Annotated in this window: 103 protein-coding genes and 1 tRNA gene (2 of these 104 running past the window's edge); 43 read left to right on the top strand and 61 right to left on the bottom strand. The window is 33.8% G+C overall.

Annotated features, from left to right (window positions below):
* Positions 1–145, top strand: partial view of a glycosyltransferase family 4 protein gene (locus tag ACNQGN_RS04145; protein ID WP_417986591.1) — the final stretch only. The gene continues 1,040 nt to the left of window position 1, outside the view; 145 of the gene's 1,185 nt are visible here — the last part of the coding sequence; its start codon lies off the left edge, out of view; it ends in the stop codon at positions 143–145.
* On the opposite strand, the gene ACNQGN_RS04140 is transcribed toward ACNQGN_RS04145, so the two are convergent.
* Positions 142–1,509 (bottom strand): undecaprenyl-phosphate glucose phosphotransferase, encoded by a 1,368-nt coding sequence (locus tag ACNQGN_RS04140; RefSeq protein WP_417986590.1) that lies wholly within the window; start codon positions 1,507–1,509, stop codon positions 142–144. The genes ACNQGN_RS04145 and ACNQGN_RS04140 overlap by 4 nt on opposite strands.
* Before the next feature lie 133 nt (positions 1,510–1,642).
* A complete protein-coding gene (locus ACNQGN_RS04135) occupies positions 1,643–2,626 on the bottom strand; it encodes a UDP-glucuronic acid decarboxylase family protein (RefSeq protein ID WP_417986589.1) in 984 nt (327 codons plus the stop codon).
* A gap of 207 nt (positions 2,627–2,833) precedes the next feature.
* On the opposite strand from ACNQGN_RS04135, the gene ACNQGN_RS04130 reads away from it, so the two are divergent.
* Positions 2,834–3,910, top strand: a complete 1,077-nt coding sequence (locus tag ACNQGN_RS04130; protein ID WP_417986588.1) for a glycosyltransferase — start codon at positions 2,834–2,836, stop codon at positions 3,908–3,910.
* On the opposite strand, the gene ACNQGN_RS04125 is transcribed toward ACNQGN_RS04130, so the two are convergent.
* The 8 genes from ACNQGN_RS04125 to ACNQGN_RS04090 form a co-directional block, all read right to left on the bottom strand.
* Positions 3,879–5,183, bottom strand: coding sequence for an O-antigen ligase family protein (locus tag ACNQGN_RS04125; protein ID WP_417986587.1), 1,305 nt, complete (start codon positions 5,181–5,183; stop codon positions 3,879–3,881). The two genes, ACNQGN_RS04130 and ACNQGN_RS04125, sit on opposite strands and share 32 nt — an antisense overlap.
* On the bottom strand, positions 5,155–6,219 hold the full coding sequence (locus ACNQGN_RS04120; RefSeq protein ID WP_417986586.1) for a hypothetical protein: 1,065 nt from the start codon (positions 6,217–6,219) through the stop codon (positions 5,155–5,157). The genes ACNQGN_RS04125 and ACNQGN_RS04120 overlap by 29 nt, the downstream gene beginning before the upstream one ends.
* 8 nt (positions 6,220–6,227) lie before the next feature.
* Entirely contained in the window at positions 6,228–7,319 is a 1,092-nt protein-coding gene (locus ACNQGN_RS04115; RefSeq protein WP_417986585.1) for a glycosyltransferase, read from the bottom strand.
* A 37-nt stretch (positions 7,320–7,356) separates the two neighbouring features.
* Positions 7,357–8,589: an MATE family efflux transporter gene (locus ACNQGN_RS04110; protein ID WP_417986584.1), complete on the bottom strand. Its 1,233-nt coding sequence runs from the start codon at positions 8,587–8,589 to the stop codon at positions 7,357–7,359.
* A 172-nt stretch (positions 8,590–8,761) separates the two neighbouring features.
* Positions 8,762–9,754 (bottom strand): hypothetical protein, encoded by a 993-nt coding sequence (locus tag ACNQGN_RS04105; RefSeq protein WP_417986583.1) that lies wholly within the window; start codon positions 9,752–9,754, stop codon positions 8,762–8,764.
* Positions 9,755–9,763: 9 nt separating this feature from the next.
* Positions 9,764–11,443 carry a DUF6909 family protein gene (locus tag ACNQGN_RS04100; RefSeq protein WP_417986582.1) on the bottom strand — a complete coding sequence of 560 codons (1,680 nt, stop codon included), beginning with the start codon at positions 11,441–11,443 and terminating at the stop codon, positions 9,764–9,766.
* A 34-nt stretch (positions 11,444–11,477) separates the two neighbouring features.
* A complete protein-coding gene (locus tag ACNQGN_RS04095) occupies positions 11,478–12,965 on the bottom strand; it encodes a GH3 family acyl-acid amido synthetase (protein ID WP_417986581.1) in 1,488 nt (495 codons plus the stop codon).
* A gap of 44 nt (positions 12,966–13,009) precedes the next feature.
* The gene (locus ACNQGN_RS04090; RefSeq protein ID WP_417986580.1) at positions 13,010–13,384 is read right to left on the bottom strand and encodes a peptidase; all 375 of its coding nucleotides are present in this window, start codon (positions 13,382–13,384) and stop codon (positions 13,010–13,012) included.
* A gap of 331 nt (positions 13,385–13,715) precedes the next feature.
* On the opposite strand from ACNQGN_RS04090, the gene tatA reads away from it, so the two are divergent.
* Positions 13,716–13,889 (top strand): twin-arginine translocase TatA/TatE family subunit, encoded by a 174-nt coding sequence (tatA, locus tag ACNQGN_RS04085; RefSeq protein ID WP_417986579.1) that lies wholly within the window; start codon positions 13,716–13,718, stop codon positions 13,887–13,889.
* An 82-nt stretch (positions 13,890–13,971) separates the two neighbouring features.
* Here tatA and ACNQGN_RS04080 read toward each other — a convergent pair whose 3' ends face one another.
* Complete coding sequence (locus ACNQGN_RS04080; protein WP_417986578.1) at positions 13,972–16,095, bottom strand: Tex family protein; 2,124 nt, start codon at positions 16,093–16,095, stop codon at positions 13,972–13,974.
* A 119-nt stretch (positions 16,096–16,214) separates the two neighbouring features.
* Between ACNQGN_RS04080 and ACNQGN_RS04075 the strand changes: the two genes are divergently transcribed.
* A complete protein-coding gene (locus tag ACNQGN_RS04075; RefSeq protein WP_417986577.1) occupies positions 16,215–16,490 on the top strand; it encodes a DUF1294 domain-containing protein in 276 nt (91 codons plus the stop codon).
* On the opposite strand, the gene rpiB is transcribed toward ACNQGN_RS04075, so the two are convergent.
* Both rpiB and ACNQGN_RS04065 read right to left on the bottom strand, forming a co-directional pair.
* Positions 16,487–16,915: a ribose 5-phosphate isomerase B gene (gene rpiB, locus ACNQGN_RS04070; protein WP_417986576.1), complete on the bottom strand. Its 429-nt coding sequence runs from the start codon at positions 16,913–16,915 to the stop codon at positions 16,487–16,489. The genes ACNQGN_RS04075 and rpiB overlap by 4 nt on opposite strands.
* Before the next feature lie 723 nt (positions 16,916–17,638).
* Entirely contained in the window at positions 17,639–17,872 is a 234-nt protein-coding gene (locus tag ACNQGN_RS04065; RefSeq protein ID WP_417986575.1) for a DUF2007 domain-containing protein, read from the bottom strand.
* A 120-nt stretch (positions 17,873–17,992) separates the two neighbouring features.
* Here ACNQGN_RS04065 and rnr point away from each other — a divergent pair, with 120 nt between their 5' ends.
* The 3 genes from rnr to ACNQGN_RS04050 are packed head-to-tail and all read left to right on the top strand — an operon-like array spanning position 17,993 to position 21,574.
* Positions 17,993–20,185, top strand: coding sequence for a ribonuclease R (rnr, locus tag ACNQGN_RS04060; RefSeq protein WP_417986574.1), 2,193 nt, complete (start codon positions 17,993–17,995; stop codon positions 20,183–20,185).
* A gap of 6 nt (positions 20,186–20,191) precedes the next feature.
* The gene (locus ACNQGN_RS04055; RefSeq protein WP_417986573.1) at positions 20,192–20,857 is read left to right on the top strand and encodes a head GIN domain-containing protein; all 666 of its coding nucleotides are present in this window, start codon (positions 20,192–20,194) and stop codon (positions 20,855–20,857) included.
* Positions 20,858–20,896: 39 nt separating this feature from the next.
* Entirely contained in the window at positions 20,897–21,574 is a 678-nt protein-coding gene (locus ACNQGN_RS04050) for a LysE family translocator (protein WP_417986572.1), read from the top strand.
* 300 nt (positions 21,575–21,874) lie between these two features.
* Here the strand turns inward: ACNQGN_RS04050 and ACNQGN_RS04045 are convergent.
* Together ACNQGN_RS04045 and folB are read right to left on the bottom strand one after the other, a co-directional pair.
* Positions 21,875–21,945: transfer RNA gene (locus tag ACNQGN_RS04045), tRNA-Cys, on the bottom strand.
* 104 nt (positions 21,946–22,049) lie between these two features.
* Positions 22,050–22,409: a dihydroneopterin aldolase gene (gene folB / locus ACNQGN_RS04040; protein WP_417986571.1), complete on the bottom strand. Its 360-nt coding sequence runs from the start codon at positions 22,407–22,409 to the stop codon at positions 22,050–22,052.
* 122 nt (positions 22,410–22,531) lie between these two features.
* Between folB and ACNQGN_RS04035 the strand changes: the two genes are divergently transcribed.
* From ACNQGN_RS04035 to ACNQGN_RS04020, 4 genes are all read left to right on the top strand, one after another.
* Positions 22,532–24,634, top strand: a complete 2,103-nt coding sequence (locus ACNQGN_RS04035; RefSeq protein WP_417986570.1) for a glutamine--tRNA ligase/YqeY domain fusion protein — start codon at positions 22,532–22,534, stop codon at positions 24,632–24,634.
* A 305-nt stretch (positions 24,635–24,939) separates the two neighbouring features.
* Positions 24,940–25,269 carry a YtxH domain-containing protein gene (locus ACNQGN_RS04030; RefSeq protein ID WP_417986569.1) on the top strand — a complete coding sequence of 110 codons (330 nt, stop codon included), beginning with the start codon at positions 24,940–24,942 and terminating at the stop codon, positions 25,267–25,269.
* Positions 25,270–25,309: 40 nt separating this feature from the next.
* Positions 25,310–25,660, top strand: a complete 351-nt coding sequence (locus tag ACNQGN_RS04025) for a phage holin family protein (protein WP_417986568.1) — start codon at positions 25,310–25,312, stop codon at positions 25,658–25,660.
* Positions 25,661–25,663: 3 nt separating this feature from the next.
* On the top strand, positions 25,664–25,936 hold the full coding sequence (locus ACNQGN_RS04020) for a DUF6327 family protein (RefSeq protein WP_417986567.1): 273 nt from the start codon (positions 25,664–25,666) through the stop codon (positions 25,934–25,936).
* A gap of 30 nt (positions 25,937–25,966) precedes the next feature.
* Here the strand turns inward: ACNQGN_RS04020 and ACNQGN_RS04015 are convergent, their stop codons facing one another.
* A complete protein-coding gene (locus ACNQGN_RS04015) occupies positions 25,967–26,953 on the bottom strand; it encodes an SPFH domain-containing protein (RefSeq protein ID WP_417986566.1) in 987 nt (328 codons plus the stop codon).
* A 79-nt stretch (positions 26,954–27,032) separates the two neighbouring features.
* Between ACNQGN_RS04015 and ACNQGN_RS04010 the strand changes: the two genes are divergently transcribed.
* A complete protein-coding gene (locus ACNQGN_RS04010) occupies positions 27,033–27,674 on the top strand; it encodes a porin family protein (RefSeq protein WP_417986565.1) in 642 nt (213 codons plus the stop codon).
* A gap of 31 nt (positions 27,675–27,705) precedes the next feature.
* On the opposite strand, the gene gltX is transcribed toward ACNQGN_RS04010, so the two are convergent.
* Positions 27,706–29,217: a glutamate--tRNA ligase gene (gltX, locus tag ACNQGN_RS04005; protein WP_417986564.1), complete on the bottom strand. Its 1,512-nt coding sequence runs from the start codon at positions 29,215–29,217 to the stop codon at positions 27,706–27,708.
* Positions 29,218–29,371: 154 nt separating this feature from the next.
* Here gltX and ACNQGN_RS04000 point away from each other — a divergent pair, with 154 nt between their 5' ends.
* The 6 genes from ACNQGN_RS04000 to ACNQGN_RS03975 all read left to right on the top strand — a co-directional run bounded on the left by ACNQGN_RS04000 (position 29,372) and on the right by ACNQGN_RS03975 (position 39,480).
* Positions 29,372–32,674 carry a hypothetical protein gene (locus ACNQGN_RS04000; protein ID WP_417986563.1) on the top strand — a complete coding sequence of 1,101 codons (3,303 nt, stop codon included), beginning with the start codon at positions 29,372–29,374 and terminating at the stop codon, positions 32,672–32,674.
* On the top strand, positions 32,671–33,090 hold the full coding sequence (ybeY, locus tag ACNQGN_RS03995; protein ID WP_417986562.1) for an rRNA maturation RNase YbeY: 420 nt from the start codon (positions 32,671–32,673) through the stop codon (positions 33,088–33,090). The genes ACNQGN_RS04000 and ybeY overlap by 4 nt, the downstream gene beginning before the upstream one ends.
* 139 nt (positions 33,091–33,229) lie before the next feature.
* Positions 33,230–35,101, top strand: coding sequence for a tRNA uridine-5-carboxymethylaminomethyl(34) synthesis enzyme MnmG (gene mnmG / locus ACNQGN_RS03990; protein ID WP_417986561.1), 1,872 nt, complete (start codon positions 33,230–33,232; stop codon positions 35,099–35,101).
* Between the two features lie 162 nt (positions 35,102–35,263).
* Entirely contained in the window at positions 35,264–36,112 is an 849-nt protein-coding gene (locus tag ACNQGN_RS03985; RefSeq protein WP_417986560.1) for a class I SAM-dependent methyltransferase, read from the top strand.
* A 245-nt stretch (positions 36,113–36,357) separates the two neighbouring features.
* Positions 36,358–36,924 (top strand): OmpH/Skp family outer membrane protein, encoded by a 567-nt coding sequence (locus tag ACNQGN_RS03980; RefSeq protein ID WP_417986559.1) that lies wholly within the window; start codon positions 36,358–36,360, stop codon positions 36,922–36,924.
* Between the two features lie 288 nt (positions 36,925–37,212).
* A complete protein-coding gene (locus ACNQGN_RS03975; protein ID WP_417986558.1) occupies positions 37,213–39,480 on the top strand; it encodes a helix-turn-helix domain-containing protein in 2,268 nt (755 codons plus the stop codon).
* Positions 39,481–39,525: 45 nt separating this feature from the next.
* Here the strand turns inward: ACNQGN_RS03975 and ACNQGN_RS03970 are convergent, their stop codons facing one another.
* Together ACNQGN_RS03970 and trpS are read right to left on the bottom strand one after the other, a co-directional pair.
* Positions 39,526–40,470 (bottom strand): HU domain-containing protein, encoded by a 945-nt coding sequence (locus ACNQGN_RS03970; RefSeq protein ID WP_417986557.1) that lies wholly within the window; start codon positions 40,468–40,470, stop codon positions 39,526–39,528.
* Positions 40,471–40,741: 271 nt separating this feature from the next.
* The gene (gene trpS, locus ACNQGN_RS03965) at positions 40,742–41,716 is read right to left on the bottom strand and encodes a tryptophan--tRNA ligase (protein WP_417986556.1); all 975 of its coding nucleotides are present in this window, start codon (positions 41,714–41,716) and stop codon (positions 40,742–40,744) included.
* Between the two features lie 139 nt (positions 41,717–41,855).
* Here trpS and ACNQGN_RS03960 point away from each other — a divergent pair, with 139 nt between their 5' ends.
* Positions 41,856–42,632 (top strand): lysophospholipid acyltransferase family protein, encoded by a 777-nt coding sequence (locus ACNQGN_RS03960; protein ID WP_417986555.1) that lies wholly within the window; start codon positions 41,856–41,858, stop codon positions 42,630–42,632.
* Here ACNQGN_RS03960 and ACNQGN_RS03955 read toward each other — a convergent pair.
* From ACNQGN_RS03955 to ACNQGN_RS03925, 7 genes are all read right to left on the bottom strand, one after another.
* A complete protein-coding gene (locus ACNQGN_RS03955) occupies positions 42,595–44,031 on the bottom strand; it encodes a porin family protein (protein ID WP_417986554.1) in 1,437 nt (478 codons plus the stop codon). The genes ACNQGN_RS03960 and ACNQGN_RS03955 overlap by 38 nt on opposite strands.
* Positions 44,028–44,570, bottom strand: a complete 543-nt coding sequence (locus ACNQGN_RS03950) for an RNA polymerase sigma factor (protein WP_417986553.1) — start codon at positions 44,568–44,570, stop codon at positions 44,028–44,030. The genes ACNQGN_RS03955 and ACNQGN_RS03950 overlap by 4 nt, the downstream gene beginning before the upstream one ends.
* 17 nt (positions 44,571–44,587) lie before the next feature.
* Positions 44,588–45,001 carry a hypothetical protein gene (locus ACNQGN_RS03945; RefSeq protein WP_417986552.1) on the bottom strand — a complete coding sequence of 138 codons (414 nt, stop codon included), beginning with the start codon at positions 44,999–45,001 and terminating at the stop codon, positions 44,588–44,590.
* A gap of 134 nt (positions 45,002–45,135) precedes the next feature.
* Positions 45,136–46,143 carry a recombinase RecA gene (gene recA / locus ACNQGN_RS03940; RefSeq protein ID WP_035674074.1) on the bottom strand — a complete coding sequence of 336 codons (1,008 nt, stop codon included), beginning with the start codon at positions 46,141–46,143 and terminating at the stop codon, positions 45,136–45,138.
* Positions 46,144–46,345: 202 nt separating this feature from the next.
* Positions 46,346–46,855: an acyl-CoA thioesterase gene (locus ACNQGN_RS03935; RefSeq protein ID WP_417986551.1), complete on the bottom strand. Its 510-nt coding sequence runs from the start codon at positions 46,853–46,855 to the stop codon at positions 46,346–46,348.
* Between the two features lie 42 nt (positions 46,856–46,897).
* A complete protein-coding gene (locus tag ACNQGN_RS03930) occupies positions 46,898–47,281 on the bottom strand; it encodes a DoxX family membrane protein (RefSeq protein WP_417986550.1) in 384 nt (127 codons plus the stop codon).
* 4 nt (positions 47,282–47,285) lie between these two features.
* The gene (locus tag ACNQGN_RS03925) at positions 47,286–48,434 is read right to left on the bottom strand and encodes a DNA polymerase III subunit (protein ID WP_417986549.1); all 1,149 of its coding nucleotides are present in this window, start codon (positions 48,432–48,434) and stop codon (positions 47,286–47,288) included.
* A 283-nt stretch (positions 48,435–48,717) separates the two neighbouring features.
* On the opposite strand from ACNQGN_RS03925, the gene ACNQGN_RS03920 reads away from it, so the two are divergent.
* The 4 genes from ACNQGN_RS03920 to ACNQGN_RS03905 all read left to right on the top strand — a co-directional run bounded on the left by ACNQGN_RS03920 (position 48,718) and on the right by ACNQGN_RS03905 (position 53,554).
* The gene (locus tag ACNQGN_RS03920) at positions 48,718–49,905 is read left to right on the top strand and encodes a phosphoglycerate kinase (RefSeq protein ID WP_417986548.1); all 1,188 of its coding nucleotides are present in this window, start codon (positions 48,718–48,720) and stop codon (positions 49,903–49,905) included.
* Between the two features lie 311 nt (positions 49,906–50,216).
* The gene (locus ACNQGN_RS03915) at positions 50,217–52,058 is read left to right on the top strand and encodes a LysM peptidoglycan-binding domain-containing protein (protein ID WP_417986547.1); all 1,842 of its coding nucleotides are present in this window, start codon (positions 50,217–50,219) and stop codon (positions 52,056–52,058) included.
* Positions 52,059–52,106: 48 nt separating this feature from the next.
* Positions 52,107–53,084 carry a DUF4837 family protein gene (locus ACNQGN_RS03910; protein ID WP_417986546.1) on the top strand — a complete coding sequence of 326 codons (978 nt, stop codon included), beginning with the start codon at positions 52,107–52,109 and terminating at the stop codon, positions 53,082–53,084.
* Between the two features lie 23 nt (positions 53,085–53,107).
* Positions 53,108–53,554, top strand: a complete 447-nt coding sequence (locus ACNQGN_RS03905) for a GNAT family N-acetyltransferase (RefSeq protein ID WP_417986545.1) — start codon at positions 53,108–53,110, stop codon at positions 53,552–53,554.
* On the opposite strand, the gene ACNQGN_RS03900 is transcribed toward ACNQGN_RS03905, so the two are convergent.
* The 3 genes from ACNQGN_RS03900 to rnpA all read right to left on the bottom strand — a co-directional run bounded on the left by ACNQGN_RS03900 (position 53,555) and on the right by rnpA (position 56,527).
* A complete protein-coding gene (locus ACNQGN_RS03900) occupies positions 53,555–54,361 on the bottom strand; it encodes an OmpA family protein (protein ID WP_417986544.1) in 807 nt (268 codons plus the stop codon).
* On the bottom strand, positions 54,361–55,998 hold the full coding sequence (locus ACNQGN_RS03895) for a S41 family peptidase (protein ID WP_417986543.1): 1,638 nt from the start codon (positions 55,996–55,998) through the stop codon (positions 54,361–54,363). The genes ACNQGN_RS03900 and ACNQGN_RS03895 overlap by 1 nt, the downstream gene beginning before the upstream one ends.
* A 103-nt stretch (positions 55,999–56,101) precedes the next feature.
* Positions 56,102–56,527 (bottom strand): ribonuclease P protein component, encoded by a 426-nt coding sequence (gene rnpA, locus ACNQGN_RS03890; RefSeq protein WP_417986542.1) that lies wholly within the window; start codon positions 56,525–56,527, stop codon positions 56,102–56,104.
* Positions 56,528–56,652: 125 nt separating this feature from the next.
* On the opposite strand from rnpA, the gene ACNQGN_RS03885 reads away from it, so the two are divergent.
* The 3 genes from ACNQGN_RS03885 to ACNQGN_RS03875 all read left to right on the top strand — a co-directional run bounded on the left by ACNQGN_RS03885 (position 56,653) and on the right by ACNQGN_RS03875 (position 59,117).
* Complete coding sequence (locus ACNQGN_RS03885) at positions 56,653–57,387, top strand: lysophospholipid acyltransferase family protein (RefSeq protein ID WP_417986541.1); 735 nt, start codon at positions 56,653–56,655, stop codon at positions 57,385–57,387.
* Between the two features lie 10 nt (positions 57,388–57,397).
* On the top strand, positions 57,398–58,384 hold the full coding sequence (locus ACNQGN_RS03880; RefSeq protein ID WP_417986540.1) for an acyl-ACP desaturase: 987 nt from the start codon (positions 57,398–57,400) through the stop codon (positions 58,382–58,384).
* A 79-nt stretch (positions 58,385–58,463) separates the two neighbouring features.
* Positions 58,464–59,117 (top strand): HD domain-containing protein, encoded by a 654-nt coding sequence (locus tag ACNQGN_RS03875; protein ID WP_417986539.1) that lies wholly within the window; start codon positions 58,464–58,466, stop codon positions 59,115–59,117.
* A gap of 67 nt (positions 59,118–59,184) precedes the next feature.
* Here the strand turns inward: ACNQGN_RS03875 and ACNQGN_RS03870 are convergent, their stop codons facing one another.
* The 7 genes from ACNQGN_RS03870 to ACNQGN_RS03840 all read right to left on the bottom strand — a co-directional run bounded on the left by ACNQGN_RS03870 (position 59,185) and on the right by ACNQGN_RS03840 (position 65,926).
* Complete coding sequence (locus ACNQGN_RS03870; RefSeq protein WP_417986538.1) at positions 59,185–59,583, bottom strand: hypothetical protein; 399 nt, start codon at positions 59,581–59,583, stop codon at positions 59,185–59,187.
* Positions 59,584–59,734: 151 nt separating this feature from the next.
* Positions 59,735–60,517, bottom strand: coding sequence for an enoyl-CoA hydratase/isomerase family protein (locus ACNQGN_RS03865; protein WP_417986537.1), 783 nt, complete (start codon positions 60,515–60,517; stop codon positions 59,735–59,737).
* A 10-nt stretch (positions 60,518–60,527) separates the two neighbouring features.
* A complete protein-coding gene (locus ACNQGN_RS03860) occupies positions 60,528–61,943 on the bottom strand; it encodes a sensor histidine kinase (protein WP_417986626.1) in 1,416 nt (471 codons plus the stop codon).
* Between the two features lie 59 nt (positions 61,944–62,002).
* Positions 62,003–62,557 carry a CopD family protein gene (locus ACNQGN_RS03855; RefSeq protein WP_417986536.1) on the bottom strand — a complete coding sequence of 185 codons (555 nt, stop codon included), beginning with the start codon at positions 62,555–62,557 and terminating at the stop codon, positions 62,003–62,005.
* Positions 62,544–63,899, bottom strand: coding sequence for an MATE family efflux transporter (locus ACNQGN_RS03850; RefSeq protein ID WP_417986535.1), 1,356 nt, complete (start codon positions 63,897–63,899; stop codon positions 62,544–62,546). The genes ACNQGN_RS03855 and ACNQGN_RS03850 overlap by 14 nt, the downstream gene beginning before the upstream one ends.
* Positions 63,900–64,955, bottom strand: a complete 1,056-nt coding sequence (gene hemH / locus ACNQGN_RS03845; RefSeq protein WP_417986534.1) for a ferrochelatase — start codon at positions 64,953–64,955, stop codon at positions 63,900–63,902.
* A gap of 95 nt (positions 64,956–65,050) precedes the next feature.
* A complete protein-coding gene (locus tag ACNQGN_RS03840) occupies positions 65,051–65,926 on the bottom strand; it encodes an AraC family transcriptional regulator (RefSeq protein ID WP_417986533.1) in 876 nt (291 codons plus the stop codon).
* A 227-nt stretch (positions 65,927–66,153) separates the two neighbouring features.
* Here ACNQGN_RS03840 and hemA point away from each other — a divergent pair, with 227 nt between their 5' ends.
* The 11 genes from hemA (at position 66,154) to ACNQGN_RS03785 (ending at position 75,925) form a co-directional block, all read left to right on the top strand.
* Positions 66,154–67,410, top strand: a complete 1,257-nt coding sequence (hemA, locus tag ACNQGN_RS03835) for a glutamyl-tRNA reductase (protein WP_417986532.1) — start codon at positions 66,154–66,156, stop codon at positions 67,408–67,410.
* Positions 67,410–68,327: a hydroxymethylbilane synthase gene (gene hemC / locus ACNQGN_RS03830; RefSeq protein WP_417986531.1), complete on the top strand. Its 918-nt coding sequence runs from the start codon at positions 67,410–67,412 to the stop codon at positions 68,325–68,327. Before hemA ends, hemC begins: the two co-directional genes overlap by 1 nt.
* Before the next feature lie 51 nt (positions 68,328–68,378).
* Entirely contained in the window at positions 68,379–69,044 is a 666-nt protein-coding gene (locus tag ACNQGN_RS03825) for a uroporphyrinogen-III synthase (RefSeq protein ID WP_417986530.1), read from the top strand.
* Between the two features lie 61 nt (positions 69,045–69,105).
* Positions 69,106–70,131, top strand: a complete 1,026-nt coding sequence (gene hemE, locus ACNQGN_RS03820; RefSeq protein WP_417986529.1) for a uroporphyrinogen decarboxylase — start codon at positions 69,106–69,108, stop codon at positions 70,129–70,131.
* 9 nt (positions 70,132–70,140) lie between these two features.
* Entirely contained in the window at positions 70,141–70,521 is a 381-nt protein-coding gene (locus ACNQGN_RS03815) for a hypothetical protein (RefSeq protein WP_417986528.1), read from the top strand.
* Positions 70,521–71,426, top strand: coding sequence for an oxygen-dependent coproporphyrinogen oxidase (hemF, locus tag ACNQGN_RS03810; RefSeq protein ID WP_417986527.1), 906 nt, complete (start codon positions 70,521–70,523; stop codon positions 71,424–71,426). Before ACNQGN_RS03815 ends, hemF begins: the two co-directional genes overlap by 1 nt.
* A 63-nt stretch (positions 71,427–71,489) precedes the next feature.
* A complete protein-coding gene (gene hemB, locus ACNQGN_RS03805) occupies positions 71,490–72,482 on the top strand; it encodes a porphobilinogen synthase (RefSeq protein WP_417986526.1) in 993 nt (330 codons plus the stop codon).
* 101 nt (positions 72,483–72,583) lie between these two features.
* Complete coding sequence (locus ACNQGN_RS03800; RefSeq protein WP_417986525.1) at positions 72,584–72,991, top strand: c-type cytochrome; 408 nt, start codon at positions 72,584–72,586, stop codon at positions 72,989–72,991.
* Positions 72,992–73,189: 198 nt separating this feature from the next.
* On the top strand, positions 73,190–73,660 hold the full coding sequence (locus ACNQGN_RS03795; RefSeq protein ID WP_417986524.1) for a methylated-DNA--[protein]-cysteine S-methyltransferase: 471 nt from the start codon (positions 73,190–73,192) through the stop codon (positions 73,658–73,660).
* Between the two features lie 33 nt (positions 73,661–73,693).
* Entirely contained in the window at positions 73,694–74,407 is a 714-nt protein-coding gene (locus ACNQGN_RS03790) for a 3'-5' exonuclease (RefSeq protein WP_417986523.1), read from the top strand.
* Positions 74,408–74,485: 78 nt separating this feature from the next.
* Complete coding sequence (locus ACNQGN_RS03785) at positions 74,486–75,925, top strand: nucleoside recognition domain-containing protein (protein WP_417986522.1); 1,440 nt, start codon at positions 74,486–74,488, stop codon at positions 75,923–75,925.
* 192 nt (positions 75,926–76,117) lie between these two features.
* Here the strand turns inward: ACNQGN_RS03785 and ACNQGN_RS03780 are convergent, their stop codons facing one another.
* The 6 genes from ACNQGN_RS03780 to trhO all read right to left on the bottom strand — a co-directional run bounded on the left by ACNQGN_RS03780 (position 76,118) and on the right by trhO (position 83,300).
* A complete protein-coding gene (locus ACNQGN_RS03780; protein WP_417986521.1) occupies positions 76,118–76,777 on the bottom strand; it encodes a CoA transferase subunit B in 660 nt (219 codons plus the stop codon).
* Between the two features lie 2 nt (positions 76,778–76,779).
* On the bottom strand, positions 76,780–77,481 hold the full coding sequence (locus ACNQGN_RS03775; RefSeq protein ID WP_417986520.1) for a CoA transferase subunit A: 702 nt from the start codon (positions 77,479–77,481) through the stop codon (positions 76,780–76,782).
* Positions 77,482–77,701: 220 nt separating this feature from the next.
* A complete protein-coding gene (locus tag ACNQGN_RS03770; protein WP_417986519.1) occupies positions 77,702–80,011 on the bottom strand; it encodes a penicillin-binding protein 1A in 2,310 nt (769 codons plus the stop codon).
* A 16-nt stretch (positions 80,012–80,027) separates the two neighbouring features.
* Positions 80,028–80,507: a gliding motility lipoprotein GldH gene (locus tag ACNQGN_RS03765; RefSeq protein ID WP_417986518.1), complete on the bottom strand. Its 480-nt coding sequence runs from the start codon at positions 80,505–80,507 to the stop codon at positions 80,028–80,030.
* The gene (locus ACNQGN_RS03760) at positions 80,491–81,759 is read right to left on the bottom strand and encodes a PSP1 domain-containing protein (protein WP_417986517.1); all 1,269 of its coding nucleotides are present in this window, start codon (positions 81,757–81,759) and stop codon (positions 80,491–80,493) included. Before ACNQGN_RS03760 ends, ACNQGN_RS03765 begins: the two co-directional genes overlap by 17 nt.
* Before the next feature lie 185 nt (positions 81,760–81,944).
* Entirely contained in the window at positions 81,945–83,300 is a 1,356-nt protein-coding gene (gene trhO, locus ACNQGN_RS03755) for an oxygen-dependent tRNA uridine(34) hydroxylase TrhO (protein WP_417986516.1), read from the bottom strand.
* A 438-nt stretch (positions 83,301–83,738) separates the two neighbouring features.
* Here trhO and ACNQGN_RS03750 point away from each other — a divergent pair, with 438 nt between their 5' ends.
* On the top strand, positions 83,739–85,889 hold the full coding sequence (locus ACNQGN_RS03750; protein WP_417986515.1) for a PAS domain S-box protein: 2,151 nt from the start codon (positions 83,739–83,741) through the stop codon (positions 85,887–85,889).
* Between the two features lie 79 nt (positions 85,890–85,968).
* Here ACNQGN_RS03750 and ACNQGN_RS03745 read toward each other — a convergent pair whose 3' ends face one another.
* The 4 genes from ACNQGN_RS03745 to ACNQGN_RS03730 form a co-directional block, all read right to left on the bottom strand.
* On the bottom strand, positions 85,969–86,379 hold the full coding sequence (locus ACNQGN_RS03745) for a BrxA/BrxB family bacilliredoxin (protein ID WP_417986514.1): 411 nt from the start codon (positions 86,377–86,379) through the stop codon (positions 85,969–85,971).
* Positions 86,380–86,476: 97 nt separating this feature from the next.
* Positions 86,477–87,628, bottom strand: a complete 1,152-nt coding sequence (locus ACNQGN_RS03740) for a lycopene cyclase family protein (RefSeq protein ID WP_417986513.1) — start codon at positions 87,626–87,628, stop codon at positions 86,477–86,479.
* 35 nt (positions 87,629–87,663) lie between these two features.
* Positions 87,664–88,128, bottom strand: coding sequence for a thioredoxin family protein (locus tag ACNQGN_RS03735; RefSeq protein WP_417986512.1), 465 nt, complete (start codon positions 88,126–88,128; stop codon positions 87,664–87,666).
* A complete protein-coding gene (locus ACNQGN_RS03730) occupies positions 88,128–90,437 on the bottom strand; it encodes a TonB-dependent receptor (RefSeq protein ID WP_417986625.1) in 2,310 nt (769 codons plus the stop codon). The genes ACNQGN_RS03735 and ACNQGN_RS03730 overlap by 1 nt, the downstream gene beginning before the upstream one ends.
* A gap of 99 nt (positions 90,438–90,536) precedes the next feature.
* On the opposite strand from ACNQGN_RS03730, the gene ACNQGN_RS03725 reads away from it, so the two are divergent.
* The 3 genes from ACNQGN_RS03725 (at position 90,537) to ACNQGN_RS03715 (ending at position 93,676) form a co-directional block, all read left to right on the top strand.
* The gene (locus ACNQGN_RS03725; protein ID WP_417986511.1) at positions 90,537–92,408 is read left to right on the top strand and encodes an Nramp family divalent metal transporter; all 1,872 of its coding nucleotides are present in this window, start codon (positions 90,537–90,539) and stop codon (positions 92,406–92,408) included.
* Positions 92,409–92,564: 156 nt separating this feature from the next.
* Positions 92,565–93,218, top strand: coding sequence for a metal-dependent transcriptional regulator (locus tag ACNQGN_RS03720; RefSeq protein ID WP_417986510.1), 654 nt, complete (start codon positions 92,565–92,567; stop codon positions 93,216–93,218).
* Positions 93,219–93,259: 41 nt separating this feature from the next.
* Positions 93,260–93,676: a hypothetical protein gene (locus ACNQGN_RS03715; RefSeq protein ID WP_417986509.1), complete on the top strand. Its 417-nt coding sequence runs from the start codon at positions 93,260–93,262 to the stop codon at positions 93,674–93,676.
* Between the two features lie 135 nt (positions 93,677–93,811).
* Here ACNQGN_RS03715 and ACNQGN_RS03710 read toward each other — a convergent pair whose 3' ends face one another.
* From ACNQGN_RS03710 to ACNQGN_RS03670, 9 genes are all read right to left on the bottom strand, one after another.
* On the bottom strand, positions 93,812–96,271 hold the full coding sequence (locus tag ACNQGN_RS03710; RefSeq protein WP_417986508.1) for a PAS domain S-box protein: 2,460 nt from the start codon (positions 96,269–96,271) through the stop codon (positions 93,812–93,814).
* Positions 96,272–96,391: 120 nt separating this feature from the next.
* Entirely contained in the window at positions 96,392–96,913 is a 522-nt protein-coding gene (locus ACNQGN_RS03705; RefSeq protein ID WP_417986507.1) for a YfiR family protein, read from the bottom strand.
* 51 nt (positions 96,914–96,964) lie between these two features.
* Positions 96,965–99,826 carry a TonB-dependent receptor gene (locus ACNQGN_RS03700; RefSeq protein WP_417986506.1) on the bottom strand — a complete coding sequence of 954 codons (2,862 nt, stop codon included), beginning with the start codon at positions 99,824–99,826 and terminating at the stop codon, positions 96,965–96,967.
* Positions 99,827–100,618: 792 nt separating this feature from the next.
* Entirely contained in the window at positions 100,619–102,721 is a 2,103-nt protein-coding gene (gene feoB, locus ACNQGN_RS03695; protein WP_417986505.1) for a ferrous iron transport protein B, read from the bottom strand.
* Positions 102,715–102,957, bottom strand: coding sequence for a FeoA family protein (locus ACNQGN_RS03690; protein WP_417986504.1), 243 nt, complete (start codon positions 102,955–102,957; stop codon positions 102,715–102,717). Before ACNQGN_RS03690 ends, feoB begins: the two co-directional genes overlap by 7 nt.
* 165 nt (positions 102,958–103,122) lie before the next feature.
* The gene (locus tag ACNQGN_RS03685; protein WP_417986503.1) at positions 103,123–103,788 is read right to left on the bottom strand and encodes an SCO family protein; all 666 of its coding nucleotides are present in this window, start codon (positions 103,786–103,788) and stop codon (positions 103,123–103,125) included.
* Positions 103,789–103,997: 209 nt separating this feature from the next.
* Entirely contained in the window at positions 103,998–106,316 is a 2,319-nt protein-coding gene (locus ACNQGN_RS03680) for a TonB-dependent receptor (protein WP_417986502.1), read from the bottom strand.
* Between the two features lie 618 nt (positions 106,317–106,934).
* The gene (locus ACNQGN_RS03675; RefSeq protein ID WP_417986501.1) at positions 106,935–107,861 is read right to left on the bottom strand and encodes a DMT family transporter; all 927 of its coding nucleotides are present in this window, start codon (positions 107,859–107,861) and stop codon (positions 106,935–106,937) included.
* A gap of 1 nt (position 107,862) precedes the next feature.
* Entirely contained in the window at positions 107,863–108,666 is an 804-nt protein-coding gene (locus ACNQGN_RS03670; RefSeq protein WP_417986500.1) for a Rossmann-fold NAD(P)-binding domain-containing protein, read from the bottom strand.
* A 458-nt stretch (positions 108,667–109,124) separates the two neighbouring features.
* Here ACNQGN_RS03670 and hflX point away from each other — a divergent pair, with 458 nt between their 5' ends.
* Positions 109,125–110,369, top strand: coding sequence for a GTPase HflX (gene hflX / locus ACNQGN_RS03665; protein ID WP_417986499.1), 1,245 nt, complete (start codon positions 109,125–109,127; stop codon positions 110,367–110,369).
* A 62-nt stretch (positions 110,370–110,431) separates the two neighbouring features.
* On the opposite strand, the gene ACNQGN_RS03660 is transcribed toward hflX, so the two are convergent.
* From ACNQGN_RS03660 to ACNQGN_RS03635, 6 genes are all read right to left on the bottom strand, one after another.
* Entirely contained in the window at positions 110,432–111,283 is an 852-nt protein-coding gene (locus ACNQGN_RS03660) for a DUF3078 domain-containing protein (RefSeq protein ID WP_417986498.1), read from the bottom strand.
* A 47-nt stretch (positions 111,284–111,330) separates the two neighbouring features.
* A complete protein-coding gene (locus ACNQGN_RS03655) occupies positions 111,331–111,843 on the bottom strand; it encodes a DUF2480 family protein (RefSeq protein WP_417986497.1) in 513 nt (170 codons plus the stop codon).
* Positions 111,844–111,916: 73 nt separating this feature from the next.
* Positions 111,917–112,243, bottom strand: coding sequence for an SUF system Fe-S cluster assembly protein (locus ACNQGN_RS03650; RefSeq protein ID WP_417986496.1), 327 nt, complete (start codon positions 112,241–112,243; stop codon positions 111,917–111,919).
* A gap of 6 nt (positions 112,244–112,249) precedes the next feature.
* A complete protein-coding gene (locus ACNQGN_RS03645; RefSeq protein ID WP_417986495.1) occupies positions 112,250–112,669 on the bottom strand; it encodes a SufE family protein in 420 nt (139 codons plus the stop codon).
* Positions 112,669–113,103, bottom strand: a complete 435-nt coding sequence (locus tag ACNQGN_RS03640; protein WP_417986494.1) for a hypothetical protein — start codon at positions 113,101–113,103, stop codon at positions 112,669–112,671. The genes ACNQGN_RS03645 and ACNQGN_RS03640 overlap by 1 nt, the downstream gene beginning before the upstream one ends.
* Before the next feature lie 11 nt (positions 113,104–113,114).
* A complete protein-coding gene (locus tag ACNQGN_RS03635; RefSeq protein WP_417986493.1) occupies positions 113,115–114,329 on the bottom strand; it encodes an aminotransferase class V-fold PLP-dependent enzyme in 1,215 nt (404 codons plus the stop codon).
* 162 nt (positions 114,330–114,491) lie between these two features.
* Between ACNQGN_RS03635 and ACNQGN_RS03630 the strand changes: the two genes are divergently transcribed.
* On the top strand, positions 114,492–115,343 hold the 5' portion of the coding sequence (locus tag ACNQGN_RS03630; protein ID WP_417986492.1) for a serine hydrolase domain-containing protein. 495 nt of this gene lie beyond the right edge of the window; the window shows 852 of its 1,347 coding nt (coding positions 1–852); its start codon is at positions 114,492–114,494; the stop codon falls past the right edge of the window.

Below are 115,343 nucleotides of genomic sequence, written 5' to 3'. Positions count from 1 at the left end.
GAAACTAAATGCTACCATAATCGAAATTTCAAAAATAGATACAGAAAAAATCCAAATGATGAAGCGACAGATTTTTGAAAATGCTAAAAACAACTTTAATCTTGACGCTCAAATAAAAGAATTAATTGAAAAAGAAGTTTTTTAATATGCTTTTTCCTCGCCTTTGATAATATTGACTACCGTTTGAAAAATTATTTTTATATCTAGAATAAGTGACCAATTTTCAATGTAAAAAACATCAAATTTTATTCTATTAATCATATCTTCTTCTGTTTCAATTTCTCCACGAAAACCGCTAACCTGAGCTAATCCTGTAATTCCAGGTTTAACATAATGGCGTACCATATATTTTTTAACCCTATTTCCATAGGCTTTATTTTGCGCCCAAAGATGTGGACGAGGGCCTACAACAGACATTTCGCCTAGTAAAACATTTATAAATTGAGGCATCTCGTCTAAACTTGTTTTTCGCATAAATTTACCTATTCTGGTAACACGCGGATCATTTTTTGATGTTTCTGATTCCGTTGTTTTATTGATTTTCATAGAACGAAGTTTATAACAAAAAAACTCGTTTTCATCAATCCCTGGTCTGCCTTGTTTGAAAAAAACGGGGCCTCTGGATTCTAATTTTATTAAAATCGCTAATAATGGAATTAACCAAGATAACAGGAAAGTAATAATTAAAATCGAAAAAATTATATCAAAAACCCTTTTAAAGACCTTTGTAGCAGGCTCATGAAGCATCGTTTTCTTTAACGAAAGTACTGGGAAAAACTCGTAATAATCTATTTTTAAATTTTTTGAAAAAATCTCTTTTGTGTCCGGAATGAATTTTATTGTTTTTTTATTTTCGTCCGCAAAATCAATCAAATCTTTTAAATGCTCGTTAGAAATTTCATTCAATGAACAATAAATTTCATCAACACAATTTTCAATTACAAAAGGTTTTAAATCAGCCAATTTCCCTTTAATATTCTGATTTGATTTCTTATCAGAAAAATAGCCTAAAAAACGATATCCATAATCATTTCTTGTTTCAAAAAGGCCTTTCAATTGAATTGCTTCAGGTGTATATCCGATAATAACAGCACTTCTATAGTTACTTCCTGTTATTATTCTGTATTCTTTTAAATAAAAGAACAATAAAAATTTTGAAATACTAATCAGCACTATAACGGAAGAAATAAAAATAGCGATTACAGTTCCACTAAAAACAACCTGTCTCGAAAACGGAAAAAAAGCAATAATTATCAATAAAAATAAAACGCCTTGTTTTATTATTTTCGAAATAATTTCAATGGGTGTAGTGAAGCGATATATTTCATAAAATCGTATAAAAAAAGCAGCAACAACCCATCCAATCATCTGATAAACTAGATAATACACAATGTTTAGATCAAGATCTTTGAAGAAGACCAAGCTTAGCACTGAAATTACTATTAGGTCAATTGAAATACTAATAGGTCGTATGTATTTAGAATATCTTCCTATTTGAGCTGCAGTCATAATTATCGAATACCAACTATTTGGTTTTTTATCTGTTCTTTTTAAAAAATTCCGGCGGCTATTGAATTGAAATATTCCCAGGTATAATCAAAACAAAATAGGGAGGCAGTAATTGCCTTCAAAATCTATTCATTTACTTTATATAGCCCGAAAAATCTTTATGTTCTTCCTTAGAAAGTTCTTCTTTTGATAATGATTTAAAATAGTCGTAGGTAATTTTCATCCCTTGTGCACGATCAACTTTTGCTTCCCACCCTAATAATTTTCTTGCTTTAGTAATATCAGGTTGTCGTTGCAAAGGATCATTTATTGGCAAAGGAAAGTAAACCACTTTCTGATTTGTTCCTGTTAGTTTTATAATTTCTTCAGCAAAATCTTTAATAGTGATTTCGTCCGGATTACCAATATTTACAGGAAGAACATAATCGGAATGTAACAATCTAAAAATACCCTCTACCTGATCATCAACATAGCAAAAAGAACGCGTTTGCATACCGTCTCCAAAAATAGTCAAGTCTTCACCACGGAGTGCCTGACCTATAAATGCCGGAATAACTCTACCGTCATTGAGTCTCATTCTTGGACCATATGTATTGAAAATTCGAACTATCCGAGTTTCTACGCCGTGAAAAGTATGGTACGCCATAGTTATTGATTCCTGAAAACGTTTTGCTTCATCATATACGCCTCTTGGTCCTATTGTATTTACATTTCCGTAGTATTCTTCCGTCTGTGGATGAACTAATGGATCTCCATAAACTTCCGAAGTTGAAGCAATAAGAATTCTAGCTTTTTTAACTCGTGCCAAGCCTAAAAGATTATGTGTACCAAGGGAACCTACTTTTAACGTTTGTATCGGAATTTTTAAATAATCTATTGGACTTGCAGGCGATGCAAAATGTAAAATATAATCTAATTGACCCGGGACATGAACAAATTTGGTAATATCATGGTGATAAAATTCAAAATTCTCCAGTTTGAACAAATGTTCTATATTTTTTAAATCTCCTGTTATAAGATTATCCATTCCAATAACGAAATAGCCTTCTTTAATAAAACGGTCACAAAGATGTGATCCTAAAAATCCAGCGGCCCCAGTGATAAGTATTCTTTTCATAAATCAATTTTACGATTGCAAGGTATAAATTATCGAGTAAACTATGGTATTTTACTTGCTATAGATTCAATAATTTTTTATATCTAAACCGCACCACTATCTGTTAATGTACTTCCAAAGAATTCATTCTCTACAAATATTCAACATCCAAAAAGAGGTATTGCTAGTTCTATTTTATATATTTTTGTGTAACTAAAAATCCTTATTTTGAAAGTTGTTCATGTTGTCGAAGCGGTAGCTGGTGGAGTTCATACTTATTTCAAAGATTTATCCTTTTTTTTTGGAGATCATGAAATAAATAAGTCCATCGACACCACTATAATTTACAGTAGCAACCGAAAAGAAGTTGATTCGGAAAAAATAAAAGAAGAATTTTCAAAAGGTGTTTCGCTTATTGAATTAAGCATGGTCAGGAATTTTTCTCCAATTAAAGATCTAAAATCAGCACTAGAATTAGCTAAAGAACTACGGAGGCTAAATCCAGATGTTATCCATCTCCATTCCTCAAAAGCAGGAGTCCTGGGAAGGTTTGTCTGCTTTTTATTATTCAAAAAAAAGAAGCTTTTTTACACTCCTCATGGCTATTCCTTTCTTCGAACTGACATCTCCAACTGGAATAAAAAAATATATTGGAAAATTGAAAAAAACTTTCAGAAACTATTTGGAGGCGAGACAATTGCTTGTGGAGACACCGAATATAAAATAGCAAAAAAAATAGGAAAATCTTCTTTAATCAGAAACGGAATTAATGTTGACTATGTTACTAGTAAGATTGCAGCATATAAAAATGATGTCTTAACAGTTGGGATAGTGGGACGAATTACTTTTGCAAGAAATCCGAAGCTTTTCAATGCTATTGCTCTAAAGTTTCCTGATTTTAATTTTGTTTGGATTGGTGATGGCGAATTAAGACATGAGATAACTGCTCCAAATATCCGAATCACCGGATGGTTTCTGGAAAGAGATAATGCTTTGAGAGCGTTAAATGCTATTGATATATACATCCAAACTTCGCTTTGGGAAGGATTACCCATTGCTGTATTAGAGGCTATGGCAATGAAAAAGCCTGTTCTAGCAACAAACATAATTGGAAATAAAGATGTGGTACTCCATAATGAAACAGGTTTTCTTTTCCATGACATCGCTGAACTCGATCGCTATTTTGAAATTCTCAAAGACGAAAGGACCAGAAAAATATTTGGAGAAAAAGCAATAGAAAGATGCTATCATTTATATGATAAAAGCAAAAATTTTAAACAACTAATTTCTCTTTATCAGCAATAATTTTCTCTTGCAGCCAATAGCTCCCAAAAATAGAAAACCACAAACCACTAAATGAAATTCCATCAAAACGAAGCAGAAAATCATCGGTAAGGTTCGAAGTAAAAAAAATAAAAAAGAAAGCAATAATAATCGCATTCTTTACCCTAAAACCTAAATAACCAATGGAAAAAATGTACAAAAAAACCACTATTGGCCCTAAAATTCCAAATTTTAATAAGAAATCAAGAAACTGATTGTGAGTTGGAAATGCATATTTTGCCAAAAAATGTTGATTGGTTTGTTTATAATAATTTAGCAATTCCCGTTTTCCGTCAGAAGCACCAGCTCCAAAAGGAAGGTGTTTTAGTGCAACTTCCCAAGCAGATTTCCAAATAGATACTCGCGTAACAAACGAATTAAATACTTTTATTTCAGGATTTTCAATAGCGTCGAGTTTCCCTACTTTATCCATATGAGCAAATGTCACCGATGCGTATTTCTCTTTCATATAAGGGTTTTTTTGGACATAAAGCAAAAAGATACTACCCAATAAAACCAATCCGACAGCTGAAATTATAACTACCTTTCTAAAATTATACTTTTGGATCACTTCGTAGAAAAAAACTAAAACAAAACCAATTAGCATATTAAACAAGGCCATTCTAGTATTCACAAAAAGAACAAAGAAGAATGATAGTGCAAAAATGATAAAGGTGGCTATTTTAATTAGTACCCTTTTTCTTGTGCGAAAGACATTAAGAACAAAGTAAAGATTACTAATCGCGACAAAAGATAAATGCATGTTTAGAGCCGGTGCGTGAATGCCGATGCTATTAGAAAACTCATAACCCATTTCCCATAAATCAATGCCGTTTATATATTTATTGATTAAATCCGGAGCTATAACCGTAAAACGGATAAAGAAGAAAAGTATAATGATTGTTGTAAAAAACGAATAGAATTGCAGAATTTTAAAAAATTTAATTCGCTGAAAATTACCTAAAATAAACATTGGAAAAACAAGTAAGGAAATACTTTTTTCGATGGATTTTATGCCCATTAAATAAGAGTCATTATTCCAGAAAAGCAATATCTCCAATAATAATGGTGAGGAAATAGCTGCTCCCAGCAACAAAGATGTTTTAGTAAACACTAATTTTTTTACAAAGAATAAATTAAACACCACAAAAAGAATAATTAACCAAGTACATGGTTTTCTGAAAATCATCGCAATTGCAATAAAAAATAGAAAGGCATTCAATATTTTAGCAAAGTTCTTTTCTGAAATGTTCATAATATAAAGCATAATAAATTAGAGGAAAAACGCCTATTTTATGACGTGTTGCTGTACCTAAATCCGGTTCAAAAATACCCTGAACAATAAAATAAGAAAACAAAATAAGTAATGTCCAAAGTAAATACCGGTACTTTCTTCGGTCGATAAGACAACGAGAAAACCGCACAAAAAGAATATAAAACAGTAGAATTTGCCAAATTACAAAAGCAATAATTTGCGGCGAAAAAATATGTTTAAAGCCTTCCAAAGGGAGGTTTACTGAAAAGAATCCATATACAATTCCAACAGTTTCTCCATACCAGGTGTCCGTTTTAACGGGTGAAACAATTATCGAATTGGCATCTTTAGAATTTATTCTACCTATATTGACTACATCACGGGAACTTTCTGATAAATACTTGCCCTTTATTATGCCAACACTTAAGGATATAAAAACGGCAATTAGCACTCCATAAAAAACAGAGGAAAGTGCTTTATTTTGAAAATTAATTAAGGTTATAAAATACATTCCGATTGCTATGATTGGAATCAGCAAAAAGTAGGAACGGAAAAAGACACCAAAAAAAGCCACTATTGTCAAAGATAGGATGATCTTATATTTTGATGCTATTCTGGCAGAATGAAAGACAAAAGGTACGATCGCCAAATAGATAAAAGTTATAAATTCTTTTGACGGCATTGAGATAAAAATGGCCATCATGAAAAAGCCAATATAAACCAAAATGTTTTTCACATTTATTTTATGGAAATTGGCCGGTATCCCTATTTTATAAAGAAGATAAATTAGAATTGGATATTGTACTAACGCCACTAAGGGGTATGGCAGGTATTTCAATCCTGTGAATTTATAGAATAAAATTGCAGCAGAATAACTTCCGGAAATTCCTATTTCATTGTATTGATATAAAACAATCGTTTTTGCATCATAAAAAAATTTTCCAGGCAAAAGAAAAGAAGCTGCCATTGCAATAACTAAATTTGCAATAAACAAACCCACAAAAAAAGCTGTTTTCTTCTTAACTAAAATTTGCATTCGTTTTTTTATTGAACTAATGATTTATACAATAGGATTTGTTTATCCACCATAGACTGTATGTCGCTTTTCTTAACCCTTTCTTTACAAGAAGATATAATCTCCTGGTAATATTCCGGATTATTTATCAATTTATCAATGTGCCTGGCCAGTTCTTTTGCATTTCCTTTCTCGAATAAAATACCCGCACCTTTAACAACATCTGACACACCGGGAACATCCGATGCGATTAATGGTTTTCCCGCTGCCATTGCTTCTAATGCAGCCAACGGAAATCCTTCATGATTGGTACTTAAAATTGAAATATCAACCGTTTTCAGTAATTGAGGTACATCCATTCGTAATCCTAAGAATAAAACACGCTCCGATAATTTAAGTTCTTGAACCAGATCCTCACATTTTCTTTTTAAATCACCATCACCAACCAATAGTAACTTTACATTATCCGGTAAATATTCCAAGGCCCTGACAACCGTTTCCTGATCTTTTTGTTTGTTAAACCTTGCTACTTGAATTAATAAAATATCTTCTGATCCAAATGATTTCGAAATACTTTTTTTAGAATACAATACAGCAGAATATATTTTTTCTAAATCAATACCGTTTTCAATTACCACAAATTTCGATTTTAACTGACCTGTATATTCTTGTATTATTTGATAAACATCCTCTTTTACGCAAACCACTTTGTCATAAAAACGATACATAAATTTATCGATTTTACTTATAAAATAGTTTTTCATCCGAGGGCTGGTGGTGTTATGCTCTGTCAATATTAGTTTAGTCCTGGAAAAAGAAATTATTTTTGCAATTACTACCCAATATTGCGCAGGAAATAAATGGACCTGAACAATATCGTATTTTCTTAAAAAAGGAATTAACCTTAAAACATGAATAGGATTGTATATTGATCCCGAACCTAGCGAATGAATTGTGCAACAAGCTGTTTCTTTTAACGCTTTCATAAACGGATATTCAGTATCATTCAAAACGAGCAGATCCACTTCAATCCCTTTTTTTCTATACAAAGGCAATAGGTCTAAAAGCAATTTTTCTGCTCCGCCAGAACCCATATTGCCTATTATCTGAACTATTTTCATTCGTATATTAATTAGTATGCTATTTTTTTTCAAAAACCTAATTCAAATAAACTTTCACTTTGTCTTTATAATAAATGATAGCTGCGGAAATGAAATTCCATAAAAATGAACTTACAACAAAAGCAACCGCCGCCCCCGTCATTCCGTATTGGGGTATTAAAAGCCCGTTTAAAACAAAATTAATGAATACGGCAACAACTAGTATTACTTGGAAAAGATGTTGCCTTCCCGTCATATTTAAATAAACGGATGCCGATCCAAAAACAGAGCAAATTCCCTGACCTATTATCAAAATAAGTAATGCGTCTTTAGCTGCCAGATAATCGCTACCAAAAAAACTCAAAATATATTCTGAAAAAACACATATTAGTACGACCGCAGGCAATGTTAAAATAAAAATTAATCGAGAACTATTTTTTACTATTTTATTCAATTCTCCATTATTTTTAATCGAAAAGTATTCTGCTATTTTTGTAGAAGCCGTAATATTAACCGTAACGATTACCATTGACAAAATTGTCATTAATTTTACTGCCAATGAATAAAAAGCGACTGTTTCATCATCTCTGTATTTTTTCAGAAACATAATATCAAAACTCATCAATAAAAACAAAGCCATACCGCTTATAGCAATAGGATAAGATTTAACAACTATTTCTTTATAAGTAACAGGCTCATTTACAGTATTCGTTTTTACTTTGCCGAAGTAATTAAAAACTAAAATTGTAGTGATAATCGCAAGAATCACAAAACCAATTAAAAAAGCATCAACTAAATAAATTTCTTTTTTGATGTAAACCAATAAAATTGCTCCTAGAATTAAAGGAATATGCTTTATGGTATTTCTGAAGAGTTCCGCAACATACAAACGATCCAATGCTCGAAAAACCTCAATATTTAATGTAGTTAAAGCAGAAAAAAACAATATTCCAGATGATTTTAAAAGAATCGAATGAAGACCCTGATCAGAAAAAAAAGTATTAACATAATCTTTGTTAGTACAAAAAACGACCAAAAATAAAATCATTGACATTGAAAATAATAGTCCAACACTTTTTTTATAAATCCCTTTTAAGGCATATAAAGCATTGGTGCCTTTTAATTTTCCTCTAAAATATAAAATGGACTGGTCGCAACCTAATAAGCAGATACTGCCTATTACCAGCAGAAAAGATCGGACAAAATCATATTGTCCAACACTCTTTGGGCTAAAATTATTTGTCAGAAATAAAGTAAATCCAAACAATAGTAGTACTCCAAAAACTCTCAAAATTAATGTGTTTAAACTTTGTCGAATAAATGGGCTATTTTTAATTTTTTGAAGATAGTTCGTGAATTTAAACATATTAATTTCTAATAATTTATTCTATTTTCGTCAAATAAAATAACGCTCGATTTGCTATCTTGTTAAAATTAGTGGTGCTTACAAATATTTATTTAAACTAATCTGTACTGTTTTGTTGTGCCTTCAATGATTGTTTTCTATAAAAAGAAATGAAAAAACTGATAAAAATAAATCCAATAATTAAAGCCGTCGGCAATACAAACTTAAGCTTGCCATTTATAGATTTAGTGTTTTTTATATTCATTATGACCGTACAGTCTTTTACTATTTTATCTGAATTAAATAACTGTATTTTCAATGTTCCAATATCCTTCGTTAAGGAATCTTTCGTTTTAATAATATCATTTAATTGAATGTTTTCATTGTAATAAATGAGTTTGTCACTTTTTTGACGATTGCCATTAGAACTTGAATACTCATTTAATATTCCATCTATTTGACCTATAATCCCTTCTTTAACTTTTATTTTTTGCTGAATATTACTTATCGATATTTTTTGAACTTTATCAAAATAAGGACTCGTATTCAAATAATTCAATATGGGCTGAACCATATTTTTTTGGCTTGTTATCTTTTTTGTAGAAACAATAATGGTGTGAAAATTATAGTTTTTACTTGTGGTGGTTTCTTTAACCACTGATTTCAAGTCCCCATTTTCTGCCATTAATTGCAACAATTCTAGATTTAATCCATTATTGTTTACAAACTTATATACATCCACAATAGGCTCAATTGTAATTTTATTGATTTCTTTAGAATTTTGAATACCTATTGATTTAAAAAAAATGGTGTCCTTTTCTGCAATTTTTGCCGCCAGTAAATCAATTTTTGAATATAAATAATCTGTTGATTTAAAATTTGGCGCAACTATAATATGATCATCATAGGTTTTTTGCGTTTGGTCCAAAAAAATTCCTAAACCGAGTCCAACGATCAATAAAATAGATACTGCAATCACATTTTTTACAAAAAACTGAATGCATCTGAATAAAAATGTATTAAATCTTTGAAAAAGATTTTTAATTTTCTTAGAAATTTGCGATAAATCAATCTCCTGATCCTCTAGGTTACGGGGGTCATTTTTATTCATTCTACTGTCTTATTTTGCGTTGAAAATTTGTTCCAATATCTTAATGGTAATCAAATACGTCGGTTTTACACCTGTTGTCCCAAGTCCGCCAGAAGCCAATGTACTTCCCGTTTCCAATGGATTATCCGAAGCATAATAAGCATATCTCACTTTAATATCCAAAGGAACACTTTTTCTGATTTTTGATGCGGATTGAATTGCTTTTTGATAATAAGAGCCTTCCATTTCCAAACCAATAACGCTCCAGGTTGATTCATGAAAGAATTTTAATAAATCCCGATTTTGCAGCGATGTTCCCAGTACAGTAACCATTGGTCCGGCAAAAACCGCAATATCGTTCCCTTCAAACATCTCTGCCGATAATTCATTATGGAAAAAATAATTGTCTGCTGTTCCCTCATTGATGTGCGCATTCGGAATCATGATGTCTCCTTTTCCGCCTTCCAGGATTCCCGCTTTTCCCATGATGGAAACCGATTCGACATTCAATAATGTCTCTTTTTTATAGGGTTTTAATAATTCATCTATTGTTTCATACGCTTGTTCGCCAAAAGCATAATCCATAACAATTAACACTGGTTTTTTATCTCCTGTATTTGCTTTTGGAAAAGATGTTTTTGCCCAATCAATCTTGGCTGTATCAAAAATTTGTACGTCAATATTAGTTCCTGAAGAATCTGGCAACGAAATCATTCCGTATTTCAAGGCAACATCTTCCACTTGATTGCGAACATCGTAAGCACCAGATCTGCTTAATTCTTCATATATAAAGAAATCTGACTTGTCCTTAAACTTCTTTTTTAAAGCTGGTGTTGCAAAAATAGAGTTCATAACACTATGCATATTGGCACTAATAACATGAATTGGACGCTCTAAAAGTTGATTTTCTTTCAAGACCTCCTTGATATTGGTAGCCCAAATTTCACCATGAATGTGATGTCCCAAACGTTCTCTTAAAATAGGACTAAACGTAATGGTTCTTTTATTGTTCTCAACAACTTCTTCCATCGCTAATTTCCCCAACCAAAATATAACATGCAAGAAACGATCTGGAGAAGTTACCGATCCAAAGGCATCATATATATCTAAAACTTCCTCAAATGTTCTGCCAAGAATATTTGAAGCATGTGAAATCGCTTTCTCTTTTTCTACAAGAGTCAATTTTTTATTTTGAGAAACTGCTTGTTCCAGTTTGAACCAATCCCGTGAAACTTCACCTGCATCATCCAGCAAAACTCTGTTTCTTATTTTATGTGATTCAATAAAAACAAACGTCAAATGCGTCAAAATATCATAAATATCAGAACGTCCGCGGGTAATTTCAACATTCATTTGCTCCTCGTCAATTCGATAACAATTACGGCGTCTTTTTGGTGGAACAATAGCCTGAAAATGGGATTTAGAATACCCTTCATCCGAAGTTAAGTTGATGAATCTACATTCTTCAATTCCTATTGGAAGACGTTCTATAACATACAAAAGACCGTTTAACTCCACTTTTTCCTCACCAATATTACCATAAATTTCTGGCCGCAAAGTCAATAAAGCTTCTCTCAAAGTATCCCCTGAGACACCCATCGGCTTATAAAATCCTCTATTGAACAAATGGCGCATTGTGATGTACATTTTTTCAATGGCTGCGGATGATTCCTGAGCTCTGGATCTCGATATATTTTTAGTCTCTTTCATTATTAGTATTTTCTAAAACTCAAATGTAAACTTTTTATTTTTTGTTTAATAAATCCACAATGGTTCTATCGTTAGAAAGTCTTGGAATTTTATTTTGCCCGCCCAGTTTACCTATTGATTTCATATAATCCTGAAAACCGTTTCTAGCCACTTTGGTGATAACCACTTTTTGCAATACATGTCCAACAATCAAATCATCATAATATACATTTTGTTTTCGCATGGCATTGTCTATCGCTTCGGCAAAAGTTACGATGTCTTCCGGCTCATTTTCAAATTCAATGAACCATTCGTGATAAGGCAATCCTTCCGTTGGTGTGATTTGTGGCGCAACAGTAAATTCATTTATTCGAATAGTAGTTCCAATTATCGCTTCCTGTAATGCACTTTCCACTTCTTTTCCAATGACATGTTCTCCAAAGGCTGAAATGTAATGTTTGATTCTTCCCGAAACAATCACACGATACGGTTTCAATGACGTAAACTGAACTGTGTCACCAATATTATAACCCCAAAGTCCTGCATTGGTAGAAATAATTAAAACATAATTTATGTTTAATTCTACTTCGCCAATGGTATAACGTCTTGGTTTTTCATTGTAGAATTCGTCTGATTTTATAAATTCATAGAAAATTCCAGAATTCAAAAGTAATAACATCCCGCGTTCTTTCTGGGAATCCTGATAGGCAAAAAAACCTTCCGAAGCAGGAAATAACTCAATGCTGTCCACTTTTCGACCAATCAAATTTTCGAATTTGGCGCGATACGGTTCATAATTAACGCCACCGTAAATAAACAAATTAAAGTTTTTGAATATTTCGCCAACTGGCTTCCCTCCTTTTTGCTGTAATTTTTCAAAATACATTTGCACCCAGGATGGAATTCCTGAAATGACCGTCATGTTTTTGCTGAATGTTTCTGCGACAATAGCATTTACTTTAGTTTCCCAATCTTCTATACAATTGGTTTCCCAAGAAGGCATTCTGTTTTTTTGCAAATATTTTGGAACAAAATGCGCTACAATTCCAGATAATCTACCCAGTTTTATACCGTACTTTTCTTCCAGAATAGGACTTCCCTGAAGGAAAATCATTTTTCCATCAATAAAATCTGCTTTTCCGGTTTCATGAATATAATGCAGAATCGCATTCCGAGCCGCTTCAATATGAAAAGGCATCGATTCCTTAGTCAATGGGATATATTTAGCTCCGGAAGTGGTTCCTGATGTTTTTGCAAAATACAATGGTTTCCCTTTCCAAAGAATATTTTCCTCCCCTTTTACAACCCTATCAACATAGGGTTTCAACGCTTCATAATCCCGAACTGGAACCTGATTGGCAAAATCAGTACTTGATTTAATGCTATCAAAATGATGATCAATACCAAATTGCGTTCCCTTAGCCTCTTTGATTAATTCTCGTAAAACTTTGTTTTGGGTTTCCACAGGATTACTGGCCCAAGCCTGAGTTTTTTTATAAATTTTAACTGCAAATAGTTTTGCTGCAACTGATTTTATTGACATTTTATAGATTTGTTCTTTATAAAGATATAAAGGAATGTGAATTTTTACTTTGATTTTTTAGAAGTCTTTTCTTTTTCTTCTTTGGCTACCTGTTCTCTTAATTCTAACTCCTTTTTTGAAGCAGATAAATTCATTGGAGGTTGAACTTCCTCGGCAGATTCAAGAATGGAATCTTTATTGAATTTTGCGTAATCCAATTCTCCTGTCAATACTTTTTGAATTGATTTAATATAAGCTTCATTTTTTTTTAAAGCATAAGACAAAGAATCTGCTTTTAAAGCCAATTGCGTTGCATCTCTTTTAAGTTTAGAAGAAGAATATCCCGGAATAAATTCACGTAAAGGGGTAAAAGCAATGATAAAAGTAGTAATAGTTATAATAATTATTGTGCTCAAAGAAGCAAATACAAAGACATTCATCAAAGTAAGTTTTAAAGAAAAAGTTTCCTCAAAAGTATCTTCGTTTAAAATTATTAACCGTCTTTTATTGAAGAGGTTTTCTTTAAGTTTACGCCGTTTTTGTCGTTTTTTAGACATCTTTTTTTATTATTCAACAAATATAACAATTATTGTCATTGATTGTATTCAGTTGCTTTTGTGCCGCTATTCTTAACCTAAAATTATTTTTAATAAATTTTTAACGCTTTTGAAACCAAATAAATGAATTAAAATGAGTTCCTATTAACTAATTCTATATACCTTTGTCCTTAAGATTTATTACAAATTTGCTACGGCAATAAATTATTCAATCATGGGAAGATTAGGTGTTACAGAAATCCTTGTTATATTGGCGATTGTTTTATTACTTTTTGGAGGTAAAAAAATTCCAGAATTAATGAAAGGCTTAGGAAGTGGAATTAAAGAATTCAAAAACGCTGCCAAAGACAATCAGCCAGCTGATAAAAAAGAAGAAACAAAAGAGTAATCTCTTTTATATAATTCAAAATAAAAAAATCCAAATTCTATAAGTATACTTATGGGATTTGGATTTTTATTTTATCTGACTATTACAAAATCATACTTAACTGAATACGCTTTCTGTCCTCATCAACTTCAGTGACTTTGACCTGAACGTGTTGGTGTAATTTCACCACTTCATTTACATCACTCACAAAGCCTGCTTTGAGCTGGGAAATATGAACCAAACCGCTTTCTTTTACTCCAATATCGACAAAACAACCAAAGTTAGTAATGTTATTTACAATTCCTGGTAAAACCATTCCCGTTTTTACGTCTTTAATCGTTTTTACATTAGGGTCAAATTCAAAAATTTTTGCTGATTTTCGTGGGTCTAATCCAGGCTTTTCCAATTCTTTTATAATATCTTTCAATCCTAACAAACCTATTTCCAGCGTAATGTAATTTTCTGGTTTTATTAAAGCTGTTTTTTCTTTATTAGCAATCAGATCATTCACTGTCAATTTTAAATCTTTTGCCATTTTCTCTACAATTCCATAAGCTTCCGGATGAACTGCCGAATTATCCAAAGGATTTTTTGCATTCGAAATTCGAATAAAAGCAACGCCTTGCTGGTATGCTTTTTCACCCAAACGCGGCACTTTTTTAAGTTGTTTTCTGTCTTGAAAAGGACCGTTTTCAGAACGGTATTGTACAATATTTTCGGCCAGCTTCTCTCCTATTCCACTTACATAACTTAATAAATGCTTACTTGCCGTGTTGATATTGACTCCAACCGAATTAACGCAACGAATCACTGTACTGTCTAATTCTTCTTTTAACTTGTTTTGGTCCACGTCATGTTGGTATTGGCCTACACCAATGGCTTTCGGATCAATTTTAACCAATTCCGCCAATGGATCACTTAATCTTCGCCCAATAGAAACCGAACCACGGACCGTCACATCATAATTAGGAAATTCATCTCTAGCAATTTTTGATGCGGAATAAACCGATGCTCCAGCTTCGGAAACTATAAAAACCTGAACCGGTTTATCAAAAGCAATTTTCTTGATAAAGAATTCTGTTTCACGTGATGCTGTACCGTTTCCTATAGAAATTGCATCAATTTTATAGGAATTCACCATCGAACGGATTTTTTTCATTGCCATGGCTTCCTCTTTTTGAGGCGCATGCGGATAAATAGTTTCATTGTATAGCAAATCGCCTTTTTCATCCAGACACACCACTTTACAACCACTTCTAAATCCTGGGTCTATTGCTAAAATTCGTTTTTCACCCAACGGAGGCGCCAATAACAATTGTCCTAAATTATTAGCAAAAACCTGAATAGAATTGGCGTCAGCCTTAGCTTTAGCTTCCTGTAAAGCTTCATTAGAAATCGCCGGATTCAATAATCTCTTGTAACTATCTTCAATTGCTAATTGTACATGTGATGTTGTACTATTTTGACTTTTTAATATTAATTCATCAATAATATCATACACCTCATTGGTATCAACTTCTATTTTCGTTTTCACAAAACCTTCATTCTCGGCACGAAGCATAGCTAATAGTCGATGTGGTGGAGTTTTGCTTAAAGGTTCAGACCAATCAAAATATTGATCGAATTTTTGTGCTTTTTCATCCTCTTTTTTGCTCTTTACAACCTTTGTAGTAATTGTAGCTTTACGCTGATACAATCTTCTGAGTTGTTTTCTAACATAAATGTTTTCATTAATCCATTCTGCAATAATGTCTCTGGCTCCTTGTAGCGCCGCTTCTTCATTACTTACATTTTCATTCAAATATTGTGTTGAAATAAAATCGACATCATCATTATTTTGTGCCATAATTATTTTCGCCAAAGGTTCCAATCCGTTTTCACGAGCGACATCGGCTTTGGTTTTTTTCTTCTTTTTAAAGGGTAAATAAAAATCTTCGAGTTCCTGCAAATCAAAGCTTTGTCGGATTTTTTTTTCTAGATCCGGTGAAAGTGCATTTTGCTCCTCAATCGATTTTAAAATTGCTTCTTTACGTTTTACAAGCACTTCATATTCTTTTTGAAGCTTTGCGATTTGCTCAATTACCACTTCATCAAGGTTCCCTGTTTTATCTTTTCGATAGCGAGAAATAAATGGAATTGTACAGTCCTCTTGTAATAATTGAACTGTATTCTGAATATTAATTGCGGCTGTTGTAACAGCTGTAGCTATAAATTGTATATTAGTCATTCTGTAATTAGATAATTTTAAATGGGTTAATCCGAAAAATGTGTAATTAGAAAAAATGAAATCGTCTACTTATTTTTTTAGCTAAAATAATAGCTTTAAACTTAAATTTTATAGCAATTATGACTTTATTATATAGTTTTTTAATCTTGAATATTTTCGCTTTTATAATAACTGCCTATGATAAGCGATTAGCAATTGCTAATAAAAAAAGGATTTCCGAAGAAACCCTTTTAACAGTTGCTGCTTTTGGCGGCACAATTGGTTCGGCGCTAGCCATGTATGCTTTTAGACATAAAACTTCTAAAAAATACTATCTTTTTAAGTTTTACAGAATTTTGATTATTCAGATCTTAATTGTTACTGGGTTCTTTTATTTTTATAAAAATAGTTACTAACAGTTAATTTTATCTACTCTTGTCTGATGTCTACCCCCTTCAAATTTGGTATCCAGGAAAGCTTCGACCATTTCTACTGCTTGTGGAATTGAAGTGTAACGAGCAGGAATACTGATGATATTAGCATTATTATGCTGACGGGCCAATACTGCAATTTCTTTCATCCAGCATAAAGCAGCACGTACTTTAGATTGTTTATTTACTGTCATTGAAATTCCATTACCGCTTCCGCAAATAACAATTCCAAAATCAGCCTTTCCTTCAGAAACATCTATTGCAACCGGACGCCCAAAATCAGGATAATCTACACTATCTGCAGAATCAGTTCCGTAATTAGTTACTTCATATCCTCTTGCTTTAAGCATTTCAACAATTGCCTTTTTGTATTCTGGACCAGCGTGATCATTTCCTATGGAGATTTTCATTTTTAATGTGTTAAGTTGTGTCGTGCAAATTTAAATAAAGAAATTTAGTTTTATTCAATTTAAATATCAGTTTCTTCAATAGATTAATTCATCTCCAATAAATCATTAAAAATTAGCGTAAAATTGTAGATACTATAACTGCTACATTGCTACTTGATTAGGCTTTATTAACAATTCTATTAAACCTTAACAAGCTGTCTATCAATGTTAATTTTACATTTAAAATGTTAATTTTTTACATTGTTAATAGCGAAATGCAATTGCTTGATATTCAGTTAACTTTAAATTAACAATAAGTGTTTATAACTTTAGATAGAATATTAGAAGTTTTTTTTGGTTCTAACGAAAAAATAAGTAATCCAAAACCCACATTAGAAATCCAAATTTTGTTTGTTGAATTTTTAGAATAGTTATCATTATAAAAAAGTAGTTTATTAACAAAATTTCAAAAAGTACTTATTTACAAAATCAATTCTATTTCAATTATTAACCATTGTTAATTAAAAATCAAAAACACTTTAAAACTAATCCTTTACCTTAAAATACTATTGTTAATAAGTCGGTATAACAACTTTAAACTTCATTTCAACACCTTTTAAAATAAATTTATTGTAGCTATTAACAAGCTATAATAACAACCAAAAAATAATTTAAATTTAATTTTTCTTTTTGTTTATATTAATATATGTTGACAACTTTGAAAAATAAAATTTTTAAATTGAATTAAACAATGGTTAGATTGTTATTCAAATTATCTAAAATCTCTCGAACCTTTTCAAAATCGTTTAGATGTACTTTTAATTTAATTCCGCCTAAGGCTGTTGAATAAAATGGAGCTACGGATAAAGTCATTTCGTTTTCAAAATAATAAGAAATTCCTTCCTGATCTAAAATATGCTTCAGAACTACAATTTCATACGAATAATTAAAAATTGCAATTGTTTGAAAATCTTCCATTTTAATTGTTTTTATAAAGATACAACTATTATGTAAAGTTATATTTTCTTTAAAACTGCCAACCGTGTTATTGATAACGATTAACTATTTCGTAATTTTATGCGCTATAAGAAAAGATGTATGAGTAAAAGATTAAGAAAGCCGATCAAAAAAGAGAAAGATTTCTCTGATAAAATATTAAAAATATTGTCGCAAAGTGCTAATAAAGCATTCAATTATAAACAAATAGGTGCAAAGCTGGAACTAGATGATACCCAAAGTAGAAATCAAATTATAAAAGATTTGAAGATTCTGGCTTCTCAGGATAAAATTATAGAATCGGAACCTGGAAAATATTTAGTAAAAGCGGTTAGCAAAGACTATTACGAAGGTAAGATTGATATGACTGGTCGTAAAACAGCTTATTTTGTTTGTGCAGATTTAGAAGAAGATGTCTTCATTCCTACAAATAATTTAAATCATGCTTTAGATAAAGATATTGTAAAAGTATATGTTTACAATCGAAGAAAAGGGAAAAGGCCTGAAGGAGAAGTGATTGAAGTAATTGAAAGAAATAAAACTGATTTTGTTGGTGTAATTGATATCCAGAAAAATTTCTCTTTTGTTTCTACTGCCAATCCGAAAATGTACACGGATATTTTTATTCCAAAAGATAAAATAGGAGAAGCAGAGCAAGGTGACGTGGTGTTGGTTCATATTGAAGATTGGCCAGACAGAGCAGATAGCCCTTTCGGAAAAGTAATTAAGGTTTTAGGGAAACCAGGAGAACATGATACGGAGATCCATGCTATTCTTGCGGAGTACGGTTTACCGGCAGAATTTCCTATTGAAGTTGAAACATATGCTCAAAAAATAGATACATCAATAGAAGCAAGTGAAATTGCTAAACGTCGTGATATGCGCGATACGTTGACTTTTACGATTGATCCCAAAGATGCAAAAGATTTTGACGATGCACTATCATTTAAAAAATTAGAAAATGGTAATTACGAAATTGGTATTCATATTGCTGATGTTTCGTATTATCTTGAAGAAGGAACAATCTTGGATGACGAGGCGTTTCAAAGAGCTACTTCTGTTTATTTAGTGGATAGGGTAGTACCAATGTTACCGGAAGTGTTATCAAATTTTGCCTGTTCGTTACGGCCAAATGAAGAAAAATATACCTTTTCAGCCATATTCGAAATTACTGAAAAATCACAAGTGGTCAATCAATGGTTTGGCAGAACAGTAATTTTTTCAGACCAGCGATTTTCTTATGAAGAAGCGCAATATATCATAGAGACTAAAGATGATATTATTCCAGAAGAAATTTCAATCACTGGAAGTTCGTATCAGGTTTCAAAAGAAATTGTGTCAGCTACTTTAAAACTGGATGAATTAGCTAAAATTTTTAGAAAAAGAAGAATGGCCGATGGAGCAATTTCTTTTGATAAAGTAGAAGTAAAATTCAATTTAGATCAAAATGGTGAGCCGCAGGGCGTTTATTTTAAAATATCAAAAGATGCTAATCATCTGATTGAAGAATTTATGCTTTTGGCTAATAAAAAAGTGGCAGAATTCATTGGAAAACAAAAGAAAACATTCATTTACAGAATCCACGATGAACCCAATGAAGATAAATTAATTGCCATGCAAACGGTGATTGCAAAGTTTGGCTATAAAATTGATTTTCGCAATAAAGGTGATATTTCTAAATCATTGAATGCTTTGATGGAAGAGGTAAATGGTAAAAAAGAGCAAAATTTAATTGATACGCTGGCGATTAGAAGTATGAGTAAGGCGAAGTATTCTACTGATAATATTGGACATTATGGTTTAGCATTTGATTATTATTCTCATTTTACATCACCAATTCGACGATATCCTGATGTAATGGTGCACCGATTGTTGCAGCATTATTTGGATGGAGGAAAATCAGTGGATGAAGAAACCTATGAAACGAAGTGTTTACATTCTTCCACAATGGAAGGTTTAGCTACAAATGCGGAACGGGATTCTATCAAATACATGCAGGTAAAATACATGCAAGATCATCAGGATCAGGAGTTTTTAGGTGTAATTTCTGGTGTGACGGAATGGGGAATTTATGTGGAAATTATAGAGAATAAATGTGAAGGAATGTGTAGAATAAGAGACATAAAAGATGATTATTACACATTTGACGAAAAACAATATGCACTGACTGGCGCAACTTCAGGTAAACTATTACAATTAGGAGATGAAATTTACGTTAAAGTAAAAAATGCTGATTTAGTTAAAAAACAACTGGATTTTAATTTTATAAGAAGAATTGAAGAACAATTAAGGTAAAAAAAGATGAAAAAATTAGTGATTATTGCTTTTGTATTAGTAAGCCAAATAACAATTTCCCAGGTAACCAGAAACTTAGGTGATTTTGATCAATTGAAAGTATTTGATAAAATCAATGTAAAATTAATATCATCCTCGGAAAATAAAGTTGTTATAACAGGTGATAGAGCGGATGAAGTGGAAACAGTAAATAAAAATGGAGAATTAAAGATAAGAATGCCGTTTCCACAATTATTATCAGGAAATAATATTATTGTAAAATTGTATTTTAAAAATATTGAAGGTATCGTTGCAAACGAAGGAAGTTATATTTCAGCAGATGCAACATTCAAACAAACCATACTGGATTTGAATGCGAAAGCAGGATCAGAAATAAACATTACTATAGATGTTGATAAAGTGAATGTAAAAGCGAATGCAGGAGGGATAATTGAATTATCAGGAAAGGCATTAAATCAGGATGTACTTATTACTTCCGGAGGAATTTTAAAAGCAGCTGATTTACATACTTCACAAACTTCAATAAGCGTTGCTGCGGGAGGAAAAGCAGAAATCTATGCTACAGCATTAGTAGACGCGAAAGTTAAAGCTGGCGGATCGATTTATATTTATGGAAAACCAAAACAAATTAATAAAGAAGTTTTCATTGGTGGTACAATCATAGAAAAATAATAGTTTTGCAATTCTATATTTGATAAACTTTAAATTTTAATGATAAACGATATTCTGTCCGGTATTCCTTGGGGAATTTTTTTAAGTTTTATGGTTGGTCCCGTTTTTTTTATATTACTTGAAACTAGTATTATAAAAGGTTTTAGGGCAGCATTAGTTTTTGATTTGGGAGTTGTTTTAGGGGATATTGTTTTTATTGGAATTGCATATTTAGGAAGTTATAGATTAATTCAAAGTTTAAAAGACAAGCCAGCTCTTTTTATTTTTGGCGGAATATTGATGTTAGTTTACGGTATAATTTCTTTTGTAAGATTAAAAAAAGAAGAGAAAATAAACACTGAAGCAATAGATAATGAGATTATAAGAAAGAACTATGGAAGTCTTTTTTTTAAAGGATTTTTATTAAATATTATCAATATTGGAGTTCTTGGCTTTTGGTTAGCGATCATTATTTCTGTAGGACCAAAATTAGAAATGCAAACGTCCAGAATGACCACTTTTTTTATTAGTGTAATAGTATCTTATTTACTTATTGATTGTATTAAAATAGTATTAGCCAAACAATTAAAGACAAAATTAACACCAAATAATATTCTTAAAATAAAGAAAGGAATCAGTATTGTGATGATGATTTTTGGAATGGTTTTAATAACACAAGGATGGTTTCCGAAGGAAAAAGAAATGGTGAAAAATGCATTTGAAAATATTGATAATTAAAAGAGTATAATGATAATTTTCTTTATCAAAAAGTAAAAAGCCTTGATTCTAAATTAATAGAATCAAGGCTTTTTGCTATAGTAAGATTATATAAAATAATACTTTTTCCAGTGTAAGAATAGAATAATTATATGATTTTAAATAATATTTTATTCCTTACAGGGTTTGTAATTCTTAGTATTTATAGGAATACAAGTGCACTTAAGCTTGAGAAAAATAGTATAGTAGTTTGATATTTAACGGGTATTTTTCTTAAAAATTGGATAAAAAAAAACCTCCAAATTGCTTTGAAGGTTTTTGAGGCATCGTCCGGATTCGAACCGGAGTAGGAGCTTTTGCAGAGCCCAGCCTAGCCGCTCGGCCACGACGCCGTAGTTGAACGGATGGCAAAAGTACTTAAAAAGTTTATAGTTTAAAAGTTTAAAGTTTAAAAATTTCAAAAAAGATTTTTTTAATTTTTTTGAAAGCTTTTAAATTAACTTCTGTATTCTTCCATTTCTATTGTAACTGCTTCGACGTCACCACCAATAGGTGGATTTAATTTTGAAACACCTAAAATAACTCTTGAAATTTCTGGAACTTCTTTCAAAATTCTAGTGATAATGCGTTGTGCAACATGTTCTAATAAGTTCGCTCTGATAGCCATTTCTTCAACGACTATTTGATTCAAAAGCACATAATCAACCGTGTCAACAAGATTATCAGTAATTGATGATCTTCTTAAATCTGTTTCTACTTTTAAATCAACTGAATAATCAGAACCAATTTTTCCTTCTTCAATCAGGCAACCATGGTAGGAGTAGGTTCTGATATTTTTTAGTTTTATAAATCCCATTTTTTTACTGTTGTAGTGTTAGATAAATACTATTTTACAATCCGTGAAGATTTAATATCTATATTTATTAAGTCTATTTATCTAAAATCTATTTTTTATCTTTGCTAAAATTAAACAAAAAAATGTCAACCGAAGAAAAATCACTCCATTTTATAGAACAAATCATTGAAGACAGTTTAGCGAATGGTTTTCCGCAAGATAAATTACGTTTTCGTTTTCCACCGGAGCCTAATGGGTATTTACACATTGGTCACGCTAAATCTATTTGCTTGAATTTTGGTTTGGGACTAAAGTACAATGCACCAGTTAATTTACGTTTTGATGATACGAATCCTGCTAAAGAGGAACAGGAATATGTAGATGCGATCAAAGAAGATTTGAAATGGTTGGGATTTAATTGGACAGAAGAATTGTATTCTTCTGATTATTTTCAACAGTTATACCAATGGGCGGTTGCCATGATTAAGAATGGAAAAGCCTATATAGACAGTCAGTCTTCGGAAGATATGGCTGCTCAAAAAGGAACGCCGACACAATCTGGAGTTGATGGACCTTTTAGAAACCGTTCTGTTGCAGAAAATCTAGCTTTATTTGAAGGAATGAAAAATGGGGATTTCCCAGAAGGAAGTCATGTTTTACGTGCTAAAATTGATATGGCTTCGAAGAACATGCTTATGCGTGATCCTTTGATGTACCGTATTTTACACCGTCATCATCACAGAACAGGAAATGATTGGAATATTTATCCAATGTATGATTATGCGCACGGGGAAAGTGATTATATCGAACAAATTTCACATTCGATTTGTACATTAGAGTTTGTAATGCACCGTGAATTATACGATTGGTTTTTAGAACAGATTTATGATTCAGATAAAGTGAGACCACACCAATACGAATTTGCTCGATTAAACTTGAATTACACGGTGATGAGTAAACGAAAACTCTTGCAATTGGTTCAAGAGAATATTGTAAATGGATGGGACGACCCAAGAATGCCTACAATTTCCGGGTTAAGAAGAAGAGGATATACTGCGAATTCTATTCGTAAGTTTTGTGATATTATAGGTGTTGCCAAAAGAGAAAATATTATAGATTTTTCACTTTTAGAGTTCTGCTTACGGGAGGATTTAAACAAGACAGCGCCAAGAGTTATGGCAGTTTTGGATCCCATTAAATTGGTGATTACAAATTATCCTGAAAGTAAAGAAGAATGGTTAGAAGCCGAAAATAATCAAGAAGATGAAAGTGCTGGTTTCAGAAAAGTACCTTTTTCAAAAGAATTATTTATTGAAAGAGAAGACTTTTTAGAAGAAGCTCCATCTAAATTTTTCCGATTAAGTCTAGGAAGAGAAGTGCGTCTTAAAAATGCCTATATTATTAAAGGAGAAAGTGTTATAAAAGATTCCGTTGGAAATATTATTGAAATTCATGTGTCTTATGATGAAGACAGCCGAAGCGGAAGTGGGAGTGAAGCCAGTCAAAGAAAAGTGGCCGGTACCCTGCATTGGGTTTCTATAAAACATGCTTTAGAAACTGAAGTTCGTTTGTATGATCGTTTATTTATTGATGAAGCTCCGGACAGTCATAAAGAGAAGAATTTCTTGGAGTTTATGAATCCTGATTCTTTGCAAATTGTAAAAGGATTTGTTGAGCCAAGTCTAGCAGCGGTAAAATCGGGAGAAAAATTCCAATTTCAACGTTTGGGTTATTTCAATGTTGATAATGATACAACTGAAGGAAAAATTGTCTTTAATAAAACTGTTGGATTGAAAGATGCTTGGGAAGAAAAAGGCAAGAAAGAAGAAAATTTATTGATGAATACCCAGAAAGAGATCAATAAATATGTAAAAGAAAAAGACGACAACAATGCTAATTTGGTTTTAAAGAGCATTGTTGCCAACATAAAAAGTATTGATAATTACAGTTTGATTATTCATACTATAGTCAAAAATATTAAGAATGATAATAACTCATTGTTGTTCTCTAATTTGGTTTTGCATCATTCGGATAAAGTACAAATAAAAGATATTGAAGAAGAATCATTGACAAAATTATATGCCATGTCTTTAAAAAGTCAAATGGCTGCCGTTAGAATTTTAGCTATTCAGAATTTACAAAATGATTTGAATAATTTTACTCTTTTCGAATCACAACTTTCAGAATTGACAGCGAATGAAAAAAATGAAAAAGTATTGGAAGTATTAAATAGCCTAAAATTTTAAGCATAATATTAAGTATAGATATAAACAATGAAAAGCGCTTTTATAAGGCGCTTTTTTTATTATTGTCAATTTCTATTAAAATTTAGTTTATTATAAAATTTATCAATTAAAAAAGACATAAATAAATTAAATTTAAAGCCTTTTTTTTAGTTTTACGAGTTTGTATATGCTTGATGTAAATTTGTTTCAACAGCGTGTTTTATTTCGCTTTTTAGCCTTGTTTAAAATAAATTAACTGCTTGTTAACAGCAATATGTTAATAAAATCCGTAATTTTAGATTATTAACAATCAAAAATTGAATATCATGGCGAACAACGCAGGGAATACATTAATCGCTCTATTAACAGGTGCAGCCATTGGAGCTGGAATAGGAATTTTGTTTGCTCCTGATAAAGGTTCCAGAACAAGAGAAAAATTTAAAGATGGTTATGATGATGCAAAAAAGGATTTAAAACATAAATTCGAAAATGCATCAAATGAATTGAAAAGCACATTTTCTTGTGATAAAAATAATTTGCAAGATACTTATGAAGATATGATTTCGAATGTGAGTCATAAAGCGGAAGATGTGATTTCTTTTTTAGAAACTAAATTGGCGGAACTGAAAGAAAAAAATGCCAAACTTCAAAAATAATATTAGTTGCTTTTCGTAATGGGTACTAAAAAACAAAAATATGGCTTTTGAAGAATTAAAAGAAAATACGGAAAATATTCAAGAACAAGTGCAAGCCTTCATAGAAAGCAATGTCTCGTATTATAAATTATGGGGTTTTAAAGTAGCAATGAAGTCTACCACCATGATTCTTAAGTTCACATTGATTTTTTTGTGTTTTGGCATGGTTTTGTTATTTTGTTCTATAGCGGGAGCTTTGGCAGTAGGTAATTATTTAGATAGTTATCCGTTAGGATTTTTAATAATCGGTGGCGTCTACCTTATTGTAACAGCTTTTTTATTTTTAATTAAAGACAAAATCGTTGAAGGGTCAATAATGGAAAGATTTTCAGAAATATTTTTTAACGACTAAATTATGGAAGCCAAAACGTATTCTTCATATGCTCAAATTGAAAGAGAGCTCGAAATCTTAAAGATTGAAAAGGAAATCAGTTATCAAAAATTAGTTTTTGGTGTTAAGAAAACAAAAGAGAGCTTTACACCCCAAAACATTGTAAGTGATTTAATAGGAACGTATAGTTCTGCAATTCCTTACGGAACCATAGTATCAACGGCGCTTCCTTTTATACTTAATAAGGCGGTGCCATTTGTAAAAAATTGGTTATCTAAAAGAAAAAGAGGCAGTTAAGCCTCTTTTTCTTTTAAACAACCAGCATTGTTATAGTTCTATTTCAGGATTCTCTGGCTCTTGTGGAGATTGATAAGGGGAATGCTCATCTGTTTTTGGTTTTGACTTTCTACTCTTTTTCTTCATCATTTCACCTACTTGATTTGATGCAGAAAATGAAGCTACCATGTTATTGAGCATATCACTTCCGGCTTGAGGAGAATTGGGTAATAAAATCAAATTAGAATTAGTGTCTGCACCAATAGCCTGTAGCGTATCATAATGTTGCGTAACTACGATCAAAGCCGAAGCTTCCTGAGAGTTTATACCCACTTTATTTAAAACGTCTACACTTTCTACCAGACCTCTTGCAATTTCACGTCTTTGGTCAGCAATACCCTGTCCTTGTAAACGTTTACTTTCTGCTTCAGCTTTGGCTTTAGCCACAATTCTAATTCTTGATGCTTCAGCTTCAAATTCCGCAACGGTTTTTTCTCTATCTGCTGCGTTAATTCTGTTCATCGCATTTTTCACCTGAATATCCGGATCGATATCGGTTACCAAGGTGTTGATAATTGTATAACCATAAGTGGTCATCGCTTCGTTTAATTCCCTTTTTACAGCAATGGCTATGTCATCTTTTCTTTCAAAAACATCATCTAATTTCAGTTTTGGAACTTCAGCACGAACGACATCAAATACATAAGAAGTGATTTGATCGTGTGGATATTCCAGTTTGTAAAAAGCATCGTAAACCGTTTCTTTTACCACCATAAACTGAACTGAAACTTTTAATTTCACAAAAACGTTATCTTTGGTTTTGGTTTCGATAATAACATCAAGCTGTTGGATTTTTAAATTTACACGTCCTGCAATTCTATCAATTAGAGGAATTTTAAGTTGTAAGCCTGATTGTCTAATACTTAAAAATTTTCCGAATCGTTCAACAACAACAGAGGTTTGCTGTTTGACAGTAAAAAAAGCAGAGAGGAAAATAAATAGTCCGAATACAAGAAAAATAATTAATGGAATGTCCATAGTAAAAAATAGATTAGTTAAAAAAATTACTGTTAAATTACAAAAAAACTTTAGGTTTGTGTTTGTTTAATTTAATTTTATGAAAAAGAGATATCTTACTTTAGTTTTTATTTTAATTTCCGTAACTGCTTTTGCTCAATATGATTATAGGGATTCTAATAGAATTGGTATTAGTTTTGGAGTGAATCAATTTACTTTGAATACAAATGATTTCCATACTAAACCTGCTATAGGATGGAATGCCGGACTTTCTATGCGAGGGAATTTCTATAACAATTGGGATATGGTTTATGCGATGCAGTTTAGTGAAAATAATTTTTCAGTAGCTACAAGAAGCCTTTTTTTATCAAATGAAGATGTAAATTATAAACTGGCTTCTGCTCAAATATCATTGCAGTTGAGTTATAAACTTATCGAGAATGTTTTGAGTGTTGAGTTTGGACCGTTAGTTCAGATAAATGGAAAATTTAAAGTAGCTGCCGAAAACGAGAATAATGTAATTTCAGGAACCACGTTGCTTGCTAAAGATATTGTGGATATTTCCAAGTTTAATTTTTATCCAACAGTTGGGATTACTTTTGGAGTTCGCCATTTTAGAGCTAGTATTTCGTATCAGTATGGTATTACCAATATGCTTGAAAATTTGAACAATAAAAATTTAGGAGTAAATTTAAAAGGAAATCCAGGAATTATAAATGGAAATTTGATTCTTTATTTATAAAAAAAGCCCCCAAATGGAGGCTTTTCTAACTTTATAAGGTTGCTATTGCTTTTTGAATTCTAGTAATCGTTTCATCTTTCCCAATTACTTCAACGATATCAAATAGGTGAGGGCCTTTTAGCGCTCCAACCAAACTGAGGCGAAACGGTTGCATCACTTTACCCATTCCAATTTCATTTTTTGTCATCCAATCTTTTACAATTGTTTCGATATTAAGAGAATTGAAATCAGTTATTTCTTCAACAACAGATATCAATTCCTGCATTAATGCCGGTGTTTCTGCTTTCCAGTTTTTGCTTGCTTTTTCATCATAAGATGTTGGAGCCAGAAAAAAGAAATCACTTAGTTCCCAAAATTCTGAAACAAAATGAGCACGTTCTTTTATTAAAGAAACAATTTTTGTTATTTCTACGAAAGAAAAATCACGAACAATATGCTTCGAAGCAATAATAGGAGCAAAGGCGTTCGCCAAATCCTCATCTTTCTGTTTAATCAAGTATTGATGGTTGAACCATTTGTTTTTTTCCGGATCAAATTTAGCTCCGGCTTTATGCACACGGCTTAAATCGAATGCTTCAACTAATTCATTCAACGTGAATAATTCTTTATCGGTTCCGTCGTTCCAGCCTAATAACGCTAAAAAGTTGATAACTGCTTCTGGAAAGAATCCTTTTTCTCTGTAACCAGATGAAACGCCTTCTGCGGTTTTCCAATCTAACGGAAAAACAGGAAATCCCATTTTGTCACCATCGCGTTTGGATAATTTTCCATTTCCAACGGGTTTCATAATCAGAGGCAAATGAGCAAATTGGGGTGCTTCCCAACCAAAAGCGCGGTACAATAAAACATGCAAAGGCATCGATGGTAACCATTCTTCACCACGAATTACATGCGAAGTTTCCATTAAATGATCATCCACAATGTTCGCCAAATGATAGGTAGGCATTCCATCGCTTTTAAATAAGACTTTATCGTCTAAAACACTAGTTTCAAATTTAACATCACCACGAATAATGTCATGCAAATGCAAGGTTTCATTAACCGGAGTTTTAAAACGAATCACATAAGCAGCACCATCAGCTATTCTTTTGGCAGTTTCTTGTGCAGAAATTACTAATGAAGTATCCAGTTTTTCTCTGTTATGGTGGTTGTATATAAATGTTTTTCCTTGTTCTTCCTCTTGTTTTCTATAAGCGTCTAAAGCTTCAGTTGTATCAAAAGCGTAATATGCATCACCAGAATTTATTAATTCAGCAGCATATTGTTGGTACATATCTTTTCTTTCACTTTGGCGGTATGGACCAAATTTTTCATTTTTACCAATAGTCTCATCTGGCGGAATTCCTAGCCATTCCAACGCTTCTATGATATATTCTTCGGCACCTTCAACAAAACGATTTTGATCTGTATCTTCAATTCTCAAGAAGAAAACTCCATTGTTTTTTTTGGCAAACAAATAATTGAATAATGCGGTACGAACTCCGCCAATATGTAAAGGTCCCGTTGGACTTGGTGCAAAACGCACCCGAACTTGTTTAGACATTGCTGTAAATTTTTTTGCGAAGATACAAATTCGAGTAATCAATTGGATTATTTGAAAATAAGATAATACAACACTAATCCTTTGATGCTTTTTAACATTTCTTTATTCATTTAAATTATTACTTTTATTGGTTAGAATAAACAAAGCATAGATTTTGGAAACGCAACAGTTGATTTATATAAAATTGGAAGCTTTCATTAGGAAGTTTTACACAAACGTATTGATACGAGGAACTATTTTCTTTATCGGTTTAGGATTGTTGTATTTTCTTTTTACGCTTTTTGTGGAATATTTTCTATGGCTTAAGCCAATGGGAAGAACTATTTTATTTTGGGTTTTTGTAGGGGTGGAAGTTTACTTGTTAACCCGATTTATTATATTTCCAATATTTAAATTATTAAGACTCCAAAAAGGAATTGATTATAATGAAGCCTCAGCTATTATTGGAAATCATTTTACCGAAGTAAGTGACAAGTTGACAAATTTCCTTCAATTATCGAATCCTGCTGAACATCAAATCAAATCGGAATTATTAGTAGCATCAATTGAACAAAAAGCAAATGCGTTGCAACCGATACCATTTGGCAATGCCATAAATTTCAATACAAATCAGAAATATTTACCTTTAGCAATTATTCCTATTTTGTTTTTAGCCTTTTTTTATTTTTCTGGAAACAGCAGTGTGATTTCACAAAGTTTGAATAGAGTAGTGCATTTCAATTCGGCTTTTTTACCTCCGGCTCCTTTTAAATTTGTGATTTTAAATAGGAATCTGGAAACTGAACAAGGTAAGGATTTTATACTTCGTGTTACAACGGAAGGAAAAGTCGTTCCGGAGAATGCAATGATTTTCATAGGTGAGGAAAGTTATTTTATGGAAAGCACTAAGAGAGGTGTGTTTGAATTTAAAATTCTAAAACCTTCTGAAAATATTTTGTTCCACGTGGAGGGAAATGCAGTTTCTTCGTCGGATTACGAATTGAAAGTAATTACGGTTCCATCGATTGCTAATTTCGAAATGCAATTGAACTATCCGTCTTATTTGAATAAAAAAGCGGAGCAAATTAAAGGTACTGGTAACGCTATTATTCCAGAGGGAACTCGTGTAACTTGGAAAATGCATACACAAGCGACAGATAAAGTGGATTGGGTGGAGGACAGGTCTAATTTTACTTTTTTAAAGACAGAAAGCACCTTTTCTTTATCTAAATATATACTGCAAAATACAGATTACCAAATAATTACTTCAAATTATAAGGTGAAAAATTTCGAAAAACTTAATTATCAGCTTACCATCGTTAAAGATCAGTGGCCAACGATTAATGTACATAATGCGCCTGATAGCTTGAAGGTTGCTAAGAGCTATGTTTTAGGTCAAATTGCAGATGATTATGAATTGTCTAAACTTCAGATTGTTTATTACGAGAGAGACAAGCCAGAAACTGTCAGACGTGGAACAATTGCCATTAAGAAAGGTGCTGTTGATCAATTTGTATTTTCTTTTCCAAGTAACCTTCCTGTAGAGCAGGGCGTGTCCTATGATTATTATTTTGAAGTTTTTGATAATGATGCAATTCATAATTTTAAGAGTTCAAAGTCCTCCGTTTTCTCGAATCGAGTAGCTACCGATGAAGAGAAGGAGGATTTGATTTTGCAGCAGCAAAATGACAATATCAATAGTTTAGAACGGTCTTTAAAAAATCAGGATAAACAAATCTCTGAAATGGAGAAGTTGCAGAAAACGGGAAAACAGAAAGAAAACCTAGATTTTAAAGACCAACAAAAAGTTAATGATTTTATCAAGCGCCAAATGAAACAGGATGACTTGATGAGAGAATTCACAAAAAAGATGAATGATAATTTGGAGCACTTTAAAACCGATAAAAAAGAGGAATTAAAAAAAGAGCTTCAAAAAAGAATGAGTAAATCCGAAGCAGACCTAGAAAAAAATAAAAAACTTTTAGACGAGTTGAAAGAACTGAATGATAAAATTCAGAACGAGGAGTTGTTGTCTAAGTTGGATAAATTTAAACAAAACAGTAGAAATCAAACTAAGAATTTAGAGCAGTTGGTTGAATTGACCAAGAAATATTATATAGAAAAGAAAGCGGAACAATTAGGAAATAAACTGGACAAACTTTCTGAAAAAGAAGAAAAATTATCTAATGAAGATAAAGAAAATAGTTTGGATAAACAAGAGGATATCAATTCTGAGTTTGATAAAATACAGAAGGATTTAAGTGATTTGGAAAAAGAAAATAAGGAATTAAAAACGCCTATCGATCTTCCAAATGATGCTGCAAAGGAAAAAAGCATTGGTGATGATTTGAATAAAGCATCGGAAGAATTAAAGAAAGGACAAAAAGAAAAAGCGAAACCTAATCAAAAAAATGCGGCTAAGAAGATGAAAGAGATGTCGCAAAAAATGGCACAAAGTTTGGAGGGTGCAGCTATAGAACAATTGCAGGAAGATGTTGAAATGTTGCGACAAATTTTAGATAATTTGTTAGCTTTTTCTTTGTCTCAGGAAGATTTGATGAACCAATTCAAAAGCCACAAATCGGGTTCTCCGGCTTTTAATAAAAACATAAAAATTCAGCAGGATCTAAAGCAACAGTTCAAGCATGTTGATGATAGTTTATTTGCGATGTCATTGCGAAATCCTAAAATTGCAGAGGATATCACTAAAGAAATTGGTAATGTGATTTATAACGTTGATAAATCTTTAGCTAGTTTAACAGAGGGTCAAGTGCCAAAAGGATTGTCACACCAACAGTACACTATTTCTGCAGCTAATAAGTTAGCAGATTTCTTAAGTGACATGCTAAATAATATGCAAATGCAAATGTCAGGAACGGGTGCCGGCAAACCGAAACCTGGTCAGGGAAAAGGAATGCAATTGCCGGATATTATTAAAAAGCAAGAAGGTCTTGGTGCTAAAATGAAGGAGGGAATAAAGAAAGGAGAGGCGCAAGGAGATGGAAAAAAAGGGCAAGATGAGAAATCAGAAAAACCTGGAGAAGCGAACCAGGAAGGAGATGGCGGTGAAGGAGATGCACAGGCGATAATGGAAATTTATAAAGAACAAAAGCAATTGCGCGAAGCTTTGCAAAACGAACTTAATAAACAAGGTATAGGCGGAGATGGACAAAGCGTTTTGGAGCAAATGAAGCAGATTGAAAAGCAGTTGTTGAACAAAGGTTTTAAGAACGAAACGCTGCAAAAGATATTGAATGTTAAACAGGAATTGTTGAAATTGAATTCAGCTGTTCAGCAGCAAGGAGAGGAAAATAGACGTCAGTCTGAAACTAATAAAAAGCAATTTAACAATCAATCTAATGCACTGCCAGCTGCGTTATTAGATTATTTGAATAGCATTGAAATATTAAATAGACAATCCTTACCTTTGCGGTCGAATTTTAATCAAAAGGTTCAAGAATATTTTAATAAAAAATGATCAATTTTAATTACGAATCTGACTTTAATCTAGACAACGAAGAAGCTATTGCAGCTTGGTTGGGAAATGTTATTGCCTCAGAAAATAAAAAAGAAGGAGAGATAAATTATATCTTTTGTGACGACGAATATTTACATAAGATCAATCTGGAGTATCTTAATCATGACACGTTAACAGACATAATCAGCTTTGATTATTCTATGGGTAATGAATTACATGGCGATGTTTTTGTTTCCGTTGAGAGAGTTAAGGACAATGCGGCTGATTTCAAGGTTTCTTTTGCAGAAGAATTAAAGCGTGTATTAGTTCATGGGATTTTACATTATTGCGGATACAAGGATAAAGGGGAAGCAGAAGAACTTTTGATGCGCTCTAAAGAGGATGAAAAAATAGCTATGTTTCACGTGGAACAATAGGGTGTTTTTGTGGTTCAATTTCAAAGTGTTTCACGTGGAACATACGGTTTGAAATTAAAAGGTTATTACAAGATGTTTCACGTGGAACAAAAATAGATTTCAAAATTACAATCCTATAGGGGTTAAATTACATAAGAAGATGTTTTTAAATGAATATGATGTCATAGTTGTTGGTGCAGGCCATGCTGGTTCTGAGGCTGCTGCCGCAGCTGCAAATCTGGGTTCAAAAACCTTATTGGTTACAATGAGCTTGCAGAACATTGCCCAAATGTCATGTAATCCCGCGATGGGTGGAATTGCAAAAGGTCAAATTGTACGTGAGATTGATGCTCTTGGCGGATACTCAGGTATTGTATCGGATAGAACTGCCATCCAGTTCAAGATGCTGAACAAGTCTAAAGGTCCTGCGATGTGGTCGCCACGAGTTCAAAGTGATCGCATGCGTTTTGCAGAGGAGTGGAGAATGATGTTGGAAGGAACTTCAAATCTGGACTTTTACCAGGAAATGGTTAAAGGTTTGATTATCGAGAATGGAAAAATAAAAGGAATTCGTACTTCTCTTGGGGTGGAAATAAAAGCTAAATCGGTTGTGTTGACCAATGGAACTTTCCTGAACGGGTTGATTCATATTGGTGAAAAGCAATTTGGTGGAGGTAGAGCAGGAGAGAGTGCTGCTTATGGAATTACCGAAGATTTGGTTAATGCGGGTTTTCAGTCGGGAAGAATGAAAACAGGAACGCCTCCCAGAGTGGATGGACGTTCTTTGGATTATTCTAAAATGAATGAAGAAAAGGGAGATGCGAAGCCGGACAAGTTTTCGTATTCTGACGTGACTTCGCCTTTGATTCATCAAAAGTCGTGTCACATGACGTATACCTCTCTTGAGGTTCACGATATTTTACGTGAAGGTTTTGATCGTTCTCCAATGTTTAATGGAAGAATAAAAAGTCTTGGACCGAGATATTGCCCGTCAATTGAAGATAAAATAAATCGTTTTGCTGATAAAGAAAGACATCAATTGTTTGTTGAACCAGAAGGATGGAATACGTGTGAGGTATATGTTAATGGTTTTTCAACATCGCTTCCTGAGGATATTCAGTTTAAAGCGTTAAGTTCTGTAGTTGGATTTGAGAAAGTAAAATTCTTTCGTCCCGGATATGCAATTGAATATGATTATTTCCCGCCGACACAATTGAAACATACGCTAGAAACAAAGTTGGTGGAGGGGTTGTATTTCGCGGGGCAGATTAACGGAACTACTGGATATGAAGAAGCGGCTTCTCAAGGATTGATGGCTGGAATAAATGCGCATTTAAAAGTGCATGAAAAAGCACCGTTAATTTTGAAAAGAGATGAAGCTTATATCGGAGTTCTTATTGATGATTTGATAACTAAAGGAACAGAAGAGCCTTATAGAATGTTTACTTCTCGTGCAGAATACAGAACGCTATTGCGTCAGGATAATGCCGATTTCAGATTAACGCCGATGTCTCATGAAATAGGCTTGGCTTCAGAAAAGCGTTTACGCAGAATGGAACACAAATTAAACGAATCTGAAAAAATGGTGGCTTTCTTCAAAGAAACGAGTGTTTCAGTTGCGGAAGCCAATCCTGTGTTAGAATCAAAAGATACAGCACTGATTACGCAAGGGGATAAAATGTTTAAAGTATTCTCGCGTCCGCAAATTGATTTGGAAGATATCATGAAATTTGAAAAGGTTGCGGCTTACGTTGCGGAGAACGATTTGGATCAAGAAATTTTGGAGCAAGCGGAAATCCAAGTAAAGTATTCTGGTTATATCGAGAAAGAAAGAAATAATGCAGATAAACTACTTCGGTTGGAAGATGTAAAAATCCCTGAAAATTTTGATTATGATAAAATCAAATCCATGTCAATAGAAGCAAAGCAAAAATTAAGTAAAATTCGTCCAGTAACAATTTCCCAAGCATCAAGAATCAGTGGTGTTTCACCAAGTGATGTTTCGGTGTTGTTAATTTATATGGGACGTTAAGGTTTAGATTTAAATATAAAGATCAATTTGTTCCACGTGAAACTACTGTGTAAAGCCGTGCTGTAGTTAGGAATTAAGAAAAAACAAACAATTCAACCCTGAAAATAATATTGTATTTTCAGGGTTTGGTTTAAAATTAAAATATAAAAGCGACATTAATTAATGGACATTTCAAACAAACAGCCTTTTTTAACCGTTAAAGATTATTCCGTTTCTAAAGAAATTTTCGATTTGTATCATGACGAAGATTTGGATATGTTAATTACATCTCCTCAACCTAGTTTAGAAAACTTAGGAAGGTATTATGAAAGTGTAGATTATATTTCTCATACAGACAGCAAAAGATCTTTATTTGAAAAAGCATATCATTTTGTAAAAAGTATCGCGCTGAAAAACAAATTGAATTTAATTAATTCGCTGCACACTAATAAAGGTAGTATATTGGATATTGGTGCCGGAACAGGAGATTTTTTATCAGTTGCCAAGGAAAGTGGTTGGCATACAATCGGAGTGGAGCCAAGCGAAAAAGCAAAGGCTATTGCAAAAAAGAAAGGCGTTTCATTTGTTGGCGAAACGAGCGAATTAGATAATCATTCTTTTGACGTGATTTCGATGTGGCATGTTTTAGAACACGTTCCTAATTTGGATAACCAAATAAAAGAATTGAAACGATTGTTAAAACCAGACGGGACTTTAATTATTGCTGTTCCAAACTTCAAATCTTTCGATGCGAAACATTATGGAAAGTTTTGGGCAGCGTATGATGTACCGATTCATTTTTGGCATTTTTCCAAGACAGCCATAAAAATGCTTTTTGAAAAAGAAGAAATGCAATTGGTAAAAGTACTTCCGATGAAGTTTGATTCTTTTTATGTGAGCTTACTATCAGAAAAGTATAAAACAGGCAAAATGAATTTTATTAAAGCCTTTTTTGTCGGATTGCAATCGAATTGGGAAGCCAGAAAGAATTTTGAGTTTTCTTCACACATTTACATCCTAAAAAACAGCTAAAACTCATTTTAAGCGTATTTAAGCGCTTTTTTTGGTAAAATCGAGGGTGACTTTCGGGCTTTTAAAGTAATTAGTTTATTTAAAGGATATGAGGGTCGTTTTTAATAGTAATAAATTATACATTCATTAATCATAATAATAAAATCTTATATCATAAATATTTAGCATTTTTTAAACTTTTAGGCAATGCTATTTATTTTTTTATATTTTTGTCACCAATACTTAAAAATTAGAAATTCATCAAAATGAAAAAAGCATTAGTAATTATCGCACTTTCAATTTCACTTGTTGCTTGCAATAAACCAGCAGAAGCAGTTAAGGAAGTAAAAACAGCTTACGTAGACACTTCTGAATTAATGAAAGAATATACAGAGGCAAAAGACCTTGAAGCAAAATATAAAGCAAAAGCGGAAGAAAAAGGTAGACAATTAGAAGCTGAAATCGCAAGATTTAAGCAAGAAGCAGCTAATTTTCAAAGTCAAGCACAGGCAAATGGTCAGGCTTGGGCACAACAAAAAGGTGCTGAATTGCAAAAAAGAGAGCAACAATTAAGTTATGCTCAACAAGCTTTGTCTCAAGAATTACAACAAGAAAGCGGAAAAGAAATGGATTCTTTAGTAAGCGGTGTGAAAAAATTCATCAAAGCATATGGTAAAGAAAAAGGATACGCATACATCTACGGTACAGGAGATGCTGCCTCTATTTTATACGCAGAAGACAAATTTGACATTACAAAAGAAATTATCAAATTGTTAAATGAGAAATACAAATCACCTGCTAAAACGGAAGAAAAAACGGAAGCTAAAAAATAATTTTTTCATATTAATTCAAAAGGATGCCTTCGTCTAAATTTAGATTGGAGGCATTTTTTTTGAAGCCATTTCATGCACTGCGCTAAAAAAGCTCTCGTTTACTTTTTTTTTATCCATAGATAGAGTTTTTGTGGATGGCTCTTTTTCAGTTGAAAAAAAATATTTAGAACCTTGTATTCTTGCCACTGTCGGGGTTTAGAAACATTGTAATTATTAACAAAAAATGTTTTCTAAAAATTAAAATACAAACCATATTTTCAATATTTTAGCTTTTTACACATACAACTAATGCAAACAATCTCTGAAGCTGCAGCGTACACCTTACGATTTATCAATGAAACGCATAGATCGGTCTTCCTCACGGGGAAAGCAGGAACAGGAAAGACGACACTCTTGCGGGAAATTATCCAGACCACACACAAAAACACGGTTGTTGTGGCGCCTACAGGAATAGCGGCTTTAAATGCCGGGGGCGTGACGATACATTCGATGTTCCAGTTGCCTTTCGGAGGATTTATTCCTGACAATTCATCACCTCAATTTTCAGAAAGTACGAAGTTTGAAACCAGAGCCACTTTGCGGAGGCATTTCAAAATGAGCGGTTTGAAGAAGTCCGTGATTCGCAATATGGAGTTGTTGATTATTGATGAAGTCAGTATGCTTCGTGCGGACTTACTGGATGCTATGGATTATATGATGCAAACCGTTCGGAAAAAGAGCAGTCCTTTTGGTGGAGTTCAAGTATTGTTTATTGGTGATCTGTTGCAGTTGCCACCGGTAATTAGGGATGAAGAATGGCGAACTTTAAGAACGTATTACAAAGGGAAATTCTTTTTCCATTCGCATGTAGTCCAGCATAATCCGCCACTGTACATTGAATTGTCCAAAATTTTTCGCCAGACAGATGATTCGTTTATCGCTGTGTTGAATAATTTACGCAACAACCAGATTTCGCAGCAAGACATTCAAACGTTAAACCAATACGTGCAACCGGATTTTGATTTAAAAGCAAATAAGGGCTATATCACTTTAACTACGCACAACAACAAAGCAGATACGATGAATGCGCAGGCTTTGGAAGAGTTAGAAGGAAAGTTAGTGATTTACAAACCAGATATTGTAGGGGATTTTCCTGAAAAAATATTTCCCGTGGAACAGCAACTACAATTAAAAGTGGGAGCGCAAATCATGTTTGTAAAAAACGATTTATCTGTTGATAAAAACTATTTCAATGGAAAAATGGGCGTTATAAAATCGCTCTCCAGTCAAGAAATCCTTGTACATTTTCCCGAAGAAAACAAAACCATAGAAGTCGAAAAATACGAATGGCAGAATATTCGCTACAAAGTAGATGAAACCACTAAAGAAATCGAAGAAGAGGTCTTGGGAACTTTTGTACATTATCCAATAAAATTAGCATGGGCAATTACGGTGCATAAAAGCCAAGGATTGACTTTTGATAAAGCTGCGCTTGATGTTTCGCAAGTTTTCCTTCCAGGACAGGCTTATGTAGCATTGTCGCGTTTGCGATCCTTAGAAGGTCTTATTTTGCTTTCTCCGCTGCGAATGAATGGTATTTCTAATGATCAGGATGTAATGGATTATTCATTAAATAAAGCTTCGGAGGAGTATTTAGAGAAAGCACTACACTTTGAAACCAAAAATTTCATCCATAACTATCTGATAAACACGTTTGAGTGGGATGATTTGGCTCAGGAATGGCGTAATCATAAATTCAGTTATAATGAAAAATCGGAAAGTTCGGAGAAATCCAAGCATGAAGCTTGGGCCAGAAAGCAAACGGAAAGCATCGAGCAGCTTGTGCACCCATCTAAAAAATTCATTGCACAATTAAACAAGCTTTTTGCTCAGGAAACTGTCGATTTGAATCATGTTTCAGAAAGAATTCAAGCCGCATTCAGCTATTTTTTAAAACCAATGGACGATTTGGTTTTTGAAATCCTTTGGAAACTCGAAGAAGTAAAACGCATTAAGAAAGTAAAGGCGTTTTATGATGAATTAATAGTTCTGGAAGAATTGCAAACGAAAGCGGTTCTGCGATTAATGAAAGCTAAATTATTAATAGAAACGGTTGTTTCAGGTGAAACAATTTCGAAAGAGAAATTGACATCGGACGAAATAAAAAAATACATCAGCAGAAAAACAGAAGCCATTCAAAATCAATTCAAGAAAGTAAATATCACGCTGATTGAAGACGAGAAAGACTTGGAGCGCTATACTTCAAAAAAGAAAGCAAAAGCAGAACCAAAAAAATCAACGGTTCAGGAAACGTATGAATTGTGGATAGATAAGAAATCGATAGAAGATATTGCGATAATCAGAGTGCTTACCAAACAAACGATTTACGGGCATTTTGTAAAATTAATACAAACAAAAGCAGTTTCCGTTTCTGAGGTTTTACCCGAGGATAAAATACAGGATTTAGCACTTGCTTTTGCGGGATACAAAGAAGAATCCTTAAATGCTTTGATGGAAAAACATGGTCATAAATTTTCTTGGGAAGAGGCCAGAATGTATAAAGCGAGTTTGAATTAGATAAAAAAAAACGGTCCGAAAAGTAATTTTTCGGACCGTTTTTTTTTATAGTGATTCAATTAGTATCCAAGCCTCTGGATTGTGTTTTTCTTGAATTTCTTTTTTAGCTTTTTCTGCTTCTGCAAATGTGGTGTAGCTACCGTATAAAACGGGAAATAAACCATTTTTATTAGGTGCGATACGTTTTGCCTGGTATCCCAATCGGGTTAAAATTCTCAAAGTTTTATTTGCATTTTTTTCTTCTCTATACACTCCTGCCATAATGTGATATGGCATTTTTGCATCCTTAGTTGATTTCACGGATAGTGTAACAGATGGAACTGGGCTTTCGATGAAGAAAGTAGCTTGCTGAATTTTATTTTGAACTTGTTTTTGAACGGCAGTTTCAACAAGAATAGTTTCTGAGGCAATTTGATTTTGATACATCGGATAGCCAACACTGCCTGCAAGACCCAATCCCAATACAAAAATAGCCGCGTATTTTAAATACGGATTCGCTGCTCTTGTTTCCGGAATTAAAGTTATTGGCATTTTTTCGGGCATTGCTTCTAATTCTTTTTCGAAGATTTCTCTTTTTACAAGAGGAGAAACAAACGCACTTAGGCCAAACGAACTAGACAAATAATTTGTTTGATCATATGGAGTGAAAACCAAATTGTTATCGGCATTTAAACACAGGTCACCTACGTTTTTTAGCGCAAAAAGGCCATTTTCCTGCAATGCTTTTTTCCAATTAAAAACTTCGTATTGAATAGCACTAACGGCATATTCATAAGATGTTTTTTCAGCTAATGCAATATGATTGGCCAATAAACCATCATTGTTTTTAAGATGAGGATTAAAGGAAATCATTTTTTTTGGAGGAGAAAATGAATTTGAGCTTTCGTTTAACTGAGCCGATTGAATTTCGGTCAAAAAAGCTCCGAAACCCGGAACGGTAACACATTGATAACGGTATAAAAGCTGCGCGATGTATAGTTCGATTTTCATACTTACAAAGTTATACAACGAAAATACTTATCAAAATTTTATTCACAATTTTTATTAACAATCCTAATAAAAATTTATGCATTTCACGCTCAAATAATTAGCATGAAAGAGCAGGATTTATTTTATTTTTTGGCATTGCTAAGAGTAGAATAGTGATGACGATAGTAGTGAGAAATGCGAATCACATGGTGATGAAAGGGCCAACAAAGTCTTCAACGCCATCAATAAAACCTGTCAGGCTTTCGAAACCTGATAGGTATGTGATTGCTTTTTAAGACTCGAACCCTAATTTTTCCCGAACTCTTCCCAAAACGGAATTCGCAACAACTGCTGCTTTTTCAGCTCCTTTTTTGAGTAAGGCATCTACTTCAGGAAGGTTGTTCATGTAGTAATTGTATTTTTCTCTTTCGGTTTTGAATGTCTGCGTTATTAATTCAAATAAGGCTTGTTTGGCGTGACCGTAACCATAGTTTCCACCTAAATAATTGGCCGTCATTAGAGCTATCTGTTCTTTATCTGCTAATAATTTATATATGGCAAAAGCATTACAAGTATCAGGGTTTTTGGGGTCTTCGAGTGGTGTACTGTCTGTTTCAATACTCATTACTTGTTTTCGCAACGCTTTATCATCCAGAAAGATGTTGATAATATTATTGGCAGATTTACTCATTTTTCCGCCATTGGTACCGGGAATCAACATGCTGTCTTCCTGAATTTTTGCTTCGGGAATCACAAAAGTTTCACCCATTTGGTGGTTGAAACGGGATGCTACATCACGTGTAATCTCAAGATGCTGCAATTGGTCTTTCCCTACCGGAACAAGCTGAGCATCATATAATAAAATATCGGCAGCCATCAACATTGGATAGGAAAATAAACCGGCATTGACATCTTCAAGTCGGTCTGCTTTGTCTTTGAAGGAATGGGCTAATGTTAAGCGTTGAAAAGGAAAAAAACAACTCAAATACCACGATAGTTCCGCAGTTTGTGGAACATCCGATTGTCTGTAAAAAACAACTTTATCTACATTCAAACCACAGGCAAGCCAAGCTGCAGCAGTGCTATAGGTGTTTGTTCGCAGGGTTTGCCCATTTTTTATTTGCGTAATCGAGTGTAGATCGGCTATAAAAAGGAAGGATTCGTTTTCCGGATTATTGGATAATGCTATTGCGGGAATGATTGCGCCAAGTAAGTTTCCTAAATGAGGAGTTCCTGTACTTTGAACGCCTGTAAGTATTTTAGCCATTATGATTTTTTTCTTGATCGCAAAGTTCGCAAAGATTTTCGTAAAGTTCGCAAGGTTTCTTTAGTTTTTATAGTAGTAAATAATTTTCGAATTTAATTCTTTTAATAATATTAACATATGATTCCTTATTTTTGACCTTATGAGAGGATTGAAAATTATTTTTTGGACACTTTGGCGTATATGGTTTTACATTTTAATGGCTATTCCTATACTTGTCATGTTTCCTTTTTTGGTGTTGTCGATCTTGACCGAAAGCGGTTACCCTTATTTTTTTAAGATGGCCCGTATTTGGGCAAAATTCATTCTTTTCGGAATGGGTTTTTATTATAAAATAGACAAGAATCAAGGACTGAAACAGGATAGTAGTTATATGATTGTTGCCAATCATACTTCTATGGTAGATATTATGCTGATGCTCGCTACAATTAAAAATCCTTTTGTTTTCGTAGGTAAAAAAGAATTATCAAAAATTCCTTTATTTGGATTTTTCTATAAAAGAACCTGTATTTTGGTTGATAGAAGTTGTTCTAAAAGCAGAATGGAAGTTTTTAATAGGGCACAAGAAAGGATAAATCAAGGATTAAGTATTTGTATTTTTCCCGAAGGCGGAGTTCCGGATAATGAATCTGTTATTTTGGATACATTTAAAGATGGTGCTTTTCGATTGGCAATTGATCATCAGATACCGATAGTTCCTATTACTTTTGCGGACAATAAAAAAAGATTCAGCTATACTTTTTTTAGTGGGAGTCCCGGACTTATGCGTGTTAAAATACATTCCCACGTGGAAACTTTAGGTAAAAAGGGAGTGGACCGAAAAGAAATTCGGGAAGAAGTGCGGGAAATAATTTATAGTCAATTAATAGTATTTGATAATACTAAAAATTATAACTTATACCAGAGTACAATCCAATAAAAACAGGCTTAAAGTTTCCAGAGTCTTTTGAGTAGGTATTCAATTGATACTTAACCATAGGTTCAAAATTTATCTGAAACGATTTTACTAATTGATATTTAAATCCTAACCCGACATTGGTACTAAAATGGATTTGGTTTAAGTTTTTTGCTTCTCCTAATTTCACATTAGTGTCTGCGGAAACTAAAGATATTTTGTTTTGATTTAGAAATAATGTACTTATTCCTCCAATAACGTTAATGCCAAATTTCTTGTTTAAAAGAGCATAGGAAAGTTCTAACGGCACTTCATAATAGCCCATTTTCTGGTTTAATGCACCTGTATTTGTTTTTTGCAGGTCTTTTTCAAAAGTTATTAATATATTAAGAGCGGCTTCGTTTTTGATTTCAATTAATGCATTAGAACTATAATTAATATTTGCCAGGTTATTGTTTGATAAACCTGCGGAAAAAACAACGTCATTAGTGTTATATCCCAGCGTAAGCTTGTTAATTCCGGTTCGTAAGGCAATTTTTTTGGAAACCGCATAATTTACCCCAACACCAAAACTAAGGCTGTTATCGGCCGTTTTTTGATTTTCTGAGAATTGAGGATCTATGGCAGAACCGCCTGAATTTGAATTTAGATATACTGCGGCTACGTTAGGAACAATTTGCCATTTGTTTTTGTTGGAAAGAACTACGGTTTGTTTTTCTTCTTTCTTTTTCAGAATTTCCTCTAATTCGTTTGGGGATTCTGGAATCATTGATGGTTGTTTCTTGGATTCTATTACCGCAATTTTAGAATCGTTTTTCTCTTGGAACACCTTTTTTTCCAAAGTTTGATTTTCAATATGCTCAGAGCTGTTTGTGTTTTTCGGGCCGTTTTTATCTGAAATCAATGAGTTGTAATTAGTAACGCCTTTACCACTGTTCGTTTGTTTTATCGGTGAATGATTTTTTGAGAAATGAAGGTCAGTATTATTCTGATTCTTTTTTTTGTCATCAACGGCTTTTGATGGAGCAATAGTTGTAATTTCTTTTTCATGATTTATAACGATTTTAGGGTTAGTTATTACTACTTGTTGGCTATTTTTTATAGTATAAGGGTCTATGTCATTTTCCGATTTGTTTGGAATGGAATCCCAGTTTTTAGTAGGTTTTATTAAAACTTTTGTATCTAAAACAATGTTGTTTTCAATTTCAGGATTCGTTTTTAAAATCGTGTTCAATGCAAATAAACCTAAAATAAAAGCAGCAGCAATTCCTGAAAACTTCATCCAAAACGGAATTATTTTTCGTTCTTTTTCTTTTTCCTTTATAGCTGCTTCTATGTTTAACCAAACCTGATTATTTGGTTCTGCTTCAAAATCTTTGAATCTTTCTTGAAACAATCGGTCTATATTTTTTTTATCGTTCATTTTGCCAATGACTTTATTTCAATTCTTGTGTAAGCTTCAATTTTCTCTTTTAAAATAAACCTTGCTCTGGCAAGATTCGACTTTGTTGTCCCTGTTGTTATTTTAAGCATTTCCGCGACCTCTTTGTGGGAATAATCATCAAGGACATAAAGACTGAACACTAATCTATACTGATCGGGTAATTCTTGAATAATTTGCATTAAATATTCAATTGGAATATTGTCGTCGTCAATTTCGACATCTTCATCGGGAATATTTTCATTGATAACTTCCATGTATCGAACTCCTCTGTATTTTTGAAGAGCATTATTTATCATTATCCTTTTAGCCCAGCCTTCAAAAGAGCCTTTACCGCTAAACTGTTCTATTTTTCTGAAAATAATTAAAAATCCATCTTGTAAATTGTCTTGGGCATCAGCATAATTACTGGAATACTTTAAGCATATCCCAAAAAACTTTTTAGAGAACAATTGGTACAATTGTTCTTGAGCCTTGGGGTAATTTTTTTTACAGTCATTAATTATTTGATCTAATCCCACAGAATTTATTCTATTTGTTAGTTGATTACTGGAACTTCTACTTCTTCAAAAAGTTCTACACCAGCGGCGTCTTTTCCTTTATAAAATTTGAAAATATAAGAGCCTGTATTGGTTGCATAAAAATTAAAAGAAACCTCCGAGGGTGTTGGGATTGATTGCGTGCAAACAGCGTTATCATTTATTGCCGTCTGAATGGCAATAGTTCTTATATTTAACTCCTTACTATAGTAAATTCCTTGAAAATAATGACATTCAGAAGGTTTTGTGTATTTTAATTTTATCTCATATGTGTTTCCCAATACAAATTTTTCGGGTAAGGTATAACTATCTATTGGAAGTACTTCATAGCTATAAGAATCTTGATTATCATTGTCAAGTGTACATCCTGTCAGGGTTGTAATTAACAGAATAAACAGGGCAAATTTTTTCATTTTTTTCATTTTTTAAATTTATAATATCCAGCTTCTTCATATGAGGTAGAGGCTGTTTCTTTAAAAGATAAAAATTTTTAAAAAAGGTTGCGTGTGAAAATGAAAAAACCCGAAAATTTTTCGGGTTTTAATTTTTATGCTTCTGCTAATTCTTTTATTCTGGCTTTTATTTTTTCTTCAAGTTCATCCGCTAATTCAGGATTGTCTTTTATTAAAGACTTAACAGCATCACGACCTTGTCCTAATTTGGTTTCGCCATAGCTGAACCAGGATCCTGCTTTTTTGATGATTTCAAATTCTACTGCAAGATCCAAAATTTCTCCTGTTTTTGAAATTCCTTCACCATACATGATGTCAAATTCAGCAATTTTAAATGGTGGAGCCACTTTGTTTTTGACTACTTTTACTTTGGTTCTGTTTCCAAGTACATTATCACCATCTTTTATTTGAGTAGAACGACGGATGTCTAAACGAACCGATGCGTAAAACTTCAATGCATTTCCACCAGTTGTTGTTTCTGGATTACCGAACATTACTCCAATTTTCTCTCTTAACTGGTTAATAAAGAAAACGGTACAATGCGTTTTGCTGATCGTTCCTGTTAATTTACGTAAGGCTTGAGACATTAAACGTGCATGAAGACCCATTTTGGAATCTCCCATTTCACCTTCGATTTCACTTTTTGGAGTCAAAGCGGCAACGGAGTCAATCACAACAATATCAATGGCACCCGAACGAATCAAGTTTTCAGCAATTTCCAATGCTTGTTCCCCATTATCAGGTTGAGATATAATTAGATTTTCGATATCTACACCTAATTTCTCTGCATAGTTTCTATCGAATGCATGTTCTGCATCAATAAAAGCAGCAATTCCACCCGCTTTTTGCGCCTCAGCAATTGCATGAAGCGTCAAAGTTGTTTTTCCAGATGATTCTGGACCGTATATTTCAATAATTCTTCCTCTTGGATAACCTCCAACACCTAATGCTAAATCAATTCCTAAAGACCCTGATGAAATAGTTTCTACTTCCTCAATGGCTTTATCTCCCATTTTCATTACGGTTCCTTTTCCGTAAGTTTTGTCTAATTTGTCAAGCGTAAGTTGTAGCGCTTTTAATTTGGATTCTTTCTCTGTACTCATCTTCTCTTTTACCTTTTCTTTCATCTATTTGTATTATTTTATAACTGTAAGAAACTGACAGAATGCATAATTATCCTGAAAATTCCGTTTATGTAAGAACATTTATGTTCGTAAAAATACTTCTTTTTTTAATGTAAATTTTCTCTTTCAAGAATATTTTAAATCTAAATTTTAATAAAACAAAACAAGTTAATTATACTTGTTACGTGAACAGGGCTTTTAATTCAGTTGCATCATGAGGATTCATTTTTCCTGCTAAAACTAAACTCAACTGTTTGCGTCTTAAAGCTGCATCAAAGCGTTGTTTTTCCAATTCTGTTTCCGGAACTATTTGTGGTACTTCAACGGGTCTTCCTGTGTCGTCAACCGCTACAAAAGTGTAAATCGCTTCATTGGCTTTTGTTTTGTTGCCGGATTCTCTGTCCTCTACCCAGATATCAATAAAAATTTCCATTGAACTTTTAAAAGATCTGGAGACTTTAGCTTCAACAGTAACAACACTTCCCAGTGGAATGGCCCTGTTAAACGCTACATGATTTACTGAAGCCGTAACTACAATTCTTCGGGAATGTCTTCGCGCTGCAATACTTGCGGCACGATCCATACGGGCCAACAATTCGCCGCCAAAAAGATTATTCAAAGGATTGGTCTCACTTGGTAAAACCAGATCGGTTAATATCGTTAGGGATTCTGAAGGATGTTTTGGAGTCATATTTTTATATAAAGGGAATTATTTAATAGTCTTTTCTGTATTCTAGTTTAACCAATAAACAGCTAATATAGCGGGTATAAAATAGATGACAATTGTTCTGGCGCCATCATAATCTTTGGCCAGTCGTTGGCCAAAAAGCAACATTAACAAAGTGATACAGGAGAAAACTGCGCCGTAAAAGCCAAATATTCGTCCATTGTTTACGAATAATTCAATGCAGCCGACAACACATAAAATACCAGAGATTAATTCTAAAATCAAAATATTCAGTAAGGCTAAAGGTACTTGGTTTTTTAATTGTGTTTTAGCAAAATGACCTTTTAACCAGTCGACATTATCTTTCCAGTAAAACAGTTTGTCGTAACCGGATTGTAGAAAAGTAATGGCTAGAAAAATTAAAATTAAAATAGAAGTAATGTTATTCATGTTTTTATTTTTTGTGAATTAAACGAGTGAGTTTTATAGATAGATCGGTTAAAATAATTTTCGCATTTCCGTTGCGTTCAATATGATACATCGCATCCGAAAGTTCTTTAAAAATATCATTTATATTGTTTCCGTTTACGAAAGGCGCAAAGTTTTCTAATTTGAATTTCTCCACTTGTGGTTCTATATAAACAAGACTTCCCGTCTGATAATTCAATAGCAGTGCCTGACGGAACATATCAATACAAAAGTGTAAAAATTTCTTTTGGGTTTCTCTTCCTAAACCTGCAATTTGTTCGCTCCATTGAATCAAATCCTGGATGGCAGCTGCATTTCCTTTAGCTCTAAAAGCGGCACGAACCCATTCGACAAACCATTTTTCGAAAAAAACGGACTCGCTGTCCGGTTGCAATAATTGTAGTGCTTTGTTATAGTTTCCTTGTGCCTGATGCGCTATTTTAACCGCTGTTTTAGATTCTATATTTTCTATTGAAGCTAAGGCCGCGGCGATAACTTTTTCACTTAAACCATTAAAGTGCAAGACCTGGCATCGGGAACGAATGGTTTGGATTATATCTTCTTCATTTTCTGAAATCAATATAAAAACGGTTCTGTCGGTCGGCTCTTCAAGTAATTTTAATAATTTATTGGAAGCGGCAATATTCAATTTATCAGCCATCCAAATAATCATTATTTTGTATCCGCCTTCGTACGATTTTAGCGCTAAAGATTTTAGAATTTCCTGGGCATCGTCAACCCTAATTTCTCCTTGCTTGTTTTTAACACCAAGAGTTTGATACCAATCAAACAAACTTCCATACGGGTTTTGATTTAAAAATTCTCTCCATTCCGTAATAAAATCAATGCTTTTAGGTTTCGTTTTTACATCTTCGGTACTTACAGTTGGGTAAATAAAATGCAGATCGGGATGTGAAGTTTTTTGGAATTTGATGTTGCAGGCTTGGTTTGAGCCAGAATTTTCTGAGTTTTGATTACTGCAGATAATGTATTGGGCGTAAGCAATTGCCATAGGCAAAGTGCCACTCCCTTCAGGACCAACGAACAATTGCGCATGAGGAATTCTACCCAAATCAGCACTTTTTGTCAAATGACTTTTAATGTGTTCTTGTCCTAAAATTTCTGAAAATTGCATAAAGCAAAGATAGAAGAAAATGGTTTAGTCTAAAATTTTCGGATACAAAGTTTCAGTAAAAGCAAGTTTCAAAATGATGTAAATACCGACTATATTTTCAAAATTTAATTTAACTTTTTTGGAATTAAAAACATTTAAAGTATTAAAAAAACGCATTATTTATTAATTTACATCGATTTCGTTGCTTAAAATTTATTTTATGTTGTTTTTGCTAATTTATTAATAATTTAAAAGTTCTATATTTGTTATTCTTTCAAAAAAAATAAACTAAAAAACATACCTAATGAAAACTTTAAATGACTTTGATTTTAAAAATAAAAAGGCAATAATACGTGTTGATTTTAATGTGCCTTTAGACGAAAATTTCAACGTAACAGATGCTACTCGTATCGAAGCTGCAAAACCGACAATTGATGCAATTCTTGCTCAAGGCGGAAGTGTAATTTTGATGTCACATTTAGGCAGACCAACTGGTGTTGAAGAAAAATATTCATTGAAACACATCTTAGAAACAACTTCAAAAGTACTTGGAGTACCAGTTCAGTTTGCATCAGACTGTGTTGGAGCTGAAGCTAAAAGTGCGTCGGATAAATTAAAGGCAGGAGAAGTTTTATTATTAGAGAATCTACGTTTTCACAGTGAAGAAGAAGCTGGAGATGTTGCTTTTGCAAAAGAATTAGCCTCACTGGGAGATATTTATGTTAACGATGCTTTTGGAACAGCACACAGAGCACACGCTTCGACTACAATTATCGCGCAATTTTTTCCAACCGAAAAATGTTTCGGATTATTATTGGCTAAAGAGATCGAAAGCTTAAATAAAGTTTTGAAAAATAGTGAAAAACCAGTAACAGCAGTTCTTGGAGGTTCTAAAGTTTCTTCAAAAATTACGGTTATCGAGAATATTTTGGATAAAGTCGACCACATGATTATTGGTGGCGGAATGACATTTACTTTTGTAAAAGCATTAGGAGGAAAAATTGGAAATTCAATTTGTGAAGATGACAAACAAGAATTGGCATTGGAAATTTTGAGATTGGCAAAAGAAAAAGGAGTTCAAATTCATATTCCGGTTGATGTTATTGCGGCAGATGATTTTTCAAATACCGCAGCTACTCAAATAGTAGACGTTAAGGAAATTCCTGATGGATGGCAAGGTCTTGACGCAGGGCCAAAATCATTGGAAAACTTCAAAAAAGTAATTATGGATTCTAAGACAATACTTTGGAATGGTCCATTAGGAGTTTTTGAAATGGAAAGTTTTGCTAACGGAACTATTGCTCTTGGAAACTTCATCGCTGAATCAACTGCAAACGGAGCTTTCTCACTTGTAGGAGGAGGAGATTCAGTAGCTGCTGTAAAACAATTTGGGTTAGAAGACAAAATGAGTTATGTCTCCACTGGTGGAGGTGCTATGTTAGAAATGCTGGAAGGTAGAGTTTTACCTGGAATAGCAGCTATTCTGGACTAATACTTTGTAGTGCTAAATAAAAAAGCTCCTTTTTATGTTTGAATTGTATTCAAACTGATAACGGGCAGTATATTAAAATTATGTCAAAACCTTAGCGGTACATATTGTATCACTAAGGTTTTTTAGTTTTAAGATTTGATGAATTGTGTTCTAAACGGAATTTTCACAATGAAATCACGGAAAATTCTTTATAAATGAACTGAAAATTGCATTTTTAACAATATTTAAAGAAATTTTTAGTTTTAACCTGTTAAGTTTGTAAAAACAAGCTTTGTAATCATTTGAAATATAGGTCTTTGATCGTTAAAATTATGAATATAAAAAATACCACCCTTTCGCTTTTCCTATTGTTGTCAATGCATTTATTTTCGCAGGAAACTTTTGAAAATAAAGACATACTAAAAATAGAAACAAAATTATCCTATTTAGATTCTATCAAGAAAACTTTCGTAAATGATGATTTAGCCTCTTGTGTTGACAGTTTGTGGATGAAAGAATTGACAAATTTAGATTTATACAACAACATAACGGATGATATAAAGAACATTAATATTGACGAAAAAGTAGATTATGAATTGCCTACTGAACTTTTGAAAGAAAGACTGGCGGCAATGGACGCCAAATCACCTTTCAATATTGAGTACAATCAAGGTCTGGAAAATACAATCAAATCATTTCTAAAAAACAGAAAAAAATCTTTTGAGCGATTAATGGCTATTTCTGAATATTACTTTCCACTTTTTGAAGAAGCGCTAGCGAAACAAAATGTCCCTTTAGAAATAAAATATTTAGCAGTTGTAGAATCCGCTTTAAATCCAAAGGCAGTTTCCAAAATGGGTGCAACAGGACTTTGGCAATTTATGTATCAAACCGGAAAACAATATGGGTTGAAAATTGACTCCTATGTTGATGAACGAAGCGATCCTTTGAAAGCCAGCGAAGCTGCAACCCAGTACATGACCAATATGTATAAAATATTTGGTGATTGGGATTTGGTTTTAGCTTCTTATAATTCAGGCCCAGGGAATGTGTCTAAGGCAATCAGGCGTTCCGGGGGGCAACAGAATTATTGGAATATTAGAAAAAATCTTCCAAAAGAAACGCAAGGTTATGTGCCTGCTTTCCTGGCGACAATGTATATTTATGAATACCACAAGGAGCATGGAATTGTTCCTAATAGAGCAGCAGTAAAACATTTTGCGACTGATACCATAATGATTAAAAAACAAATGTCGTTTAAGCAAATATCTGATTTAATTGATGTTCCCGTGGCGCAATTGCAGATGTTGAATCCGTCTTATAAATTGAATATAGTTCCGGCGTATCATAATGAAAATCATTATTTGAGATTACCCCAAGAAAGAGCAGCTGTTTTTGTATCAAATGAAGCTAAAATTTATGCATATGCACAACACGAACTGGACTTTCGTGAAAAACCATTTCAGGTTACCAAAGCGATTGCTGTTCGTGATACAATGAATTATACTACGCAACGGATCACGATTCCTAAAACAAAATATTACAAAGTAAAACGAGGAGATAATCTGAGTGAAATTGCCAATAAATATGACGTTGCTGTTGCGGATATAAAAATATGGAATAAACTTAGAAGCAATTCCGTTTCGTATGGAAAAAGCTTAAAGATCATTACTGATCAGACTATTGTAAGAACGGTTAAGAAAGAAACAAAAGCGGAGAGCATTCCTGCAGAAGCAATTGCAGAAACTCAAAGGGTAGCTGTTTCTGAAGTTAAAATCAAAAAAGAAGATGAATTGGCTTCTAATCCCGAACGAAAAGACATAGAATACGTAGTTCAAAAAGGGGACAATCTAGGGAGTATTGCCGATAAATTTGGCGCTTCTTTAGCAGATTTGAAACAATGGAATAATTTATCGAACTATACTATAGCTTTAGGTTCAACTTTGATTGTTGCCAAGGATGAAGTTGTCATTATTACCGATAAAGCGATGGCCAGTTCCTTTAAGAAAAAAACCAACTTGGCAACAGGTGTAGAATATTATGTCAAAAAAGGCGACTCTTTGTTCAGTATTGCCAAAAAATATCCTGGAGTAACCATTTCAGATATTAAAAAATGGAACGATATTCGCGGGGAAGATATTAAACCCGGAATGAAGCTAAAAATAAACGGATAATACGATAAACTTCTATAAATTTGGGTTTTATTTCATAACTAAATTATAATGAATAAAATCCATTTTTTGTGGCTTCTTGTTTCGTTCTTGTTTGTTTCTTGTACAAAGAAGAATGATAATTTGCATCGAATAACGACTGGGAAAATCAATACGATTTCAGTTATCATTGATGATCAATTGTGGAATGGCGAGATAGGAGATAGTATTCGAAATAAGTTTGCATCACCGGTAATCGGATTGCCGCAAGAAGAACCGCTATTTACCATTAATCAATATTCGGTCAAACTTCTGGAAGGTTTTATGACGGATACCAGGGCGATTATTGTGGTGAAGAGAGAAGAGCAAAATAAATTTGAAATAAAGAAAAATCAGTACGCATCACCTCAAAATGTGTTTCATATTTCAGGAAAAACCGGGGCAGACATTATAGCATGCTTAGAAGAAAATGCTCCGCAGATGATTCAGTTAATCAAGCAGGCGGAAATAGCTGAAAGCCAGAGAGTAAATAGCCAATCGCTTCTTAATCCACAACTGATTAATAATAAATTTCATATTTTATTAAAGATTCCTTCCGGCTATACCTATGTGCTTCATAAAAGCAATTTCATGTGGTTAAAGAAGGAAATCATAGGCGGAAATACAAGTCTGTTAATTTATCAGGTTCCTATAAACGTAATCAAAAAGGATTCTAATCTGATTTCGAATATCATTAAAATGCGAGATTCTATAGGTAATTTATATATTAGCGGAACTGAACCGAAAACAAGTATGATTACCGAAGAGGCCTATGCACCGTATCTTTCAAAGATCAAACTTGATGAGAAAGAAACATACGAAACCAAAGGAACTTGGGAGTTAAAAAATGATTTTATGGCAGGTCCTTTCATCAACTATGCGATTATAGATGAGCCAAACAATAGAATTTTGGTTTTGGAAGGTTTCTGTTATGCGCCATCAAAGGAAAAAAGAGATTTGATGCACGAATTGGAATCTATTATTAAATCAGTTGTAATTGTAAAAAGATAAAACATCCTTAAAAAAAATAATACATGCCGATACAATGGAAAATAAAGCCTTTTGAAGCGCTTTCAGTTCATGAATTATATGATTTGCTTAAACTAAGAAGCGAGATCTTTGTAGTGGAGCAAAACTGTGTTTATCTTGATCTTGACGGAAAGGATAAAGTGGCTTTGCATCTCTTTGGAGAATATGAAGGTAAAATTGTGGCACATGCCAGACTTTTTAAGGCTGGAATCACTTTTGATAATGCTTCTATTGGTCGTGTTGTTGTCGATGCCAATTACCGAGATAAAAAATGGGGACATGACTTAATGAGAGAAGCTATTACTGGGATTCAGCTTTACTTTGGCGAAAGCCAAATCACCATTGGAGCCCAATTGTATCTAAAAAAATTCTACGAGAGTCATGGTTTTGTTCAAACTAGCGAAATGTATTTAGAAGACGACATTCCACATATCGAGATGCAGAAAGTATAGCTATATTTTTACAATAAGAAATTCGACTCTTCTGTCAAGCGGATCTCCTTTTCTTAAAGGGAATTTATTTCCGTAACCTTTGTAAGTCATTCTTTGCGGACTAATTTTTTTTGACATTAGATAACTATAAACATTTCGGGCACGATTCAGGGAAAGTTTTCTTTCATGAGTAAATTCATCTATTGCATCATTGTAATAATTGGGCGTGCAGCATACGTGTCCTCTAATTTCAAATTGTAATGTTTGGTTTTTTTGCAATACCATTATGGTTTTGTCTAATTCTTGTTTGGATTGTTCAGTAAGTTTACTGCTTCCCATTACAAAAAGGATGTTTTCTAAGTAAACACGATCGCCAACTTTGTGATTTTCCTGAAAAGAATTGTAAATGCCATTTCCGAAACTATTTTTTCTAACAATAAGCAAGTCGACGCGTCTGTTTTTAGACCGGGTTTCAGCTAGGTTTTCTTCAGTATCTTTTTTCAAAATTACGCGCCCTTTTCCTTCAATTAGAACAATTTTATTTTTACTAAAACCATTCGAAGTAAGTATGTTTTGAACCGTTTTCACTCTGTTTTTTGATAATTCATAATTATAGTCATTATCACCTCTGTCATCACAATACCCATAAATTTGGACAGACTCAACCTTTGTAGCGTCTAATTTTTTTACAAAATCAATTATGGTTTGAATTTGTTGATCGTACAGGCTGTATTTATCAAAATCAAAATAGACAGTTTGTGTCGATTTTTCCTGAGCTGAGAGATATCCAAAAAATAAGAAGAGTGTTATTTTAAATAATTTATGCATTACAATTTCAAAATAGATTTGTATTCGGCATTATTATTCAAAATGCTTACGGATTTTTTAATTTCAGAATTATTTTTGATGTAATATTGATACAAACCTTCTTGATATTGATACCGCTTAATAATTTCTTCTAAAATTAAATTCTTGATTTCTTTTTGATTTTTATCCAGTAATGTTTCTTCGCTTTTTTGAAGAGCAGCAAGCAGTTGTTGGTATTCTGTGATGATGGATTCGTCAATTTTTTCTTTTTTGGCAACAGCTAAAGTGTTTTTCAATGCCAGCTCCGTTTCGGTATCGAAAGAGAATTTTTGTGTTTTTAAAAACTGTTTAAAGTCTAAAAAATCGGTATCAGAAATTGTTGGGATATTATTACCTAAATTTGGATTTTTATAATAATAGTCCGTCACATAATTAAAAATCCCATCGTTTTTTACTAATGCATTTGTTATCGGGCTTAATTTTGTTTGGTCAAGTTCAATGTCCGGTTGGATACCTCCTCCATCGTAAACCGTTCTTCCTTTACGGGTTTTGAAAGCAGTATAGTTTTTTTCTTCCGTTTTTGTAGCCACTCCATTTTTGTCCTTATGGGCATAATTCAAGGCTTGAATACATCTTCCCGATGGTGTGTAATAACGAGAAATGGTCACCTTGAGTTGCGTTCCATAGGTTAAATTAACAGGCGTTTGCACTAATCCTTTGCCAAAACTTCGACTTCCTAATACCACAGCACGGTCTAAATCCTGTAAAGCACCTGAAACAATTTCTGAAGCCGAGGCGCTTTTTCCGTTTACAATAATGATTAAAGGAATTTCAGTGTCAATAGGTTCTCTAGTTGTTTTATAAGTATTGTTGAATTTTTCTGTCTTTGATTTTGTGGTTACTATGATTTCATTTTTGGCAACAAAGAGATTGCAAATATTAACGGCTTCGTTCAAAAGTCCTCCAGGATTGTCTCTCAAATCTAAAACAATTCTTTTTGCACCTTCATTTTTCAGCTGCTCTAATGCCATTTTAGTTTCCACAGAAGCTTTATTGTTGAAATGCGATAGCACGATATAACCAGTTTCAGCATCTATTTTGCCAAAAAAAGGAACCGACTTTATTTCAACTTCATCACGAACGATCTGGGTAGTGTAGTTTTTTCCCTGACGAATGTATTTGATGTCAATTTTGGTGTTTTTTGCTCCTTTAAACAATGGGGAAGCATCTTCTTTAAAATCAGATAAAGGGATGTCTCCAACTTGCGTAATTTCATCACCGGCTTTTAGCCCCGCTTTATCAGCCGGAAAATTTTTATACTGTTCTTTAACTATTAATTTACCGTCTTTTCGGGTTAGTAAAGCACCAATTCCGGTATATTCTCCAGTGTTGTTTATCTTAAAGCTGACTACATCCTGTTCGTTAAAATAAACAGTATAGGGGTCTAAACTCGCTAACATACCTTTAATGGCTTTGTCCATTAGGTCACCAGGATTTGTTTCGTCGACATAATTTTTATTCAACTCCTTGAAAAGGGTAGTGAAAATCTCTATTTGTTTTGCAATTTCAAAAAAATCATCTTTGAAACTGGCACCAACATAAAGAAATGCCGAAGCGACTACAGGGATTATGAATTTTTTTTTGAAAAAGAAGTTCATCGTTTTTTGGACTAAATTTGAGACTACTAAATTAAGAATAAATCGCCAATAATAATAGGGGCTAAATGCAAATACTAATTTACGTTAATTAGTAAAATTGGAATTATTTATTTTCTAAATTGGAGTCGCTTTCTGATAAAGTTTTTTTGCTGTTTTGAGCTGTGAATTTCTCGAACAGTTGAATGGTCTTGGTATTGATTTCTTCATAGCTCAGTCGGTCTTTGCTTTGGTAAAAAAACATAAAAGCATGAGGACGGTCGAGATTATCAATCAATAAATGTTTGTTGAGACGATAGGTTTCGCGCAACACCCGTTTAAAATAATTGCGGTCAACAGCTTTCTTAAAGTATTTTTTAGAAACCGAAACTCCCATTTTAATTTTCTCTTGAGATGTTTCAGAATTATCCAAAGCAGGGGAGTAATAAACTAACCGCAAAGGATACTTGGATATTGATTTCCCTTCAGAAAATAATAATCCAATGGTGATTTTACTTTTTAGCTTTTCGTTTTTTGGATAAGTGAAGTTCATTTTAATAGAAAAAATACATAGATTTTGACTTGCAAAGTTACGATTAAACGTTGAGCCTGTATATTGTTTCCGATTTAAATCGGGCTAAAAATATATTTCTTACTTTTGTGGCAAATTTTTAAAGCATGCAAAAACTAATTTCGTATCCCATATCAATAATTTATTATTTATGTTTTGGTCTTACCTTGGTTATTTTTCACCCAATTCAGTGGGTTTGCTTCCACGTTTTTGGCTATCAGGCTCATAAAAAAAGTGTTGATTATCTGAATTTTTTCTTGTTAAAATGCACAAATCTTTTAGGTACAACCTATAAATTTGAAAATACAGCTCATATTCCTAAAAATGTCCCTCTAATTTTTGTCTCCAATCATCAGAGTATGTATGATATTATTGCCATGATTTGGTTTTTTCGCCGATTTCATTGTAAATTTGTCAGTAAGAAAGAATTAGGAAAAGGAATTCCAAGTGTTTCTTTTAATTTACGCCATGGCGGCTCGGTTCTTATTGATCGTAAAGACCCTAAACAAGCCATTCCAGCCATCAAAGGATTGTCGGAATATATTGAAAAATACAAACGTACGGCAGTTATTTTTCCAGAAGGAACAAGAAGTAAAACAGGTGAACCAAAAGAGTTTGCACAAAGTGGGTTGAAAATTTTGTGTAAATATGCGCCATCGGCATACGTGGTTCCAATAAGCATAAACAATTCTTGGAAAATGGTTAAATACGGATTTTTTCCGTTAGGTTTAGGAAATCATCTTACCTTTGTAGTCCATAAACCATTAGCGGTTAAAGATTATGATTTTGCTGAATTAATGAAAAAAACAGAAACAGCAGTTGTTCAAGGAATAAAAATTTAATTTATATATAATGTCAATAAAAAACATTCGATTAGAAGTAATGCAGTTTTTAGAAAAAAACGTAGATAGCTTTGTCGATCAGTATCTAATCCCAGTAGAAAAAATTTGGCAACCAACAGATTTTTTGCCTAATTCTCAGAGCGATACTTTTTTTGATGAGGTCAAAGAATTGCGTGAAATTGCAAAAGATTTACCATATGATTTCTGGGTAACCTTAGTAGGTGATACTATTACTGAGGAAGCTTTACCAACATATGAATCTTGGTTAATGGACGTGGAGGGAATTGATAATGTGGAGAGAAACGGTTGGTCTAAATGGATCAGACAATGGACCGGAGAGGAAAATCGTCATGGGGATTTACTGAGTAAATATTTGTATTTGTCAGGTCGCGTAAACATGCGTGAAATTGAAATGACAACGCAACACCTTATTAATGACGGTTTTGATATTGGAACCGGAAGAGATCCGTACAAAAACTTTGTTTATACCAGTTTTCAAGAGTTAGCAACTTATGTTTCTCACAATAGAGTAGCACAAATGGCTAAGAAATATGGTGATAACAAATTGTCTAAAATGTGCAAAATGATTGCTGGTGACGAGATGCGTCATCATCATGCCTATAGCGAGTTTGTAAACCGAATTTTTCAGGTTGATCCTAGCGAAATGATGCTTGCGTTTCAATATATGATGAAAGCGAAGATCGTTATGCCAGCGCATTTCCTAAGAGAATCAGGTGAAAAAATAAGTACTGCTTTCGAACAATTTTCGGATTCAGCGCAGAGAATTGGTGTTTATACAGCAGCGGACTATGTAGATATCATGCAAAAACTAATTGACAAATGGGAAATTGACAAAATTACCGATTTAACCGATGAAGCTGAGAAAGCCCGTGATTATTTGATGAAATTACCAGGAAGAATGGCGAAAATATCGGAGAGATTGGTAATTCCACAGCAGTCACATATTTTCAAGTGGGTAGAGCCAGCTAGACTTTAAATTTTTAATTTAAGAATAATAGATGTTGATTTTTGAAGTTTGTCTTTGAAAATCAACATTTTTTTTACAAAATATGACAATGATAGATTCTGATTTAATAAACAAAACCATTCTTTTTGTAAAGACAAAACTAGAAAACGCCGAAGGCGGACACGACTGGTTTCATATAGAAAGAGTATTTAGAAATTCTGTTCTGATTTCAAAAAATGAAGTTTGCGATGCCACTGTTGTTAAACTTGGGGCTTTACTCCATGATATCGCTGATAGTAAATTCCATAACGGAGATGAAACTATTGGGCCTAAAATAGCTCGCGAATTCTTAGAATCTGAAAATGTTGATCAGGAGGTCATCATTCATGTTGTCAATATCATTGATAACATCTCTTATAAAGGTGGTAATTTTGAAAAAAAATTCTCTTCAATAGAACTAAATATTGTTCAGGATGCGGATCGATTAGACGCTATTGGCGCAATAGGAATTGCTAGAGCATTCAATTATGGAGGATTTAAAAATAGAACGCTCTATGATCCTAAAATAGCGCCAAACACAAAAATGACAAAGGAAGAATACAAGAATAGTGATTCTCCAACCATCAATCATTTTTATGAAAAGTTGTTTCTCTTAAAAGATAAAATGAATACGGAAACCGGAAAACAAATTGCACAAGAAAGACATCGCTATATGGAAGGTTTTATTTCGCAGTTTTATGCGGAATGGGAAGGGGAAAAATAAGCTGAAAATTTTCAGATTGCAGTTTTTTGGTCGTTATTTTGTAACCGGAAAACTGCAAATCTGAAGACTACATTCCCTTTGCTTTCATTTCAAGAATTACGTCTGAAGCGTTTTTAAAAGTTGGTGCCTGTTCAATAATACTTCCTACTCTTTTTTTATTGAGTTTAAATGTGATGTCATTCTCTGTTGTAAACAGAAGAGCGGTCAGGAAGGGATTGTTCATATAAGGAGCCAATACAATATAAGCTTCATCTAGTGTGTGGAAACTTTCTACTTCTTCGGTTTTGTAACGCGCTGTAACGGAAAGACTGAAAACATCATTTTCCAATAAGACAGGACGCACATAAATATTTTTCAATTCAGTGTCTCCAATGGTTTTAGCTAGTGTTAATTTGGCATAAGTACCATTTTGGATACTTTCTTTCACCTTTTCCCAAAAAAGTGCAAATACAGGTTGGTAAGACATAAATGAAATTTTAGATGTTAGGATTATATTGCGCAACGGCTGCGAAATTAAGTTTTGTAAACTAAACAATCCCTTTTTTAAGAAAGATTATTGCAAATGATTTTACATTGGAGTAGTATAAAAGAGAACAAAAAACAGTTCTCTTTTAGTATTATTTTCCTGTAAACACCGCTTTTCTTTTCTCTAAAAATGCAGTTGTTCCCTCTTTAAAATCGTTGGTTCCAAAACATTTCCCAAAGGCTTTTATTTCGGTTTCATACCCATTTTTACCTTCTTTGAAATTGGAGTTGACGGCTTTAATAGCTTTACCAATAGCATAGGGAGAATTTTTTGTTATTTTATTTGCCACACCGGTACAATAATCTAAAAGTTCTGCTTCAGGTACCACGTGATTCACTAAGCCAGTTCTGTAAGCATCTTGTGCGGTTACCATTCCTGCTGTCAGGATCATTTCCATGGCGCGCCCTTTACCTATTAGTTGTGGTAAACGTTGTGTTCCTCCGTAACCAGGAATGAGTCCAAGTGAAACTTCAGGCAAGCCCATTTTTGCATTTTCAGAAGCAACTCTGAAATGGCACGCCATCGCTAATTCTAATCCGCCGCCCAATGCAAAACCATTGATTGCTGCGATAACAGGAGTTTTAAGATTTTCGATAAAATCAAATAATTTTTCCTGTCCTTCAGCAGCTAACTGCATTCCTTCTTCGATAGAAAAATTAGCAAATTCCGCGATGTCAGCTCCTGCCACAAAAGCTTTTTCACCACTTCCGGTCAGAATGATAGCCCGAATTTCATTATTTCTTCCTAATGTTTTGAATGCTTTATACAAATCAGTAATGGTAGCTTTATTCAAAGCATTTAGTTTTGTAGGGCGATTAACGGTAATCGTTGCGAGATTATCCTGGGTTGTAATTAGAATATTTTCGTAATTCATGATTGTAATTTTAGGAGTTAATTATTGGAAGTGAAACCGTAAAAGTAGTTCCTTTTCCAAATTCAGTATCAAAGGTAATCGTTCCTTTATAATTTTCGATAATGTTTTTAATAATACCAAGGCCAAGGCCCATTCCGCTACTTTTAGTGGTGAATTTTGGTTCGAATATGCGGCTGATATCTTTAGGTTGAATCCCTATTCCATTGTCCGCAACGGTAATGAGAACATTGTTTAAATCTTTTTTTACCGTTACAAGTATTGATTTTTCTTCTTGGTTTTCAGGAATGGACTGAATTGCATTTTTCATCAGATTCGTAATAATACGGATGAGTTGGGTTCGGTCTACTTTTGAAATGATTTCGGGAGAATCGCTTTGAAATGAGATATACTCTTCATTAAAAATATCCATCGCCAGTTCTACTACTTCAACCACATTCAAGGTCTCGTTTTGTTGTGCCGGCATCGAAGCAAAATTTGAAAAAGCAGATGCAACCGCATTCATCGTGTCAATTTGTTGTATCAGAGTTTCGGAGTAATCTTTCATCTTTTGCTTTATGTCCGCATCATTTGGATCAAATTTTCTTTGAAAACTCTGTACGGTTAGTCGCATTGGTGTAAGCGGATTCTTGATTTCATGTGCCACCTGTTTTGCCATTTCCCGCCAAGCTTCTTCCCGTTCACTCTGTGCCAGTTTTATAGCGCTTTTCTCCAATTCATCAACCATTCCGTTGTACGCTTTTATCAATAGATTAATCTCTTTGCTATTGGCTTCTAAAACGATTTTCTCGTTTTTTTGATACAAACTAGTCTCACTTAGTTTATCTGAAATTGTTTTTAAAGATTTTGTAATGTAGGAGGAAAGAAAATAAGCAACCGCAAAAGCTACAATCAGCATGAAGGAATACACTTGTCCCAATCGTATCAGGAAACTATTTAACTCATTTTTGTAAAAGCCGTCATCTTCAACATAGGGTAAATTCAAGATGCCAAGGGGCTTAAATTTGTCATCTTTTATCTGGCTATAAGAGGAACGGTTTTTTAATCCGTCAATAGTTTTAATATCAACATATCTTTTTTCAATAGAAGAACGCACTAATTTCAGAATGTATTTTGGGATAGAAGGCGACACTTTATCTACTGAAAAGGATTCTTTAGATGATTTTAATAGTTTTCCTTCTAAGCTGTAAATGTTGATCTCAATATTGTGAATCTGTGCTAATTCATGAATTTTATCCTTAAAAATTAAATCTAAATTTGCGGATGTTAACGGGTAAGTTGTAGTGGAAAGCACATAGTTTATGTGTTGTTTTACGGCATTTTCATTTCGTTCCAAACGCTCTTGGTGGTATTCTTTCGCTTCATTTTTAAATTGAATAATGGAAATGGACGCCAATAATATAGAAGCCATAATAATCAATACGATCATGGAAAGGAAAATCCTAATCCGTAATGAAAGCATTGATAGTTTGAAGCTGTTGAACATAATTAAGATTGATTTCTTTCTCTAATTTTTTTATAAAATTTAAACCCGAGCATAATTAAAATTGAAAAGAGAAAAATTCCAGTTACGCCGTAAATCCAATTGACTGCATTTTTTAAAATTACTAAAAAAACTACTGCAAAAAGAATAATGGTTGCACCTTCGTTCCACAATCGCATGAAATTTGTTGAATATTTTACTTCGTCGTTTTGCAATTGTTTAAATATTTGATGGCATTTACCATGATATAAATACAACACAAATACAAAGCCAAGTTTTACGTGCATCCAAGGCATTTGCATCCAAGATCTGCCCAAATCAGTAAAAAACAACATCCAAAAAGCAAAAATACTCGCTAAAATTGCCGATGGCCACGTGATAATATACCACAGACGATAAGTCATTATTTTGTATTGTTTTTGTAAAATTTCTTTTTCAGGAGATGGTTTTTGTGCCGCTTCAATCTGGTAAACAAACAATCGAACAATATAAAATAATCCTGCAAACCATGTGATTACAAAGATGAGGTGTAAAGATTTAAGGTAATTATAATAGTCCATCTGTAGTTTTGATCAATTTTATATTTATTTCTTTTTTTAGAAAATATCCTGTAAGAACCGTTGATAAAATGTCGGCAATCGGGAAAGCAATCCATACTCCAAAAATACCTAAAAAATTTGGTAGAATCAGCACTAAAGGAATTAGGAAAAATCCCTGTTTGCTTAATGTCAGAAGCAATGCTTTTTTTGCTTTTCCCACCGCCTGAAAGTAAGCCGCACCAATCAACTGAATCGCTATAATTGGCGAAGCTGCAAAAACCCAGCGTAAAGCTTCCGGAGTTTGCGCGATTACTATTGGATCTGTAGTGAAGATTGCTACGATTGGTTTGGCAAAAATTAAAATAACCACAAAAATCAGGGTAGCTAAAATACCAGCATATTTTATCGAAAGCAGAACGCTTTCTTTGACTCTTTCATAATTTTCAGCACCATAATTAAAGCCCGCAATAGGTAGAAACCCCTGTGTAATGCCTAGAATTGGAAACAAAGCAAACATCAACATTCGGCTGATAATTCCATAGATAGCCACAGAATGTTCGCCACCATAAGTATATAAAGTATGATTCAGGATTATGGATAAGATACTCACGACTCCTTGTCTCGAAAAAGTAACAAAACTCAACTCAGAAATTTCTTTGATAACAGGCATGTTAAATTTGAAATGCCTTGCTTTTAGTCTTAATTCACTTTTAAAAACAAAAAACCAGAGTACAAATAAGAAACAGGTAAAATAGGATATGGCTGTAGCTAAAGCAGCGCCAAACATCCCTAAATTCAGGTATTTAATAAATATAATATCCAATAAAATATTGACAAAAGCGGGAATGATCATAGAAACCATCGCAAATTTGGCCTTGCCTTCCGCTCGAATTACGTTGTTTCCCATCATGCAAAGGGCCAAAAATGGAACGCTTATAATTATCGGAAAGAAAAATTCACTTGCAGGCTGCATAATTGCTCCTTTGGCACCAAAAAGCAGCAGCATTTCTTCGCTGAAAAAAATACCAAATAATACAAAAACAGATGCCAATAGAAAAGTCATCATGATTTGGTTACCAAAAGTGTGCAATGCTTTTTCCTTGCGATTGGCTCCTAAAGCTCTGGAAAGAACAGAGCCTCCGCCAACGCCAATTGCCATTCCTAAAGAAGAAATCAAAAAGGTAATAGGTAATACTACGGTTACTGCTGCGATGGCTAAGGAACCAATCCATTGTCCTACAAATATAGTGTCGATTACAATATTTACCGACATGAATAAAATTCCAATAGATGACGGAACCGCTTGTTTTATCAAGAGTTTTTTGATGTCTTGTGTTCCTAATTCATCGGCAGTAGCTGCCATTTAAGCGTTTGTTTTTTCTGAAGCAGCTTTAATGGACGAGGATACATTGGACCAATTTGTAATCCAATTACTCACGGTTTTACACCAATCGTCGCTGTCGTTTAAACAAGGAATTGCTAAAAATTTTTCACCACCATGTTCTTTAAACTGATGATTGGCTTCCATGGCGATTTCTTCTAAAGTCTCCAAACAGTCCGATACGAAAGCAGGTGTTACAACAGCTAAGTTTTTAATTCCTTTTTCGGGCATTTTGTTCACTTCGACATCAGTATAAGGTGTTAACCATTTGTCTCCTGCCAATCGTGATTGAAATGTCTGGCTGTATTTTCCTTCTGGAATCCCAAGTAATTTTACAACTTGTTTTGTAGTTTCATAACATTGGTGACGGTAACAAAATTCATGTGCAGGTGAAGGTGTGTTGCAACAAGAGCCGTCAATTTTACAATGTGATTTTGTGATATCTGTCTTGCGAATGTGACGCTCCGGAATTCCATGATATGAAAATAATAAATGATCATAATCAAAACCTTCTAAATGTCCTTTTATGGAGTCGGATAAGTTTTTTATATAATCAGGTTTATTATAAAAGGCAGGAACGATAGTAAATTTCATCTCCGGGAAGTGTTTTTTACGCAGTTCTTCGGCTAATTCTAAAATGGTCGTAGTGGAAGCCATAGCATGCTGTGGATACAATGGAAAAAGCAATACTTCATTCACTCCTTTATCATGTAATTCCTGTAAACCAGATAGTAAAGATGGATTTCCATAACGCATCGCTAAGGAAACCGGAATGTCAACTAACTGCTTTACTTTCTCGTGCATTCTTTTGGAGATAACCACAAGAGGAGAACCTTCGTCCCACCATATTTTTGCGTAAGCGGCAGCAGATTTCTTAGGTCTTGTTTGTAAAATTATTCCCCGCACTAATAATGCTCGTAACAAAAATGGAACGTCAATTACGTATTTGTCCATTAAAAATTCATCTAAATACGGTTTAACATCTTTAGGGGTTGGACTTTCCGGAGAACCTAAATTAACTAATAATACACCTTTCATCTTATCTTTTTTTGTTGGTACAAAAGTAAATAAACTTACTTTTTTATAAATTGCGATTAACTATTATTTATTGTTTAATATAAGAAATCAATTCTTTACTGCATATTTGGATTTATCGACATCAAATATTTTTTAGGCGTGGTAGCAAATTTCTTTTTAAATGCCGCTATAAAGTGACTTCCGGTGCTGTATCCAATTTTTAAGCCCACTTCGTTTACATTATAGGAGCCGCTGTCCAATAATTTTCGTGCAAAATCCATTTTGTAGTCAAATAAAAATCCATAAACGGTATCGCCATAAATTTGTTTGAAACCCATTTTTAGTTTCTTTAAATTCAAACCTATTTCATCGGCTAATTCTTGTAATCCTGGTGGTTCGGCCATATTGGCAATAATGATTTCTTTGGCTTTTCTGATTTTTATCACATTATCCTCATCGATTAAAAATGGACATTGTTCTGCATTTGGATCTTCAGTTCGGTTGAAGTACAAACTCAACAATTCGTATCCTTTTCCTTTGTAGTACAAGTTTTTTATGGACGGATGTAAGTTGTAATGAAACAGTTGCGACAAGACAATTGCCATGGAAGGACTGATGTTGCCTTCGTTATAATATTTTTTATCTTTATTATCTGCACTTAAAAAAGTAATGTAATCTGCTTCAGTCGAAAACAAGGCATGAAATTTTTTGATGGAAATAATTACAGAAATGACCCAGGAATTTGGTGCTAACTCCAGATTTAAAGGCAATTCTTTTTGTGGATTGTATAAAAGTAATGATTTTTCTTCTTTCAATTCCAAAGCATAATTACCTTGGTTAAAAATGAATTTGGCTTTTCCTTTTATTCCAAAGTGAAACTGAATCAAACCGCTCCCCACTTCGCGTTGTGCATTAAAAGTCTCAACACTGTCATTTTGAAAACGAATGAGGGTAAAATCATCTTCTATTTTTATAATTTCCTGAGAACCCATAGCGACATTTTTAAATTAAAAATATGATAATTATCAGCAAGTGTTGTTTAGAACCGCTCTAAATAGCCGGTATGCAATTACTTGATTTCACTACAAAAATAGAGATTTTTAGATTAAAATAGGCGATTAGAAATAAAAAACATACAGCGACACAAAAAGCACTTCTAGCGTTACTTTTATAAAAACTATAGTGATAATTTTGTTTCACTTTCTGGAAAAGTGCAAATATGGAAAACAAGAACACATCAAAGCATCATTATTTTTACTCCGTTGGGTTGAGCTATAAAAAAGCAGATGCTGAGATTAGAGGGAAGTTTAGTTTAGATGCTGCTGCAAAAACGCGGTTACTAGAACAAGCTAAGACTGAAGGAATAGAGAGTTTAATAGTTACTTCTACCTGTAATCGTACGGAAATTTACGGTTTCGCAGAGCACCCATTTCAATTAATCAAATTAATTTGTGAGAATAGTCAAGGTTCTGTTGAAGCATTTCAAAAAGTTGGTTTTGTTTATAAAAATCAAGAAGCCATCAGCCATATGTTTCGAGTAGGAACCGGTTTGGACAGTCAAATTTTGGGTGATTTCGAAATTATTGCTCAAATAAAATCCAGTTTTTCGCAGTCAAAATCTTTGGGTTTAGCCAATACTTTTATGGAAAGATTGGTCAATGCAGTTATTCAAGCCAGTAAAAAAATCAAAACCGATACAGAGATTAGTTCAGGAGCTACTTCTGTTTCTTTTGCCGCGGTTCAGTATATTATTAAAAATGTAGAAGACATTGGGAATAAAAATATTCTATTGTTTGGTACTGGAAAAATTGGTAGAAATACCTGTGAAAATTTAGTAAAACATACTAAAAACGAGCACATTACTTTAATCAACAGAACTAAATCTAAAGCGGAGAAGCTAGCCGGAAAATTGAATTTAGTCGTGAAAGATTATTCGGAACTGCATCTTGAATTGCAAAAAGCAGATGTTGTTGTGGTGGCCACTGGTGCTCAAAATCCAACGGTTGACAAAGCGATTCTGAATTTAAAGAAACCGCTTTTGATTTTGGATTTATCCATCCCGAAAAATGTGAATAAAGATGTGGAAGAAATTCAAAATGTTACACTAATTCACATGGATTATTTATCTCAAATAACAGATGAAACTTTAGAAAACAGAAAAAAACATATTCCTGCTGCGGAAGCAATAATTGAAGAAATAAAGGAAGAATTTATTACTTGGACCAAAGGCAGAAAATTTGCTCCGACAATAAATGCTTTGAAAGCAAAATTGAATGCAATTAAAAATTCAGAATTGGATTTCCAAAGTAAGAAAATCTCTAATTTCAATGAAGAGCAAGCCGAAATTATAAGTGCAAGAATTATCCAAAAAATAACGACGCACTTTGCCAACCATTTGAAAGACGATGATACCATGGTCGATGAAAGTATCGAATGGATTGAGAAAGTATTCAAAATTGGAACTACCACAAAATAATGGATAAAATTATAAGAATAGGGACTCGAGATAGTGAACTCGCCCTTTGGCAAGCCCATACTGTCGAAAAAAAACTAAATGATTTAGGGTATAAAACCGAAATTATAGCTGTAAAATCACAAGGGGATATCATTCTTGACAAACCACTTTATGAATTAGGAATCACAGGAATTTTTACTAAAACACTTGATATTGCTATGGTCAATGGTCAAGTGGATATTGCGGTGCATTCTATGAAAGATGTTCCTACTGCATTGCCAATAGGAATTGTTCAAGCCGCAGTTTTGGAAAGAGCAAATTTTTTGGATATTTTGATACACAAAGGAAACCTTGATTTTCTTACTGGAGAAGGGACTGTTGCGACAGGAAGTTTGCGTCGCCAGGCACAATGGTTGCATAAATATCCGAATCATAAGACTGTCGATCTGCGTGGAAACGTAAATACCAGAATGCAAAAGTTTCAGGAAAGCGATTGGAAAGGAGCTATTTTTGCAGCAGCTGGATTGGAAAGAATCAACCTGAAGCCCGAAAACAATATTAATTTAGATTGGATGATTCCGGCGCCCGCTCAAGGTGCAATGGTCATTGTTGCTATGGCAAATGATGATTTTTGCAGAGAAGCGGTTTCTCAACTCAACGATATTGAAACTGAAGTTTGTACCCATATTGAAAGACAATTTTTAAAAACCTTGGAAGGAGGTTGTACCGCACCGATTGGTGCTTTAGCAATTTTTGAAGAAGACACTATTATATTTAAGGGGGTTTTGTTCTCTGTTGATGGAAAAGAAAAAATTGAGGTAAATAAAACGGTCCCGTTAGAAGAATGGAAAAAATTAGGATTTACATTGGCTCAGGAAATTCTGGAGAATGGCGGAACTGAATTAATGCGATCCATTAAAGAAACATTGAAAAAATAATTTTATTGACCCTTTTAAAGTTTAAATTCTGAAAGGGTTTACAACATATATATGAGTAAACAAGTTCAAATATTATCGACAAAAATACTTTCGAACATTCAAAAACAAGAATTAGTCAAAGCTAATTTTGATGTCATTGAAGCCGATTTTATTCATACTGAAAATCAACCTTTCGAGCTAAACGAAATCAATGATAATTTAATTTTGACCAGTCAGAATGCGGCTCAAAGTTTGTTACTTCATCCTAAGTGCGAAGAATTAAAAACAAAAAATGTTTTTTGTGTTGGATTGAAAACCAAGATTTTATTGTCGGAAAGTGGCTTTAACGTCATTGCTTATACAGGTTATGCAGCAGATTTGGCAGAAATAATCACTTTGATTTACGCCAAGGAAAGCTACACTTTTTTCAGCGGGAATTTGCGAAAAGAAACCTTGCCAAAAGCTTTGAAAGAAGCTAAGATAAAGTTCAATGAAATTCAGGTTTACGAAACGTCTTTGACACCTCAAAAAATAAAAACGGCAGTTGATGCCATTTTGTTTTTTAGTCCATCAGGTGTGGAAAGTTATTTGAAAGAAAATAAAATTAAAAGCGAACTCTGCTTTTGTATCGGAACAACTACAGCCGAGGCATTGGACAAAACGACTAAAAATATTATAGTTGCCGATCAGCCGTCTATTGAAGATGTGATTGAAGATGTACTTGAAGAATATAAATAATTTTTAGCCAAAGCACAAGATTAAGAATGTAAAGCGCTTAAAGCCTAAAGACTAAATAAAAATGATAAAGAACGACCTATTTTTAAAAGCATTAAAAGGAGAAACTGTACAACGTCCACCGGTTTGGATGATGCGTCAAGCAGGAAGATATTTACCTGAATTCATCGCTCTGCGTGATAAATATGACTTCTTCACTCGTTGTCAAACTCCAGAATTAGCCGCTGAAATCACTGTACAGCCGATAAGAAGAATAGCTCCGGATGTTGCGATTTTGTTTTCGGATATATTAGTAATTCCACAAGCGATGGGAATTGAAGTCCTGATGAAAGAAAATTTCGGTCCGTTTTTACCAAATCCTATTCGTACGATTCAAGATGTTGAGAAAGTAATTGTTCCCGATATTGAGGAGACCTTGGGGTATGTGATGGATGCTATCAAATTGACTAAAGAAATGTTGAATGATGAGGTGCCGTTAATAGGTTTTGCAGGTTCACCCTGGACTATTTTCTGCTATGCAGTAGAAGGAAAAGGTTCTAAGAGCTTTGATATGGCTAAAGGATTTTGTTTCACACATCCAGAAGCTGCTCACGTTTTACTACAAAAAATTACCGACACCACTATTTTATATTTGAAAGAAAAAGTAAAAGCCGGAGTTGATGCGGTTCAGATTTTTGATTCATGGGGCGGAATGCTTTCACCAGTTGATTATCAGGAATTCTCTTGGAAATACATTAACCAAATCGTTGAAGCTTTGGCAGATGAAACCCATGTAATCGTTTTTGGAAAAGGATGTTGGTTTGCGCTTGGTGAAATGGGAAAAAGCAGAGCATCCGCACTTGGAGTAGACTGGACTTGTTCTCCAAGAAATGCAAGATATTTGTCAGGTGGAAATATCACGCTTCAAGGAAATTTTGATCCTTCAAGATTGTTATCACCCATTCCAACAATTAAAAAAATGGTACATGAAATGATTGACGAATTCGGAAAAGACAAATACATCGTGAATTTAGGTCACGGAATTTTACCAAATATCCCTGTGGATCACGCTAAAGCGTTTATTGATGCGGTGAAAGAATACAATCAATAAGATTTAACAATGCTAAATAAAGGACTGAGAGACCAAGAAAGTGTACGAATAGACAATGTTCTAAAGACTTTGCTTTCTATAGTGTTTGTGCCTAAGTTTTGGGATTTAGAAGATAAAATAAATATAGAAGATCAATTGAAAGACTTTGGATTAAGTATTCAAAGTCTGATTGATTTTAGTGAAAAAGACTTCATTACGCATTTATTGCGTTGTCATTTGGATTGGAATCAGCTTGAGCAGTTTGCTGATTTTTTAATTAAAAGTTCAAAGGAGAATCCGTTTGATTTCTCGGAGAAAGCGATTGCCATTTACAATTATGTTCAGCAGGAAAGCAAAACGTTTTCGTTTGAGATCAATAGTAAAATAACTGCTGCAAAAGCAAATTTATAATGAAAGAACAATTTTACTCGTACATACAGAATCTTCAAGATCAAATCTGCAAAGGCTTGGAAACAGTTGAAGGTCAGGCCAAATTTCGTGAAGATCTTTGGGACAGACCAGAAGGTGGTGGTGGAAGAACACGCGTAATCGAAAATGGAAATGTTTTCGAAAAAGGTGGAGTTAATATTTCGGCAGTTCATGGAAAATTACCCGAAGCCATGCAAAAAATGTTTAATGTAGGCGAAGCTGATTTTTTTGCGTGCGGACTGAGTTTGGTATTGCATCCAAAAAGTCCAATGGTGCCTACGGTTCATGCCAATTGGCGTTATTTCGAAATGTATGATGATAAAGGAAATATAATCCAGCAATGGTTTGGCGGAGGACAAGACCTAACGCCGTATTATCTGTTTGAAGAAGATGCAATTCATTTTCATCAAACGTGTAAAACGGCTTGTGACAAACACAATCCCGCGTTTTATCCAAAATATAAAAAACAATGTGACGCCTATTTTTGGAATGCGCATCGTAATGAAGCACGAGGAATTGGAGGATTGTTTTTCGATTATTGCAAAGTAAATGAAGGAATGTCAATGCAAGATTGGTTCAATTTCGTTTCAGAAGTGGGAAATAGTTTCCTTGAAGCTTACGTCCCAATTGTAGAAAAAAGAAAACACTTATCGTATACTTCAGAACAAAGAACGTGGCAAGAAATCCGACGTGGTCGTTATGTGGAGTTTAATTTGGTTCACGACAAAGGCACTTTGTTTGGTCTTAAAACCAACGGAAGGATAGAAAGTATCCTAATGAGTTTGCCTCCACATGTACAATGGGTGTACAATCATAATCCAGAAACGGGTAGCGAAGAAGAAAAATTAGTAGATGTATTAGCAAATCCAAAAAACTGGATTGTATAATGATGAATGCTGGTTGCTGATATAAATCAAGTCAGTAATCGTTAATCAAAAATCAAAAATCATATGTTCCCATTACACAGAGGCAGAAGATTAAGAACAAACGAATCGATCAGAAGTTTAGTTCGTGAAACAAGTTTAAGTCCATCGGACTTTATGTTCCCTATGTTTATTGCAGAAGGCGCAAATGTAAAAGTAGAAATTGCTTCCATGCCTGGAATATTTCGTCGTTCTATAGATTTAACCGTAAAGGAGGTCAAGGAACTATTTGATTTAGGAATTCGTGCAGTAAATATTTATGTAAAAGTAGGTGAGAATCTTAAAGACAATACTGGAAAAGAAGCTTGGAACAAAGACGGATTAATGCAGAATGCAATTCGTGCCATTAAAGTCGCTTGTCCGGAAATGATTGTAATGCCCGATGTGGCTTTGGATCCCTATTCCATTTATGGTCATGACGGAATTATTTCAAATGGTGATGTAGAAAATGATTCAACCAATGAAGCCTTGATAAAAATGGCCGTTTCACATGCCGAAGCGGGTGCTGATTTTGTAGCGCCATCTGATATGATGGACGGACGTGTGTTGCGTTTGCGTGAAGGTTTAGATGCTGCAGGTTATCATAACGTAGGTATCATGAGTTATTCTGCCAAATATGCCTCTGCATTTTACGGACCGTTCCGTGATGCATTGGACAGTGCGCCTGTTGATGCCACTGAAATCCCAAAAGATAAAAAAACGTACCAAATGGATTATGCTAATCGTATCGAGGCAATCAAAGAAGCGTTATGGGATGTGGAAGAAGGTGCAGATATGGTCATGGTAAAGCCAGGAATTGCCTATTTAGATATCGTTCGTGAGGTTAAAAATGCAGTAAATGTTCCCGTAACCGTGTATCATGTTTCAGGAGAATATGCGATGATTAAAGCTGCTGCCGAAAGAGGTTGGCTAGATCATGATAAAATTATGATGGAACAATTAATGTGTATCAAAAGGGCAGGAGCAAGTTTGATTTCAACTTATTTTGCTAAAGAAGCTGCGATACTTTTAAAGAAGTAAAACTTATATTTTTTTGTTTCTAATAATTTTTAACTCGTTTTTTTATTTTAATGTCAAAAAATAAATTATTTTTGAAAAAACTATAAAACAAAAAAACTAAAATGAAAAAAGTATTAATAATTGCAATTGCATTTTTAGCTTTTTCTTGTAAGAAGCAAGAAGCGGAACCAACAGAAAAACAAGCGGAACCTGAAGCCACAGTCTCAGAAGGAATGCAAGAAGAAATTCAAACACCCGAACAATTAGGGGAGGCCCTTTTTAAAGGAAAAGGAACCTGTGCTTCTTGTCATAAAGTTGATGCAAAACTAATTGGCCCAAGTACACAGGACATTGCGAAAATTTACAAAGAGAAAAATGGTAACATCGTCGCTTTTCTAAGAGGGGAAAGTGAACCTATTGTAGATCCGGCTCAATTTGACTTGATGAAACCAAATATTGTCCTTACAAAAACATTTACAGAAGAAGAATTAAAAGGATTAGAGGCATATCTTTATTCAACTGTGAAATAGATATTATTCAGACGCTAACCCGTTATCATTTCAATTCGATAGAAAGAAAAGGATTTTTTCTTCTATCGGGACCAAAAAACAAAAGCCATTCGCGGAGACGAATGGCTTTTGTTTTTAAATAGTTTTCAAGTATTTAGTTCTTTGTTGACTTAGTGCTTCCTTATCAAAGTATGGAGTTAAATTAATTATATTTATCAAATGGAAATAGCGTACATGAAAACCCCTTTAGGAATCGCAACTATTATTGGAGATGAAAACGGGGTTTCAGTAATCTCGGTTGCTGATGAAGGAGTCGTTTCAATTGTCATTCCTGTTGTTTTGCAAGAAGCGGTTTGTCAACTCAACGATTATTTTGAAGGAAAAAGAGTAGACTTCGATTTTGTACTCAATCCAAAAGGAACTGATTTTCAACAAAAGGTGTGGAAAGGATTATTGGAAATCCCTTTCGGGAAAACCATGTCTTATATGGATTTGTCTAAAAAATTAGGCGATGTGAAAGCTATTAGAGCTGTGGCTTCCGCCAATGGGAAAAATCCGTTATGGATCGTTATTCCCTGTCACAGGGTAATTGGAACAGACGGTTCTCTAACGGGCTACGCTGGTGGATTATGGCGAAAGAAATGGTTGTTGGAACACGAATTTCCAACGATGCAACAAAGCTTATTTTAATTTTAGAAAGTCAAGATCTAAGAAGTCCCATTTATGATAGATAAAATCCACCTCAATAATATTCTTTTTTTCGATATAGAAACTGTTCCGGAAGCAGCTGATTTCAATGATTTAGATACCGAAATGAAAGATCTTTGGGAGCAAAAAACACAATTTCAGCGAAAAGACGAATATACTCCGGAAGATTTTTATGACCGAGCCGGAATTTGGGCCGAGTTTGGAAAGATTGTTTGTATTTCGGTTGGCTATTTTACGATTAAAGGCGACATTCGAAATTTTCGGGTGACTTCCTTTTTTGGTGAAGAGAAGAAAATCTTGGCGGATTTTATCAATCTGCTGAACAATCATTTCAATCAGCCCCAACACGTTTTGTGTGGTCATAATGCGAAGGAATTCGATATTCCATTCATTGCTCGGCGCATGATTATTAATCAGATCGCCATCCCTAACAAACTGAATTTATTTGGAAAAAAACCATGGGAAATCCCACATTTAGATACATTGGAGTTATGGAAATTCGGAGATTATAAGCATTATACATCTTTAAAATTGATGTGTAAAGTGCTCGGAATCCCTTCTCCAAAAGGCGATATTGATGGCAGCCAGGTGGGACATGTTTTTTATGTTGAAAACGATATTGATAGAATTGTAACATATTGTGAAAAAGATACGATTGCCGTAGCACAGATTTTCCTTCGACTGCGTCGGGAAGAATTGCTGGTTGAAGACGAGATTATTCATATTTAGCTTCTCAATACCCAAACAGGCTTCAAAACCGCGACTGGGTTTGTTAATAAATAATTACATTTACAAAAATTATAGATTATGGTATTAAGTAGATTTTGGTTGGCTATTTTTATTTCTTCAATAGTGTTTGTAGTCATCAGTTTGTTTTCGGGAGATAGTTACACCATTGATTACATATTAAATGGTAAAAAAGACGACCCAATTTTGCTGTCTGAAAAATATATAGAACAAATCCCTGCTTTCATCAAAGACAGTATTAAAAAAGCACCAGACCAAACTATGGTAATCAATAGGGACACCTTAAATGCCGATACTACTTATGTATATAAAAGTCAGACTGTAAAAATATATAGCGGTGTTCAAAAGTCAGATGGATTATTGCCTACCTGTAAGAGCAGCTTGCTGGATTTAATTATTCCGTTAATTGCATATTTAGCTTTCTTTTGTGGTTTGATGCAATTGCTTATAGACTCTGGGGCAGCTGAAAAACTGGCTAAGAAACTGAGTCCTGTTTTTGTAAAAGTCTTTCCGACGGTACCTAAAAATCATGAATCAATCTCCTATATGACCTTGAATTTTGCGGCTAATTTTCTAGGATTGGACTCTGCTGCTACTCCTTTTGGGCTAAAGGCGATGGAGAGTTTACAAACCATTAATCCCGAGAAAGATAAAGCCAGTGATGCGCAAATCATGTTTATGTGTTTGCATGCTGCCGGTTTAACTTTAATACCAACCTCTATAATAGGGTATCGCGCCGCTGAAAACGCTGCGAATCCTGCCGATGTTATGCTCCCCTGTATTTTGACTTCGTTCATAGGAACTATTGCTGCGTTTTTAATCGTTGGTATTAGGCAAAAAATCAATTTCAAAAGTGCTTCCTTAATTGGTGCCTTAATGATTATTGTTGCAGCTATTGTTGGTTTATTATTTTATATAAATGGTTTGGACTTAATTGGGAAGAACTTTTTCACTTCAAACCTTTCTGGGTTAATGTTGGTCGGAATTATTGGGTTTACATTAGTGTTTTCTTTAATACATGAGAAAAAATTTGTAGCAATCAATACCACTATTTTTGATGCGTTTGTAACTGGAGCTAATAATGGTTTAAAAACTGGAGTAATTATTTTTCCTTATGTTTTAGGGATGTTGGTTGCCATTTCATTATTTAGAAACAGTGGTTTATTTGAGATTATCAGCAATGGTATTTCTTTCGTTTTTTCTAATATTGGCGTGAGCAAAGAAATCACGGATGCTTTACCAGTAGCGTTATTACGTCCGTTTAGCTCTGGTGGATCACGAGGTTTCATGATTGATTCTATGCGTACTTTTGGACCGGATTCGTTTACAGGCAGGTTGAGCTCGATTTTCCAATGCAGTGCTGAAACTACTTTTTACGTAATTGCAGTTTATTTTGGTTCTATAAAAATTAAAAACACTCGTTACGTTCTTGGTACGATGCTTTTGGTGGATTTAATATGTGTTATTACAGCTATTTTTGTAGCGACTTGGTTCTTTTAGGAAGCAAGCTTAAGCTATATTTGATAACCATTCTAAAAAAAAGAAGCCTCACAATTTTGAATTATGAGGCTTCTTTTTTGACTTAATCTAAATGGTATTACTTCTTGCTAGATGTTTTAACGTTGGTTTCTTGGCAATTAGTATATGTCTTTATCTTTTAAGTTTCAAAACCAAAAAGAAGAGAATTATAGATTAAGCAATAATCATTTCAGGAATTTCACCTTCAATAATTAAATCAGCTTCAGTAGAAGCGATGATATGTTCTACGGTTACACCTGGTGCACGTTCTAAAAGTTTGAACCCATTTGGAGTTATTTCTAAAACGGCCAATTCTGTAACTACTTTTTTTACGCAACCCACACCTGTAAGCGGTAAAGTGCATCTTTTTAATATTTTTGACTCTCCGATTTTATTGACGTGCATCATAGCAACAATAATATTTTCTGCGGAAGCGACTAAATCCATGGCGCCACCCATTCCTTTGACCATTTTACCTGGAATTTTCCAATTGGCGATATCGCCGTTTTCAGCTACTTCCATAGCACCTAGAATTGTCAAATCAACATGTTGTCCGCGAATCATACCGAAACTAAGAGCCGAATCGAAAAAGGACGCGCCCGGCAAGGTGGTAATGGTTTGTTTTCCGGCATTAATTATGTCTGCGTCTTCTTCTCCTTCAAAAGGGAACGGTCCCATGCCCAGGACGCCATTTTCGCTTTGAAATTCAACGTCAATTCCTTGCGGTATATAATTTGCGACTAATGTTGGGATTCCTATTCCGAGATTCACGAAATAGCGATCCTTCAATTCTTGTGCGATTCTCTTTGCGATGCCTATTTTATCCAATGCCATGATTACGCTTTTTTTCTGGTTGTACGTTGCTCAATTCTTTTCTCGTATTTCTCTCCTTGAAAGATACGTTGTACGAATATACCGGGAATATGGATTTGGTTTGGGTTTAAAGTTCCCGCTTCTACCAATTCTTCTACTTCAGCTACAGTTATTTTTGCAGCTCCGGCCATGCAGGGATTGAAATTTCTTGCTGTTCCTTTGAAAATTAAATTTCCAGCAGTATCGCCTTTCCATGCTTTTACAATTGCAAAATCAGCTTTGAAAGCTAGTTCCATAACATGCATTTTTCCATTGAATTCGCGTGCTTCTTTCCCTTCAGCGACTTCCGTCCCATAACCTGCGGGTGTGAAAAAAGCTGGAATTCCAGCTTGTGCGGCACGACAACGCTCTGCTAAAGTCCCTTGAGGAATAAGTTCAACATCTAGTTCACCAGAAAGCATTTGGCGTTCAAATTCCGCATTTTCTCCTACATAAGAAGAAATCATTTTTTTGATTTGACGTTTTTGTAAAAGCAATCCAAGTCCGAAATCATCTACACCAGCATTGTTGGAAATACACGTTAAATCTTTTTTTTCTTTTTTTACTAATTCGGAAATGCAGTTTTCTGGAATACCGCATAATCCAAAACCGCCAAGCATGATAGTCATCCCATTTTCAATTCCTTGAAGGGCGTCATGAACATTGTTTACTTTTTTGTTGATCATAAATTAGGCTATTTGTCGAATTTTAATTTAGAGAAGAATTAAGTCTGGATGAGGATTACAGGAATTTAATTTCGAGAACGAAGGTCATAGCCGGGAGCACTTCACTTGATTTTTATTCTCGTTGAAGTTCAGTATACTTCGTTTGAAGCGACATCCCTTTAGTCTCATTTTTTAACGAGACTAAAAGATATAGCATATAGCTGGATTAGCTATAAAAATTTTACAATTCAAATTCTTCGGTATCCTCTTCTACAGCTGTAGTATCTTTTACTTTTGGAGCTGAATAACAGTCTACTTTTATAGAAAGGTTTGCAGGTCGTTCAAAAGATTCTTTAGAGACTTTAAGTGCTGGATCAGCATAGCAAAGTTTCATAAAATAGCCCCAAACTGGCAAAGCTGCTGTGGCTCCTTGACCATAAGTGATGCTTTTGAAACGAGCAGAACGGTCCTCACAGCCTACCCAAACTCCAGTTACAAGATTAGGAACCATTCCCATAAACCAACCATCAGACTGGTTCTGTGTGGTGCCTGTTTTTCCTGCAATAGGGTTTCTAAACTGATATGGATAGCCAGTCCAGCGGTCATCTCCACTACCGCCGCCAGTGGTACGCAAACGATCTCCTGAGCCACCTTCGGTTACACCTTCCAGCAATTTTATAACTGCATAAGCGATATCTTTATTTAAAACATCATGTGATTCTGGTATTGGCTCATAGATTATGACCCCACTTTTATCTTCAATTTTTGATATAAACTGAGGTTTCATATAAACACCCTGATTGGCAAAGGTACTGTAAGCTGCTACCATGTCTTCAACTGTTATTTCAACCGCACCTAAAGCAATGGAAGGTTGGTTTACAATTTCAGATTTCACCCCTAATTTATGTGTTAAATCGATTACTGCCTCCGGACCAACTTTGTCGATTAGTTTTGCTGATATAGTATTTATGGAGTTGGCCAAACCTCGTTTCAAGGTGACCATTCCGCGATATCTGTTATCAGAGTTTCTAGGCTCCCAATCTTCGGTAACATTATGACGTCCTTTTCTTATTACGAAAGGTCCATCAATAATCGAGTCACATGGAGACATATTTAATTGTTCGATAGCTGTCGCGTAAACAAAAGGTTTGAAGGTTGATCCTACTTGTCTTGCTCCTTGACCTACGTGGTCGTATTGAAAATATTTGTAATTAATACCGCCAACCCACGCTTTTACATTACCGGTTTGTGGCTCCATTGCCATCAATCCAGATTGTAGAAAGTGTTTGTAATAGCGGATAGAATCCAATGGAGTCATGATGGTATCTTTCTCTCCTTTCCAAGAAAAGACAGTCATTTTTGCTTTTTCGCTAAACGATTTTATAATTTCTTCATCACTTTTATCCAAGGATTTCATCACTGCCCATCGGCTGGAGGATTTCATTGCCTGATTCAGAATTCGTTGTGTTTCTACAGAAGAAATATTAACAAAAGGGGCATTTTTATTACCCTTAGATTGTTTGAAAAACTCTTCTTGAAGGTTTGCCATGTGGGCTGTAACAGCTTCTTCAGCATGCAACTGCATTCTGGAATCAATGGTAGTGTAGATTTTTAAACCGTCTTTGTAGATGTCATAATCAGAGCCATCCGGTTTTTTATTTTCTTCGGCCCATTTTTTCATGTAATCGCGTAAATATTCTCTGAAATATGTAGCGGTTCCTTCTTTGTGTGTTTCTAATTTAAAGTTTAATTTAATCGGTAAACTTTGTAATTTCTCTTTTTCTTCCGTAGTTATTATTTTTCCTTTTTCCATTTGCGAAAGCACCACGTTTCTACGATTTTTTACACCTTGTGGGTTTCTTACTGGATTATATAGACCGGAGTTTTTAAACATCCCAACTAATATAGCCGATTCACTGATTGTTAAATCTTTTGGTTCTTTGGAAAAATAGGTTTTTGCTGCAGAACTTACTCCAACAGAATTATTACCAAAATCATAAACGTTACAATACATTGCAATGATTTCGTTTTTAGTGTATTGTCTTTCTAGTCGGATAGCAATAATCCATTCTTTTATTTTTTGTACAATTCTAAAAGGTAAAAATTTTGAACCCTCTCCGTGAAATAATTGTTTGGCTAATTGCTGTGTTAATGTGCTGGCTCCACCGCTCGTACCTAAACTCGAAATGGCTCTCAGCGTTCCTCTTCCGTCGATACCGGAGTGTTCGTAAAAACGTGCGTCTTCAGTAGCTATTAATGCTTGCACCAGGTTTTTAGGTAAATCCGAATATCGTAATTGAGACCTGTTTTTTTCAAAATACTTACCCAGGACCACTCCGTCAGCCGAGATGATTTCTGTAGCCAAATTGGAATCTGGATTTTCTAAATCTTCAAAAGAGGGCATCGAACCGAAGATTCCCCATGAAGCAAACAAGAAAAACAAACCGATACTTCCTAAGCCAATAAAGAATATTTTCCAAAATTTCTTTTTGTAGTAAGTTATATCTTTATCAATGCTTTTTGTCTGATTGTTATTTTTTCTGATAGCCATAATACTTTATACTTTCTTAATCTTTTTTTTCTATTCTAAAACCTACTTCTGTAATTCCGTCCAAAAGCACTACACCTGGAACTTTTCCAGTCTCTCTAACAGCTTGTTTTATATGGACTTTGTATTTTCCTCTGAATTTTACATTTTCTTTGTAATACAGTTTACTTTCTTTTATGTCGGAAAATCCGTTACCTAATAACGCCCCTTCTGGATCTGCCATTTGGTACTCGAGTGTATCCACCTTTGTAAAGCCATTTGGTAATTCTAAAGCTACAATTAGAAATAGATTGTTGTACTGATAATTGTTATTGGCTCTCAAATTCACAAATAAATTGTATCGTTTTGTTGAGTCTAATTCCGGTAAATTGAAAGTTACAATACTGTCTTTATGCCATTCACTCCCAACAGATTTATATTCGTCAAACGCTCTTTTTTTATCACACGAACAAAAGAGAATTACAATTAAAAGAAGTAAAGCGCTATTTTTTATCCACATTTTTAGTAATAATTATTGGTTTTCTTGGCTCCGCTGGTTTTTTGTCATTTGGAGTCTGACGGTTATTATTATTATTATTATTATTTGCAGACTTGTTGTTTGCTACAATTGCATTTTCAGCGGCCGGTTTGCGTTTTTTATTCTGTTTTTTCTTTGGTTTTGGCTGGTCAAAACGAGTTAAGCTTTCCTGGCCCATTGCGTTATTGAAGTTTTTCTCAGGTTCTACAATAATTTCTATTGCAAAATCTTCCAGTGAAGAAACTTTATTTTTTAGTTTGTTTTCTGCTACAATTTCTTTGACCTGATCAATTTTTAAAACATGCCAATTGGCAAAATTATTGGTATAAGCAAACCACATTAGTCCTTTAAAAATGTCTTGTTTTTGACAAATGGCATCTCCTTTTTCTGTTACTAATTTTGTTTCGAAATCAGGAAAATCTTTCAATGCATCCATGTAAGTGTCTAACTCATAGTTCAGGCAGCATTTTAATTTTCCGCATTGTCCTGCAAGTTTTTGTGGATTCAATGATAGTTGTTGGTAACGAGCCGCAGAGGTATTTACACTTCTAAAATCAGTTAACCAGGTGGAGCAACACAACTCTCTTCCGCAAGAACCAATTCCGCCTAAACGAGCCGCTTCCTGACGGAAACCTACTTGTTTCATTTCGATTCTGGTACTGAATTCTTTTGCGAAATCTTTAATCAAAGCACGAAAGTCAATACGATCATTTGCTGTGTAGTAAAAAGTAGCTTTTGATCCGTCACCTTGAAATTCGATATCTGAAATTTTCATTTCCAGTTTTTGGGCAATCGCAAGTTCACGAGCACGAACTTTCATAGGCTCTTCTTTATCTCTTGCCGCTGACCAAATATCGATATCTTTTTGGGATGCTTTTCTATAGATTTTAGGAACGTCGTTGCTTAAATGATTGACTCCTTTTTTCTTCATTTGAATTTTTACTAATTCACCAGTCAAGGTTACAATTCCTATGTCGTGTCCTGGTGAAGCAACGGTGGCGACAATGTCACCCATACTCAATGTTAATTTTTCAGTATTGCGATAAAATTCTTTTCTTCCGTTTTTAAAACGTACTTCTACACAGTCAAAAGGAGCGTCGCCATTAGGTAAACTCATATTGGAAAGCCAATCGAAAACGGTTAATTTATTGCAGCTATCGGTGCCGCAAGTCCCATTATTTTTACAACCCTTAGGTGCGCCACCATCAGAAGTTGAACAACTTGTACATGCCATAATTTTATATATAGTGTTGTGACTCGCACAACTTAAGTTCTTAAACGATTAATGTGTAAAGATAGTATTTTTTAATTTTACGGAACAACGCATAAAAGCACCAATAAATCATAAATTTTTAATAAAAAAACCCATTACAGTTTGGTTTGTAATGGGTTAATTTCGATACTGTTTTTACCTTGTTTTTAATCTAAAATTTTATACAATTTGTCAGATAATCTGATTCTGAATGGCAGCTTAAAAGTACACGTGTCTCCAGAAACGGCTTTTTCTAAAGCCAAATCGTTAACAAACATATTTTCAATAGTCATTGTTTGTTCTCCAGTTGTAGAACCTTTGATCAAAATAGTGTCACCAATTTTAATTTCGTTTTCTTCAATGATAAATTGGCCAATACTTGGTTTTGGAAAAAAATGGGTTCCTTTTCCAATATAAATTTTCTTGACTTTTTGTTCTTTTTTAAGGGCTGCTTTTGTTTTGTCTGCAACGTAAATACCATGCGTTTCTTCGTTATTTTTAAAGGTCAAAACGTCTGATTTTCCTTTTTTGAAAATCTTATTTCCATTTTTAATTCCCCTTCGTATGGCTTTTTGTTCTTCTTCCGGCAAATGAATTACACTCACGCATTCTGTAGAACAGCAGCCTTCCATTTTTGCTGCACAAGACTCACATTGGATGAAAAGTAAATGGCAACCTTCATTCACGCAATTGGTATGTATGTCACAAGGTGCTCCACATTGGTGACATTGTGAGACAATATCGTCAGTGATTCTTTCGCCCAGACGATGATCGAATACAAAGTTCTTGCCGATGAATTTACTTTCAAGACCTTCAGCTTTTACTTGTCTGGTATATTCAATAATTCCACCTTCTAATTGGTAAACATTTTCAAAACCTTTATGTTTGAAATAAGCGCTGGCTTTTTCACAACGAATTCCTCCGGTGCAATACATCAGTAATTTTTTGTCTTGTTTGTGCTGCGCTAATTGATCTTCGATAATTGGTAATGATTCTCGAAAAGTGTCAACATCTGGTTTTATGGCTTGGGTAAAATGCCCAATTTCACTTTCGTAATGATTTCGCATATCGACCACAATGGTATCTGGGTCGTCCAAAAGGTCATTGAATTCCTTCGCTTTTAGGTGAATCCCGATATTGGTTACATCAAAAGTTTCATCAGCTAAACCATCAGCCACAATCTTATCACGGACTTTTACAGTCAGTTTTAGAAACGAATGATCGTCTTGTTCCACGGCGATATTCAAACGGATAGCTTTCATAAAATCATAGACTTCGATGGAATCTTTAAACGCGTAAAAATTATCAGCAGGAAGTGATAATTGGGCGTTGATTCCCTCATTGGCTACATAAATTCTACCAAGAACTTCAAGAGAATTCCAAGCAAGAAATAATTCGTTACGGAATTGTGTTGGATCTGAGATTTGCGCATAAGCATAGAAAGACAGCGTAAGACGTTGTTTTCCGGCATCATCAATCATGATGGCTCTTTCTTCTGCGCTTAATGTGTTGTACAGTTGCATGCTATAAACAGTTTTAAGTTGAGAAATTTATTTTCGATAAAATTGTCAAGAAAATTTTCTTGAACGGTGCAAAAGTAAGGATTAATTTGAAAATGAAATAATTTTCAAATGGCTAATGTCCCCAGCATCGGTCAAAGGCGAAATCCTATCTCGTTTTTTAACGAGATAGATTCTAGCAAATAGCGGGAAACAGCTCCAGACAAAAATTTAGATGAGTTTCGCAACAGTGATTTTAGTATATAAAGGGCACTATTGTTTGTAGCGTATTTGTTTGATTGAGGTTATATTTCTTTTTTTCTGGTCAAGCGGAGTGTTTGGAGATACTATGTGAAAATCGTTTGAGATAATTAAATATAATTCATTAACTTTCATGTTAATAAGCAAATTGTTTTTTGATTTATTGTGGTTAAGGATTGTTGAATTTAATACCATTTTTCCATGAAAATTTCTTTTGAAAAAAAAATATTACTAGGGTTTATAATCAATTTACTGGTTGTCATTGCTTCAGGATGGGTTTTTATTTCCAGATTTAACAAGCAGAGAAATCAGGCAATGGATTCGTTGTTGAATTGGATAGAACTTTCATTGTTTGTACTTTCTATTGTTTTACTGACTATTGTCTATTTTATAATTCAAGCGCAATTGCGCGCTAAAAACATTTCCCAAAACTTACTTCTAGAAAATAAGCAACTGCTTCAATCTATCATTGATAACACTTCCAATCCTATATTTATTAAAAAAATAAATGGAGAATATGTATTGATAAATAAACAATTTGAATCTTTATTTCAGATTTCGAATGCCGAAATAGTTGGCAAAACGGACCATGATTTTTTACCAAAAGATATTGCAGATGCATATCGAAACTCAGATTTTGAAGTAGTAAAAGCATTAAGGGAATTAAAAACAGAGGAAACTATCCAGCAGCCTGATGGGCCGCATACTTATATTGCAGTAAAATTTCCTTTGTATGATTCAAATGGGCGGATTTATGCTATTGGAGGAATTTCCACAGATATCTCTGAAAGGAAAAAATTAGAAGAATCTTCCAAGGCAGCAGATAAATTCTTTAATATGTCATTAGACATGATGATTATTGCATCAAAGGACAAATTTATAAAAATTAACCCCGCTGTAAGTAAAATTCTAGGCTACTCCGAGGAGGAATTGTTAAGTAGGCCTTTTCTTGATTTTACTGTTCCTGAAGACCGAGACATTACGCAAAAGGAAGTTGCAAAACTAGAGACAGGTGCCTCAACAATAAAATTCGAAAACAGATATATTTGTAGAGATGGATCAATAAAATGGCTCTCCTGGTCAACTTTTCCAGATCCTTCAAGTGGGTTACTATACGCTGTTGCAAGTGATATAACTACTCGAAAAGAAGATGAAAAATCTTTAATTTCTGCTGAGAAATTTTTTAATATGTCTTTTGATATCTTTGTCATAATTGAAGGAGATAATTTCGTGAAAGTAAATCCTGCCTTTACAAGAATTCTCGGTTATGATCAAAAGGAAGCGTTAAATAAACCCTATCTTGAGTTTATACATACTGAGGATACGAATGCTTTTATGGATGTAATTAAAAAAATGAAAGTAGGGGATTCGGTTGTAAGTCACAGATTTCGAGCCAGTTGTAAGGATGGTTCTTATCGATGGTTAAATTGGACCAGTACTATCGATATTCAAACAGGAATAATTTATGCTGTTGCCAATGATGTTTCTGAATTAGTAGAGAATGAAGAATCCTTAAAAGTTTCAAACATGTTTTTTAATATGGCGTTCGATATTCTAACGGTTGCCAAGGATGATCATTTCATTAAAATTAATCAGGCTTTTACCAGAACGCTAGGTTATGATCAATCGGATATGGACCGAATTAAATTTATGGAGTTAATTCATCCAGATGACAGGAATACGGCCAACGAAGTATTATCAAAACATTTAAAAGGAGATTCAATTATTAATTTCAGGACTCGTTTTCTTTGTAAAGATGGATCTTATAAATGGCTGGATTGGAACAGTAATATTGATTTGTCATTAGGTGTTTTTTATTCTGTAGGGCGCGATGTTACAGAAATTGTTAGATTAGAGAACGAACAACATACGGTAATAAATGAACTTTATGAAAATGAGGAAAAATTAAGACTGATTGTTGAGAATATAGGAGAGGGAGTTATTGTTGCAAATTCAGAGAAAAAAATAATATTGGCAAATTACATGGCCAATGAGATTTTTGGAATTGAAGAAGATGATAAAATATCATCTAGTTTAACCGATCATTTTGAGCTATATTTTCCTGATGAAAAAACGATTTTCCCTTCCCAAAACTTGCCTATGGAACGCGCATTGAGTGGTGAAGTTACAGATGATGTCGAAGTTATTCTTTGGAATCCCGTTGCGCAAGAAAAGAAGCGGGTTCTTATCAGTGGCAGACCGTTAGTGGATCAAAATAATAAAGTAGTGGCGGCTGTTGTAACGATAAAAGACATTAGCAAATACAAGCAGATGGAAGAAGAATTGAAAGAAACCGAATTAAAGTACCGGCAATTAATTGGCTTTAGAAAAGGCGGTGATACCGTGATTTGATTTTTAATTGCAACAAAAACGAAAAATAATTCTAAAAAAAAACCACGACTTATCGTGGTTTTTCAGTTTTTTAATTGAATTAACAATATTCGTTGAAAGCGTCTTTTAGGTTCTCAGCAATCAATTCAGCTGGACGGCCTTCAATGTGGTGACGTTCTAACATGTGAACTAGTTCTCCGTTTTTGAACAATGCCATACTTGGCGATGATGGAGGAAAAGGAAACATGTGTTGTCTCGCTGCATCAACAGCATCTTTGTCTACTCCTGCAAAAACTGTGATTAAATGGTCTGGTTTTTTTGCCCCATCTAAACTCATTTTTGCTCCCGGACGTGCATTTCTTGCAGCACAACCACATACTGAGTTTACTACCACTAGTGTTGTACCTTCAGCTTTCATTGCGTTTTCAACTGCTTCGGCACTATGTAAATCTTTAAAACCTGCAGCAGTTAATTCCGCTTGCATTGGTTTTACCATTTCTTCTGGATACATATTTTTTATTTTAAATTTATAATTTCAAGTTACAAAGTTACAAAGTTTAAAATCAACATGTTTATTTGAGCTATAAAGTTTTGTTATAGTTTTATTGTTATTTTATTTTTTTTAAAGCCAGGCGAAATAATGCTTGAATAAAAGGTTTTTTTGGGCATCTTACAATCACTTGAAGATCTTCCAAAAGAGAGGTTTCTTCGTCTAAGAATTTGAAAATTACTTGTGGACTTCCTTTTTTGAATAATGAAGAAAAAATGGAAGAGCCGATTTCGTTTTTACGGTCTAAGATGTCTAAAAGTAACAAATCATAAAACCAGAATTTGGTTGTTTTATGAAATTTGGTAAAGTCGGTTTCCCTTTGAAGGAATGAGACCAATTGACTTGATTTTTTATCTGAATTTTTGAAAGTATATCCAGTGCTTGCTTTGGTCCAACCTCCGGAAGTTCCAATATTCAGTACGTTTTTAGTATTCGCTTTCCAAAAAGGATAACAGGTCATTGGGATACTACCTCGCTCTTTTTCAACGATTTCATAGTCGGTAATACCAAGGTTTTCAATGTACTTTTGAATTTCAGTGTCATATTCCTCTATCTGAAGCAGGTTTTTAGAAAATAAAGTATATTCAATTAAGGCTTCCCTTTTAGAAGTAGGCAAGACATACATAAAACGAGTATTTCCTTTTTGTGCCACCGAAAAGTCCATGAATGTCGGCTGTTCAATATCGAAAATTGATTGTTCACTTTTGATAGACCAGCCAATAAAATGTTGTTGTAAAACTGGATATTCCGTTTGGCTTTCCGTCTTTTGTTTGTTGTAAATACTGTTGAAGAGTTTGGAGCATGAAAAGCTTTCAGTATCGGTTTGTATCAGAATAAGATTTTCTGATTCTTCAATTTCGAGTACTTTCTGATTGAAGAAGGTAATGTTTTCTTGTTTCGTAATTAAATCAAATACTAGGTTGTAAAAGTCCAAACCTTTCACCATATTGTATTGATACGGTTTTAAATCTAAGACTCTTCTGAAATGTTCATCAGCAAAAAGAGCTGAATTCCATTTTTTTTGGATAATTGTCTCCCACGCTCTGCTGGATTCTTCCCAAAAGCACCATGTTCTATCATTCGTTTTTTTTGGAGTTTTATCCAATAACAAGATGCTTTTATTATTGAATTTTCCGGATTGCACCATTTTATAAACGGTCATCAAAGCCGATAAACCTGCGCCGGTAAAAATGTAATCGAAGTGTTTCATCTTGATCTTAGGAAATTCTTCTCAAAAGTAACCTATTATTTCATTTTTTCAAGGAAAGCAATAAGTCCTTTAGCATTTAGAAAAGAAGTTTTTTGAAACAAAATTGAATAATCAGGGGTAAGAAAGGTAATTGTCGGATAAACCACTTCGCCGTCGATTGTTGCTAACGCTGTAGCCAGTTCATGCATTCCGGTGTTTTGTCCTTTTGGTATGAATTTGTAAGCATGGCTGTTGATCGTAATGTCTTTTTTGTTTTCGGCATCTAATGAAATAAAGTAAAAATCATCATTTAAAACCGTAATTATTTCTGGATTTTTAAAGGTAGAATGTTCCATCATCTTGCAGTATTTGCACCACGATGTGTGAATAAAAACAATAATAGGTTTTGGATTTTCTTTAGATAATTTTTCTACTTCTTCAAAGGAATAGGTTTTCAATTGGGCAAAACCGGATGGAATCGCCCAAAAGAAAAGTAGCAATATAAAAAAGAATTTCTTCATTATTTTAAAGTATAACGCAAACCAAAAAAACTACGAATTCCTTGGTTTGGGCCATAAACATAGCCTGGATCGAAGGATAAAGCATAAGGGTTATCCGCTGTGTCAACTATTTGACCCTTCGGAACCGGTTGACCATTTAAGCCAACATCACGATTGGCACCAGTACCCTCAGAAATGTATATATTTTTGTCAAAAGGGTCGTCGGCTCGTGCGATAATAAATGGATTGCCTTTATTTGGTGTCCAATTCAATAAGTTTTTTACACCCAGATAAATTTCTAAATTTTTGATTTTATTGTAAGTAAACTGAATGTTTTGGATGCTCCATGTGGGAGAATATTCTTTTCTTGGGTCTAACGCTCCCAAAAGAGGCAAACGCATAGGTCCATAAAGATTTCCAGTATAATCAATGTCTAGAAAATATTTTGGAATTCGGTAAGATATGGCCCAAGTTCCAGTGAATTTTTCAGTTAATATTTGTTGTGTTGTAATCGTATTTTCAGTTTTAGTCACATCCATATAGGTGGCTCCCAAAATCATTTTCAATCCATTGTTGAAAACCATATCAATATTGGTGCTTATTCCTTTTGTAACAGCATGTCCGTTTAAGTTCTTATAAATAATCTGATTTGGATTACTATCGTAATCAGGAATAATGGAATTTGTGAAATAAGTGTACCAAGCGGTGGTTTCCCAGCCTATGAAGTTTCCATTTTTAGTATAGATTTTCTTCAAGTAATTCAGATTGGCATTATAGGAGCGTTCGGGCTTTAGCTCTTCAAGAACAATTACATCACGCGAGCCAGTTAAAGCGGCATGCTCTTCGGTAAAAAGATTGACAATTCTAAATCCTGTTCCCGTATTAAATCGTAAGATATTGTTGTCGTTAACTTTCCATTTATAAGCGACACGCGGCGTGAAAATAGACCCATGATTGTTGTTATAGTCGTAACGCGCACCTAATAAAAGTTTGTGTTTTTCAGCTAAATTAATTTCGTCCTGCACAAAAACACTCGGAATCCAATTAACGTCTGCTTTGGTTGTGGCCGTAGTATTGTCATCATAATATTGATATCGAATAGCAGTCCCAAAAAGCAAATCGTGATTGTTTAATTTTTTATCCAAAGTCAACTGTCCGAAACCAATGCGTTGTTTCGCTAAATAGGGAATGTCTCCATAAACTGAATTTTGGTCATGATCCGTATAAGAAAAAGAAAACAACATTTTTTCGGAAACCGGAAGCTCATAAGCACCTAATAATTCCCAACGTTTGGTATAAATGCTTTCGCCATAGACTTCATCTCCTCCACGGTATTTTTTCTCCCACTGCAATTCGCCTCCCCATCGGTCTTCATAGAAAAAACGTCCTGCCATCGAAAATAATTTGTTACTCTTTCTGTTGAAATTCCATTTTTGGAAAACTGAAATTCGGTCTTGTAAGGTTACATCAGTGAAATTATCATTGTTGTTGTCAATAGGGTTGCTGTAATTGAAGTAATTCACACCTGTAAGTACGGAAGCGCTTTTGCCAATATTGGCTTTAAAACCCAAATCAACATTGGCTTCACCCCAACTTGTAGAAAATGCATCGGCTGAAAAAGAAGCTGCGTTTTTTGGGTTTTTAGTGATAATGTTGATTAACCCACCAACGGCTTCACTTCCGTATAAAGAGGATGCCGGACCTTTCACAATTTCTATTCGCTCTAATAATGAATTGGGAATTCCCGATAATCCATAAACTGTCGAAAGCCCACTAACGATAGGCATTCCGTCAATTAAAACCAAAGTATAAGGACCTTCTAATCCATTAATGTGAATGTCACCCGTGTTGCAGACATTACAATTCAATTGCGGTCGAACGCCATTTACATTCTGTAAAGCTTCAAAAATATTCGCCGTTGGGTTTTTTTTGAAAAAGGTTGGTTTGTATACTTCTACAGGCACCGGACTTTCCAAACGACTTACGGGTTTTAATGTTCCTGTTACAACCACTTCATCCAGTGTATTGTTTTCTTTTAAATCGAAATCTAAAACGATATCTGTAGTGTCAATAACAGTAATGCTTTTTCTTTGAGGTTTAAAACCAGTATAAGAAACGACAACCTCATAATTTCCGGCTGTGACATTTTTAATGTTATAAGAGCCATCTTCATTACTTATGGTTGCATTTTTAGTGTTTTTCAGCACAATGTTAGCTTGTTGCAAAGGCATGCTCTGGGAAGTAATTTTTCCTTTTATGTTGGATTGAGCAAATGAAATAGTATTGATTAGAATACAAAAAAAGAGAACTATATTTTTCACGATTTTAATTTTAGACGAACTTATATATAAATTTTAGGCAAAGCTAAAAATTATATTTCGTAAAACAAATTTTTTAATTACTTTTGTATCAATAATTTAATTTCAATTATGGGTAAATCACTTGAAGAAGTTAACCAATCGGTCGCTACACAAAACAAAACATCGGTTTTTAGGAAAATATTGGCCTTTTTTGGTCCGGCTTATTTAGTCAGTGTTGGTTACATGGATCCTGGAAACTGGGCGACTGATATTGCCGGAGGAAGTCAGTTCGGGTATGCATTACTTTGGGTTTTATTGATGAGTAACATCATGGCCCTATTACTACAAAGTTTTAGTGCCCGGTTGGGAATAGTTACGCAACGCGATCTGGCGCAAGCCTCAAGGGAAACGTATTCAAGACCTATCAATTATATTCTTTATTTTTTGGCGGAAATTGCTATCGCGGCCTGCGATTTAGCTGAGGTTTTAGGAATGGCAATCGGTATTAATTTGTTATTTGATATTCCATTGATAGAAGGGGTTTTGATAACCGTTTTGGATACTTTTTTATTGTTGTTTCTAATCAATAAAGGAATCCGAAAGATGGAAGCCTTTATTATTGCTTTGGTTATGATTATTGGGGTTTCGTTCATTTTTGAAATGATTTTTGCGGAACCGGAAATGGGAAAAGTGATTTATGGTTTAATTCCTTCCATGCCAAATGAAGCTGCATTATACATCGCCATCGGGATTATTGGCGCAACAGTAATGCCACACAATTTATACTTACACTCTTCCCTGGTGCAAACCAGAAAATTCGACAGAAGCACGGCCGGGATTAAGCAGGCATTGAAATATAATTTCATCGATTCTACCATTGCATTAAACTTAGCTTTTCTTGTAAATGCAGCCATATTAATATTAGCGGCAGCTACATTCTATAAAAATGGGATGTTCAATGTTGCGGAAATTCAAGATGCACATCAATTTTTACAGCCAATCTTAGGAACAAAATGGGCACCCATATTATTTGCTGTAGCCTTAATCGCTGCGGGACAAAGTTCGACCGTTACCGGTACTTTAGCAGGTCAAATTATCATGGAAGGCTATTTGAATTTACGAATTCAGCCTTGGGTCCGAAGAATAATCACACGATTAATCGCCATTGTTCCGGCAGTTATTGTTATTACTATATTTGGAGAAAGTGTAACGGGAAAATTGCTGATATTAAGTCAGGTTATTTTAAGTCTACAGTTAGGTTTTGCCATTATTCCGTTGATTCATTTTGTAAGCGATAAATCTAAAATGAAAGGTTTTCATATTAGTATACTGACACAAATTTTCGCATGGCTTATTGCATCAATTATTGTTTCGCTCAACGCCAAATTAGTTTTTGACGAAATAAATGGCTGGTTAGAAACGTCCGAAAATCCCATTGTATTGTGGTTAACGGTGGTTCCTTTGGCAATAAGCTTCCTGATATTATTGTTGTATATCGTCTTCAAACCATTTATTTCAAAATCTAAAATTGATATCCAGAACCATTCTCCACATAGTTTAAAACTGCAATTTTCTAAATCCGGAAATTATGCCAAAAAGAATATCGCCGTTTCCGTGGATTTCTCCAGTTCAGATGAAGTGGGTTTAAACAGCGCTTTCGAATTGGGTGGTATAGAGGCAAAATACACCCTGATTCATATTGTAGAAACAGTTGGAGCTATGGTTTATGGCGAAAACATTGATGACCACGAAACTTTAATTGACGAAAAATTATTAGAAGAATACAAACAAATGCTTTCGGCAAAAGGTTTTAATGTAGAAACGCAATTAGGATTTGGAGAACCAAATAAAGTGATTCCGGAAATCATCAATAAAGGAAGTTTTGACATTTTGGTTATGGGAACTCATGGTCATACCGGATTTAAAGATTTAGTCTTCGGAACTACCGTTGACAAATTGCGTCATAAAATTTCTATTCCGTTACTTATAGTGAAAAAATAAATTTTCGGGAGTTATTTAGCTTTGCTGAATCTTCGCTGTCCCGCGATACGTTGCAAATGATATTAGAGGAACTTCTTTTGCAATAAAGGGAGTTCTACTCTTATCGGGGTTATAAAATCTAAAATATAAAATCGTTAATCTTCAATCATAAATCAAATGACTTTTTCAGAAGAAAACTATCTCAAAACCATATACCATCTTACAATTATTTCAGATTCAGAAATAAGCACTAATGCTATTGCCGAAAAAATGGAGACCAAAGCTTCGTCAGTAACTGATATGCTTAAAAAATTAGCGGAAAAGGATCTGGTTAATTATAAAAAATACCAAGGTGTTTCTTTAACAGATCACGGGAAAACAACTGCTAAAATGATAGTAAGAAAGCACCGTCTTTGGGAAGTTTTTTTAGTTGATAAATTGGATTTTTCTTGGGATGAGGTACATGATATTGCAGAACAATTGGAACATATCAAGTCAGAAAAATTGATTAATAAACTGGATGATTTTCTAGGCAATCCAACCGAAGACCCACATGGAGACCCCATTCCGGATGCCAACGGTCGAATCGTTAAAATTGAAAAACAATTGCTTTCCGAATTATCCGAAAATCAGGCAGGAATATGTGTTGGTGTAAAAGACACATCATCGCAGTTTCTTAAATATCTGGACAAGCAAGGGATTGCCCTGGGTTCTAAAATTGAAATAATTAGTAAGGAAAGCTTCGATTTGTCTTTGAAAATAAAAGTAGACAACAGGGATTTAACTATTTCAAATAAAATTGCTACCAATCTTTTTGTAAAGATTACATAGCCAAAAGACATTATATTGGTATATTTAAAAGGAAAAAACAAATGAAAAATTATCTCTTAGCTTTTTTATTGCTCTTTTGTGTTTCCATTTTTGCTCAAAACGCTCAAAAGGAAAATCTAAAATATGTGAAAATTTGCCAAAAAACAGATTTAAAAAAAATAGGCTATAAATTGGTTTTGAAAGAGGTGATCTCTGATTCTCGTTGTCCGGAAAACGTTACTTGTATTTGGGCTGGAGAAGCTTCAGTGATTGTCTCCGTTTACAAAAATTTGAAATTAGTTGAGGATAAAACCCTCGTCTTTTCTCCTAAGAATGAGGAAGAAAATAAGCAATGGATCGCAAATTATCTAACTGAAAAACAAAGAAAAATAAAAAACATAAGTGTTTTACCATACCCTAAAGAAGGAGTTGTAATCAATCCGAAAGAGTATTACATAAAGATTGGGTATATAAAATAAAGGTATTATCAGCCACTGTCTTTTACTTTGATTCAAAATTGTTATTGGAAGATTCCAATTCAAATATCAGAGAGAATCTCGACTTCGATTTGACATAGAACCGTGCAGTATTTCCAAAGATAAAATGGGAACACATTATTTATTGTCACTTTTAAATCCAATTAATTTTCGATATTTCTGTTCACTTTCTTCTAAAGCGACTTCGAGCTCTTTGTAGTAAGTAATGTCTTTTATATTTGCAACTGCGGCTATAACATAGTTGTTTTCATCTATAATAGGTCTGCCACTAATGATAACCCGTTTTTTGGTTTTAGTTTCGGAATCCGAAATTATTATTTCAACATCATCAGTCGATTCTCCTTTTAACGCTTTTTCCAATGGAAGGTTCTGGGCAGGAAAAATCGTTTGCTCATCAGGATAAAACAAATCATATTTTGCCGACCAATCGAGAGTGGTGGGAGTTTCGGAATCCTGTTTAATTCCGATAATCTCTTCTGCCATATGATTTGATAAAACAATTCTTTTTTGGTTATCGGTAACAATAATTCCCTCACCAATATTTTCCAGAATTAATTTTAATTTTAGTTCATTAAGATGCACTAATTTATCGGCTTCTATTTTTTGATTTTCCATTTCTTTTCTTAATGATATATCTTTGATAAAAGCAATGAAGATATACTTGCCTAAAATAGTGGCTGGAGACACTGTTAACTCAACGTAAAATTCAACATTTTTTTTGTTAAGGGCGGTGATTTCAATTGTTTTATTGATAATAGGTCCCTCGCCCGTAGTAAGGAAATTTTGAAAACCTTTAGCGTGGCTTTCTCTATATTTTTCAGGAATAATTAAACTATGCATTGGTTTTCCAATAACCTCTACTAAGGACCAACCGAATATTTTTTCCGCTTGGGGATTCCATCTAATGATGTTTCCCTCATCATTTATTACAATTAAGGCGTCTGGTGCTTCATTAAATATAGTTTGCAATTGACCTTCGCTTTCTTTTAATTTTTGTTCAGCTTCTTTTCGTTCGGTGATATCTCTCATAATAGATTTATGCCCGGTTATTCTATTTCCTTCTCTTAATTGCATTACCGTTTGCTCGACCCATTTTAATTCTCTGGATTTGGTAAGGATAGGAAATGAAAATAACGTTTCATCTATTTTATTTTTGAATTGGTCTAAGTAGAATTCAGCCACACGGTCTCTCCATTCTGGAGCAACAAGTTCCGAAATATGTTTTCCTATAATTTCATTTTGGGTGTAGCCAGTTAGTTTTTTACAGGCAGGATTGATGTAGGTAAAATAACCTTTGTAATCCGAGGTATGGACCACATCGCTGATGTTTTCTACTATTTCACGGTATTTCTCCTCGCTTTTACGCAGAGTTTCAATAGCTTCTGCCAATTGGGCTGTTCGTTCAGTTACTTTTTGTTCTAGTTTTTCATTAAGTTTTTTAATTTCGTTTTCTGAATTTTTAATCTCTGTGATGTCATGAATTACTAAGACACCACCAGTTATCCTGCCAGCAGGGTCTTTTAACGGTCTGGCAGTTACAATTACAAAAAGGCCTTCTGGTTTCTTATAATTTTGAATAAAAATTTCCATATTATCGACCTCTTCACCATTCAATGCTTTTACTAAAGGAAGGTCGTTAGTATTGAAAATTGTTTTGGTATCAGGCAAAAAGAATCCATAGGTTTGAGCCCATCTCTCGATAGGAATATCCATGGGGCCAATTCCAATTATTCTTTCCCCAGCTGCATTCCAGAGGATGAATTTTCTGTTTTCGTCAACAACAATTAACCCATCACCCATATTTTGTATAACCGATTGTAAAAGGATATTTTGTTTATTGAGTTGCTCTTTGGATTCTGCTACCTCATTGTCTCTTTTCTCAATGTTTTCCAGCATATTATTAAGCCCTACTGAAAGGAAGCTGATTTCATCTTTTCCTTCTACCACCATACGAGTTTTATAATCACCTGTGTCCTTTATCTGTTGTATCACTGTTACCAAGTTCAACAAAGGTTTAGAGATGTATTTTTTAATAATCATGGCTATAAGAAAAGCGAGTCCCACTCCCACTATTAATAATACAATACCCAGGCGTAAAACATCCATTTTTATTTTATTCAATTCGGATAGCTCAAAACGGATACAGACCAATCCTATAGTTTCATTTTCTTTTTTGATTTTACTGTAAACAAATAGATTTTGATTGGTAAAGAAGAAATTTTTTTGACCATTAGCAGGAACAGAAAATTGGTATTTAGAATCGGAGCCAGGTTTAGTATAAGATGCAAAAACTTTGCCTTTTTTATCAAGAATGGCTGCATTTAAAATATCATTTTGCACGTTTAATTCCGATAGAATTTTTTTTGCGGCAGCATTATCCAAGAACTCAAGAGCAGAAACATTATTAAAGCCCACTACTTTCGCAATGGCAATCGAACTGATTACTTTTCGGTCTTTAAACCCTTTAATGTCTATAAGTACAAAAGCTGTAATACAAAGGCCTAGTACAAATGCAGAGGTGAAAACCTGCATTAGTACAAGCTTATTTTTAATTGATATGTTACGTAGATTAATCATTTATTTGTTTTTTTGTAATGTTGAAAAAAATTTACTTGGTACACTAAAGATGCTGTTGCTGCACGTTCTTATTAAGTCTTTTTTCTCCCTTTGAATTATGCAAATTTGTAATTTGATACTTTATTGCAAAATAATTGCATGCTGCAGTAAGAATGAACTGATTCCAATCCCGGATTTATTTATAGATTTTAGATTTACTTCAAATTTTAATTTATTTTGCACCATAACAAAATTCATATGTGCTCCTTTCTTTCCGTAGCCATTTTGTTCTGTCACAATCAGTATAGGCTTGCCGGAAAATTTATTAAGAATGGTTTCAAGTGGAATGGTACAATTGTATGGTACAAAAAGAATATTACAAAAGCCCAACTCGCTCAAATTTTTATATTCCTTTATTTCTATTTTCTTGTTTTTTGTCATATTCTGCAATGAGGAAACTATTGGACTTTGTTCCAGAACTGCGATCTTAAAAGTTTGGTTTTTTGAATAATCTTTCCAATAAACATAATCTACAAATCGATACAGAAAAGCCGCTTTTAATTCGTACTCTTCTATCTGGATTTTCTTCTGAGCTGCTATTGTATTTCCTCCCATTAGCAGGATGATTACTCCCAATAAAAATATGCGGTTTTTAGTTTTCATACCTTTAATTTTTTAACTAAGTTTTGTCCTGATTTTAAAAAAAATTTAATTTTAAAATTTATAGATTAATGATAAACTAAATAAGGTTCCTAATTGGCTGAAGTGATATCCTTCATAGGTCATTTGAGAATAACGACGATTGAACGTGATCAGGTTAAATTGTGATTTTACTTGAGCTGGATTATTCAAAATTGCTGTTCCGGCTGCGTTTTCGGCTTTAAATTTCCATTGGGGCAAGACATTTAATGCGTTATTCACATTAAGTGCTAATGTTATTTTATCCGTTGGCGAATAACTGATTTCTATATCAGTAACTGTTTTTGGTGTAAACTCAGTTCTTAAATTTGGATCAAGACCTTCTTGTTTGAAAGTAACTTTTCCAAAATAGGTGTTGTTAAGTGATAACTTAAATTTTTTAATTGTATAAGTTGTTCCCAAAATCCATTTTGTTTTAGGCCTTGATGTAAACATTAAAGCATTAAGTGTTGGCCCAAAATTATCACTTGCAATGGGTGAAATCCTTTTATTTTCAAAAGTTATGTTTCCTGACAAATGGAATCCTAATTCTCCATTTCCTAATGACGTACTGCTGTAATTCATTACTGCATCTAAGCCTGAAGTTCTCGAATCGAATGAATTTTCAAACCAGGCAACGTTGCCAAATTGTGTAGCTACATTATCTCCCAAGATGATTCTGTCTTTTACTTTGATATTATAATAATCTATTGTGAAATTTAATTTTTTAAAAGGGCTGGCTCCTATTCCTATAGTAATGTTAGTGGATTTCTCAGCTTCTAATTTTGGGATACCTAAAATGCGCGCCTGTGCAGAAATATTATTAATTAAGCCATTGATCTGTATTCCCTGCCCTGCTACGAAGGAATTTTGTGATTTTTGGGTATAAATTTGATGTAAAGTTGGTGCTCTAAATCCGGAAGAAATAGAGCCTCTTAAGGAAATCTTATCGTCAGAAAATTTATACCTGGAACTCAATTTCCAAACCGTTGCAGCTCCAAAATCGCTATAATTTTCATAACGAACCGTGCCGTTTACTAAGAAATTTTTGGTAAAATCATAAGCCAGATCAAAGTATCCTCCTAAATTATAGCGATTCCATTTACCAGAATTTTCAGGTGTATTTCCGGAAAAGGAATCAGCACCTTCTCCCTCCCAAGATGCTTTGTCTCCTTGGGTAATTGCAAAAGTTTCTGTTCTAACTTCAGAACCAAAACCAATACTTATTTTATCAGATAATACTTTAGAAATATCTAAATTACCCACAATGTGATTAAACGAAGCTCCTCCCGGTTTGAAAGATATTGGGCTGTTCTCTTGGTAGATATTAATTTGATTGGAATCTTTTAATGCCGATCCGTTTTGAGAATTTTCGACAGTATAAGTTTGTATATTTCCACCAACGGTGATGCTGGCATCGGCATTCCAGCCATTCTTTAAAGCTTTGTATCCCAGGGTAGCATTGTAATCGTTCAAATCTCCAGTGAACGTTGGGAGATATCCTTTATAAGAAGCAGCTGTACCATCGCCAAAGAAATCTTTTAAATAAGTTGGATAAACAGAAGAGTTACTCCAATTTGTGATAGTGTTATTTTCAAAAGGATTTTTTATTGATCTCCAATATGGGGTTCTGTAGTTCGCAAATGAATTTACTTTTTTATACACATAAGCAGCATTATAATACAACTGTGTTTCATTAGATAAATTTTGTCCGCCGTTTACCAAAAATTTTACTGCTGCTGTTTCTGGGGTACCATTGATGTTTCCTCCATCCGGTTTTTCCTTTAAAAAATTATCGACGGCTTCTCTTCCTGTTAGATTTCCTTGATTTATAGTGGTTAATTTGGCATTGTAGTCTGAGGAACCTCTGTATTCTTCAAATATTGTATTAATTTGGGCATCAGTCATTCCAGTTATATTGATACCATTAAGAGTATTGTCATTGTTTACATAACTAGATGGTTTAGTCGGAGATATCAGGATGAAGTCATTAAAGTCTCCTTCTGCATCAACTTTTCCGGGTCTGTTAGCCAAGTTTATTTTTGAGAAATCTAAAGTATAATTTACAAAACCGTTATCTCCTGCTGAAGATCCATTATTTAGGCTTACGCCAAACAATTCGCCATCACCTTCAGCGGTAATGCCTGTTTTAAAAGTTAATGAGCCGTTATTAATTCTCTTCTTTAAGATAATATTTAGTACTCCGGCTATTGCATCAGAGCCATATTGAGCTGATGCGCCGTCCCTTAGAATCTCGATCCTTTCTATAGCGTCAATTGGTATTGCAGAAAGATCAACACCTGTTTCCCCTTGTCCGGGGGATGTTTGAACATAAAGTAGAGAACTTAAATTTTTTCTTTTTCCATTGATAAGTAGTAAGGTTCTACTAGGTCCCATATTTCTAATTTCGTACGGATCAAGTAATGATGTCGCATCATTTACAGGAGTTTGAACCGTATTAAAAGAGGGAATTTTGTACTGTAATACTTTGTCAAAAGTTGCTTGTCCGGTGGAAGTCAGATCTACAGCTGATAATATATCTATAGGAAGTGTCGTTGTGGTGTTGCTTCTGGGCGTAGCTCTTGTTCCGGTAACCACAACTTCGCCAAGGCCTTGTCCTCCTTCTTCAGATAAAACCACATTCAGAATTGGATCTGTTGTGTCATATTCTTGTTTGGGAAAATTATAGAAACTAAAGACTAAAGTAGCTCCTTCTTTCACATTAATCTGGTATGTTCCATTGATATCTGTAGAAACACTGTTGTTGGTACCTTTTTCGGTGATGTTGACACCTGACAAAGCGACGCCCGCGTTATCTATTACAATACCGGAAATTTCTTTTTGAGCATATAGACACGTGACGTTTAGCATAAATAATAATAAAATAAGTTTTTTCATAATTAGTTGATATCGGTTTTTTTGATTGGAAATCAATTGCAACATCATAATTGTAAAAAGAACCCATTGAACACTTAATACAGAATTTAAGTAAAAAAGGGACAATGAAATGAGCTATTATGAAATTAAAAGGATGGTTTCCTTTTTAAAACGAGGCTTGTTAGGTTGAGTTTATTGTAGTTTTTCCCTTATTGATCCAATCGGTTAGGTCTATAACAAAATCTAAATGTTTTAGTTAGGATTGAAAGTTCTATAATTTGTTTATCGCATATTTTACTAAAAATTATGACCGTCAATCGGATATTGATTACCAATTCATAATAGTTCTATAATTCCTATTGCTTGTGTTGGAGTATAGCTAAAAGTCTTAAAATTATGTCGCGAAGGCACTTTAGATTTAAGTTTAAATCGGAAGCCGTCTTTTGAAATTATACAAATGGAAACGCTTGATTTTAAGTCTAATACTACACTTTTATACTATGTAAATTTAGTTAATTTAAATTAATTAACTTAAATTAAAAGACTGTTTTTTTATGAAGAGTAACTGTAAACAAAAATATTAATGACAACCACAATCGTCATCATTACCGCAATTCTTATCTGATTTTTTCCTTTTGAAAAAGAATTTTCGTATCAAAAAGGCAAGCGCAATTGCGAGTGCTGCAAAAGCTAAAATTTCTTGAATATCCATATGTAAAAATAAGAAAAAGCAACCGATACCGATTGCTTTTTGAGTTAAAGTAATATCAAAGTTTTTACAGCTAGACTATTATTCTAAATGGGTGAAGAGGCTTATTTCAGGATTTGATAAGCAATCAAAGCCACAGCATAGGCAAAACCAGACATGAATATTAATTGTCCGGCTGGCCATTTCCAAGAATTGGTTTCTTTTTTTGTTACGGCAAGTGTACTGGCACATTGCATGGCAAAAGCATAAAACAACAATAAAGAGATGCCTGAAGCAAAATTGAATATCTTTTCTCCTGTTGCAGGATTGATTTCAGCGGCCATTTTGTTTTTAATAGTAACTTCATTATCGCTTCCTCCTACACTGTAAATGGTTGCTAATGTTCCCACAAAAACCTCTCTGGCTGCAAATGAACTGATAATAGCAATACCAATTTTCCAATCGTAACCCAAAGGCGAAATGGCAGGTTCAATAGTTTTTCCCATTAACCCGATATATGAATTTTCTAATTTTTGTGATGCTACTGCATTTTCAAACTCTGGTTCTGAAAGTGGATTTCCCTTTGTGTTTTCAGTAACAATAGTTTCGGCATTATTAAATTTTTCTCCTGGCCCATAAGAAGCCAAAAACCATAAAACTATAGAAATGGCTAAGATGATTTTACCGGCTCCAAAAATAAAAGCTTTGGTTTTCTCAATTACATTAATCCCTACATTCTTGAAAAGAGGCAGTTTATAATTGGGCATTTCTACTACGAAATATGTTTTTCCTTTTATTTTTAAAATTTTATTTAAAATATAAGCTGAAAAAATAGCCATTCCAAAACCTAAAAGATACAACAACATCAGTGTCATTCCTTGCATGTTAAGGAAACCCAAAACGCGATCATCCGGTATTACCAAGGCTATGATAATCGCATAAACGGGAAGTCTTGCGGAGCAGGTTGTAAAAGGGGTTACGAGAATGGTAATGAGTCTTTCTTTCCAGTTTTCAATATTCCGTGTAGCCATAATTGCTGGAATGGCACAGGCTGTTCCTGAAATAAGTGGCACAACACTTTTGCCAGATAGACCAAATTTTCTCATGATTTTATCCATCAGGAAAACCACTCGGCTCATGTAACCACTTTCTTCGAGTATCGAAATAAACATAAACAGAAAGGCAATTTGTGGGATAAATATCAAAATCCCCCCAATTCCCGGTATGATTCCCTGCGAAATTAAATTGGTTAGCACTCCAGCTGGTAATTTTTCTGCAGCAAGTGTACTCAAAGAAGCAAAAGTACTGTCGATGAAATCCATCGGAATTTTAGACCATTCGAAAATGGATTGGAAAATAACAAACAAAATCAAAAAGAAAATTACGTATCCCCAAACTTTATGTGTTAGAACACGATCCAGTTTGCTGCGGAAATCTTTCGCAACAGAGGTGTCGACTTTTAATCCTACTTTCAGTACATCATTTATAAATTGATAGCGTTTTATTGTTTCTTTTTGTTGCAAACGTTTCAAATCTGAATGCGATTTGGTAAGCGAACTTCGGATTTCATTTCGCTCTAAATTAAGGAAGTTTACATCCTGAGTAATCACTAACCACAGTTTATACAATAATTGGTTGGGAAATGTTTTGCGTAAATTATTAAAATATTCAGTGTCAATGCTCGATGCATTCAAACAAGGTTCGCTGGAAATAGATTTATAACTAACAATCAATTTTTTTAATGTATCAATTCCAAAGCCTTTTCGGGAACTAATTAGTGCAATTTTTGTTTTTAAATGTTCTTCAAGATAAGGAATGTCAAGTGTTATTCCCTTATAGGTCATTCTATCAGCCATGTTTATGACCAGAATAGTTGGGATTTCTAAATCTTTTATTTGTGTAAAAAGTAATAAATTTCGTTTTAGATTTTCAACATCGGTGACTACAAGTGCCACGTCCGGATATAATTTATCGTTTTTGTTCAGTAATAATTCAATAACTACATTTTCGTCAATCGAACTGGCGTTAAGGCTATATGTTCCTGGTAGATCCAGAATATTAGCTTTGGCATTATTAGGTAATTTACAAAAGCCAATTTTTTTTTCAACCGTAATTCCAGGATAATTTCCCACTTGTTGGTTCAAGCCAGTCAGCTGATTAAAAACCGATGTTTTACCCACATTTGGGTTTCCTATCAAAGCGACATTGATGTTCTGATTGCTTACCATAAATTGGTTTTAATTATGTCAACTTCAATTTCTTTTGCTGTTTCCACACGAATAGCAACATATGAACCATTTATATTCAAATATAAAGGATCGCCAAAAGGAGCGATTTGAAGCAATTCAACCAAGTTACCAGGCAGGCAACCCATTTCCAATAATTTTAATGGAACGGTATCAATGTCAAAGTCTTTTATAATGGCTTTTTCGCCTTTTTTGAGAGAATTTATCGTTGTTTGCAAGCCTTATTTAGATTGAATTAAGATTGCAAAAATACACATTATAATACAAACATAAATGATAATTATCACATTTGTAATATATTTGAAATAAATAAGAATACCCTGAAGATGGGCGCTACTTTTGAAATATAAAAGGAAAGTAAAGAAGAATAGCCTTAAGATACGTTATTCGTTGCTCAGAAAATTGATGTCTGCAATCAAGCGCTTTATGTCTTCTTTATTTGTTCCGTCATAAAATCCGCGAACCCTTTTCTGTGCATCCACCAAAACAAAATTTTCGGTATGAACCATGTCGTAAAGTTCGCTTGGTTTTCCCAATTTGACTGCCAAATAGGACTTTCTGGCCATAGTGTAAATTTCTTTTTTGTCTCCTGTAACCAAGTTCCATTTACGATCGATAACTCCATGTTTTTGAGCGTAAGCTTTCAAAACCGGAATGCTGTCAGTTTCGGGGAAAACAGTATGGGAAAGCAGCATCACCTTTGGATTATTGACAAAAGCTTTTTGAATGTCCGCTAAATTGGTTGTCATTTTTGGACAAATGGAGCCACAGGTGGTAAAGAAAAAATCAGCTACATATATCTTGCCTTCATAATCTTTTTGAGTGATGGTTTTTCCGTTTTGATTTACAAAAGAGAAATCAGCGATGGTGTGGTATTTACTTATATATTGAACAGTACTGTCCACCAATTCCGGGTTTACATCTGACGGATTAAAAATGGGAAGCGACTTACTGGGTTTAAGAGCAACGTAAAACAAGTAAATCGTTATGATAGAAAAGACTAATAAAACACCAAAAAATTTTCGATATTTATAAAAAATAGATTTCATAAAAGTAATTTGATGCAAAAATACAAAAAGGTAATTTTAAAAAAGAATCTCTTTTAATTTTATCAAATTTTAAAATCAAAAAAATATAGAAAAGCGGTGTTTTACGAACAAATAAGATTAAATTTTTTCGGATTCTTTTAATTGCCTGTGATAGCAAAATTTACCTAAGTTCAAACTAATGTTTGTAGTTATTCATTTATTTGTCACTTTTAAAATGTAAAAATCAAATTACAAAAAAATTGTCTTCCATGTTGTAGAAATTGTTTTGGACCACCAGTTCTTATATTGGGTTGATAAAATTTTGAATCAAATACATTCGTTACAAGTAATTGTGTAGTGATTTCTGAATCATATACTTTTATTTTTACATAAGAAAATGTCAAATCAACCTTTGAGTAAGATGGAATGGTAATTATTTGTATAATGTCTTTATTGCCATGTTTTGCTTTAATTTCAGAATAATAATTGATTCGTGAATTTATTGCAAACCGATCAGTTGCGTTAAACGTTAAACCTCCGGTTATTCTATGCGGATAAACACCAAGGTTTACGGTATTTACTCCAGCATAATCATCAGCATCTTTGTGAACATAAGAATAACCAATTTCAGTTTTTATTTTTCCGATTTTATAAAACAATTGACTTTCAACACCAAAGATGTTTATCACTTTATTTGAATTTCTAAAAACTAATGTTTCGGCAGGTTCAATAAAATTTGTTGCTATATTTTTATAGGCAACAATATTCATTAATAAATTGCTTGTAAACGATTGGTTAATTCCAACTTCAAAAGTATTCATTCGTACCGGATCAAGTTCAACAGCCACATCGTTTACTGTTAAGGCGCCAAGTTCAAAAATATTTGGTTCCCGGAAAGCTTGGCCAAAAAGAAATTTAATTGAAGTTTTTTGAAATGGTGTATAAGCCAAGCCACTGCGAAAGGTGAAAATTGACTTATAAATATTGTGATGATCAAATCGTCCGCCCATTGTGAGGTATAATTTATCAAATAGTGTTTTCTGCAATTGCAAAAAAAGTGAATTTTTATTCTGACGGAAAAATGGTTTACGCATACTATTTTCAATAGAGCGAGTTTCGTTAAAGTCGGGATTTAATCGATCTGTAGAAACTGCGATTCCTAATAAATCAAACATATCAAAAGTATAACCACCAATAATAGATAAGGTTTGACTTGGAATGTAATTTAATTGTATGTTTCCTTTGTATCTTTTTGAACCTGAGCTTGATTGCTGTGAATAGACATCCATGAAATTTTCTTGAATTTCTTTATCGGTAAGCGGTACGTCTGGATTATGTCCGTTTTTTACAAGAGTGTCGTAAATAGCCTTATTAAAAGTAGTGTTTAGCCCCCAGAATCTCTCTTTGTAAAATTGAATTTCGGCATTAATTTTAAGTTTGTCCGTGATTTCTTTGTTTATTCCGGCATAATAGAGTGCTAATTGGCGATAATCGTATTGTGCTTTATAATCTAATGCTATATTTTCAAGTCCTTTACCGCCCCTAAGCTCAAATCCTTCTATTCCCAGATAATATCCTTTGTAAGAGATTTTTGCAGAATACGGAAGTGACCAGCTACTCTGTTTGTATTCTTGATTTAGGGGAAACGCTTTCGCTGGAACTCCTTGCCTAAAATTTATTGTGTCTTTAATAAATTCTTTATAATCCCAAAGATTACTGCGGAAATATCTAATACTACCACTAATACGAAAATCATTTAAATTTTTTCCAAAAACGATGCTTTGAGATTGAGTCTGCTGTGTTCCAATGCCAGCATGATACTCTATTTTATTAAAGTCAGAGGAATCATTTTTTGTGATGATATTAATAATGCCTACCAAAGCATTTGCGCCATAAAGAGCAGAAGCTGGACCTTGCAGAATTTCAACCTGTTTTATGTTATGCGTTGCAAATTGTGTTGCAATAAATGTTTCGGAAGCAATTAGATTTTGCATTTCTCTTCCGTTCACCAAAAGGAGCGTTTGTGAAAAATTACTTAAAAAACCACGTTGTCCGCCAAAAGCAAAAACGTCCGTTCTTATGACTACGACACCAGGGACATTTTCCAATAAACTTTTTAAATCATTGTATCCGTTTTCAATAATATCTTTTTCAGTGATAACATAGACGGTCGCTGGTGCAATTTTCCTGCTTTCTGGTTTTTTTGAAGCGGTTATTACTTCAATATTCATTAGTTCATTCAAACTGAGTTCGAACAAATCGATATCAGTAATCAATGTCATGTTTAAATTTATTACATCACTGGTGATTTCAATAATTTCAATTCTAAAATTTTCTTTTGTAAATTCAAGTGTCCCATTAGATATTGGCACTTCAATTGAATACTTTCCTGCAACATCGGTAAAAGTTGTTAGGGCTGTATTTTTTACGCTAACTTTTACATTTTCAATTGGTTTGTTTGTTTTGTCGGTTATTTCGCCAGTAACTATTTGTTGTGCAAGTATTATATTTGTTGTTAGAACCAATATAACAGATAAAAACTTTTTCATAATTTATTTTTCAGTTATGATTAAGTAATCTCAATTAATGCTATAAAATATTGTCTTCTGTTTGGTTTTAAATGACCACTGGTAGGTTTTGGACGATGTGTTTGTTCAATCTCTATTTTTTTTGACTTTAACGATCTTGAAAAATAGTTTTATGGCATTTGCAATTTAGTTTTGAGAGAATGACAATAAATCGTTTTTTAGGATTGTTACGCATCATATACTTGTTTATTTCGCGAACTGTTTTTTCATTGTAGAAAACTAAAAACTGTTTTACCGTAGTGTAAGTTTTTACTTTCTTCTTCTGTCTGGAAAGAATTTTATTTTTGGATGGACCATGCAAGTGCCAGGCATCTAAAGGTTGACTCCATCTCGCGCCTTTTTTTTTGTTTTATACGTACGGTCAATTCCACTTTACTTTAATGTGTTAAGGGTTTCGCTGTCCATACCATTTTTGGTGGTTTTAGTGTACTAAAGTTAGTGAATTTTTTGTTTGCAAGCATTGTTGTGTAATAAAAAAGATGCAAAAAGTCAAAAACGAAAGAGGCAGCGAGAAGGAGCGCAAGATATAAATTAAAAGAGATCGAATGTTTTTATCTGACAATGATGGATATATAGTATTTACTCTTTTCGTCCTTTCCTCAAGGAATAATTCACCATGTACAATCCACTTAAGGTAACTGTACCTCCAATTGCAATAGCTACATTGAGTATTTCTCCAAAAACTATTGCACCTAAAATCACGGCAATAATTGGATTGATATACGCATAGATGCTACTTATTTCTGCAGGGAGGTTTTGAAGTGCATATATAAATGCGATGAAGGTAAGTACTGAACCGAAAACAACTAAATAGCCGATAGACCACCATGAAATAGCCGGAATTGAACTTAAACTAACGGATGATCCGGTTGTTTCTGTATATGCAAAAAGCAAAATACTGGACATGAACATTTGTAAACCTAGACTAAAATAAGGATTAAAACTAGCTGCTTTTTTCTTAGTGTACAAAGATCCAAACGCCCAGGTTAAAGTGGAAATTATCGAAATGAAAATCCCAAATCTAAAATCAGGAATCAAGAAATCATTTAAATGGTCGTAGAAGATAACACAAACGCCACCAAAACTTACAATCAAACCAATAACTGCTAATCGTGCCAGTCGTTCACCTCTAAAAAAAGTAATAATAACAATCCATAAAGGTACAATAGCTCCAATGATCGCTCCTAGCCCGCTGCTGATGTATTTGACACCCCACGTGCTTAATCCGTTACTTAAAACAAAATTAAGAATACTTAAAATAATGATAGCTTTCCATTGTTTTCCTTTTGGCCAAGGTGTTTTCCTGAATAAGAAAAAAGTAATGTACAGAAAACCGCCAATGAACTGCCTAATGGCAGCTAATTGTAATGCGGGCATATGTTTTACGCCTTCTTTTGATGCAATCCAAGTGGTGCCCCAAAAAAAACTGACCCAACATAAAGCCAGTATGGGTAATCCGATGGCGTTAACTTTAGATGAAAAAGCATTTTTAATTTTAGTTCTCACGTTATAATTGTAGTTTGGAAAAAGTATAGCCCAAAACGGTTTCAATTTTTTTACTTAAAATGGTTTTTCCAATTGATGGATTTGAATGGTTAAATTTTGGAATAACCAAATTTAAATCCTTTGCTTTTTTCGTGTAATAAGCGGAGCGGGAAGGATGGGAGGGGGCTACCGCATTGAAGGTTTCGTTCCAAGAATTGGTTTCAATAATTTTCAGAACAATACCTATGCAATCCTCCTGATGAATTAGATTTACAGGTGCATCCGGATTATCGAGATTCTCACGACCAGCCAGAAATTTTATAGGATGTCGGTCTTCGCCAATCAAACCTCCAAAACGAAGAACAGTAGTTCTGAAATTTTCGTTGCTCTGTAAAAGTTGTTCCGCCTCAAGTAATTGTTTGCCTCCTTCAGTATCCGGATCTGCTACCGTTTCTTCTGAAATGTAGCAGGCACTTTCGCCATAAACGGACGTTGAACTTATGAAAAGCACTTTGTTTATGGATGATTTTTCTATAAAAGGAATTAGGTTTCTGATTTTTGAAACAAAGTTCTCTTTTTCAATGCCACGAAGTTTTGGGGGGACATCAAGTATCAAAATTTCAGAATTTTCTAGAAAACCGGTTACATTTCCATCCGTTTTATAAGCTGAAAGTACAACTAAAAAAGGATTGATTCCTAAATTCTGTAACAAAGGGAGTTTCTCCGGTGAAGTCGTCGATCCATTAACTGAAAAGTCATTTTCTAACAAGACTTTAGCTAAGGGTAAACCCAACCAGCCACAACCCAGAATGCTAATTTTTATCATTTTTATTTTAAATTTTTAAATCGCGGCTCGGCATTCCATCCAGTTTGTCATCCTGTGTTCGTTTTTTGAAAAGACTGAATTGATTTGAAGTAAAGTACCAAAACGTTCAACAGTAGAAAGGAAAAGATAAAACTAAAAGTACATTAGTTAAAAGTATTGTTCGCGATGCTTACTCATTTCTATATCTGCGCTAGACGATTTATTAGACATTATGACCTCTATTTTGGATTGGTAAGTCAAAAGAAGTTTTCTTTCGGTTACTCTTTTTTCTAAAAACAAAGTTATAATAAAAACAGTAATTTTTGCTGGTATTGATCGCTCAAAATTAAGTTTTGTTGGTTTTATTTGACATGATGCTTTCTAATAAAAATATCATTATTCACACCTTCTGACTTTTTATAAACTCATAACTTCATAAGTCCCCGACAAATCATTAAATTTGTAGCTTATTCAAAGACATGTTAGAAAAAGAAGTAATAAATTTCGAAAAAACGGCTATAGTTGGTATTGTAACTCAAAATCAAAGTGAAGAAAAACTAAATGAGTATCTTGACGAATTAGAGTTTTTGACCTTTACCGCTGGGGGCCAGGTAGTGAAACGTTTTTCACAAAAAATGGAGCGCCCGAATCCCAAAACTTTCGTGGGAACAGGAAAAATAGAAGAAATCAATCTTTTTGTAAAAGAGAATGATATTTCGACATTGGTATTTGATGATGAATTATCGCCTTCGCAGCAAAAAAACATATCTAAAATCATCGATTGTAAAATTCTGGACCGAACACATCTTATACTTGATATTTTTGCACAACGTGCCGAAACTTCTTATGCGAGAACGCAAGTAGAATTAGCACAATGTCAATATTTATTACCGAGACTTTCCGGAATGTGGACTCACTTAGAGCGTCAAAAAGGGGGGATTGGAATGCGTGGGCCTGGGGAAACCGAGATCGAGACAGACAGACGTATTGTTCGCGACCGAATTTCACTATTGAAAGAAAAAATAAAAAGCATTGATAAACAAATGGGTGTGCAACGTGGTAATCGCGGAGCTATGGTTCGTGTGGCTTTAGTAGGTTATACCAATGTAGGGAAATCTACCCTGATGAATGCTATAGGGAAAAGCGATGTGTTTGTAGAAAACAAACTTTTTGCCACTTTAGATACCACCGTGAGAAAAGTAGTAATCAAAAACTTGCCTTTCTTGCTTTCGGATACGGTAGGATTTATAAGGAAATTGCCAACACAGTTGGTGGATTCTTTTAAAAGCACGTTAGATGAGGTTCGTGAAGCCGATTTATTATTGCATGTAGTTGATATTTCGCACCCTGAATTTGAAGATCAAATAGAATCTGTAAATAAAACATTATTGGATATTAAATGTAGTGACAAACCAGTCATTATGGTTTTCAATAAGATTGATGCATACAAACCGCTGACGATTGATGAAGATGATTTAATGACTGAAAAAACGCCAAGACATTTTACACTGGAGGAATGGAAGGCGACGTGGATGAACCGCGTTGGAGAACAAAATGCCTTGTTTATTTCGGCAACAAACAAAGAAAATTTCGAGGAATTCAGAGAACGAGTTTACGAAGCTGTAAGACAAATTCACATTACCCGTTTTCCTTATAATAAATTTTTGTATCCTGATTATAAAGATGCTGTTGAAAAAGAGGAAAAAGAGGAAGAAATAGAATAAAAAAATAAAAAGACCTTTTGAAATTTTCAAAAGGTCTTTTTATGTAAAAATGGGTAAGTTTTTTAGAAGCCGTAATTAACCCCTAAGCCAAAGACTTCTCGCACCTGCACAGCTTTTACTGAATTGTCATCGTAAATTGCTTGTACGGCTATATTTGCTGACAGGTATTTGTTTATTTTCATGATTACATTCATTTGGTAATCTACATCAACGTTTTGAGGATTTTCTAAATAATTAGAATAAAGATTTAACCTGTTCTCAATAGATACATTTGTCATTAAATGTATTTTATAGTAACCCGCAATACTTGCGCCAAATTCAAATCTTGAGGTGTCTCCTTGTAAAACACCAAAAGAAGGACCAAATTCAGTAAAATGACCGTGGACTAAAATTAGTTTTGCAGTCGCCGGAGAAAAGTTAACACTTAAATTATTGCTTTTTTTCCACCACATTCCAGGCCCAAATTGAAAATACGCAGGTGAAAAAAAATGAGAAAGTCTGACTTCATTTTTATCATAACCAGCATCCATCTGTGTTTTGAAATTAAAAAACAGGGAGTAATACCATTCTCCTTTTGCTTTCTTCCCCCAAAGGGAGTTCAGTTCTAAACGATCATCGGTCTTGGCTATTTTTTCATCTCCTTTTATTTTGGTTAAACCGTAGGCTGCAATGAATTTATTGTCCCAGACTACATCTCCTTTTTTATAATTGAAATCGTAATTAAGTCCAAAATTCCCCGCAATATTTGAAGTTCCGCCGCCCAGCCACTGTTTGTTGTATGCAGATTGGTTAAAAAGTAAAGAAATATTCCCTTTTTTTGTCCAAATTTTTATTGTGTCTGTTGCTGTTTCTTCTTGCGCATAAATAGAAATTGCCGCGAAAAATAAGACTAAAGAAAACACTATTTTTTTCATGACCTTATATTTTAAATTTTACTTTCAAACTATAAAATTAACGTGTATTATTCTTTTTTGTGTGCTTTGTATAATGGAACAGCAGAACATGCCTCGCCATACATAATACTTCGTGCAAAAGGTTGTAAGTAGTGCGCTGCCAAAACATAAGCCCGCATCGGAACCGGTTTTCTGGAACACCCTTTTATAATAATGGGCTTATTTTTATATACCGAATAATCAATTTTAGACAATAATTCTTCATAAAGAGAGGCGTCTAAGTCCTCTAAAGTTCCATTGACGATTTTCTTTGCAAATGGAGCTAATTGAATGGCAACCAAGATTGAAGCCCAAGCAGGAACAATGGCATCGGTACTGCAATGGATTCCTACATACTGATCTTGATATTGTGACCAGTTATGGTTTTTTAGCTGTTCTCGAAAGTCTTTTTCTTTCAATAGAAAACCTTCCAGAAGCCATTGCGAAATATCTATTTGCGTACGGATCCCTTTTGGATAGTAATCTTCGAGATCGAAAACTTCCAAAACGCTATTGGCAACTTTGTTTATTATTTCTTCCATTTTTTTTAGTTTACAGTCGCAGTCCCAGACGCAGTTGAAAAACTGTAAGCCGCGACTGCAGACTGAGTACTTTCTAAAGCATTCCCAATTCTAGTTTTGCTTCTTCACTCATCAAATCTTTGCTCCAGGGCGGATCGAAAGTAATTTCTACTTCGGCGTCTTTTACATTGGTTATTGATTTTACTTTTTCTTCTACTTCTCTTGGTAAACTTTCGGCAACTGGGCAGTTTGGAGAGGTAAGTGTCATCAGGATTTTTACTTCGTAATCCGTATTGACCATAACATCATAAATCAATCCTAATTCGTAAATATCTACAGGAATTTCAGGGTCGTAAATAGTTTTTAATGTTTTTACGATTGATTCTCCCAACTCGGCAGTGTCTATAATTGTTTCTTCCATTTTTATTTAGTTTTGTGTGTTGAATGCCAAAGCATACATTTTTATATTTTTTATCATTGAAACCAATCCGTTGGCGCGAGTAGGTGATAAATGTTCTTTCAGACCTATCTCATCGATAAAACCCATGTCAGCCTGCAGAATATCAGATGCTGTTTGATTGGAAAAAGTACGAATTAATATTGCAATAATTCCTTTTGTCAAAATGGCATCACTATCTGCCGTGAAAATAATTTTATCATTGTTTTGTTCTCCCTTCAGCCACACTTTAGACTGGCAGCCTTTAATCAGATTGTTTTCTGTTTTGAATTCTTCTTTTATCAAAGGAAGATTTTTCCCCAATTCGATGATGTATTCATAACGTTCCATCCAGTCATCAAACATAGAGAATTCATCCACTATTTCTTCTTGTATTTCTTTAATTTTCATTATTCTTTCTTAGCAAATGAAGTTATTTTATTTACGAATTTCTTAATTTGTTTCGGTGGGAAACCATGATCAAAACTTGTCGTTTCATAAGCTTTGTCTTTGTAGGTGATTTTCAAATTGGCAATTGCCGCACCGTCATAGAAACGTTTTTCAGTTGGCGCTTTTAATTTTGCCAAACTATCCAACTCCACTGTTTTAAAGCATTCTACTAGCTCTTTCCAGTCTGCATCCGATATTTTTTTAGGTACAGGCTTGTCATGACCATCTCTATCCTTTGAAATAGTAACCATCTGATTCTTCACAATTATTTTTTGATAAAAACCTCTGGTGTTGGCTTCATATTCAATTATTGCAGTTTCAATTTCTTGTGCCTTGGCACTGTCGCAACTTTTTCCAAGAAAAATTGTCAGGAATAATAAAGATAGTATTTTCATAATTTAATCGTTTAAGACAACATGAGTTGTGCTTTTTTAATGGCTTCAACCATAACGTCAATTTCTTCTTTGGTATTATAGAAAGCAAACGAAGCTCTTATAGTTCCTGGAATACAGAAGAAATTCATAATGGGTTGGGCGCAATGATGTCCTGTTCTTACGGCTATTCCTAATTTGTCAATTATCGTACCAATGTCATACGGATGAATTCCTTCAATATTAAAAGAAATTACGGAAGTTTTTGCTGCAGAGGTGCCAAAAATCTTTAATCCTTTAATTTCCAATAGTCGTTGCGTTGCATGTGCCAGTAATTCTTTTTCCTGTTGTTGAATGTTTTCAAAACCAACCTCGTTCATATAGTCAACGGCAGTTCCTAATACAATTCCACCGGCGATGTTTGGTGTCCCTGCTTCAAATTTATGAGGCAAATCAGCATACGTTGTTTTTTCAAAAGTAACTTCCTTAATCATTTCGCCTCCACCTTGATAGGGTGGCAATTTATTCAGCCAAGCTTCTTTGCCGTATAAAATTCCGGTTCCTGTCGGACCACACATTTTATGTCCTGAAAAAGCATAAAAATCGCAATCCAAATCCTGAACATCTGGTTTTAAATGTGGGACGGCTTGCGCTCCATCAATCAAAATTGCTGCTCCAACTTCATGTGCTTTGTCAATCATGTACTTTATTGGATTTATAATGCCCAATGCATTAGAAATATGATTTACCGTAACGATTTTAGTCTTATTCGAAAGTAATTTATCATATTCTGACATGATTAATTCACCATCCTCATTCATTGGAATTACTCTCAAAGTCGCGCCCGTCTTCTCACATAGCATTTGCCAAGGCACAATGTTACTGTGATGCTCCAATGCCGAAACTAAAACTTCATCGCCAGGTTTTAAAAGCGAAGAAAATCCATTGGCAACCAAATTAATTCCATGTGTTGTTCCTGAAGTAAAAAGAACTTCATGAGCAAATTTTGCATTGATATGATTTTGAAGTTTACCACGGGAAATCTCATACGCATCAGTTGCTAGTTGGCTCAAAGTGTGAACGCCACGATGTATATTCGCATTAATTTCCTGATAATATTTTGAAATTGCATCAATAACAATTTGTGGTTTTTGCGAAGTAGCTCCGTTATCGAAATAAACCAATGGTTTTCCGTTTACTTTCTGGGAAAGGATTGGGAAGTCGGCTCTAATTTTATTTATATCTAACATTTCTTTATTTAGAATTTTTCTAAATACAAAAGTAATAAAAAGTTAATTGTTTTAGCCATGATTTCGCCAATTTACTTCTATTAGTTTCGGGTTTTTAGTGCAGTAATAATTGTGAATTTATGGCTAAAATAATTATATTGCATTGTTTTACAATTAGCTACTATGAAAAAGCTCCTCATGTTTGTTGGTTTTGCTTCTTTTATCGGAATCTTTTATTATGGATTTACTACTTATCCAAAACTGGATTTGATTTCTGGCTTTTCGGCAAAAAGTGTCGCTTCTGGATATTTTATCGATAATCGTTCCCAGGAAATGATTGAGAAAGGCGACAATGATATCAAAATGATTGATTTAGCCAAAAATAGAATTGAAGATGTCGGGAAATTTGCATCCGCTTCAGTTTATGGCTTGAAAGAGCGAAAAGCGATTTACCGAGAGGGTTTGGGAGCTACTTTAATCAATGATGATTTTGATGTTACAAAACCATATTTGATTCCCAAAAGAGCAAAATTAGATACTAATTTATCTTTTCCGTATGGAAATAAGGAACCAAAAGATACAGTTTTTGCAAATGTTGATTACAATAAATTAAATACGGCTGTCATCAGTGCTTTTGACAAAAAGGGGGAGCTTAAAAAAAGAACACGTTCGGTTTTAGTGCTTTATAAAGACAAAATCATTGCAGAGAAATACGATACCGGTTTTGATAAAAACAGCAAGTTTTTAGGTTGGTCTATGACCAAAAGTATTACAAGTGCACTTTTTGGAATTCTTCAAAAGCAAAAGAAATTTGACATTTATAAACCAGCGCCTGTTGAAGAGTGGCAAAACGGCGTACAAAAAATCATTACCACAAGTGATTTGCTGCACATGAATTCCGGTTTGGAATGGGAAGAGAAATACGATAAGATTTGTGATGCCACCAAAATGCTTTTTCAAGCTGTGGATATGTCACGCGTACAGTTGGAAAAACCTGTCGCATACAGGCCGGATACGCATTGGAATTATTCTTCA

The sequence above is a fragment of the Flavobacterium rhamnosi genome (assembly GCF_048286515.1).
Taxonomy (GTDB): Bacteria; Bacteroidota; Bacteroidia; order Flavobacteriales; family Flavobacteriaceae; genus Flavobacterium.
This window is presented reverse-complemented; position numbering and strand designations above follow the sequence as displayed.

Coding starts and splice junctions, on each gene's coding strand:
- rnr (WP_417986574.1), top strand. CDS start 17,993: ATGAGTAAAAGATTAAGAAAGCCGATCAAAAAAGAGAAAGATTTCTCT.
- ACNQGN_RS03885 (WP_417986541.1), top strand. CDS start 56,653: ATGCAAAAACTAATTTCGTATCCCATATCAATAATTTATTATTTATGT.
- ACNQGN_RS03925 (WP_417986549.1), bottom strand. CDS start 48,434: ATGCAATTTTCAGAAATTTTAGGACAAGAACACATTAAAAGTCATTTG.
- ACNQGN_RS04010 (WP_417986565.1), top strand. CDS start 27,033: ATGAAAAAGAGATATCTTACTTTAGTTTTTATTTTAATTTCCGTAACT.
- ACNQGN_RS03815 (WP_417986528.1), top strand. CDS start 70,141: ATGCTAAATAAAGGACTGAGAGACCAAGAAAGTGTACGAATAGACAAT.
- ACNQGN_RS03920 (WP_417986548.1), top strand. CDS start 48,718: ATGAAAACTTTAAATGACTTTGATTTTAAAAATAAAAAGGCAATAATA.
- ACNQGN_RS03945 (WP_417986552.1), bottom strand. CDS start 45,001: ATGAAAAAATTTGCCCTGTTTATTCTGTTAATTACAACCCTGACAGGA.
- ACNQGN_RS04035 (WP_417986570.1), top strand. CDS start 22,532: ATGTCAACCGAAGAAAAATCACTCCATTTTATAGAACAAATCATTGAA.
- ACNQGN_RS03840 (WP_417986533.1), bottom strand. CDS start 65,926: ATGGGTTCTCAGGAAATTATAAAAATAGAAGATGATTTTACCCTCATT.
- ACNQGN_RS03905 (WP_417986545.1), top strand. CDS start 53,108: ATGCCGATACAATGGAAAATAAAGCCTTTTGAAGCGCTTTCAGTTCAT.
- ACNQGN_RS03725 (WP_417986511.1), top strand. CDS start 90,537: ATGGGTAAATCACTTGAAGAAGTTAACCAATCGGTCGCTACACAAAAC.
- ACNQGN_RS04135 (WP_417986589.1), bottom strand. CDS start 2,626: ATGAAAAGAATACTTATCACTGGGGCCGCTGGATTTTTAGGATCACAT.
- hemH (WP_417986534.1), bottom strand. CDS start 64,955: ATGAAAGGTGTATTATTAGTTAATTTAGGTTCTCCGGAAAGTCCAACC.
- ACNQGN_RS03895 (WP_417986543.1), bottom strand. CDS start 55,998: ATGAACTTCTTTTTCAAAAAAAAATTCATAATCCCTGTAGTCGCTTCG.
- ACNQGN_RS03930 (WP_417986550.1), bottom strand. CDS start 47,281: ATGAATAACATTACTTCTATTTTAATTTTAATTTTTCTAGCCATTACT.
- ACNQGN_RS03715 (WP_417986509.1), top strand. CDS start 93,260: ATGAAAAATTATCTCTTAGCTTTTTTATTGCTCTTTTGTGTTTCCATT.
- tatA (WP_417986579.1), top strand. CDS start 13,716: ATGGGAAGATTAGGTGTTACAGAAATCCTTGTTATATTGGCGATTGTT.
- ACNQGN_RS03795 (WP_417986524.1), top strand. CDS start 73,190: ATGGAAATAGCGTACATGAAAACCCCTTTAGGAATCGCAACTATTATT.
- hemE (WP_417986529.1), top strand. CDS start 69,106: ATGATAAAGAACGACCTATTTTTAAAAGCATTAAAAGGAGAAACTGTA.
- ACNQGN_RS04095 (WP_417986581.1), bottom strand. CDS start 12,965: ATGTCAATAAAATCAGTTGCAGCAAAACTATTTGCAGTTAAAATTTAT.
- ACNQGN_RS04020 (WP_417986567.1), top strand. CDS start 25,664: ATGGAAGCCAAAACGTATTCTTCATATGCTCAAATTGAAAGAGAGCTC.
- ACNQGN_RS03980 (WP_417986559.1), top strand. CDS start 36,358: ATGAAAAAAGCATTAGTAATTATCGCACTTTCAATTTCACTTGTTGCT.
- ACNQGN_RS04015 (WP_417986566.1), bottom strand. CDS start 26,953: ATGGACATTCCATTAATTATTTTTCTTGTATTCGGACTATTTATTTTC.
- ACNQGN_RS04050 (WP_417986572.1), top strand. CDS start 20,897: ATGATAAACGATATTCTGTCCGGTATTCCTTGGGGAATTTTTTTAAGT.
- ACNQGN_RS04115 (WP_417986585.1), bottom strand. CDS start 7,319: ATGAAAATAGTTCAGATAATAGGCAATATGGGTTCTGGCGGAGCAGAA.
- ACNQGN_RS03955 (WP_417986554.1), bottom strand. CDS start 44,031: ATGAACGATAAAAAAAATATAGACCGATTGTTTCAAGAAAGATTCAAA.
- hemF (WP_417986527.1), top strand. CDS start 70,521: ATGAAAGAACAATTTTACTCGTACATACAGAATCTTCAAGATCAAATC.
- ACNQGN_RS03875 (WP_417986539.1), top strand. CDS start 58,464: ATGATAGATTCTGATTTAATAAACAAAACCATTCTTTTTGTAAAGACA.
- ACNQGN_RS03850 (WP_417986535.1), bottom strand. CDS start 63,899: ATGGCAGCTACTGCCGATGAATTAGGAACACAAGACATCAAAAAACTC.
- ACNQGN_RS03870 (WP_417986538.1), bottom strand. CDS start 59,583: ATGTCTTACCAACCTGTATTTGCACTTTTTTGGGAAAAGGTGAAAGAA.
- ACNQGN_RS03655 (WP_417986497.1), bottom strand. CDS start 111,843: ATGGAAGAAATAATAAACAAAGTTGCCAATAGCGTTTTGGAAGTTTTC.
- ACNQGN_RS03660 (WP_417986498.1), bottom strand. CDS start 111,283: ATGAAAAAAATAGTGTTTTCTTTAGTCTTATTTTTCGCGGCAATTTCT.
- ACNQGN_RS03680 (WP_417986502.1), bottom strand. CDS start 106,316: ATGAAAAAGTTTTTATCTGTTATATTGGTTCTAACAACAAATATAATA.
- ACNQGN_RS03935 (WP_417986551.1), bottom strand. CDS start 46,855: ATGACTCCAAAACATCCTTCAGAATCCCTAACGATATTAACCGATCTG.
- ACNQGN_RS04125 (WP_417986587.1), bottom strand. CDS start 5,183: ATGAACATTTCAGAAAAGAACTTTGCTAAAATATTGAATGCCTTTCTA.
- ACNQGN_RS03640 (WP_417986494.1), bottom strand. CDS start 113,103: ATGAAAATACTATCTTTATTATTCCTGACAATTTTTCTTGGAAAAAGT.
- ACNQGN_RS04025 (WP_417986568.1), top strand. CDS start 25,310: ATGGCTTTTGAAGAATTAAAAGAAAATACGGAAAATATTCAAGAACAA.
- hemA (WP_417986532.1), top strand. CDS start 66,154: ATGGAAAACAAGAACACATCAAAGCATCATTATTTTTACTCCGTTGGG.
- ACNQGN_RS03635 (WP_417986493.1), bottom strand. CDS start 114,329: ATGTTAGATATAAATAAAATTAGAGCCGACTTCCCAATCCTTTCCCAG.
- ACNQGN_RS03900 (WP_417986544.1), bottom strand. CDS start 54,361: ATGCATAAATTATTTAAAATAACACTCTTCTTATTTTTTGGATATCTC.
- mnmG (WP_417986561.1), top strand. CDS start 33,230: ATGTTTTTAAATGAATATGATGTCATAGTTGTTGGTGCAGGCCATGCT.
- feoB (WP_417986505.1), bottom strand. CDS start 102,721: ATGGTAAGCAATCAGAACATCAATGTCGCTTTGATAGGAAACCCAAAT.
- ACNQGN_RS04080 (WP_417986578.1), bottom strand. CDS start 16,095: ATGACTAATATACAATTTATAGCTACAGCTGTTACAACAGCCGCAATT.
- trpS (WP_417986556.1), bottom strand. CDS start 41,716: ATGGCTAAAATACTTACAGGCGTTCAAAGTACAGGAACTCCTCATTTA.
- ACNQGN_RS04075 (WP_417986577.1), top strand. CDS start 16,215: ATGACTTTATTATATAGTTTTTTAATCTTGAATATTTTCGCTTTTATA.
- ACNQGN_RS04120 (WP_417986586.1), bottom strand. CDS start 6,219: ATGCAAATTTTAGTTAAGAAGAAAACAGCTTTTTTTGTGGGTTTGTTT.
- ACNQGN_RS03765 (WP_417986518.1), bottom strand. CDS start 80,507: ATGTGGATAAAAAATAGCGCTTTACTTCTTTTAATTGTAATTCTCTTT.
- folB (WP_417986571.1), bottom strand. CDS start 22,409: ATGGGATTTATAAAACTAAAAAATATCAGAACCTACTCCTACCATGGT.
- ACNQGN_RS04055 (WP_417986573.1), top strand. CDS start 20,192: ATGAAAAAATTAGTGATTATTGCTTTTGTATTAGTAAGCCAAATAACA.
- rpiB (WP_417986576.1), bottom strand. CDS start 16,915: ATGAAAATCTCCATAGGAAATGATCACGCTGGTCCAGAATACAAAAAG.
- ACNQGN_RS03915 (WP_417986547.1), top strand. CDS start 50,217: ATGAATATAAAAAATACCACCCTTTCGCTTTTCCTATTGTTGTCAATG.
- ACNQGN_RS03970 (WP_417986557.1), bottom strand. CDS start 40,470: ATGAAAATCGAACTATACATCGCGCAGCTTTTATACCGTTATCAATGT.
- ACNQGN_RS04105 (WP_417986583.1), bottom strand. CDS start 9,754: ATGAATAAAAATGACCCCCGTAACCTAGAGGATCAGGAGATTGATTTA.
- ACNQGN_RS03775 (WP_417986520.1), bottom strand. CDS start 77,481: ATGATCAACAAAAAAGTAAACAATGTTCATGACGCCCTTCAAGGAATT.
- ACNQGN_RS03975 (WP_417986558.1), top strand. CDS start 37,213: ATGCAAACAATCTCTGAAGCTGCAGCGTACACCTTACGATTTATCAAT.
- ACNQGN_RS04065 (WP_417986575.1), bottom strand. CDS start 17,872: ATGGAAGATTTTCAAACAATTGCAATTTTTAATTATTCGTATGAAATT.
- hemB (WP_417986526.1), top strand. CDS start 71,490: ATGTTCCCATTACACAGAGGCAGAAGATTAAGAACAAACGAATCGATC.
- ACNQGN_RS03735 (WP_417986512.1), bottom strand. CDS start 88,128: ATGAAGAAATTCTTTTTTATATTGCTACTTTTCTTTTGGGCGATTCCA.
- ACNQGN_RS04140 (WP_417986590.1), bottom strand. CDS start 1,509: ATGACTGCAGCTCAAATAGGAAGATATTCTAAATACATACGACCTATT.
- ACNQGN_RS04030 (WP_417986569.1), top strand. CDS start 24,940: ATGGCGAACAACGCAGGGAATACATTAATCGCTCTATTAACAGGTGCA.
- ACNQGN_RS03880 (WP_417986540.1), top strand. CDS start 57,398: ATGTCAATAAAAAACATTCGATTAGAAGTAATGCAGTTTTTAGAAAAA.
- ACNQGN_RS03670 (WP_417986500.1), bottom strand. CDS start 108,666: ATGATAAAAATTAGCATTCTGGGTTGTGGCTGGTTGGGTTTACCCTTA.
- ACNQGN_RS03985 (WP_417986560.1), top strand. CDS start 35,264: ATGGACATTTCAAACAAACAGCCTTTTTTAACCGTTAAAGATTATTCC.
- ACNQGN_RS03780 (WP_417986521.1), bottom strand. CDS start 76,777: ATGGCATTGGATAAAATAGGCATCGCAAAGAGAATCGCACAAGAATTG.
- ACNQGN_RS03685 (WP_417986503.1), bottom strand. CDS start 103,788: ATGAAATCTATTTTTTATAAATATCGAAAATTTTTTGGTGTTTTATTA.
- ACNQGN_RS03760 (WP_417986517.1), bottom strand. CDS start 81,759: ATGGCATGTACAAGTTGTTCAACTTCTGATGGTGGCGCACCTAAGGGT.
- ACNQGN_RS03650 (WP_417986496.1), bottom strand. CDS start 112,243: ATGGAAGAAACAATTATAGACACTGCCGAGTTGGGAGAATCAATCGTA.
- ACNQGN_RS03960 (WP_417986555.1), top strand. CDS start 41,856: ATGAGAGGATTGAAAATTATTTTTTGGACACTTTGGCGTATATGGTTT.
- ACNQGN_RS03790 (WP_417986523.1), top strand. CDS start 73,694: ATGATAGATAAAATCCACCTCAATAATATTCTTTTTTTCGATATAGAA.
- ACNQGN_RS03720 (WP_417986510.1), top strand. CDS start 92,565: ATGACTTTTTCAGAAGAAAACTATCTCAAAACCATATACCATCTTACA.
- ACNQGN_RS04100 (WP_417986582.1), bottom strand. CDS start 11,443: ATGAAAGAGACTAAAAATATATCGAGATCCAGAGCTCAGGAATCATCC.
- gltX (WP_417986564.1), bottom strand. CDS start 29,217: ATGTCTAAACAAGTTCGGGTGCGTTTTGCACCAAGTCCAACGGGACCT.
- rnpA (WP_417986542.1), bottom strand. CDS start 56,527: ATGAACTTCACTTATCCAAAAAACGAAAAGCTAAAAAGTAAAATCACC.
- ACNQGN_RS03705 (WP_417986507.1), bottom strand. CDS start 96,913: ATGAAAACTAAAAACCGCATATTTTTATTGGGAGTAATCATCCTGCTA.
- ACNQGN_RS03645 (WP_417986495.1), bottom strand. CDS start 112,669: ATGAAAATTAAAGAAATACAAGAAGAAATAGTGGATGAATTCTCTATG.
- hflX (WP_417986499.1), top strand. CDS start 109,125: ATGTTAGAAAAAGAAGTAATAAATTTCGAAAAAACGGCTATAGTTGGT.
- ACNQGN_RS03785 (WP_417986522.1), top strand. CDS start 74,486: ATGGTATTAAGTAGATTTTGGTTGGCTATTTTTATTTCTTCAATAGTG.
- ACNQGN_RS03825 (WP_417986530.1), top strand. CDS start 68,379: ATGAGTAAACAAGTTCAAATATTATCGACAAAAATACTTTCGAACATT.
- hemC (WP_417986531.1), top strand. CDS start 67,410: ATGGATAAAATTATAAGAATAGGGACTCGAGATAGTGAACTCGCCCTT.
- ACNQGN_RS03800 (WP_417986525.1), top strand. CDS start 72,584: ATGAAAAAAGTATTAATAATTGCAATTGCATTTTTAGCTTTTTCTTGT.
- ACNQGN_RS03910 (WP_417986546.1), top strand. CDS start 52,107: ATGAATAAAATCCATTTTTTGTGGCTTCTTGTTTCGTTCTTGTTTGTT.
- ACNQGN_RS03700 (WP_417986506.1), bottom strand. CDS start 99,826: ATGAAAAAACTTATTTTATTATTATTTATGCTAAACGTCACGTGTCTA.
- ACNQGN_RS03855 (WP_417986536.1), bottom strand. CDS start 62,557: ATGGACTATTATAATTACCTTAAATCTTTACACCTCATCTTTGTAATC.
- trhO (WP_417986516.1), bottom strand. CDS start 83,300: ATGCAACTGTACAACACATTAAGCGCAGAAGAAAGAGCCATCATGATT.
- ACNQGN_RS03860 (WP_417986626.1), bottom strand. CDS start 61,943: ATGATCGTATTGATTATTATGGCTTCTATATTATTGGCGTCCATTTCC.
- ACNQGN_RS03750 (WP_417986515.1), top strand. CDS start 83,739: ATGAAAATTTCTTTTGAAAAAAAAATATTACTAGGGTTTATAATCAAT.
- ACNQGN_RS03865 (WP_417986537.1), bottom strand. CDS start 60,517: ATGAATTACGAAAATATTCTAATTACAACCCAGGATAATCTCGCAACG.
- ACNQGN_RS04090 (WP_417986580.1), bottom strand. CDS start 13,384: ATGAATGTCTTTGTATTTGCTTCTTTGAGCACAATAATTATTATAACT.
- ybeY (WP_417986562.1), top strand. CDS start 32,671: ATGATCAATTTTAATTACGAATCTGACTTTAATCTAGACAACGAAGAA.
- recA (WP_035674074.1), bottom strand. CDS start 46,143: ATGAGTACAGAGAAAGAATCCAAATTAAAAGCGCTACAACTTACGCTT.
- ACNQGN_RS03745 (WP_417986514.1), bottom strand. CDS start 86,379: ATGTATCCAGAAGAAATGGTAAAACCAATGCAAGCGGAATTAACTGCT.
- ACNQGN_RS03770 (WP_417986519.1), bottom strand. CDS start 80,011: ATGGCTATCAGAAAAAATAACAATCAGACAAAAAGCATTGATAAAGAT.
- ACNQGN_RS03710 (WP_417986508.1), bottom strand. CDS start 96,271: ATGATTAATCTACGTAACATATCAATTAAAAATAAGCTTGTACTAATG.
- ACNQGN_RS03740 (WP_417986513.1), bottom strand. CDS start 87,628: ATGAAACACTTCGATTACATTTTTACCGGCGCAGGTTTATCGGCTTTG.